Origin of the sequence: Sphingomicrobium clamense (genome assembly GCF_019264355.1) — a bacterium.
Classification (GTDB): Bacteria; Pseudomonadota; Alphaproteobacteria; order Sphingomonadales; family Sphingomonadaceae; genus Sphingomicrobium; species Sphingomicrobium clamense.
The window spans coordinates 57,672-167,500 of the sequence record NZ_JAHVAH010000001.1; the positions used below are offsets into that span (position 1 = coordinate 57,672).

The following is a 109,829-nucleotide window of genomic DNA, read 5'->3' on the forward strand; positions in this document are numbered from 1 at the left end:
CGTTGACCGATCCCGATGCGATCGATCCCGAAATCCGCGCGCCCTTCGACGCCTTCATGCCGACCTATCGCCGCTATTTCTGGGCCCGCCATCGCGCGTTCGCGGAGTTGGCGAAGGCCGACCTCGAGGCCAAGTTGGCGGCTCATGGCCCTGCCTTGCTCGCCGCCACCGCAGCGGAACTCGATGCGACATGGGGTGATTCCGGCTATGTCGCCTACCTCTCGCCCTACGTGAACTGGGCAGGTGCCTTTTCGAACGACAACATGCTGTTCTTCAGCGCCACCGACGAGAATTACAGCCGCCACCGGCTCGAGATGTTCGTCCACGAGACCGCCCATGGCAGCCCGATCGGCGACACGATCGACCCCGCGGCAGAGGCGGCGCTGGCCGCGGCTGGTCTCGAGAACGACCGCTTCTGGCACTATCTGTTATTCTACGCGACGGGACGCGCCGCCAAGCGCGTGCTCGGCGACGACTATGCCACCTATATCGAGACGACCGGCCTACGCACCCACCGGGGCTCCAAGCCGTGGTACGACGCGCTCGAGGCCGTCTGGGACGAGCATGACACGCTCGAAGAGCGCGCGATTGCGGCAGCCGCGATGGTCGCGGCGCAGCAGGATCAGTGAACGAAGCGCGCCACCACGTCGCGATAGGAGCGGCTGACTTTCACCTCGGCGCCTGAATCGAGCACCAGGAAACATTCGCCATTGGTGTGCGGCTTGACCTGTTTGACCTGGTCGAGATTGACGATGGTCGAGCGATGGACGCGCTGGAAGCGGCGCGGGTCGAGACGCTTTTCGAGGTCCTTCATCGTCTCGCGCAGGATCAGCGTATTGTCGCCGGTCTGGATGCACATATAGTCGCCTGCGGCATCGATCCGCTCGATGTCCTCGACATCGACGCGGAAGATCTGGCCCTGGTCGCGGATATTGATGACCTGCTCGTAGCGGCTGGCGGCGGGACGGTCGTTGCCGTCGGCCACGCTCTCGGCGACTTCGGGGGCATGTTCCTCGAGCGCGCTTTGCAGCTTCTCCGCCTTGCGGCTGGCGCCCTTTTCGGCAAGCCGTTCGCGTACGCGGTCGAGGGTGGCTGCTAGCCGGTCCTCGTCGACCGGTTTCATCAGGTAATCGACCGCCTTGGCCTCGAACGCCTTGAGCGCATGCTCGCTATAGGCGGTGACGAAGACGAACAAAGGCGGCTCGACCTCCATCAGCCCGGAAATCACCGAAAATCCGTCAAACCCCGGCATCTGGATGTCGAGGAAGACGAGGTCGGGCTTGTGCGTCTTGACCGCGCGGATCGCCTCGCGGCCATTATTGGCGGTGGCGACGACCTCGACGTCGTCATGGGCGTCGAGACGCAGCTGCAGGCCCTGCGTGGCGAGCGGTTCGTCGTCGACGAGAATGGTGCGGATGGTCATGTGTTCGTGTCTTCCGTTTCGTAGGGTATTTCGAGGATAACGCTGAAACCCCCTTTATCGTTCTGTTTGGTGCGAAAACCGTGTGCCGGCCCATAGGCCTGCGCCAGTCGATCCTTGATGTTGACCAGCCCGACGCCGGTCGAATGGGTGGTGCCGTGGCCGCCCCCGCTGCCCGGCCCGCTGTCGGCGACCTCGATCCGCACGGCCTGCCCCTCCCGGCGCGCGGTGACCCAGATGTCGGCGCCTTCCTCCGACGGGGTCACGGCATATTTGATCGCATTTTCCATCAACGGCTGGAGCAGGAGCGAGGGAAGGCGCGCATTGACCGTGTCGGCGTCGATCCGGAAATGCGGGCGCAGCCGCTCCTCGAACCGCATCTTCTCGATGTCGAGATAGAGCTTCAACGTCTCGACTTCCTTGGCCAGCGGGACCTTTGCGGTCGGCTCGTTGACCAGCGTGTAGCGCAGGAAGCTGCTGAGCCGCGCGAGCATCGCATTGGCGCGCTCGACCTGCTTCAGGAGCACCAGCGTCGAGATGCTGTTCAGCGTGTTGAACAGGAAGTGCGGATTGAGCTGGTATCGCAGCATCGCCAGCTGTGCCGCCGAGGCCTGGCTTTCCAGCTTGGACCGCTGGTCGATCTGTTCCTCCAGCAGCAGATAATAGTTGATACCGTAATAGAGCGCCGACCAGGCCGCCAGCAGCGTGAAGTCGAGGCTGATCGCGGCGAGGTAGAGCACCGGATTGGGCTCGACATTGGGATTGACGAAGGTCGCGAGGCTCCACGTCTCGATGAAGGAAAAGGTCAGCGCCGCGACCAGCACGGTGACGAGCGTGGCGACCGCGGTCACCCCGACCTTCATCACGATCAGCCGGCGATAGAGCGAGGCCATCAAAAGGGTGATCGAATAGCCGGTGGCGGTCAGCAGCAGGCAATGGACGACGAACATCGCGCCCATCGAGTTGGCGATGCCCGACAAAGAGCGCAGCAGGAAAAAGCCCGACCAGCCCAATGACTGGAGCAGCCAGAAGGCGCGATTCTTGTCGGCGAAGAAGGGCTCGTCGAGCCCGACGCCCTCGAGGATCGGCGCGGGCTTGCCGCCCTTCTGTTCGTCGACCTGGCGCACGAGCTTGGCGGGCGCTTCGCTGGGCACGGCCTCCCCGGGCTTCAGGCTGGAGACAGGTTCGCTGGCGATGATGGCCTTCCTTTCACGATCCAACATAGTGTCGCGCACGCGCCGCGCATAGTGGTGGCGCACGGCGCACCGGGACGCTAGGGATCGGCGACGAAACGAATTGCCGTGGCGACGGGTTGTCATCCTGTCGCTCCCGGCCGTGAATGGAGAAGTACACTTGTCCCTGTCCCGCACGCTGTTCGCCGCTTTCGCCCTGCTTTCGGTCGCCGGCTGTCGCTCCGGCGAAGACGCCAAGCCCGAGCCGGCGCCGACCGGAGAGATTGCGCCGATCCTCGATCGCGAGGATGCGCAGGACATTCACAGCTTTGCCCAGCCGCTCGAGGCGCGCGTCTATCACATCGCGCTCGACCTCGACGTCGACCTCGATGCCAAGCAGGTCGCGGGCAAGGCGACGCTATCGATCGACGCCAAGGACGAAGCGGAAGAAATCGTGCTCGATACGCGCGGGCTGCGGCTGGAAAAGATTACCGACGGCACGGGCAAGGCATTGGACTACGAAGTGGGCGAGGAAGGACCCGACAATGTCGGCGCGCCGCTCACGGTGCAGATCGGCGACGCGCGGACCGTGGTCGTGCACTACGCCTCGGCGGAAAATGCCAGCGCGCTCCAGTTCCTGACCCCCGAACAGACGTCGGGCAAGGAGCATCCGTTCCTGTTCAGCCAGGGCCAGGCGATCGAGAATCGCAGCTGGATCCCGACGCAGGACAGCCCGGGCATCCGCCAGACCTGGGAAGCCAATATCCGCGTGCCCAACCCGCTTGTCGCGGTGATGAGTGCGCCGAGTTCGGGCGATCCCATTCCCGATGGCGAAACGCATACCGTCTATCGCTTCGAAATGGACAAGTCGGTGCCGCCCTACCTGATCGCGCTGGCGGTCGGTGATCTCGAATTCAAGCCGCTCGGCATCAAGACCGGCGTGTGGGCCGAGCCCGAGATGATCGAGGAAGCCGCCGCCGAGCTGGCCGATACCGAGAAGATGGTGACCGCGTCGGAAGAACTGTTCGGACCCTATCGTTGGGGCCGCTACGACATGCTCGTCCTGCCGCCCGCCTTCCCGTTCGGCGGCATGGAAAACCCGGTCATGACCTTCCTGACGCCCAGCTTCATCGCCGGCGACAAGTCGCTGGTCAGCCTGATCGCGCACGAACTGGCGCATAGCTGGTCGGGCAACCTCACGACCAACGCGACCTGGGCCGACTTCTGGCTCAACGAGGGCATGACCGTGTGGGCCGAACAGCGCATCATCGAGGCGGTCTACGGCACCGAACGCTACGAGCAGGACGTCCAGCTGTCGCTCGACGCGATGAACGAGGAGGTCGAAGGGCTCGAGCGCAAAGATGACAGTGCGCTAGCGATCGACCTCACCGGTCGTCACCCGGATGACGGGCTGACCGGCATTCCCTACGACAAGGGCAGCGCCTTCCTGCGCACGATCGAGAACGAGGTCGGGCGCGAGCGGTTCGACGAGTTCATGAAGGGCTGGTTCGACCGCCATGCGTTCAAGCCGGTGACCTCGGGCATGTTCTACGAGGAGCTGGTCGAATATCTGTTCGATGGCGACGAGGAAAAGGCCGCCGAGCTCAAGGTCCGCGAATGGATCTACGAGCCCGGCATCCCCGACAATATCGCGCTCGGCAATGCCGAGGCGTTCGCCGAAGTCGATGCCGCGGTCGAGGCCTTCGACGAGGGCGGCGCGCCCGATGCCGACGCCTGGAACGACTTCAACACCAACGAAAAGCTGCGCTTCCTCGCCGCGATCGACAGCGATGATCTGTCCGACGCGCGGCTCAAGGCGATGGACGAGGCGTTCGGGCTGACCGACACCGGCAATAACGAGGTGCTGTTCCTGTGGCTCAAGGCCGCGGTCGCCAACCGGTATGACCCGGCGGTTCCGCGTCTCGAGCAGTTCCTGACCGACATCGGCCGCCGCAAGTTCGTGCGCCCGCTGTTCGTCGCGCTAGCGGAGGATGAAGAGTGGGGCCTGCCGATCGCGCGCGAGCTCTATCCCAAGGTCCGGCCGCTCTATCACCCGATTACCAGCCGCGACCTCGATGAAATGGGGCTTTTGCCGGAAGCGGATTAGTCCGAATTTCGCATCAGTCTTAACCTGGTCGTAACGCTCTTTCGCTAGGTCTTTCTGCGATAAATGGCATGCAGAGGGCCAAAAAGGCGAAATGTATCAGGCACCTGACCGTTACAAGCGCATGATTTCGGCACGCACCCCCGACGGTGCGGATGTCGGCGTTGCCAGCGCGAAAGAGGATAAAGGCAGCTCGCCCCTCAAGGACGGGCAGCTGATCTCGCGCGCCCAGCTCGCCCCCTTCTTCGCCATCGCCAACATCGTCGCCGCCCTGCTCGTGCCGGTCGTGCTGCACAGCAAGATCGACAGCTTCCTCCTGCTCGGCTGGATCGGCACCGTCGCCGCCGTAAATATCGGCGCGATGATGCTGGCCCGCAAGCAGGCGATCACCAATATCGGTCGCTCGGGCAAGCCCGTGCCCCCCTGGGCGCTGATGGGCGAAGTCGTCATCCGCGCGGCCGTCTGGCTTTCGCTCCCGATTTATGTCTTCGAGGGGCTGTCGGGCGGCGAGCAGATCGTGCTCGCCTCGGTCGTTGCCGGGCTCGGCATTGGCGGGCTCGGCCTCGTCATCATCCCGCGCGCAGCGACCGTCTGGCTGACCGCCTTCACCGTCTCGCTCAGCTATTGCCTGCTGATGCTCGGCAAGCAGGTGCCGTTCGAATTCCTGCTCACAACCGCATTCACGCTCGCGGTCGTCATCTTCGGGGTCACCACCCTGTCGAAATGGTCGTTCGGCCAGCTCAAGACCAACGCCGACGTCGGCTCGGCCAGCGAGAGCGCCGGCCTGCTGCTCCAGGAATATGAAAAGCGCGGCGTGGGTTGGCTGTGGCAGACCGACGACGAGCATCGCGTCACCTATCTCTCCAGCCGTATGGCCGCCCTGCTCGGTCGCCCGACCAGTGGCATCCTCGGCCATACCCTTCCCTCGCTCCTGTCGGCGTCGAAGGAATTGAACGCGACGCTGGAGGCCGCGCAGCAGTTCAACAATCTCGAACTCGAAGTCGATTGCGGCGAGCGCGGCAAGCGCTGGGTATCGATGGCGGGCGACCCGATCATCGATCCCGCCGGACGCTTCGTCGGTTTCCGCGGCGTGGGCTCGGATATCACCGACGTGCGCAACACGCAGGAGCGCCTGACCCACCTCGCCAACATGGACGTGCTTTCGGGCCTGCCCAATCGTGGCCGCGTCCGCCAGTTGCTCGGCGAGGCGCTGCGCGAGGCGACGACTTCGAACGTGCCCTGCGCGATCATGTTTCTCGACCTCGACGGCTTCAAGCCGGTCAACGATACGTTCGGCCACCCCAAGGGCGATGCCGTGCTCCAAGCGGTGGCCAAGCGCCTCGTCCAGGAAGTCGGCGATGGCGGCCATGTCGGTCGCATGGGCGGCGACGAATTCGCAATCATCGTCAATGACGGCCAGTCGCGCCGCAATGTCGAGGCGCTCGCCGACCGCATCATCCGCTCGATCGCCGAGCCTTACATGATCGACCAGATCGAGATCCGCATCGGCGTCTCGATCGGCTGCGCCTTCGGGCCCATCGACGGCGCGACCGTCGACGACCTCATCCTCAAGGCCGACCTTGCGCTCTACGAAGCCAAGGGTGCGGGCCGCGGGGTCGCCAAATATTTCTCGAGCGAGCTGCAGAGCGAGCAGGAGGACAAGGTCCGCCTCGAAAACGACCTGCGCGCCGCGATCGCCAGCAAGCAGTTCCACCTGATGTACCAGCCGCTCGTCGCGGCAAAGGATCAGCGCCTCGTCGGTTTCGAAGCGCTGATCCGTTGGGAGCATCCCGAGCGCGGCTTCGTACCCCCGCCCGTCTTCATCGCCATGGCCGAGGAAATGGGCCTGATGATGGAACTGGGCCAGTGGGTCATCGAGGAAGCCTGCCGCACGCTCGCGCACTGGCCCGAACCGATCACGGTTGCGGTTAATGTCAGCCCCAAGCAGATTGTCATGCCTGCCCTGCCCAACCTCGTCAGCCAGGCGCTGGCGCGTCACAAGGTGCCGGGCAACCGCCTCGAACTCGAAGTGACCGAAGGCGTGTTCCTGGGCGACAACAGTGCCACGCTCGACACGATGAAGCGCCTGCGCCAGCTCGGCATCGGCATCGCGCTCGACGATTTCGGCACCGGCTACAGCTCGATCGGCTATCTCAACAAGGCGGTTTTCCACAAGCTGAAGATCGACGGCAGCTTCGTTCGCGAGGCCAGCACGCGCGAAGAGAATGTCGCGATCATCAAGTCGATCGTGCAGCTGGCGAAGTCGTTCCGCATGAACGTGACTGCCGAAGGCGTCGAGACTGCCGAGGATTTCGAGCGCATGCGCGATCTGGGCGTCGACACCATCCAGGGCTATCTCTTCGGCCGGCCGCTCAGCTACGAACGCGCGACCAACATGGTCGCCAGCTTTGCCGCCCGCAAGCGCGCCTGACCCGCGGGCTTAGTCCGCTTCCACCAGATTCCTGAGCGCATCGACGAGCGCGTCGCCCCGGAACGGCTTGGCCAACAACTTGGCATCGGGTGCGGACGCGCGAATGGCATCGGTTTCGCTATAGCCGGACACGAACAGAATGGGCTGACCGGGCGTCTCCTCGAGCATCTGGCGAGCGACCTCGGCACCGGTCAGCCCCGGCATGATGTAATCGAGCACTACGAGATCGGGATGCTCCTCCGCGAACCACTCGAGCGCATCGCGCCCGTCGGCAGCTTCATGCACCACGAACCCCTCGTCCCTGAGGGTCTCGACCATGAAGGTGCGAACAGCGTCGTCGTCGTCCACGACGAGGACGGAACGATCGTCGCGGCGACCCTTGGCGATCGCGTCATTAGGCCGGCTGTCATCGGCTAGGACATCTTCTTCGGCGCACCGTAGCAGCAAGGTCACGGTGGTGCCCTTGCCGGGCGTACTTTCGATCCGCGCGGTTCCGCCCGACTGGCGCGCCATGCCATAGACCATCGACAGCCCGAGCCCGGTCCCTTTCCCGACATCCTTGGTCGTGAAGAAGGGCTCGAAGACGCGGGCGCGCACGTCCTCGTCCATACCCGACCCGGTATCCTGCACCGAGAGTTCGAGATAGTCGCCGGGCTCGACCTCCGGATCTTCTTCGATTTCTATCTTGTGCAACCCGAAGCAGAGGCAGCCCCCGTCGGGCATCGCATCGCGCGCGTTTACCGCGAGGTTGAGCAATGCCACTTCTAGCTGGGTCGGATCGGCCATGGCCGGGCAGACGTCTTCGTCGATGAAGAAGCGCTTCTCGATCCCCGGGCCGAGAACATTTCGCAACAAGGGGCGGGCCTGCTCGATCAACTGTGCGATGTTGCTCGGGCGCACCTCAAGCTTTTGCGCGCGGCTGAAGGCGAGCAGCTGGCCGGTGAGCCGCGCCCCGCGTTCTGCGGCAGCGAGAGCATTGGTCGCATAGGCAGCGGTTTTTGCGTCCTCGACGCGCCGGTTGATCATATCGAGGCCGCCGACCACGACCGTCAGCAAATTGTTGAAGTCGTGCGCGATGCCGCCGGTCAGTTGGCCGAGCGCCTCCATCTTCTGCGCCTGGCGGAGCTGCTCCTGCGCGATCTTCAATTCGCTGAGGTCGCGAGCATCGATGATCAGGAATTCGGGTTCACCATTCTTGCCCAGGACCGGTCGCACCGAGACAAGGTGCACGCCATGCTCGCCGCCCTGGACGACGTCGATTTCGACCGCGCCTTCCTTACCGGCCTGTGCGCCTTCGACGATGACTCGAAGCGCCTGCTGGCTTTCCGGGATCGACGAGATGAAGGGCACCTCAAGCACCGGGCGCCCCGCCACGTCCTCCATGGTGACGCCCAACTTCTTGAGAATCTTTTGGTTCATCTCGATGATGCGCGCATCGAGGTCGAGCAGTGCGGCCATCTCCATGCTTTCGAACACGGCCCTGAAGCGCGCGTCCTGATGCTCCATGGCCGTGCGATGATCGGTGATGTCCTCGACGATCATGACGAGCCCGATGACGTCGCCATCACTATCGAGGTGCGGGCGATAGGTTGCCTTCGTGTAGCAGCGGCCGCGGGTGGGATGCTGGAACTCGGCGGGGAGGACCACTTCCTCTCCCGAGAGGGCGCGCTCGATCGACGAGCGCCGCAGGGCATAGGCTTCGGCGCTCATGACTTCATCGATGCGCTTGCCGAGGATTTCGGACCGCGGACGTTCGAACCAGTTGGCGAGCGTCTTGTTGAGGAAGAGATATTTCTGATCGCAACCGCAATAGGCGACCATCACCGGAAGCGTGTCGGCAATCGCCAGCAATGCCGAGAATTCGAAATCGGGTGCAGCCTCGCGGGGCGCGCCGGGCACGCCTTGAAAGAGCTCACCGCCTAGAGACGGCGACTCGCGATCCCCCCAGTTCGCCATGACCTCATTAATGCAAAGAATCGCGCCCGAGTCACGCACCTGTGGATAAGTCGGCTTTCCGACAAAGCCCAGTTTGCCGCCACTACTGGTGTCGAACTGACAGAGATCTCGAATTTTCCGTGGCGGACGCTGGGCGGGAAGCGACCCCCACATCCCTCGATTCGGCTAAGCCTAACGCGAGTAGCGCACCAGCAAACGGTGGCCGTCGACCAGCCGCAACTCGTCGACGATTCGGCCCCGCTTTTCGATCGCCGCGCGGAAATCCTCTTCGGTATAATCGTCGAAAATATCCTCGCGCATCGCCAGCAGTGTCTTGACCATATTGTCCTGCTTGTCGGGGAACTCGATGATCCCGTCAGGCGCCATGTCCATCAGCCAGCCCACCACCTCGTCGAGCGGCACGTTGCGGCCGATGGCGATGTGGTGAACGACCGCCAACGCGACCATCGCGTCGCCCCGCACGCGACGGGCAAACCCCTCACGCTCGCGCTCCGCCCAGCCCTGATCGGGCGACGGGTTGGCGGCGTCGAGCCAGATCGGCGTGAAGGCGAGCTTTTCCTGTTCGGCTCGGCTCACCGCGAGGTTCAGCGCATTATGGTCGAAGTCGAAGCCGATGACGCGGCTCGCGCCTGCCTCGAGCGCGGCCACCGAATAGTCGCCGCTATTGCAGCCGATATCGAAGGTCAGGCCCTTGGTATCGGCGGCGAGCTTGCCGATGAAGTCAGCCTTCTGCTGCTGTTCGTCCGAGGAATAGCTGGTATTGTCGGCATATTCGCCCCAGACGCTTTCGCCCCCGGGCGGCTGCAAGCCTTCGATATAGGCTTTCAGTCCTTCGAGGATCGCGACGAAACGTGCCTTGGGCAGCTTCGCCTTCTCCTTGGCGGCGCGCGCTTCGGCGGGCGTCGTCGCAAGCCGCTTTTTCTGGAGCGCGGCGAGGCCGACGACATGAGCGAGCACGACCGGCGACCATTTGGCTTTCCACGGCAGCATCTTGGCGAGGTCTTCGGGCGCAATGCCTTCGAGGGCGCCGCGCATCCAATGGTTGGGCGCGATGCCGACCTTGTCCCATAGGAGGAGCGGGCCGAGGAACTGGCTGACGAACTGGTAGTGGCCGACCCATGCCTCGCCTTCTTCATAGGGCTGGATCGACAGATGGTCGATGAAGCGCGGGGTCACGCCATCGAACTGGATGTTGTAGGCGGTCGCATCGGACAGGGTGAAGCCGTCCTTCAAAGCCTCGAGATGCACGCGAAGCTGCGTGATCGCTGCCTTCTTCCAGAGTGCGAATGGCCATTCGTAGGGATGCGAGATAAAGGGCAGCGTGGGATGTTCGAGCCAATAGGCGACATCGTCACAGGCGAGCGCTGCGGGGGCCTCGACTTCCTTGAGCCCGACCAGCAGGCCCTTCTTGACCAGCCGGCCGTAGAGCCCGGCATCGCGCGCGGCCTCATAGGCCGCGGCGGCGGCGCCTTTGGTTACTGAACGAAGGATGCGCCCTTCGTGGCGATACACCTGCCCTGCCCGGTCACGGAATGAACCGGCCACGCGCCCCCCGTCAGTCATGCTTGGAATTCCTTACTTGGTCTCGGCTTCAGGTTCGGCCTCGAGCGTTTCGTCGATCTCTAGCTCGGGCTGCTTGATGCCGAACAGGCCCTTCACCCAGCCGATCGCGCGACGCGAATAGAGGCCCCAGGCCGCGAAGAAGCCGATGATCGCCTGCAGTGCGATGCTTGCAGTGGCGCCATCGAGATAGGCATGCGCCGGGGCGGTCATCGAAATCAGGATCGCCACCGCAGCGGCCTTACGCAAAATGGTCATGGTCGAATTGTCCCCATTGGTTGACTGTCGCTCTTCCTGCTAGCGGCCAATTCTTAGCAATTTGATAACCACGAACTCACTGCCAGTCCAATGCGATCGGCGCGAATGTCCGTCCGTCCGGGTCGGGTGGTTCCAGCAAGGTCGGCGGAACGCCTTCGGGTTCGTGCGGCACTTGCGCCTGTCCGGCGTCGGTTCCTTCCAAGAGCTCGGCAAGGCTTGCCGGCCCTTTCATTCGCCCAGGAGCGGGCGTCTGGAGCTTCACCGCGAACAAGGTGGAGCCCGCGTGGAGCCATTGCGCCTCGCTGCCCTGGTCCATGCCCCAACGCGCCATTTCCCTACCCAGGCGCGAGCCATGGTCGCCATTGACGATCATCACATAATTGCCGCCCGAAGCCGCGTCGGCCGCATCCGCCACCCGACCGATCAGGCCGGTGACACAGCGCACCTGTGCGACATAGGCGGCGGCGCGCGTTTCCTCGGACGAAGATTGCCACGCCGTCTGCCATCCCGTCACCGGTGTCGTCTTGCAGTCCTCATCGTGGCTGTAGGGGAAGTGCGGGGCCAGCACATGTGCGACAATCGCATCACCCGGCCCCTTATCCTTCACGACGTCGGCAACGCGTTCCAGCTCGTGCACCGAATTGATCGTGTTGGCCTCCCCGCGATGCTTGAGCGGCGCATGCACCGAAATTTCGCCGGTCAGGAAGTTCCCGTCGATGATATTCTCGATCACGCCCGAATAGACCAGCGCCAGCACCAGCTGCCGACCGATATGGATAAAGATCAGGCGCGCGCGGTCACCGGTCGAAACCTCCGCTTCGCGTATCCCTTGCAAATTCTCGCGCCAGTAGGTGCGGCACGACTGCACCTCGTTCCCCTCGCATAGATCGACGAATGACGACTGCACCACATCGATGTCATAGCCGGCCGCGCGCAGGTCGGAGAACCAGCGGGTCGCGCCGGTCACCCCGCCGACATCGCTATTGCCGAAGGACTCGCCGAGCTCCCCATAGTTGAGGAACATCGGGATCGACGTCACCGAGTGATAATATTGCGTATGCGCATCGTCGTAGACGGTGAAGCCATGCTCCATCAGCGATGCGGCCATCGCCTCGCCCTCGCCTTCATGCCCCGGCATCGCGTCAAGCCCGCGCACGCCCTCGAACTCGTCGAGGATCAGGTGGACGAGCAGCGGTGGCTCCTCAGCCACCTCCACGGGCGCCAGCTCCCGCTCCACCGTCTCGATCCGCTCCGCATCCTGCCCGAGCCCGAGCAGGCTGGTCATCCCGATCACCGCGAACGCGACCGTCACCAGCCGGAAAAAATCGACCCCCATGCGATAGGTGAACAGCAGCCCCGCGACCCCGGCCACGAACGGCCAGTCGATCGACGCCATGTTCCAGTCCGCCAGCAGCAGCGCCAGGAACCCGCCCAACGCCACCTTGATCGAGAAGCGCACGTCGGCCAGCACGATTGCAAACAGCAGCGCGCAGGCCATCAGGATGACCCACACGATCCCGACTTCGGGCACCAGGATCGGATAGGAATGGAACAGCAGGATGTTGAGCAGGCTGGCCGTCAGCCCAACCCCCATCGCGCCCAGGCCCCAGATGAACCATTCGCGCTTGCTACCCCGATCACGACCAGGCGCACGCCGCGCCGTCTCCCCCGACTTACTCATGCAAACGAGCATGGCGCGAGCGTGCGAGGGTAGCAAGCGCGAATGAGCACCGAGGCGAAGGAATAACGAGCGAAGCGAGGTTTCCTTCGTCCGAGAGAGGCGTTCCCGCGTCGGCCAGCGGGTCGCGAAGACTCGCGCTGCTTCGGCGACGCTATCGCGTCGGCGGCGCTACACTCGGGCGCTTAGCCTTCATCACCCATTTTCAGGGCAGCGATAAAGGCTTCCTGCGGGATCGAGACGTTGCCGTACTCCCGCATCTTGGCCTTCCCCTTCTTCTGCTTCTCGAGCAGCTTGCGCTTACGCGTCGCGTCGCCGCCGTAGCACTTGGCGGTCACGTCCTTGCGCATCGCGCTGATCGTTTCGCGCGCGATGATCTTGCCGCCGATGGCGGCCTGGATCGGGATTTTGAAGATTTACCCTGCGCCAGCAGTCCGGGGGACTGATGCGCGGGTGAACCTGGGGATCAGCTCTCGTCGCCCATCTTTAGGGCGGCGATGAATGCTTCTTGCGGGATACTGACGTTCCCATACTCACGCATCTTAGCTTTGCCTTTTTTCTGCTTCTCTAGAAGCTTGCGCTTCCGGGTAGCGTCGCCACCGTAGCACTTGGCAGTAACGTCTTTCCGCATCGCCGAGATAGTTTCTCTCGCAATAATTTTCCCACCGATCGCCGCCTGAATGGGAATCTTGAACAAGTGGCGTGGAATCAGCTCTTTTAGCCGCTCGCACATGCCGCGGCCGCGTTCTTCGGCGGTGCCGCGGTGGACGATCATGGAGAGCGCGTCGACCGCTTCCTCGTTGACCAGGATGCTCATCTTGACGAGGTCGCCCTCGCGATAGCCGATCTGTTCATAGTCGAAGCTGGCATAGCCCTTCGAAATCGACTTCAGCCGGTCGTAGAAATCGAACACCACTTCGTTGAGCGGCAATTCGTAGACCACCTGCGCACGCCCGCCGACGTAGGTCAGCTCCTTCTGGATCCCGCGCCGGTCCTGGCACAGTTTCAGGATACCGCCGAGATATTCGTCGGGGGTGTAGATCGTCGCCTTGATCCACGGCTCCTCGATGAAGTTGATCCGGTTGACGTCGGGCATGTCGGCCGGATTGTGCAGCTCCAGCACCATCGCATCCTCATTCTTGGTATGCGACAGGTCCATGCGGTACACCACGCTCGGCGCGGTGGTGATCAGGTCGAGGTCATATTCGCGCGTCAGACGCTCCTGGATGATCTCGAGGTGCAAGAGGCCGAGGAAGCCGCAGCGGAAGCCGAAGCCCAGCGCCGCGCTCGTCTCCATCTCGAAGCTGAACGAGGCATCGTTGAGGCGTAGCTTGTAGAGGCTTTCGCGGAGCTTCTCGAAGTCCGCCGCGTCGACCGGGAACAGGCCGCAGAAGACCACCGGCTGCACTTCCTTGAAGCCCGGGAGCGCCTTTTCGGTCGGGTTCTTGACCGTCGTGATCGTGTCGCCGACCGCGGTCTGCGCGACTTCCTTGATCTGCGCGGTGATGAAGCCGATCTCGCCCGGGCCCAGTTCGGGCAGCTCGACCCGCTTAGGGGTAAAGCAGCCGACGCGGTCGATGAGGTGCTCGCTGCCCGCGTTCATGAACTTGATCTGCTGGCCCTTCTTGATCACCCCGTCCTGCACGCGGACGAGGATTACGACGCCCAGATACGGGTCGTACCAGCTGTCGACGAGCATCGCCTTCAAGGGCTTGTCGCGGTCGCCCGTGGGGGCGGGGATCTTGTCGACGATCGCTTGCAGGATGTCTTCGATGCCGATGCCCGTCTTCGCGCTCGCTTCAACCGCGTCCGCGCTGTCCAGCCCGATGACTTCCTCGATCTCCAACTTCACGCGATCGGGTTCGGCCGCGGGCAGGTCGATCTTGTTGATCACCGGCACGATCTCATGGTCATGCTCGATCGACTGGTAGACATTGGCCAGCGTCTGCGCCTCGACCCCCTGCGCCGCATCGACCACCAACAGCGCGCCCTCGCACGCCGCGAGGCTCCGGCTGACTTCGTAGGCGAAATCGACGTGGCCGGGCGTGTCCATCAGGTTGAGCTCATACGTCACCCCGTCCGCCGCCTGCCAATTCAGCCGCACCGTCTGCGACTTGATCGTGATCCCGCGTTCCTTCTCGATATCCATGTTATCAAGGACTTGCTCACGCATCTCGCGCTGCGTCAGCCCGCCGGTTTGCTGGATCAACCGGTCGGCAAGCGTCGACTTCCCGTGGTCGATGTGCGCGATGATACTGAAATTACGGATCTTTTTAAGGTCGGTCATAGGATTTCGTGTCGCTGAGTTTGGGGGCGCAGCTAGCAGGGATTGCGGGCGCTGTCAGCAACTCTCGGAACCCGATGCGCGCGCCCTTCGTCTTTTGACGAAACAGGGAAAGGTTTTGCCTCATGTCGAAGGCCACACAACTCGAAACATGGACCCGCGTCGGCTTTTTCGCGCGCGGTCTGATTTACATCCTGCTGGGCTATGTCGCGATCAGTGCCGCGGCGCCCGACAGCACATCCGACCTGTTCAAGTCGGTCGAAGACCTGCCGGGCGGTACCATCATGCTCGCCATCATCACGTTGGGCGCGATCGGATATGGATTGTGGAAGATCCTCGATGCGGTCCAAAATCTCGAAGGCTTCGACGACGATGCCAAGGGCAAGGCCAAGCGCTTCTTCTACGTCGTCGGCGGTGTCGGCTATTTCGTGCTCGCCTACCTCGCGGGCAAGACGCTGCTGGGTTCGGGCGGATCGGGCCAGGGCACCGAACAGGCCGCCGCGGCCTCGCCCGACATCCTGCTCTATCTCGTGGGTGCCGGGATCGGAATTGCCGGACTCTACCAAATCAAGAAGGGCGTCACTCGTGAATTTCTAAACGGGCTCAAGGATGCACCGCCGCTGGTCGAATATTGGGGCATGCTGGGTCATGTCGCACGCGGGATCGTGTTCATTGTATCGGGCTGGGCGGTGATCCAAGCGACGGGCAATAGCGGCGCCGCCAAGGGCCTCGCGGGCGCGCTCGCAAGCCTGAAAGGCATGGGCACGATCTTTACCATCCTGTGCATCGGCCTGATCCTGTTCGGGCTGTTCAGCCTGGTCGAAGCGAAATATCGCACCGTGCCCAACGAAGATCTGCGCCCGGGCCACTAGGCTTCCACGAACGTCACGCTTCATTCGACAAGCGGCGCCGGCGGCCTTGCCATCGGCGCCGCTTCCTTTCACTGTCACGCGCGACAGCATGCAAAGGAGTATTTCACGTGACCCGTCTCTCCACATTCACCCTTCTCGCCGCCACCACGGCGCTGGTCGCCACGCCGACCTTCGCGCAGGACAATGGCTCGGCAATCGACAGCCTGGTAGAACAGGTCGCGATCCCGCACGAAACCTTCAAGCTCGACAATGGTCTGACCGTCATCGTCCATGAAGACCGCAAAGCCCCGATCGTCGCGGTGTCGATGTGGTATAATGTCGGGTCGAAGGACGAGCCCAAGGGTAAGACCGGCTTCGCCCACCTGTTCGAACACTTGATGTTCAACGGTTCGGAAAACCTGCCGGGCGACTATTTCGAATATACCGAGCAGATCGGCGCGACGAGCGTCAACGGCACGACCTGGTTCGACCGCACCAACTATTTCCAGAACGTTCCGACCGGCGCGCTCGAACGCGCTTTGTTCATGGAAAGCGACCGCATGGGCTACCTGCTTGGTGCGGTGACGCAGGAAAAGCTCACCAACCAGATCGGCGTCGTGCAGAATGAAAAGCGCTCGGGCGACAACCAGCCGGGCGGCCTCGTCAGCTATGAAAAGCTCGAAGCACTCTTCCCCGAAGGTCACCCCTATCGTCACTCGACGATCGGCTCGATGGCCGACCTCAGCTCGGCGACGATGGGCGATGTCCAGCAGTGGTTCATCGACAAATACGGTCCCAACAATGCGATCCTGGTGCTCGCCGGTGACATGAACGCCGCCGAGGCCCGTCCGCTGGTCGAGAAATATTTCGGTGCGATCCCCGCCGGTCCGGTCAACACGCCGGCAGCAGCCGACGTCCCGACGCTCGAAGAACCCAAGCGGATCGTGATGAAGGACCGCGTCGCCACGACGCAGGTCCGCAAGTATTGGGCCGTCGGCGGCCTTCGCGACGAGGACAAGGAAGCGCTGCAGGTTGCCAGCCAGATCCTTGGCGGGCTCGCCAGCTCGCGCTTCGACGAGAAGATGGTTCGCGGCGACGAGGTCGCGGTGCGCGCATGGACCAGTTACCAGCCGTTCCACCGCGTCGGCGAGTTCAGCATGACGGCCGAGGTGAAGCCTGGCGAAGACCCCAACAAGGTCGAGACCATGATGGGCTCGATTCTTGCCGACTTCGTCATCAACGGCCCGACCGAAGACGAGATCGAGCGCGCGGTGACGAGCATCGTCGCTGGCCAGGTCCGCGGGCTCGAGCGGGTGGGTGGTTTCTCCGGCAAGGCGAATACGCTCGCCGAAGGCCTGCTCTACGAAGACAATAGCGATGCCTATGCCGAAGCGCTGGCCGACTATGCCGCGCTGACGCCCGAGGACGTGCGCGCCGCGGCCGCCAAGTGGCTGGTGCGTCCGCCACTGACCATCTCGCTGGTCCCGGGCGAGCGCCCGCCTTACGTGGAGCCGCCTGCGGACGGTCCGGCCGAAGGTCTCGCAGCCAAGGAATATGAACCGACGCCTCGTGAAATCCCGCCGATCGGCGAGACCGAAGCGCTCGACTTCCCCGATGTTACGCACACCACGCTGTCGAACGGGATCGAACTCCATTACGCACAGCGCGACGCGGTGCCCCTGACGGTGATCTCGATGCAGTTCGATGCGGGTCGCGCATCGGATGCGCTCGACAAGCGCGGGCTTGCCTCGATGGCGACGACGCTACTGTCTGAAGGCGCTGGCGGCATGGACGCGCAGGCGATTGCCGAAGAGAAAGAGCGTCTTGGTGCGCAAATTTCGATCGGCAGCTCGCTCGACGACACGTCGATGACGATCAATGCACTGTCGGCGAACCTCGCCGGCACGCTCGACCTCGCAGCCAAGTTCCTCAAGGAGCCGACCTTTGCCGAGGCCGATATCAACCGCGTGCGCGCCCAGCGTCTCGCGGCGATCGCGCAGGCCAAGAACAACCCCAACTTCCTGATGGCGAAGACGCGCCAGATGGTGATGTTCCCCGCGGACCATCCCTATTCGGCCGATCCGTTGGGTGACGAAACGGCGATCAGCGGCTTTACCCGTGACGACATGATGGCGTTCACCAACGCCTACCTGCGTCCCGAGAATGCCGAAATCTTCGTCGTGTCGGATCTTCCGCTCGAAGAAGTGAAGGCTGCGCTCGAGGCCGAGTTTAGCGACTGGACCGGGTCGGGCCCCGTGGGCACCAAGGTCTTCCCCGACACGCCACTGACCAACCCGCAGCGCGACGTCATCGTCGTCAGCCGCCCGGACAGCCCGCAGTCGGTGATCGGCATGCTGCAGTTCGTGCCGGTCGACCCGATGGACGACCTGGCGGTCATCAACGCGGCCAACGAAGCGCTCGGCGGCAACTTCCTCGCGCGTCTCAACATGGACCTGCGTGAGACGAAGGGCTGGTCCTATGGCGTCCGTGGCGCGATCCAGCGGACTGATGAAACAGTCGGCTACATCGTTAACGCACCGGTGCAGACAGACAAGACCGCCGAATCGATCAAGGCGCTGGACTACCAAATTCGTAACTTCCTCGAGGATGAGGGCGTGAAGCCCGAAGAGCTGAGCCGTATCCAGGCGGCCAACATCTCGGCGCTGCCGGGCCAGTTCGAGACCTCGGCAGCAGTGCTCGGCGCGATGGTGCAGAATGACGAGCTGGGCCGTCCGGACGACTATTACGAGAAGCTCTCGGAAGTCTATGCGGCGCAAACGCAGGAAAGCCTCGACAAGGCGCTGCGGGACATTCTCGATCCCGACGCCTTCACTTACATCGTCGTGGGTGATGTCGACGAGGTCATCCCGCAGCTGGAAGAAGCGGGCCTGACCTACGAGGTGCTGGAGCAATAGCTCCAGCCCTTTTGGCTGAAGCGAAATCGGGGCGCGTTATCCCAGCCTGGTAACGTGCCCCATTTTGCGTCCGGGGCGCGCTTCGCGCTTGCCGTAGACATGGAGATGCGCGCCCGGCTCTGCGAGCAGTTCGGGCCAGCTTTCGATCTCGTTGCCGATGAGATTGTTCATCGTCACGCGCGGCGCGGCGAGCGAGCTGTCGCCCAGCGGCAGGCCGGCGAGGCAGCGGATATGCTGTTCGAACTGCGAGGTGATCGCGCCCTCGATGGTCCAGTGGCCGCTATTGTGGACGCGCGGCGCGATTTCATTGACCAGCGGGCCTTCTTCGGTGGCGAAGAACTCGACCGCCATGACGCCGACATGGCCCATCGCCTCGGCAAGACGGCAGGAGAGCGTCACCGCTTCCTCGGTCTGCGCATCGACGGGGCTGCCCGCGGGCACTTCCGAACGACGCAAGATGCCGCCGTCGTGAATGTTACGGGGACAGTTCCAGACCTTCATATCGCCATCCCGGCCGCGCGCGACGAGCACCGAGAATTCGGCATCGAAAGCGACTGCGGCTTCGGCGATGGCGGGCTCGCGCCCGATCGCATCCCAGGCTTCGACCAGCTGGTCGGGCTCGCGCACCCATGCCTGGCCCTTGCCGTCATAGCCGAGCCGGCGGCTCTTGAGGACCAAGGGCAAGCCGATGGCCTCGGCCGCGGATTCGAGATCGTCGACAGTGTCGATCGTCTGCCAGCGGGCGCAGCGCCCGCCCTGGTCCTCGACGAATTGTTTTTCGTTCGCGCGGTCCTGCGCGATGGCGAGCGAACGCGTGCTGGGGTGGAGTTTCTCACCCATCGCCTCGAGCGGCCCGGCGGGTACATTCTCGAATTCGAAAGTCACGACGTCGCATTGCGCCGCGAATGCGGCAAGCGCGTCGGAATTCTCGTAGGCAGCGCAGACGTAGAGGTTGGACGGGCCGGCCGCGGGCGGGTCGGCGTCGGGCGCATAGACGTGGACGCGATAGCCGAGCTGGCTGGCGGACTGGGCGAGCATGCGGCCGAGCTGGCCGCCGCCGACGATGCCGATGGTCCCGCCGGGGGCGAGGGTCATTGGGGAGTCTCCGCGATTGCGTCGGTTTGCTTGGCCCTGAAAGCGTCGAGGCGGTGGCCGAGTTCCGTATCGTAGGGCGCGAGCATGGCGGCGGCGAGCAAGGCGGCATTCTTCGCCCCAGCCTGTCCGATGGCGAGCGTGCCAACAGGGATGCCCGCGGGCATCTGGACGATGGAAAGCAGGCTGTCGAGGCCCGACAGCGCCTTGGACTGGACGGGAACGCCAAGCACCGGAAGCGGGGTCATCGAGGCAGCCATGCCGGGCAAGTGCGCGGCGCCGCCTGCGCCCGCGATGATGACCTTGAGGCCGCGATCCTTCGCGCCCGTGGCATAATCGTAAAGGCGTTGCGGCGTGCGATGCGCGCTGACGATCTTCGCTTCATGGGCAATGCCGAGCTCGTCGAGCAGCTCGGCGGCGTGGCGCATGGTGTCCCAGTCGGACTGGCTTCCCATGATGATGCCGACGGTGGCGGTCATTGGCTCCCCTTCTTGGCCGCTAAGCGAGCCGTTTAGGCGAAGTGGGGCATGCTTGGCAACGAAGGCTTAGGCGAGATAGTCGCGGCTGATTTCGGTGAGGTCGTCGGTGAGCTCGTAGAGGATCGGCTTGCCGGTCGGGATTTCGAGCCCGACAATGTCTTCATCCGAGATGCCCGAAAGATGCTTGATCAAGGCGCGCAGCGAGTTGCCGTGGGCCGAGATCATGACCGTCTCGCCCGAGCGCAGGGCCGGCGCGATGGCGCGCTCCCAATAAGGCAGCACGCGCTCGATCGTGTCCTTGAGGCTCTCGGTCATCGGCACGTGGACGTTGGCGTAGCGCGGATCGCCGGCGAGCTGGAATTCGCTGTCGGCCTCGAGCGGGGGCGGCGGGATGTCGAAGCTGCGGCGCCAGATCTTGACCTGCTGCTCGCCGACCTTGTCCATCATCTCCTGCTTGTTGAGCCCGGTGAGCCCGCCATAGTGACGCTCGTTCAGGTGCCAGTCCTTTTCGACCGGCAGCCAGAGCATGTCCATTTCATGCAGCGCGAGGTGGAGCGTGCGGATGGCGCGGGTGAGGACACTGGTGAAGCAGCGCGTGGGATAAAGGCCCGCCGATCGGATCGCACGGCCGCCCGCGCGCGCTTCCTCGACGCCTTTGTCGCTAAGGTCGACGTCCCACCAGCCGGTGAAGCGGTTTTCGAGGTTCCACTGCGATTGGCCGTGGCGGACGAGGATCAGCTTGGGCATGGGCGTTACGCTTTCTTGGCCTTGCGGGCTTCGAGATCGGGCAGCATGGCGTGGAGCGCGTCCATGCAGCTGTAGGCGAGATATTTGCAGCGCTCGGTCGACCAGCCGTAGATCGGGTCGGGCAGGTCGAAATTGTCCTTGAAGGGCATTTCGAGCGTCATCGACACGGCGCCGTAGCGCTCGGCGAGCTGGGTGGTCGACATGGAGAGGTTGGCCTCGCCGGGCTTGGCGACTTCATAGCCCTTTTCGCGCTGGAAATCGGGCGAGAGGCCCTCGAGGATCACGCCGAACTTGTCGAACAGGCCGCCTTGCTCCTCATTCCACGAGGGGATGCCCTCGAAGCCGGCGAGGAAGTTGGCGGGGATGGCTTCGTCGCCATGGACGTCCATCGCGAAATCGACGCCGGTATCGTCCATCGTATTGCGCACGTGGAAGACTTCGGGCTCGGTCGCTTCGGCGGGATCGTGCCAGACACGGTTGAGGTTCACGCCTGTCGCATTGGTGCGCAGGTGACCGCGGCGCGACCCGTCGGGGTTCATGTTGGGGATGACGTGGAAGGTGCAGCGCTGGCGCAGGCTGCGCGAGACCGGGTCGTCGGGGTCGGTGAGCTTTTCCAGCGCGCCTTCCATCCACCACTCGGCCATGCTCTCGCCCGGATGCTGGCGCGCATAGAGCCAGCAGGTGAGATCGCCCTCGCCGATAGTCAGGCAGTCAATGTCCTGTCCGTCCAGTGACTTACCGAGGCTCTGATATTCGACGCCCGGAAGCGCGGAGACGGTCGCGACGAGGTCGTGGTGACGCTCCATCGAATAGGGCACGTAATAAGCGAGCCAGATATTGTCGGTTTCGGGCACGAGGTTGATGGTGAGGACGCCGTCCTCGTAGCTGGTCGCATCGACGCGGACCCATTCGTCGCGATCGACGCTCATGCAGGCGCGATAGTCGGGCCAGCCGTCGACATAGGCCGCGCCGCCCGCATTGGTGATCTTGAGCGTGACCTCTCGCCCCTGCGCGCCGGCGAGACGGAAATAGAACCACTGGTAGAAGTCGGACTTATGGTCCTTTTCGATTTCCAGCTCGATCGTGTCGCCGGACATGCTGATGAGCCGGATGTTGCCGGCGTCGAAGGCGCTCGAAATGATCATGACGATATGGGTCCCTGTTGGCTGATCTCTGATTTCGGGGCGAGTGATAGTCGCGGGAAGGTTAAGAAGAAACCCCCCGCCGCTCGTCCATTGGTCGCAAGCGACTGGCAGGGCGCGAAGGGCACGGCTAAGGCAGTCCGCGACAACCAGTTCGGGAATCGAAATCCATGACCAAGACCCTGTTCGCGGCTCTCGCCGCCACGACGTTCCTCGCCACCCCTGCATTCGCCGCCGACCCGGGCAACACGTTCGGCGCCAGCGCCGCGCAGGTCGAAGCCGACGTCCGCTTTCTTGCCGACGACCTGCTCGAAGGGCGCGAGGCGGGCACGCGCGGCTATGACATTGCCGCGGCCTATGTCGCCTCGCGCTTCGCCGGGCTCGGCCTGACGCCTGCCGGCACCGATGGCGGCTGGTACCAGCAAATGACGCTGCGCACCGCGACGCTCGACGGCGAGCAGAGCCACGTCGCGCTGGTCCGTGACGGCGAACGCATCGAGCTTGGCGGCGACCTCGCCACGCCGCGCGCGAGCCTGGCGGCGACCGACGTGTCGATCGACGCGCCGATGGTATTCGTCGGCCATGGCCTCCACGCCCCCCAGATCGGGATCGATGCCTATGAAGGCGTCGATCTCGACGGCAAGATCGCCGTCTATGTCGACTTGATCCCGCAGGCCGTGACCCAGCCCGACCGCCGCGCGCATCTGTCGCAGGCGCGGGCCAAGATGGCGGCCGAGCGCGGTGCGGTTGGCGTGATTGCGATCAGTGCAAGCTCCGAAAATCGTGCGCTGCGCGCCTATAATTTCTTTAAGGACCGCCCCACCACCAGCTGGGTCGCATCGAACGGCCTTAATGGCGCGCTCGCCGCCGGACTCGACATGTCGATCCGCGTGTCGCCCGAGGGTGCCGCAGCGCTGTTCCACGGCGCCGACCTGTCGCTCGACGACGTGCTGACCTTGGCGCGCGGCAATGAGGAGCTACCGAGCTTTACCCTGCCTGGTCGCCTCGAAGCGCGCGCGGTGTCGACCCACGAGGACGTCCAGACGCCAAACGTGATGGGCATGATCCCCGGCGCCGATCCGGCGCAAGCGGACGAGTATGTCGTGATGGTCGCGCATCTCGACCATGTCGGCATCAACGAGAACGCGAAGCCCGGCGAAGATGCCATCTATAACGGTGCGCTCGACAATGCTGCGGGCGTCGCAACGATGCTCGAGGCGGCGCGGATGTTCGCCGAAACCGAAGGCGAGGCACGTCCCGATCGCTCGATGCTATTCATTGCGGTGACGGCTGAAGAAAAGGGGCTGCTTGGTGCCGAATATTTCGCTGCCGAGCCGACCGTGCCGATCGACAGCATCGTCGCCGATCTTAGCCTCGACATGCCAGTGCCGCTTTACGACTTCACCGACGTCGTGGCGTTCGGGTCGGAGCATAACACGATGGGCGACTATATTCGCCGCGCGGCGGAAACGATGGACATTACTCTGTCGCCCGACCCCATGCCCGAGCAGGCGATCTTCGTCCGTTCGGACCATTATGTCTTCGCGCAGTATGGCATACCCGCGGTGCTGCTGTTCACCGGCTATGCCAATGGCGGCGAGGAGATGTTCACCGACTTCTTCGCCAACCGGTATCACAAGCCCGGCGACGACCTGAACCAACCCTTCAACTGGGACGCACTTGCACGCTACGCTGCGCTCAACTTCCGCATCGCTTCGGAAATCGCGGAAGATGACGGTCGACCGCTGTGGTATGCTGGCAACTTCTACGGCGAGGCGTTCGATCCGGACGGGGAAAAGGCGCCGCAGCCCGAATAATCGGGTGCAATTTCTTGACTCTGGGCCCCACCGACCCTAGGTGGGCGCCCGGACTCGTAGAGATTCCCAACAGTTTTAACGATTTGCAGGCAAGGGTGACCGGCCATGAAAGTACGTAACTCGCTGAAATCGCTGAAGTCGCGCCATCGCGATTGCCGGGTCATCCGTCGTCGCGGTCGCACTTACGTGATCAACAAGACCAACCGTCGCTTCAAGGCGCGCCAGGGCTAACGCCTGAACGCTGCCAAGGCTTCGGCTTGAGAAAAGGGTCGCCTTCGCGGGCGGCCCTTTTTCTATTGGGCGAGGTGCTGCTCGAGCAGGACGAGCGCATCCTCGGCGCGGCCGAAATCGAAGAGACGGGAAAAGCGATAGACCTCGCACGTCCGGGCAAGGTCGAGGCAGCGCTCGAACCCCCAATCATCGCCGCCATGCCAGAGCGATGCGGCGGCCCAGCGATAGGCGTTGTCGACCACCAGCGCCCCCGCCTCGGCGCCTCGCACGCGATCGATCGCCGGCCCCGTTGCCGACTGTTCGAGCAAATAGATGCGTCGTAGCGGAAGGCGCTCTGGCGCGGCGGGATTGACTGAAAGCGGCATCTGATACTTGTCCGCGCGGGCGATGACCGGGTCGAGATCGGCCGCCGAGATACCCAAGTGATCGAGCGTTTCGCGCCATAGCTTGATTCTTGGCACGCCGCGATCGACCATCGGGGTGCCGCTTGCCCCATCGATTGCAAGCAGGTCGTCGCAAAACATGTCATAACCTCGCCGCTCGAGCATGGCGGCGAGCGTCGACTTGCCCGCGCCGCTGGGTCCGGCAAAGGCGGCGAGGCCCTTGCCATTGGGCAGGACCACGGCATTTGCGTGGAGCGCGAGGCGCCCGCGTTGAACCAGCAGCGTCCCCAGTACCTGCCCCGTCAGCCAGCCGGTGACGAGCCCCATATCGATGCCGCGAGGCGCGGTAATGTCGATGCGATTCCCTTCGGCCACCAGATAGCGAATCCCGTCGAGCTGCATGTCGAAGACGCGGTCGTCGCGAAGCGCATTCTCCCAATTGCCGAAGGCGACTTCGTCGGGGGCGTATTCGAAGGTGACCTGCGCGTCAGCCTTGCCCGGCGCCTCGGCAAGGCTGGGAATGGCGATCTGGCTGTCGATCGTGAGCCCGAAGACGCGGTAGGTCGGCATGGCTCACTTCTTGCGCGAACCGCCCTGCCCGCGCTAGCCCCTTGCGTCATGGCCGATCCGCTTCCCGACACACTCCTCCTCGTCCAGACCCGGCGCATGCCGACGGGCGAGATCGATGGCGAGCTGATGGCGCTCGACGCCGCCGCGGGCGACGTACTGGGGCTCGACGTTATCGGCACGCAGCTATGGGGACTTGCGAAAGAGCCGGTCACGCTCGGGGCGATGATCGACTGGGCCTTGCAGCACTACGACGTGGCGCGCGAAGCGGCCGAGACGGATATCCGCCGCTTCGTCGGCGACTTGCTCGACGCCGGCTTGCTCGAGCGGGCGCAATGATCCTCACGCCTCCGGCGGCACGCGTCTTTGCGGACCTTGCGAAGTGGGGAGGCGCGCGCCTGTGGGTGCTGTTCGGCCTCATGATCGTCGCGGGCCTGAGCGAAGTGGTGGGGATCCTCCTGCTCGTGCCGCTGGTGTCGGTCGCCGATGACAGCGTCGACTGGTGCGGCACGCTGGGCATCGCCGATCCGCTTGCCGGACTTTCGCCGACCGGTCGCTTGCTGGTCGTGGTCGCCGCCTTTGTCGGCGTGATGGCCTTGCGTGCGCTACTTTCAATGGCGCGCGAAAAGCGTCAGGCAGAGCTCGACCTTGGATATGAGCAGTCGCTCCGCTCGCGCTTGCTCCAAGGCGTGGTCGCACGCGGGTGGAGCCGTGGAGCGACGATGGGCGAATCTTCGCTCCAGACCCTGCTGATCGCGGAGACGACGCGCGCAAGCGCGGCCGCGCAGCCGGGGCTGGTGATCATCACGTCGGCGGCGCTGCTCGCGATCCAGGGTCTCGCCGCCCTTCTGATTTCGCCGAGATTGACGCTGGTCGCGGTGGGCGCCGTGGGCCTGTTGATGCTGGTGGGAATACCGCTGGCGCGATCGAGCCATCGCAAGGGGGCGGCGATCGGCGTTGCGCACGAGCAGAGCGGCGATCAGAGCGGGAAACTGATCCAGGGCCTGAAAACGGCGAGCGCGGAAGGGCGCACCGGTTCCTATCTTGCGAGGTGGCGGAAGAGCGATCACGCCCTGTTCGACGATCAACGCGCCGTCGCGATGCAGGCCGCGCGCATGCGCACGAGCCTCACCTTCCTCCTCGCCCTGTTTGCCGCGCTCCTGCTGCTCGTGGGACGGATTGCTTTCGACGTTCCGCTGGTGATCTTGTTGCCGCTGCTCGTGCTGCTGGCGAGGCTGGCGATTCCAGCGCGGCAGATCGTCAATGCCACGCAATCGATGGCTGCGTACGCGCCCGCCTTCGATCGGCTTGCTCCCCATATGTCCGCCTCTGCGGCGGAGGCGCCCGAGAACGGGTCGCCGGCGCCGCTACGCTGGACTCGGCTCAGCGCAGAGCGGCTGTCGTACCGGTCGAGCGAAGCGTTCGGGCTGGGGCCGGTCGATTTCGAGATTATGGCGGGCGAGCGGGTCGGGCTGACGGGCGCGACAGGGAGCGGCAAGACCAGCCTGATCGACTGTCTCGCGGGATTGCATCGCCCCGATGGCGGCAAGATCCTGATCGACGGGTCGCCGGTTGATCTGATCGCCAACCCGGGCTGGGCAGCGCAGCTTTCCTATGTCGGGCAAGGTGAGGCGCTCTACGGTGGCAGCCTGAGCGAATTGATGAATCTCGAAGCGTCGCCGACCGATGAAGGCGAGCGACGTCTCATCCTCGAAATTACCGGCGTCGAGCGGATCGCCGCCGGGTTATCGGACGGGCTTGACACCGCGCTCGGCCATCGCGCGAGCCTCTTGTCAGGCGGCGAGGCGGCGCGTGTGGCCATCGCGCGAGGCCTGCTTCGCCGACCTTCGCTTCTGATCCTGGACGAGGCGACCGCTGCGCTCGATGTCGAGAGCGAAGCGGACTTGTTCGCCGGAATGGGGCGCTTGTCCTGGCGGCCGGCCATTTTGATGGTGGCGCACCGACCGCAGTCGCTCGGCCACATGGACCGTGTCGCGACGATGGAAGCGGGTCGGCTTCGGTAGGGCGACCATCCGCTGGCGGCAGCAACGCGGGTAGACTTTGAGCTAACCGGAAGTTAAGCAAAACCACCTAGAAGCTTGTGTTTTCAGGAAGTTCAGCGTGACCAAGTTGCCGAATCAAGACCGACAGAATTGGACTGCGCCCAAGCTGCGCCGTCTTTCCGCCAAGAATGCCTTGATGCCGGGCGGCACGTCCGGCGAAGAAGGCGTCAGCGGGAAAAGGAGAACGTTCAGCTAGTTCGAGCCATGATGTGAGAACGCTGACCACGGATCTAAAAACCAATTGGCCTGTTGGCCAAGCATCCCCGTCCTGGGTTGACGGCGGACCGGCGAGTGTCGCGATCGACGGGAATATCGTCAATTATCGGGACGTGGCCCGAGCGATTGGCTTGAGGGGTGATGAGCCTCTCACGCTTATTCTATCTGAACTGATCTCCCGGCGCGGACTGTCAGGCCTCGGTCAACTTCGTGGCAGCTTTGCCGCGATGATTTGGGAAAACGAGAGGCTGACCCTAGTACGGGACCCAGCTGGCAGAAGACCTTTGTTTTACCGGATCGATGATGGCGGACTTCGTGTCGCCACCGAGCCCCTGCATTTGCATGTTGCTGGCCGTGGGATCCAGCATCGCTGGCTGGTGCGCAGACTGCTGCTGCTGCCAGAGCGCGATGACATCACCGCGTTCGGCGAGGTCAGAAGGGTGATGCCTGGAGAAGCGCTTTGCTTCGAGGCTCCGTCATGGCCTGCTTCGCGGACGCGGTGGGCGCCGCAATTTGAGAGCATCATTCACATGTCGACTGACGAAGCGGCGGATCGGGCGACCGCACTGCTCGACGTGGCCATCGCGCGCATCGGCGACGGAAGGGAACGGTTGGCCAGTCAGCTTTCATCGGGGCTCGACAGCGCAATCCTGCTTTCGCGGCTGACTGCGCACGACAATCTTAAAGTGGATTGGTACACCGCCTCACCGGGTGGACACTTGCCACCGGACCTGCCTGTCGACGACGAGTGGGAAGCTGCTCGGCAGCATGCGGCCGCATTGGATGCCGTCCCACGCCGGGTTAGCGGCCCTCCCAGCGGACTTAGCGATGGGGCGGCCTATTTCTCTCGATCGCACGCACCCATTCTTAACTATTGGAATTTGGGTTGGATGGAGAGCCTGGTTGAATCCGCAGCGGATGACGGCCATGACGTGATGATTGAAGGCCTTGTCGGGAACGAAACCTTGACCTTTGCCGGACACGGGCCGCTGGCAGCGCGCGCTGCAGGACGGCATTGGGTGCAGTTCGTATGGGAGGCCTTGAAATCGCGCGGAAAGGGTACCCGTACCGCGCTTCGGCGAGACCTGCCTGCACCTTGGCGTCAAATCCGATCACGGGCAGCACAAGACGAGTTCGTCGGATCGCTCTACCTAAACAGGAGTTCGGAAGCTCTCCAATCCTCGATGGCTGACGAGCGTCGCCTGGGGAAGGCACCGGAATCGGTCGATTCGATCGACGATCCGCGCGCTCGATATTTCGAACATTTGTTTCATCAGGACGATGCTCTTTACCGCCGCTATCTGCGCGGGAAGTACGGCGTCGAACTCCACGATCCATTCGCCGACCCCGATGTGATGGACTTCGCGTTTCGCCTGGCTCCGGAAGCCTTCGGAGCGAGCGGCAGTCGCGCTCTTGGTTTTGCGATGATCGACGATCGGATCGATCCGGTGTCGGTGCATGAAGGCGCGCGCGCCTCGCAAGGCGACCATTGGATCGTAGCAGCGCGGAGTGGTGTCGCTCTTGCGAGAGACATTCTGGAATGGGCCGCAAGCACCGACGGGATTGCGGATCTGGTCGACACCCAAAGACTAAAAAGAGAGGTCGACAGTCTCGCGAGCGGGCACTCAGGCGCCGAATTCTGCCCCGACCGATTCCGGAACGGTGCGCTGAGAACGTTGGGCACGCTCGCATTTGCTCGCTGGGTCGAAGAGGCCGCATGACCCGCCCGGGCCCGAAGATCCTGACCGAGACCCTGCTGGCGCTGACATGGGCGACCGCGCGGCTACGGCTGCAATCTTTCGAAAGTGTGATGGCGGCGCTGCCGGTCCGGAGCACGCCTGGCGGCGCGATCGCCAGCGATGACGCCGCACAACTTAGCCGTGCCTTCAAGGCGTGGGATCGCCGCCTGCCGTTTCGAACCAAATGTTTCGAGCAGGGCTTGGCGGCGATGGCGATCCTGCGCCGACGCGGACATGAAGCCACGCTCCACTATGGAGCGCGCGGGGCAGGAGACGCACTGGAGGCACATGTCTGGGTGACGTCGGGCGATGTGCCGGTCGTGGGCTGCGAGAATACTTCGGAATTTCGCGAATTGGCGCGATATCCGGCGGAATAGTGCACTTTCTCGCTTCATCGGCGGTTCAGTGACCGACGTGCATATTCTTGCGACTATGAAGACGAAGACTCTTTTCCTGCTCGGCGGCATGGCCGCGCTGGTCGCGCTGAGCGCGGGCCAGGCGAATGCGCAGGATCGGTCGAAGACGCCCAAGAATTGGGACTATGAGATCGTCGATGGCAAGCGCGTGCCCAAGGCCAAGCGTCAGGTGAACGACGACGGCAGCTGGCGCGAAGAGCGCCGCACCGGCGATTGCGTCGAAGTGAAAGAGCGTAGCGCGTCGGGCGAGATCAAGATCACCCGCACCTGCGACAACAAGCCCGACTAGCCGTCGGCACTATCCTCGAGAACGGTTTCTTCGCGCGTGTCGAGACGCGTGATTTCGCATGGCGGTAGGCCGGTCTCCACGACATCTTCGCAATAGCGCACCTGCGCCGTGTCGTCGGCGCCCATGAAGATCGCCCATTGGCGGCCGTCGTCACACATGGCCGTCCACTGGTCGAGGCTCTCATATTGCCCGACATAGCCTGAATATTCGACCCGCTGGCACGGCATGCCGACGCCGGTAATGGCGCGCTTGAGCGCGATGTTGCGATAGAGCGGCGACAGCTCGAACATCTTGTCCTGCTGCTCCGAACGCACCGTGATTTCGGCGTCGCCTTCGCTTTCGACCTTGCCGCAGGCGGCCAGCGCAGCGGCGGTGCAGCCCAGGATCAGTGCTTGGCGGACCATGGATTTTCCTCCTTGTCGTGCGGCGCGCGCTCTTCGCTTTCGATGAAACTGGCGAGCGTCGCCAGCGCCTCCCGGATCACAGGATCTTCGCTGGCCTCGGCCATGCGGCGCAATTCGCCGGGCGATCGCGGTTGAAACGGTTCCACATGAGGCCAATGCGTATTGGACATTTTGGTTGCGATTCCGGTCCTATTCGGAGCGAACGCTGACGTGGGCAGCGGCCTTTTCGGCCAATGCGCGCGCCTCCTCGGCGCTCCCTGCTCGTGCCAGAACCACGCCCATGCGGCGGCCCGGTCTTGTCGTGGGCTTGCCGAACAGGCGAACGTCCACCGGCGTGCCGGGACCGCCGCAAGCGAGCGCGTCTTCGATGCCTTCGAAGCTGAAGCTGTCGCTCTCCTCGCCGGCCAGGATCACCGAGGTCGCGGCCCCGCCGTCGACGGGCTGGATGGCAGGGATCGGCAGGCCCAGGATGGCGCGAAGGTGGAGCTCGAACTGGTTGGGCGACTGGCCGATCAGGGTCGCCATGCCCGTGTCGTGCGGGCGCGGCGAGAGTTCGGAGAAAATGGCACGCTTGCCCGCGATGAAGAACTCGACGCCGAAAATGCCATGGCCGCCCAAGGCGGTGACGACCTTGGCGGCCTGATCCTGCGCGGATTTGAGCGTTTCATCGGACAGAGCAGCGGGTTGCCAACTGGAGCGATAGTCGCCGCCTTCCTGCACGTGGCCGATGGGTTGGCAGAACAAGATTCCGCTTTGTGAAGAGACGGTTAGCAGGGTGATCTCGCTGTCGAAGCGGATGAACTCCTCGACGATCACGCGCGGGCGGTCGCCGCGCATATTGTCGACGGCATAAGTCCATGCGGCGCGCAGTTCGGCCTCGTCCTTCGCCATCGACTGGCCCTTGCCCGAACTGCTCATGACCGGCTTGACGATGCAGGGGTAGCCGGTGTGTGTGGCGGCAGCGACGGCTTCGTCCTCGCTTTCGGCGAAGCGATATCTGGACGTCTCGAGCCCGAGCTCTTCGGCGGCGAGGCTGCGGATATTGTCGCGGTTCATTGTCTGCTTTGCCGCGTTGGCGGACGGCGCGACGCGCCAGCCCTCGCCCTCCAGCGTCATCAGCATGTCGGTATCGATCGCCTCGATCTCCGGCACGATCACGTCGGGCTTGTGCTTCTCGACCACGGCGCGGAGCGCGGCGCCGTCGAGCATCGAGAAAGTCTCGGAGACGTCGGCGACCTGCATCGCGGGCGCGCCCTCGTAGCGGTCGCAGGTGACAACGCGGCATCCGATCCGCTTGGCGGCGATGGCGAATTCGCGGCCCAGTTCGCCCGAACCGAGCAGCATCAATGTGGCGATATGCATGGCCTGCTGCCTAGCGCCCCTTGCGCTTCATCGGCAAGTCGTCATGGTGGCCCCGAACCGAAACAGGGGGTCCAGCCATGTCCATCTCGCTTCTCGCCTTTGCCGCCGCGCTCGCGCAGGACGCGCCGCCGCCGCGCACGCCCAACGATCCGATCGACGAGGCGCCCGAGAGCGCATGGACCGAGATTGCGGCCGACGACCTGATGGTGATGGACGTGGGCGGCAAACGGGTGGTGATCCAGCTCAACGAGGCCTTCGCGCCGACCCACGTCGCCAACGTCAAGAATTTCGCGCGCAACGGCTATTGGGACGGTGGCAGCGTCTATCGCGTGGTCGACAATTGGGTGACCCAGTGGGGCAATGGCGGCAACCCGCTCTACGCAGACGAGAACAAGCCGCTGCCCGAGGGCGCGGTCGAGAACCCGCCCGCTGACTACGCGCGGCCCGCCGGCAGCGTGAATGTCACCCCGCTTGGCTCGTCGGACAGTTTCTCGTCGATGGCCGGGTTCGACAATGGCTGGCCTGTCGCGGTGCATGACGACGGCACCGTCTCGCCGACTTATTGCTACGGCTATGTCGGGGTGGCGCGCAGTGCCGATCCGGACACCGGCACGGGATCGGAGTTGTTCGCGATCATCGGGACGCCGGCGCGCAGGCTCGACCGCAACTACGCAGTCATCGGGCGCGTGGTCGACGGTATGGAGAACCTCTCGGCAATACCGCGTGGCACCGACACGATGGGCGTCTATGCCGAAGGCCAAGCGCAAATCCCGATCGAAGTGACGATGATGGACGCGCTGCCCGAAGACGAACAAATGCGCTTCAAGATGATGAAGGAAGGTTCGGCCAGCTTTGCCGAATATGTCTACCTGACGAGCCATAACCTTCATTATGGACGCGGCACGTCGGGCTCGGACATCTGTTCGGTCCGGGTTCCCGTTCGAAAGATCGAAGAGGAGGGCTGAGCCCTCTAGGCGGCGAAGAAGACCGGGCGGTCGGGCCGGTGCGCGTTCTTGTGCACGATTTCCGGCGGCGCGCTGGCCGACAGGATGCTGGCCTCTGCAAGCGGAAGCGCGGTCGAGCAATAGGCACATTCGGCCGAAAAGCGACCCACGATCCACTGCACGCGGCCGCAGCCCGGGCAGTGATTGACCTCATTTTCGCGATAGACGGCATGATAGCCACGGCCCGCGGGGTCGTGGCGCATCTTCAGTTCGCTCAAGGTCGGCACGTGAGTCATAATCGCTCCCTTTCGACCATTTTGAACGTTTAACGAAGAGTTAGGTTTCGTCCGTCCCGCTCCAGGACGTTGCTCAGACGGTGCGGAGCGCGCGCGCAGGACGTGCCGAAATGGCCGGCCAGGCAGCCAGCAACGCGGCGATAACCGCGACTGCCACGGCCCCCGGCCCGAGCGCGATCAGCATCGGCCAATCAGGCGAAAAGGCGAATTCAAAAAGCCGTGTGACGACGATCCACGAAGCCAGCACGCCCGCCCCCAGGGCGATCGCGGCGGCGCCGGTCGACAAAGCGAGGAACTCGATCAGCTGCGTGCGGGTCAGCTGCGCGCGACTGGCCCCGACGAGGCGGAGCAGCACAAGATCGCGGGCGCGTTCGCGGCGGGTGGCGACGACTGCGCCTGCGAGCACGACGACGCCCATGGCGATGGCGAGGATGACGGCGACGCGGATCGCGGCATCGAGGCTGACGAGGATCGAGCGCACTTCGGCGACGATATCGCCAACGCGGATCGCGCTGACCTGCGGCAGTTGATTGACCAGCGCGCGTTCGAACGGACGCGTGTCGGTGTCGGGCGGGGTGGTCACCGTCGCCATCTGCGTGTGCGGGACCTCTTCGAGCGTGCCGGGCGCGAAGATCATCGCGAAGTTGAAGCCGAAGCTGCGCCAGTCAATGGTCCGGAGCGAGGAGATGGTCGCCTCGATCGGGCGGCCGAGGATGGAGATTGTCAGCGTATCGCCGACTTCGAGGCCGAGCGCCTGCGCGGCTTCGACGTCGAGGCTGATTTGCGGCGGGCCGTCATAATCGGACGGCCACCATTCGCCCGAGACGACGTTGTTGCCCTCGGGCAGGTCGGCGAGGAAAGTGAGCCCGCGATCGCCGCGCAGGATCCACGCGCCGTCGGGAATATTTTGCATCTCGGCGACGGGCGTGCCGTTCACCTCGACCACCGGGCCACGCAGCGAGGGGACCAGTTCGAAGCTGGCATTGGGCAGCGTCGTGTCGAGCGCCTCGCGGAATTGCGGACTGCCGTCCGACGGAATGTCGAGCAGGAAGACCGAAGGCGCGCGGTTGGGAATGGACTGGTCGATTTCCTTGAGGATCGACTGGCCGGTCGCAGCCAGCGCGACGAGCAGGCTGAGCCCGAGACCGAGCGCGACGGTCAGCCGCACGGTAGCGTTGCCGGGCCGGTCGAGCGCGGCGATGCCGAGCCGGGTCACGGGGCCGCCGCGATGGCGCAGCGTGCGCGCGGCGACGCGGATCAGCCAGCCGAAGAAGGCAAAGAAGATGCCGAGCGCGACGAGCGCGCCGATCGAGCGGAGCGCAAGCTGCTCGTTCGAAGCGCTGACGACCGCAAGCAGCACGGCGAGAAGAAAGGCCGCGAGCGGGACAAGCCAACGCCTGCGTGCACTGTGGGTGCTGGCGCCATCGCGAAGCAGGGCGGTGGGACGCGCGGCGAGCGCCTCGGCAAGCGGGCGCCAGGCTGCGGCAATCATGGCGAGAACCACGACAGCCGCCGCCAGCCCGAGCGCCTGCCAATGCGGGCCCGGGTCGGGAAGGATGGGAAGCTGGTCACCAAAGGTTGCGGTGACGATGCCGGGGGCGAGCATGCCAAGGAGAAGGCCGGGGATCAGCGCTGCCAGCGCGACGGCGGCCAGTTCGAGGCCGAGCATGCCGGCAAGGGTCTTTCTTTGCGCCCCGACAAGCTTGAGGCGAGCGACGGTGGCGCGGCGACTGGCGGCGAATGCGCGTGCCGCGCTGGCGATGCCGAGCGTGCCGATACCGAGCGCAGCGAGCGCGATGAGGAGCAGCATGTCGCCGGTGCGCGCGACGAAGCGCTGGACGCCGCCTGCGGCTTCCCCGCGCGCGACTTCGCGCCAGCCGGCGTCCTCGAACCGTTCCTGGAAGGCGCGGCCGACCTCTTCGGGGACCCGGCCGTCCTCGATCAGCATGCGATATTCGTGGCTGACAATACTGCCCGGCACGATGAGGCCGGTGGCGTCCATCGCTTCCTCGGTCAGGAGGATGGGCGGGGCGAGATTGAAGGCGCCGCCCTGCGGCATCTCGTCGATGATCGCGCCGATGGTCACGGTCGCGAAGCCGAGCCGTGCCGTATCGCCGACCTCAAGCAGAAGGCGGTCGGACAATAGCGGGTCGATGGCGATCGACAGGCCCTCGGGCCGTTCGCCGTCAAACGTGACCTCTCCCGCGAGCGGCCAATTCTCGTCGATACTGCGCAGTTCGGCCAGCGCGGTGCCGTCGGGGGCGTTGAGCATGCCGCGCGTCTCGACCATGTGGCTGACCGGGCCGATGTCGCGCATGGCCGCGAGCTCTTCCTCGGTCGCCTCGCGATTGGCGATGGAGAGAAGGAGGTCACCACCAAGGATCGCTCGCTGGTTGTCGCCGATCGCCTTGTCCATTGCGGCGGTGAGGCTGAGCACCGCAGCAAGACCCGCGACCGAAAGCAGCAGGCAGGCCCACAGCAGGCCGAGCCCGCCGAGCCCGCCGCGCAGGTCGCGCCGTGCGAGGGTCAGTGCCTTCACGCGGCGACCTTTTCGGCGATCAGGCCGTCGGCGATGGTGAGCGTGCGATCGGCACGCGCGGCAAGCGCGGGATCGTGCGTGATGACGACAAGGCCCGATCCGGTGTCGGCAGCGCGTTCGAACATGAGGTCGATGATCGCCTCGCCCGTCTTGCCGTCGAGATTACCGGTGGGTTCGTCGGCCAGCAGCAGTCGCGGGTGGGGCGCGGTGGCGCGGGCAATGGCGACGCGCTGCTGCTCGCCGCCCGACAGCTGGGTCGGATAGTGGGTGAGCCGGTGCGACAGGCCGACCCGGTCGAGCTCGGCCGCAGCGCGGTCGCGAGCGTCGTTGAGGCCGGCAAGCTCCATCGGCACGGCGACATTCTCGATCGCGGTCATGGTCGGGAGAAGCTGGAAGCTTTGCAGAATGATGCCGATCTCGCGGCCGCGCAGGCGTGCGAGCGCATCCTCGTTCATCCCGGCAATGTCGTTGCCGAGCAGTTCGACCTGGCCTTTCGATGCACGTTCGAGGCCGGCGATCACTGCCATCAGCGAAGATTTGCCTGAGCCCGACGGGCCCAGGATGGCGAGATGTTCGCCCTCGCCAACCTCGAGGTCGATGCCCTTGAGGATGTCGGTGCGCGCCGGACCCTGGCCGAGCGTCAGGTGGATGTCGGAGAGGCGGATGAGAGGGCTGGTCATAGGGTCCTGAGCTAGGGATGTTGATGCGGACACGCAATGACGGCACAAGGTCCGTCATGTCCATTCGCTTCCTGTCGCATCTCGTCGCGCTCCTCACGCTATTTTCGGCCAGCGCCCACGCCCAGCCGGTCGAACGACCGACGATCATGGCGTTCGGCGACAGCCTGACGGCGGGCTACAACCTTCCCGAGGGGCTCGGCTTTGCGCCGCAACTCGAGGATGCGCTACGCCGCGAGGGCGTGGCGGCGACGGTGATCGACGCGGGCGTGTCGGGGGAGACGACCAGCGGCGGGCGCGAGCGCATCGAATGGGTGCTCGACGGGCTGGAAAAGAAGCCCGACCTGTTCATCCTCGAACTGGGCGGCAACGACATGCTGCGCGTGATCGACCCGGCGCTAACCGAGGCGAATTTGCGCGCGATGCTCGACGTGCTGGCGGAGCGCGACATCGACGTGCTGCTGGCAGGGATGCAGGCGGCGCCCAATTACGATCCGGCCTTCGTCGAAGCGTTCAACGCCATCTATCCCCGGCTTGCCGCCTATTACGACGTGCCGCTCTACCCACTGTTCGTCGATGGCGTCGCGGGCGAGCCTGACAAGCTGCTGCCCGACGGAATCCATCCGAATTTCGAAGGGATCAAAGTGATGGTGACGCGGATCCTGCCGAGCGTGCGGCAGTCGCTTGAGAACTAGCTGGCGAGCTGCTGCGTATCGACCGGCTCGGCGAATTCCGCGCCCATACGGGTGCCGGCGGTCCATTTGACCACCGCGCTGGCGCGGTCGCGACCGGGGATGATCAGCCAGACGCGGGTGCCGACTTCGAAATGGGCATCGGGCGCTTCGACCATGAAGCCATGCTCTGACAGGTTGATGACCCTCGCCTCGCAGCCTTCGGCGCCCATCTCGCGCACGTGCGCGTCGACCTCCACGTCGCGGCGTTCGCTGCGGCGTCGGTCCTCGAAATTGTCAGCCTCGGTAATCCGGGCTTTGATCATGCGAAAGTCCATGTTCATGCCGAGTTAGCGACCAAGCTCCTCGGCAAAATTGATTCCAATGCGGCCGTCCCGCACCCAACGCACATAGGCGGTTTGTTCTCCATGGTCGAGCAGCTGCAGGCTGACCTGTTCGCCGATATGGGGCACGCCTTTGAAAATTACCATGGCCCCCGCGCTGGAAATATTCGCCAAGCGCACGACATGGGCGTGGCCGCGAATGGTCATGACGGCGGTCTCCGATTCCATGTCGTGGCGTTCCTCGGCACGCTGGTCGAAGACGCGCTTGACGGTGCGCGGAATCAGGTTCGCATCGAGCAACGATTTTTCGCTCACGTGAGCTCTCCCCAAATGGTCCGGGTCACGAGGGTAAGCGGCGATGCTTAACAAGCGGTTTTCAATGCAAAAAATGCCGTTCAGCCTCTGTTTTGCCACGCACTTGCATGGTAAGCGGGTCGAGACCGGGCCTGCGGGGGTTTGGGATACGGGAATACGGTTCAAGGGTGAGATCAATGAAATTGGACAAATTTTCGAAACTGTCGCTGCTCGCGGCAGGTGTTGCGATGCCCATGACGCCGCTTGTCGCGCAGGACGCGACGCAGCAGGCCGAGGCGGTCGAGCAGGAAGCGCCGGCCAAGCCGGTCGTGGTGCCGGTGGATCGCCAGCCGGTGATGGAGGTCGTGGCCGACCCGCTCGCCGCGCAGGACGAACCCGAGATCGCCGAACCCGAAGCGCCGCTGATGTGGAGCGAGGCACAGGCGCAGGCGCTCTACGACTTCATGGTAGGGATCGGCGCGGAAGGTCTCGATCCGGCCGACTATCCCATCGAGCGGCTCAAATACGGCCTGGAAAGCGGCAATGCGCTGGTGCTGTCGAGCGCGGCGAATTTTGCCTTCGACCATGTCATCCATGACGTGCTTCTCGGCCACACGCCGAAAGAGAACCGCGTCGACTGGCACATCGTCGACACCGATCTCGACAGCGTATCGCTGAATGTTGTCCGTGCCGCCGCGCTGGCCGCGCCCGACATGGGGCAGTGGCTGCTCGGCCAGCTGCCGACACACCCGCAATATGCCGCGCTCAAGAATGCGCTGCGCGTGGCGGATCCCGAAGACGCTGAACTGGTCGCCAAGATCCGCACCAATCTCGACCGCTGGCGCTGGATGCCGCGCGACCTAGGCGACCGCTACATCATCGTCAATGTGCCGGCCTACACCGCCGCGTTGGTCAAGGATGGCAAGACCATCTCGCGCCACAAGGCCGTGGCGGGGGCCAAGGCGACGCCAACGCCGCAGCTGATGGCCGAAGCGACGGGGGTGATCTTCAATCCCTACTGGAACGTGCCCAAGTCGATCGAACCCGAAGTGCGCGGCAAGCCCGGCTACGAAGCGATCAAGGCCGACGACGGCTCGATCATCCGCTATCGCCAGCCGCCGGGACCGTCCAACGCGCTCGGTCAGGTGAAGTTCGTGATGTACAACCCGCACCTCATCTACCTGCACGACACGAACGCGCGCGGCCTGTTCGACACGCAGAACCGCGCTTACAGCCACGGCTGCATCCGCACCGAGAACATTCTCAAGCTGGCAACGATGCTGCTCGAGGAAGACGGTGGAGACTGGTCGCCGGAAAAGACCGTCGACGTCGTCAACTCGGGCGAGAATACCGGTGCCAAATTCGTCAAGCCGTTGCCGGTCTACATCGTCTACATGAGCGCGGCGGCAAAGCCCGATGGCGGTATCGTCGAATATGAGGATATTTATAGCCGCGACGGCAAGGTGCTCGCCGCACTGGGCGATGCGCAGAGCGAAGAGCGCATGGCCGACCTCGAAGCGGCCATTGCAGAGGGCGGCAGCGAGTAACACGCTCCTCCGATATCAACAGAAAAGGCCGGCTCCCTCGCGGGGGCCGGCCTTTTCCATGGGAAACTCGTTGTCGGCCTAGGCCAGTTTGTCGGCGTAGATCAGTCGACCGTCGCCGAGCCGGTTCAACAGCAGCCAGTGGTCGCGCTGGCCGAAGGCGAAGCAGCCCTCGCTGCGCCCCAGCTTACCGTGTTTGCGCACCATGTCGGCCTCGGCATACCAGGCCGGGTGCATGACGATTGCGCGGTCCCAGGCATTGCTGTTCGAAAAGTCGAGCCCGTGCAGCTTCATCGAGAGGCCGTACTTGCCGCGATACTGGTTTGCGGTGACGTAAGCACCCGACGAGGTCGCCAGGCTGTTCACCGTGTTCGAGAATTTCTGGAGATAGCCGGTATGGCCGCGATCCGATCCGCGCCCGTGCGTCGTATAGAAGCTTTCGACCGTGCCCGAGGCCATGTGGACAAGGTGGAAGCGCTTTTCGGACGAATGCTTGTCGAAGTCGACGATCCCGACCGAATCGCGATGGCGCACCTGGCCCGCGTGGCGATCGAGCGCCGCGCGAGCGCGTTCGATCAGCGCGGGATTGACGCCCTGCGGCGTCGGGGTCGCGGGACCGCGATGCACGCGCACCGGCGGCGATCCGACTTCACGGAACTGCATCGCGTCCTGGCGACGCGCCAGCAGCGGCGAGGACAAGACAAGCCCTCCGGCGCCCGCCAAACCGGCACGCAACATACGACGACGATCGAATTCCATTTGGTTAACCCCTCCCCGGTAACTGAAGATTTTCTATAGCAACCAAAGACTTAATGTCGCCTTAGGATGTTATCATTTCGTCGCGCCAAGCCGTCGACTTGTCCTATTCATCGCGCGTTCCGACACGCCCGTTTAAGGTTGCCTTCCATCGACCCCGCTGCTAATGGGCCGCCTTCACCAGCGCGCCACTGGCTGCGCAGGCCAATTTTCCTCGGGTTTCAGCCATTTGCGATTCGGCCGATGCCCAAACCGATTTGGAGTTGAAGGCTTTTATGCAGATCATCGTTCGCGACAATAATGTCGACCAGGCGCTGCGCGCGCTGAAAAAGAAGCTGCAGCGTGAGGGCGTCTATCGCGAAATGAAGCTGCGTCGTCACTACGAGAAGCCGTCGGAAAAGCGTGCGCGCGAACGTGCCGCCGCGATCCGTCGTGCGCGTAAGCTCGAGCGTAAGCGCATCGAGCGTGAAGGCGGCCGCTAAGCCCCTCTCCCTCCTTCCCTGAAGGATCTCAATATGTCGGTGAGCCAGGTCCCGCTTCGGCCGATTGCCAAGGGTTCGGTCCTCAAATTGTGGCTGGCCATCGCCGCGCTCGTCGCGGCGGCCTTTGCGCTCGCCTATTGCGCGACCGCGCCGCTCAAGGGTGAGGTCACCGACAGCGGACTGCAGTTCCGCGTGCTCGAAGAGGGCGACGGCGAGCTGATCACCGTCGATGACGGCGCATTCGTCATTTACGAAGGTCGCCTGCTCGATGGCACCGTGTTCGATTCGAGCGACGGCCGACCGGTCCCGATGCTGCCTAACGGCGTGGTTCCGGGTTTTCGCGAGGCGCTGTTGAAGATGCGCGAAGGCGGCAGCTACCGCGTCGTCATCCCGTCCGAGCTGGCCTATGGCGACCAGGATAACGGGCCGATCCCCGCCAACAGCGACCTGGAATTCGATGTCGAGATCGAATCGGTCGTGCGCGGCGCCGCGCTGATGGTGCAGCAGCAACAGCAGCAGGGCCTGCCGCCGCAATAGGCGAACCCAAGGATCGCAAGCGAGAAAGCGCCGCCCTAACCGGGCGGCGTTTTCGTTTCGGTCGCCGGCTCGTTTTTCTCTTCGGCATAGGCTTCGAGCGCGGCCTTGATCGCAGCGACGATCGGGTCGGCAAGCAGCAGGCCGAGGAAGCCGAACAGCGTGCCCATGATCAGCTGCATCGCCAGCACCAATGCGGGCGCGAGGTCGACCGTCTTTTTCGCGATCATCGGAATGACGATGTAGCCGTCGACATTCTGGACGAAGAAATAGACGAAGATTGCCCACAGGCCCTGTTCGGTCCCGGCGGAGAAGCCGACCGCGACCATCAACAGGCCCGAGATGATCGCCCCGATGTTCGGGATGAAGGCGAGCAGACCGGTCAGCAGGCCGAGCAACGCAGCGAGCGGCACGCCCCCGATCAGCAGCATGACGTAGGTGAACACACCCTCGAACGCCATGCCGACCAGGCGGCCCGCAAGCAGGCGGCGCAAATTGTAGCCGACGCGGTCGGAGATTTCGTAAAAGGTCGAGCGGCTCTCGGTCGGCAGCATCCAGGCGATGCCACGGTCGTAGAGGCGCGGTTCGGCGGCGATGAAGATGCCGATGACCAGGATCATCAACCCTGCCGCCAGCCCGCCGACGGCAGACCCGAGGATGGAGGTGACGCGCCCGACCGAGCCGACCACCTGTCCGGACACCATCGAGAAGTCGGCGTCGGGGAAGAAGCCGCTGCTCGCGGCCCAGTCGAGCAGGCGATTGGCCTGCACCGTCACGGCATCGCGCAGTTCGCCGAACTGACCGGCAAGAGAAGTGCCTGCCCACCAGAAGACCCAACCGAGGAAGGCGAAGGTCGCGAGGATGACCATCGCCAGACGCCAGCCGCGCGCGATCGGGAGCACGCGCCCGAGGAGGCGAGTGCCGCCATCGAGCATAACCGCGAACACCATGCCGCCCGCGATCAGCATCAGCGGTCCGGCAAGAACCACCACGCCCGCCGCCAGCAAGACCATGCCGATCCAGATCGCCGCGCGCTTGAATTCGAACCGCAGGCGCGGATCGTGAATTTCGGTGGGGCCGGGTCCTTGCTGGTTGGCTTCACTCATGCACTTGCCCCCTTGTTCGATATTATTCGGTGTCGGTGTCGCTGCCCAAGCTGACCCAGCTTCGTCCTTCGCGCAAGCTTTGCCACCATGTCAGCGGATTGAGCGTTGCGGTCCCGTCGAGCGAGAAGGTGATGAATTCGGCGCGGCCGCCGATATTCTCGACCGGCACCGGACCGCCCAACCCGTTCGCCTCGAGCGGGAAGCGGCTGTCCGAGCTGCGGTCGCGATTGTCGCCCATCAGCCAGACATGGCCCTCGGGGATCGTGATCGGGTCGAAGTCGTCGGCGGCCGAATTGAACAGGTCGATCGTGTCGTAGCTTACCCCGTTGGGCAGCGTTTCGCGCACGATCGGAAGGCGACAATAAAGGTTGCCGTCCTCTGCGCGGACGCGATGTCCGGGAAATTCGCGGATGCCGCACGGCGCATTGGGATCGACCGGGATCATCGCCTGCGGACGACGCTCGATCGCCACCGCGACCCCGTTGATGACCAGCCGGCCCGACGTCATGGCGATCGTGTCGCCGGGCAGGCCGATGACGCGCTTGATATAGTCCTCGTCGCGGCCGGGCGGGGTCACGATCACCGTATCTCCGCGTTCGGGGTACGAGCCAAACAGTCGGCCCTTCATGGGCGGGAGGGTGATGTTCCAGGGCTCGGCCGGGCCGTCGCCGAAGATGTTGCGCGCGACTGCCGCCGGGTTGGGAATGGTCGGCGAGACATAGCTGTAGCCGTAGGGATATTTGGTCACCACCAGCCGGTCACCCTCGATCAGCGCGGGCATCATCGATTCCGAGGGGATGTAGAAGGGCTTGGCAACGAAGCTATGGAAGACGAGCACAGCCAACAGCACCCACAGCATGGCGCGAATCTCGTCCATGCTCGCGCGCAGGAAATCGCGGCCCTTCTGGAGCGGCGTCTTTTTCTTGTCGGGGCTGGGGGTCGGAGTGGGCGTCGTCACGGCGGTGGTCATTCGGGCAGGGCTTCCAGGATCACGAAGGCCTGCGCCCATGGATGATCGTCGGTGAGGGTCAGATGAACCAGCATTCGGTGGCCATCGGGGGTGAGTTCGTCAAGCCGCGCCTTCGCGCCGTTGGTGAGTTCGAGCGTCGGCGCGCCCGAGGGGGCATTCACCACGCCGATATCCTTCATATAGACGCCGCGCTTGAAGCCCGTGCCCACCGCCTTGGAGAATGCTTCCTTGGCCGCGAAGCGCTTGGCGAGCGTGCCAGCGGCGGTGAAAGGTCGGCGCTTGGCCTTGGCGCGCTCGGTCTCGGTAAAGCTGCGCTGGAGGAAGCGATCGCCGAAGCGGTCGAGCGAGGACTGGATCCGCTCGATATTGCACAGGTCGCTGCCAAGCCCGACGATCATGAACGCCTCGCAATCTTCGAATAAATATGCAGCAAGGCTGTCAAAACGATCGTGCCCACGATAAGCCAAACAGTGGACATGAACGCGCCGCCCGTTGGCTTATCGAATAGCATGGCGGCGATTATTAGCCCGATTAGTATGAGCATCGCTCCCATTCTAATGAGCATCAGGACGATCAGGGCTTTGGAGATCATCCGCGCGCCTCGTCCATCAGGTCGCGCATCTTGCGGACGCTTTCTTCCAGCCCGACGAAGATCGCTTCGCCGACCAGATAGTGGCCGATATTGAGCTCCGCGATCTGGGGGATGGCGGCGATGGGCTGGACGTTTTCGTAAGTGAGGCCATGGCCCGCGTGTGGCTCGATCCCGTTCTTGGCGGCGAGCGCGGCCATGTCGGTGATGCGCTTTAGCTCCGACGCCAGCTTCTCGCTATCGCCGTCGAGGAAAGCGTGCGCATATTCGCCCGTGTGGAATTCGACCACGGGCGCGCCGAGCCGGTGCGCGGCGTCGAGCTGGCGCTCGCTCGCCTCGATGAACAGGCTGGTACGGATGCCGGCATCGTTGAGCCGTGCGACGAACGGCGCAAGGTGGTTATGCTGACCCGCCGCATCGAGCCCGCCCTCGGTCGTCCGCTCCTCACGCTTTTCCGGGACGATGCAGGCGGCATGGGGTGAATGGCGCAGCGCGATCTCGAGCATTTCCTCGGTTGCCGCCATTTCAAGATTCAGTGGCAGGTCGGTCGCGTCCTGGATCCGGCGCAGGTCGGCATCGCGGATATGGCGGCGATCCTCACGCAGGTGCGCGGTGATGCCGTCGCCGCCGACGCTTGCCACGATTTCCGCCGCGCGCACCGGATCGGGATGATCGCCCCCGCGCGCATTCCGCACGGTCGCGACATGGTCGATATTGACGCCCAATCGGAGGCGATGGGGACGAAGCCGGTCGGTCACCCCTTGCGGCTGCCCGGCTTGATCGCCTCGATCGCCTCCAGCTCGGGCGGAAGGGAGTCGGGCTCGTAGGTCGGAATGTCGAGCGCGATGAGCGGGGTGAAGGGGACGCCGAGGTCGGTGCCGCCCGAGCGGTCGACGAGGCTGGCCGCCGCGACGACCTCGCCGCCCTCTTCGCGAATCGCCTTGATCGCCTCGCGGCTCGACAGGCCGGTGGTGACGACGTCCTCGACCATCAACACCTTCGTCCCGGGCTCCAGCGCGAAGCCGCGGCGCAGGTGGAAGACCCCGTCGGGACGCTCGAGAAACATGGCATCGACGCCCAGCGCGCGGCCCATTTCATGGCCGATGATGACCCCGCCCATGGCCGGCGAAACGACCGCCTCGATCGAGCCACGAATCTCGTCGGGAAGCTTGGCCGCCAGCGCCTCTGCCAGGCGGGCTGCACGGTGGGGATTCATGAGGACTCGGGCGCATTGCAGATAGTTGGGACTGCGCAGCCCGGAGGAGAGGATGAAATGGCCTTCGAGCAGCGCGTCGGCGCTCTTGAATTCGGCCAGAATTTCTTCCCTCGTCATCGCGCTCCCTCCACTGGTATGACGGCCTTCCGATAGGCGGTGGAGGCCGCCTCGTAAAGGATGCGAAAATAAGGTCTATAGACCCGCTTGAGCCTTTGGGGTCACCTCCCTATAAGGCGCGCCAATCCTTAGGGGTGTCTCGCCCCGTACCACGACCAAGCCTACTGGGGTGATGATGAAACTTATGGGATGGGTAATCGCGGCGGCCGCAGCCTTCATGGCGCCGAACGCGATGGCTGCGGCCACCGAAACGGTCGAGCCGACCGCCGACACCGCTGCCGAAACGGCCGTTGCGGTCGACACCGGAACCGAGATCGAAGGCGCCTACATGCCGCTGACCCCCGAACCGGCGGTCGGCATTCCCGACGGACGCATGGGCCTTCAGGACCAGTATACCGACATCGGCCAGCAGGCGGCGGACTTCCACAATAACTGGCTGCTCGTCCTGTGCGTGGTGATCTCGATCTTCGTGCTTGCGCTGCTCGGCTATGCGATGATCCGCTTCCGCCGTAGCGCCAACCCGGAGCCCAGCCGCACCAGCCACAACACGATGATCGAAGTGATCTGGACGGTCGTGCCGGTGCTGATCCTGGTCGCCATCGCGGTGCCCTCGATCAAGCTGATCAACGCCCAGTATAACGCTCCGCCGGCCGACGTGACGGTCAAGGTAATCGGCAACCAGTGGTACTGGACCTACGAATATCCCGACCATGGCGTCGATCTCGTCTCGAACATGCTCAAGGAGCAAGACGACCCGACGCTGGCCGAGGGCGCGCGCTATCGCACCGACGCGGACGGTCCCGCGCTCCTCGCGGTCGACGAGCGCATCGTCATTCCTGCGGGCAAGACGGTGAAGTTCCTCGTCACCTCCGCCGACGTGATCCACGCCTTCGCCGTCCCGGCCTTCTGGACCAAGATGGACGCGGTCCCGGGTCGCATCAACGAGACCTGGGTCAAGGTCGACCGTCCGGGCGTCTATTTCGGCATGTGCTCCGAACTGTGCGGCGCGCGTCACGGCTACATGCCGGTCGCGGTCGAAGTGGTTCCCGAAGAGCAGTTCAACGCCTGGGTCGCCTCGAAGGGCGGTTCGCTCCCGGGTGTCGAACTGGCCGCCGAAGACGCCGAATCGGAAGCAGACGCAATTGAAGCTGGCGATGAAGCCGGCGCTGAAGAAGCGGCCGAAGCCGCTGTCGAAGCCTAAACGAGAGAGACGAATCAATGGCAACCACCGCAGACGCGCTCCCGCTTCAGGCACATGACGACGCGCACGCGCATCACGACGCGGACCACAAGCCGGGCTTCTTCGCCCGCTGGTTCATGTCGACCAACCACAAGGATATCGGGACGCTTTACCTGATCTTCGCGATCGTCGCGGGGATCATCGGCGGTGCCTTCTCCGGCATCATGCGCCTCGAACTGGCCGAGCCGGGCATCCAGTATCTGAACACGATGGGCTGGCCCTTCGGCGCCGGTTCGGACGCGACCTTCGACCAGGCTCTACATCACTGGAACGTGCTGATCACCGCGCACGGCCTGATCATGGTCTTCTTCATGGTCATGCCCGCGCTGATCGGCGGCTTCGGTAACTGGTTCGTACCGCTTATGATCGGCGCGCCCGACATGGCCTTCCCGCGCATGAACAACATCTCGTTCTGGCTCACCGTCGCGGCGTTCGTCCTGCTCCTGGGATCGGCGCTGGTGCCGGGCGGCACGGGCATGGGCGCAGGCACCGGCTGGACCGTCTACGCACCGCTGTCGACCAGCGGTTCGGTCGGCCCGTCGGTCGACATGGCGATCTTCTCGCTCCACCTTGCGGGTGCCGCCTCGATCCTGGGCGCGGTCAACTTCATCACCACCATCTTCAACATGCGCGCGCCGGGCATGACCCTGCACAAAATGCCGCTGTTCGTTTGGTCGGTGCTGGTCACCGCCTTCCTGCTGCTGCTGGCGCTGCCGGTGCTCGCAGGCGCGATCACGATGCTGCTGACCGACCGTAACTTCGGCACGACCTTCTTCGATGCCGCTGGCGGTGGGGACCCGATCCTTTACCAGCACCTGTTCTGGTTCTTCGGCCACCCCGAAGTGTACATCATGATCCTGCCGGCCTTCGGCATCGTCAGCCAGATCATCGCCACGTTCAGCCGCAAGCCCGTCTTCGGCTATCTCGGCATGGCCTACGCCATGGTCGCGATCGGCGTCGTCGGCTTCGTCGTGTGGGCGCACCACATGTTCACGATCGGCATGGACGTGAATACCAAGATGTACTTCACCGCCGCGACGATGATCATCGCGGTCCCGACCGGCGTGAAGATCTTCAGCTGGATCGCCACCATGTGGGGCGGCTCGATCACCTTCGAGACGCCGATGCTGTGGGCGATCGGCTTCATCTTCCTGTTCACCGTGGGCGGCGTCACCGGCGTCGTGCTCGCGAACGGTGGTGTCGATAACTACATGCACGACACCTACTACGTGGTCGCGCACTTCCACTACGTGCTCTCGCTGGGCGCGGTGTTCGGCCTGTTTGCCGGTTTCTACTACTGGTTCGGGAAGATGAGCGGGAAGCGCTACAACGAGTTTCTCGGCAAGCTGCACTTCTTCGTGATGTTCGCAGGCGTGAACATCATCTTCTTCCCGCAGCACTTCCTCGGCCTCGACGGCATGCCGCGCCGTATCCCGGACTATCCGGAAGCCTACGCGGCGTGGAACGAGATCTCGAGCTACGGCTATGTCATCATGGCCGCGAGCATGGTGATCTTCTTCGTCAACGTCTTCTGGTCGTTGGCCAAGGGCAAGCCTGCGCCGGACAATGAATGGGGCGAAGGCGCGACGACGCTCGAATGGACGCTTTCGAGCCCGCCGCCCTACCACCAGTTCGAAACGCTGCCGAAGATCGACTAGTCTTCGACACGGCAAGAACAAGGAAGAGGCCGTCCCGAAAGGGGCGGCCTTTTTCGTCTCGGCCACCGAGGCGCGGTTTGGTGCGCAATGCCTGCTTCCCAACTCCGGCCAAAGTTCGTAACGCAGGTTAGTCACCAAGTCTGGCGGCCCGTTTGCTTTGACCATCGAACCAGGGGATTCTCCATGACCATTCGTGACACCGCCCGTAATTTCTTCGATGCCTGCGAGACCGGGAAAGGGTGGGACGGCTGCCGCCAATATTGCCACGACAATGCGACCTTCGCCGCCCAGGCGGACATCGTCGACGGGATCGATACGCTGGCCGACTATACCGATTGGCTTGCGAGCATGTTCGTGCCCTGCCCAGACGGACATTACGAGCTGACCGGCTTTGCGGTCGACGAGGATCGTCAGAAGGTCATCGGCACGGGAATCTTCAAGGCCACGCACACGGTCGATGCCGGGAACGGGCCGCCGACGGGCAAGAGCGTCGCGGCAGACTATGCCTACATCATGGAATTCGACGGCGACAAAATCTGCCACATGACCAAGATCTGGAATGACGGTCATTCGCTGCGCCAGCTCGGCTGGGCAGAATAGCCGGCAATTCCACGCTTTTCAGCGCTTCCTCATCTTTTGCTCATGGCTTTCACGGGGTGATCGGCCACGACAGGAGCATCTCAACGATGCAGAGGAATGACCAATGACAAAATCGATCAATCAATGGCGGATCTACCTGTGGACCGCGCTCGCCGCCCTGCTTGCGCTGCCCGCCATTGCCATGATGGCCGGCGCAGAAGGCGTTGCCTGGGGCCCGGGCGACTTCCTGATCATGACCGTTCTGCTCGGCCTGCTGGGCCTCGGCATCGAGTTCGTCAGCCGGGTGTCCAAATCGGCGCGCGGCAAGGCGGTCGGCATTGGCGTCGCCGTGCTCGCCTTTCTGTGGTTGTGGGCGGAACTGGCCGTCGGCGTGTTCACCAACTTGGGCAGCTGAGCCTATTCCTCGATGCGGGTCGCCGACACGATTTCGATCGGGTCGGCGATCATCTGGCCCTTCATCGCGCCCTCGCCCGCTTCCGGATCGACGGGCGCGTTGAAGATGGCCTCGACCACGTCCATGCCCTCGATGACCTGACCGAAGGGCGCGAAGCTCGCGTCGAAGCTTTCGACCGGCGAGAGCATGATGAAGAAGTCGTTGCGCGCGGTGCCCGGGCCGGCATTGGCCATCGAGATGGTCCCGCGCTCATGCTTGAGCCCGGTATCGGCGCTCGCTTCATGCTCGATCGGCGGGAGAAGTTTGCTGCCGTCGCGCACGCCGCCCTGGATCAACCCGCCTTCGCCAAACGGCATGGCGCGGTAGAATGGCTGGCCGTCGAGCCATCCTTTGTCGAGATAAGCGAGGAAGTTGGCGACGGTGATCGGCGCGCGCCCCTCGTCGAGCGCCAGCACGATGTCGCCTTTTTCGGTCGACAGGCGCACGCGGACGAGCTGCTCTACCGATGCCGCTTCAGGCGCGGCTTCCTCCATGAATGCGCTTGGTGGCGGAGACCCGGCCGGCCTTGCCTCCTGCGCTGAAGCGGGGGCGGCAAAGAGGCTGGCGGCGGCAATGGCCGCAAGGGCGAGACGATTCGTCATGGCTTCATCCTATAGTGCGAAACGGCTTGACCGAAGCTGAAGCTTTTTTTCGTGCGCACAAGGCCTTATAGGCCCGCGCAGTGACTCAAAGCTCCACCCCCATCGTGATGGACCCGGCATTGATGCCCGCGTCCCCGCGCGACCTGTTCGCCCTCACCAAGCCGAGGGTGATGAGCCTAGTCGTCTTCACCGGCCTGTGCGGACTGATCGCCGCGCCGATAGCCATGCCATGGGTGCTCGCTTTTACTGCGGTGCTGTGCATCGCGGTCGGCGCTGGGGCCGCCGGGGCGCTCAACCAGTGGTACGAGGCCGACCTCGACGCGAAGATGAAGCGCACCGCGGGCCGCCCGCTTCCTGCCGGTCGCATGACCCGCGAGACAGCGTTGCATTTTGGCGTAGGGCTCAGCTTCTTCTCGGTCATCCTCATGGGGTTCGCGACCAACTGGCACGCCGCGCTGTGGCTCGCCATTTCGATCCTGTTCTACGTGATCATCTACACGATGTGGCTCAAGCGTCGGACGGCGCAGAACATCGTCATCGGTGGCGCGGCTGGCGCCTTCCCGCCGCTGATTGGCTGGGTCGCGGCGACGGGCGAGCTTGCGCTGCTGCCGGTGCTGCTGTTTGCGATCATCTTCCTGTGGACGCCCCCGCATTTCTGGGCGCTGAGCCTGTTCATCAAGAGCGATTACGGCAATGCCGGCGTGCCCATGCTCCCGGTCGTCTCGGGGTTGAAAGCCACGCGCATCCAGCAATTCGTCTATACGCTGCCGATGGTCGCCGCCGCCATCGCCCCGTGGCCGCTGGGGCTGGTGGGTGCGATCTACGGATGGGCGAGCGTCGCGCTCAACGCCGTCTTCCTGCTGCTGTCGCTCCGCGTGCTCTTGAACACGGCCCAAGAGCCATCGGGCATGAAACCCGAAAAACAGCTATTCGGCTTTTCGATTCTATATCTCTTCGTGCTGTTCGCAGCGCTCGTTGTCGACAGGATGCTCCTTTCATGACCCAGCCCACCGACGAACAGATCCGCGCCGTCCAGAAGGCGCGCTCGCGATGGACCGCCTTGCTGTTGATCGGCTTCGTGATCCTCGTCTTCGGGATCACCATCGCCAAGATGGCAGTCGCCGGCTGATGAGCGAACTCGCGATCCAGGATGCCAACAAGAAGGTCGCGCTGCGCATGGCGCTGTTCGCGGCGGGCATGCTCGCGCTCGCCTTCGCCAGCGTCCCGCTCTACCGCATCTTCTGCCAGGTGACCGGCTTTGGCGGTACGACGCAGGTCGCCGACACCGCGCCGGGTGCGATCGAGGGCGAGATCGGGGTGCGCTTCGATTCGAACGTCAACGGCGTGCCGTGGCGGTTCGAAGCGCCCGAGAAGGTCCGCATCGCCCCGGGGGCACGCACCGTCGTCAACTATACCGCCGCCAACACGCTCGCACGGCCCACCACCGGCACCGCGACCTTCAACGTGTCGCCCGTCCAGGCCGGCCAGTATTTCTCCAAAATCGAGTGTTTCTGCTTCACCGAGCAGACGCTGCGCCCGGGCGAGAAGGTGGAGATGCCCGTGATCTTCTTCGTCGATCCCAAGATCGCCGAGGACCCGCTCACCGCGCATATCGACGAGATCACCTTGAGCTACACATTTTTCCCGGTGGAAAATCCTTCCACCAGCGGCTAGAGCCGCCCCAACGAGTCAACAGGACGAGATTTCATGGCCGGTAAGACCAACCACGACTATCACATCCTCCCGCCCAGCCCCTGGCCCCTGATCGGGTCGCTCAGCGCCGTCGCGCTGACCGGTGGCGGCGTCATGTGGATGAACGACTATGCGGGCGGAAGCTTCGTGTTCCTGCTCGGCCTGATGGGCGTGCTGGCGACCATGTTCCTGTGGTGGCGCGATGTCATCGCCGAGGCGCATGCGGGCGATCACACCCCGGTGGTTCAGCTGCACCTGCGCTACGGCATGATCCTCTTCATCGCGTCGGAGGTCATGTTCTTCGTCGCCTGGTTCTGGGCCTTTTTCGACGCCGCGCTCTTCCCGAGTTCGGTCGAGGCGATCGGCGGCACCTATCCTCCCGCGGGCCAGGAAGTCATCGACCCGTTCGGCTATCCGCTGCTCAACACGCTGATCCTGCTCTGCTCGGGCACGACCATCACCTGGGCGCATCACAGCCTCATTCACGGCAACCGCGACGGGCTCAAGAAGGGCCTGCTCGCTACGATTGTGCTGGGCCTGATCTTCACCGCGATCCAGGCGTACGAATATGCCCACGCGCCGTTCGCCTTCTCGAACATCAACGGCGGCAACATCTACACCGCAACCTTCTATATGGCGACCGGCTTCCATGGCTTTCACGTCATCGTCGGCACCATCTTCCTCGTCATTTGCTACCTGCGCGCGCAGAAGGGCCACTTCACGCCCAAGCAGCATTTCGGCTTCGAAGCGGCGGCCTGGTACTGGCACTTCGTCGACGTCGTGTGGCTGTTCCTGTTCGTGGCGGTTTACGTCTGGGGCAGCTGGGGCGCCCCGATCCACTAAGGTGGGCGACCACGAGATCACCAATGGCGGCGGTGGGCCTACGCTCGCCGCCGCTTCCTTTTCGGGACTGTGTCCGCGCTGCGGCGAGCGCACGCTGTTCGACGGCGTCGCGAAACTGTCCGACCGATGCCGCGCCTGCGATCTCGACTTCGAGAAGTTCAACGTAGGCGACGGCCCCGCGGCCTTCCTCATCTTGATTCTGGGCGCGATGATCGCGGTCGGCGCGATCTGGGTGGAGCTGGCCTTCGCGCCACCGTTCGCGGCGCATATCGTGTGGCTACCGATCCTGGTCGGCCTGACACTTCTGGGCCTGCGTTGGGGGAAGGCGGCCCTGCTGGTGCAAGAATATCGCACCGACGCGCGTGAAGGGCGGTTGCGCAAATGAAGTGGCTGACCCACCTGATCGTCGCTGCCGCCGTCGCGACCATGATCGGCCTTGGCCTTTGGCAGCTCGAGCGCAAGGCGTGGAAGGAAGAGTTGCTGGCATCCTACGACGCGGCGGCGGGACTGGACGCCGTTCGCTACCCGATCGAGCCCACCGAATCACCCTACCCGCTCTACCGCCGATCCTCGCTGACCTGCGACCGCGTCGAGGATTGGCGGCATGAGACGGGCGCAAACGAGGAGGGCGAGATTGCCTATGTCCACGTGGCGGAATGCCTCGTGGGCGAACGTCGCGCTGCAGTCGAAATCGGCTGGAGCCGCGAACCGGTCGCGGGCACCGACTGGCAGGGCGGCGAGGTCAGCGGCCTGATCGGGACCGACGCCAAATTCGGCGTGCGCCTCGTGTCCGATACCGGATTGGCGGGGCTCCAGACGAGCAAGGAGCCCGATGCCTCCTCCATCCCCAACAACCACCTCGCTTATGCTGTCCAGTGGTTCGCCTTCGCGCTTATTGCGGGGGTGATTTACGGGCTTGCGCTTACCAAGCGGCGGCGTGATGAGGCGTCGTCATGAGCGAACTTTTCACCCTCGTCACCGAACCGTGGGACGCGTGCACGCTGCTCGACAGCGGTAACGGGCGCAAGCTCGAGCGCTATGGCGACGTCACCGTGATCCGGCCCGAGCCGCAGGCCATGTGGGCGCCGGCGAATTCGGACTGGCAGGCCGATGCCGAATTCGTGCCGGGTAGCGATGCCGAAGGCGGCGGGCGCTGGAACGCCACGCCCAAGGTGCCGGGGGTGTGGGAATCAGCCCGTGGAAACGTCAAATTCCACGCCAGTTTGACGCCTTTTCGACACCTCGGCTTTTTCCCCGACATGGCGCCGCATTGGGATTTTGCGCGCGAACAACTTTCGGGGTTGTCCGACCCGCAATTTCTCAACCTGTTCGGCTATACCGGGGTCGGCACGCTGCAGGCCGCCGATGTCGGCGCGCATTGCGTGCATGTCGATGCATCGAAGAAGTCTGTCGAGGGCGCGCGGCGCAACGCCGAGCTATCAGGCATGGCCGACAAGCCCATTCGCTGGCTGGTCGAAGATGCAGGCAAGTTCGCGGCGCGCGAGGTGCGGCGCGAACGGCGCTATGACGGCATCATGCTCGACCCGCCCAAATTCGGACGTGGACCCAAGGGCGAGCGTTGGCAGCTGGAAGAAGGACTGGCACCGCTCGTCAATAACTGCGCCAAGCTGCTGGATGCCGACAGCCGCTTCATGATCCTGACCGTCTATGCGGTGCGGATGAGTGCGCTAGCGATCGGAGAGCTGGTCGCCCAGGCGACCGCGCACCTGCCCGGCCGGGTCGAGATGGGCGAGATGGCGGTGCGCGAGGAAGCGCGCGGCCTCACGCTGCCGACCGCGATTTTCGCCCGCTACGTCCGCGACTAGGTCCGCGACGCGCGGATCGCGGCGCCCGCCACGAACGGGCTCCCTGCCAACAGGATCAGCGACATGGCCGCGACGAGCTGGAGCGCGCCCATCGGATCCGTGCCGCTTGCGCCGACGCCGAAGATCAGCAGCGGCACGGCCAACGGCAGGGTCAGCATGCCCGCAAGCGCCGAGGCCCGCGGAAGCCCCGCGGTCAACGCGGCCACGGCCACGGTGAGCCCCGCCAGGCCGGGCGTCCCGATCGCCAGCGCCAGCAACAAGTGGCGCAGCTGCTCGCCGTCGAGCGCGAGCAGGGCCGCCGCGGGAAAGCAGGCGATTAGCAGAAGCGGCGCGAAGGCGAGCCAATGGGCAATGATCTTGGCGCTCGCTACCATCTCCTCGCTCGCCCCCTTGATCGCCAGCTGGTCGAGCGTGCCGTCCTCGAGGTCCGGCGCGACCAGCCGGTCGACGGGGAGCAAGGCGGACAGGAAGGCCGCGACCCACACCATACCGGGACCGACCCGCGCCAGCGTGCGCGCGTCGGGACCGATGGCGAAGGGCACCAGCGTGACGACCAGCAGGAAGAAGACGATCGGCAGCCACGCGCTGGAGACCAATGCGGCGCGAAGGTCGCGGACGATGAGCCGGCCCATCACAGCGCAAGGCTCCGCCAGTCGCCCGCCATCGGGACATGGCTTGCCGCCAGCACTGCCCCGCCATTGTCGAGATGATTTCGGACTGCCGTGTCCAGCAAGCCTACTGCGTCCTGGTCGAGCCCGTTCAATGGTTCGTCGAGCAGCCAGAGCGGCGCGTCCGATGCGACCACGCGCGCCAGCCGGGCGCGCTGGCGCTGTCCGGTCGACAAGAGCCGCACTGGCACCTGCCCGATCTCGAGCCCCATCGCGGCCAGCGCCGAGGAACGGCGCGCGGGATCGTCGATCCAGAATGCGAGCGCCCGGTCGAGCGAGAGCTCGCGGTCGAGCGCGAGCTTTTCATCGGCCAGCGCACAGTCGGCGCGATCGATACTTCCCGCGGCCGGCGCAAGCAGCCCCGCCACCAGCCGGATCAGGCTCGATTTACCGCTGCCGTTAGCGCCGGTGACGTGCACGGCCTCGCCAGGATGCAACGTCAGGTCGAGTCCCTCGAAGAGCATCCTCCCGCCGCGCAGGCAGGCCACGTCCATCATGGTGAGCAGCGCGCTCAAACCTGCTCCTCGAGCGCGTGCATGTCCTCGTCCGAGAAGCCGAAATGATGGCCGATCTCGTGGATCAGCACGTGGCGGACGAGATGGTCGAGACGCTCGTTACCGCGCTCGGCCCACTCGTCGAGGATCGGGCGGCGAAAGAGGCGCACGCGGTCGGGCATGGTGCCCGAATGCTCGACGCTTCGTTCGTTGATCGGAAGCCCTTCGTAGATGCCGGTGAGCTCGAACGGATTTTCGATCTCCATTGCCTTGAGCGTCTCCGCATCGGCGAATTCCTCGACCTGCAACACGACCGCGCCCAAGTGCTGCGCGAAAGGCTCGGGCAACCCCTCCATCGCGGCGCGCGCGATTGCCTCCATCTCCTCTGCCGAGGGGGCTGTGCCGAAACGCTCGTCCATCGATTGGGGCTTATCGGCAGGGCGCTTGAAACGCAAAGCCTTCCCCCCTAAAGCCGCACGCGGCGCGGAGCGGTGGCCGAGTGGTCGAAGGCGCACGCCTGGAAAGTGTGTATACGGTAACCCCGTATCGTGGGTTCGAATCCCACCCGCTCCGCCATTTGTCCTTTTCCAGCCGTTCGCTGTCGTTCCCAGACTTGATTAAAAATCAAGGAATTCAAAGAAAAACTGTTTGCTGTTGTTTCTTGCCGTTTCTCGCCAGCCGCCTTACGGTGTGGGAAACAGTGTGGGAAGAACATGGCACGACTCACGGCAACGGCAGTCAAGGCAGCAAGCAATCCGGGGCGCTATGGCGATGGCGACGGGCTTTACCTCGTGGTCGGAAAAGGCGGGTCGAAAAGCTGGGTCGTGCGAGTCCAAAAGGATGGCCGCCGCCGCGACATTGGCTTGGGCAGTGCGAAAAAGGTGCCATTGAAATTGGCGCGGGAACGTGCGGCTGAAGTCCGCACCCAGGTCGAGATCGGCGTCGATCCCATTGCCGAGCGCAAGAAAGCGGCTGGCATTCCGACATTTCGCGAGGCGGCCATCAAGGTGCATGCCGAACAGAAGAAGGGGTGGAAGAACGCCAAGCACCGCGCGCAATGGCTTTCCACGCTGAAAACCTATGCCTTTCCCGCTTTTGGCGACCGTCCGGTCTCGCAGGTTACCGAAGCCGACGTGAGAGACGCGCTCATTCCAATCTGGCTGACCAAGGGCGAAACGGGCCGGAGGCTCCGGCAGCGTATCAACACGGTGATCGATTGGGCGGTGGCGAAGGGGTATCGCGAGACGTCACTTGCCTTGCCTGTCATCGATAAGTCGCTGCCCAAGCAACGGGCAAAAGTGAAGCACCATCGCGCCTTGCCCTATGCGGAGCTTCCCGAGTTTTCCGTAGCCTTAAAAAACAAAGAGACAATCGGGCGGCTGGCCTTGGAGTTCGCAATCCTCACGGCGGCGCGATCGGGCGAGGTGCGGCTGGCGACGTGGGATGAGATCGACAAGAAGGCCAAGCTATGGACGGTGCCAGCCGAAAGAATGAAGGCGGGGCGCGAACATGTCGTGCCGCTGTCTGACGAGGCGCTGGACGTGCTTGAGCGCGCCAGGCCCTACCGACGTGGCGACAGCAACTTCATCTTTCCAGGGATGAAGCGTGGCCAGCCGCTGAGCGACATGACGCTGACCAAGGTGCTGCGCGACTTGGACGTAGACGCCACGGTCCACGGATTCCGGTCAACGTTCAGAGACTGGGTGGCGGAATGTACCGACTTTCAAGGCGATCTTGCAGAAGCGGCGTTGGCGCATGTCATCGCAGACAAAACTGAGGCCGCTTACCGGCGCGGGTCGATGTTGGAAAAGCGGCGCAAGATGATGATTCGATTTGGAGAATGGATGCAGTCCTGTTCGACGTGATCTTGAGCTTGTCATGTAGATGCGCGTCGAAGAACAAAAATATTTCTTGCTAGAATTCTTGGGGTTTTCTGCCGATTTTCTGAAACGCAAGGGTTGACGGAGCGTCGGGCACGGAAATGACTCTTGCGTACGAATCCTACTTTTCTCATCCTTTGTGTTGCCAGGATGTTCCCTGGTGAACATGCGCGGCCAAGGCCCGCGAAGGAGGAAAGATGGAAGTGCCTGAACTTTTGAATGAACGACTTTCTGGCGCGCTACAGCGTCGGAAGGACGACCGCCTACCGCGAGATCGCAGCGGGACGGTTGCGGATCCGGAAGCTGGGATCGGCAACGCGCGTTGCGCGCAAGGATGCCGAAGCCTGGGCGGCCAACTTGCCTGCACGTGGCGGGGAGGCTGCATGACCGACAGGCCACCAAAGGAAAGCCCCCCGGTCGCGGCAACGACCGAAGGGCATGAAAGTCCCCACTTGAAACCTTCGACCTCCCCTTACGCCAAAGAGGGCAATTTCTGCAAGCGGCTAAAGCGCGACATGCCCGTTTGTTATCGGCGTTTAATGGACCGTTGGAGCGTCAGGAAGCGCGATGCCCGCCCCTGGCACATGCAGAGGCCGTCAAAGCCGCCCAAGCGCGCTGAGCGAGTCCGCAAACGGCGTGGCGGCTGGACTCGTTCGTCGCAGTGCTCTTCGGTGATAATACAGCGAAAGAACAGCGAGAGCTGATCGGCTGGGGGCGGCGGGAAAATGCCTGTCGTCCCCACCTGATTTTCGACCAACTTGAAACTTGGACGCATGCGCCAATCCGCGCCTGTTAAAACAGGCGGGAAACAGGCCGTGCGTGAAGGATGGCACGCGCCTTGCAATCTTATAAGAGTAGGGGCTTATCCCCGCGCCGTCGCTCCAATTGGGGTGGTGCTCGTAACAACAAGAACCGTCGCAGCTGGTACCTTTCGCCAAAGCAGGCAAACATGCTGCAACTTGCGTTTGCGAGATCGATCGAACTGGGCGTGCCCTTTAATCGGCATTGGACGGTCCACCACGAGCGGGCAGGGATTACCAACGAAGATGGGGCCGCATTTGTTGGGCGCTTGCTCGCTCCTGCCGGACGCTACTGCCGGAGGCGGGATCGCTTTGCCGCCGCCTGGGTGCGCGAGAATGGTGACGGAAAAGGCTGTCACGTCCACATTGCCATGCATGTGCCTGAGACCGCGAAACTACGCGGCAATACGCGGCGCTGGATCGAACAGGCAGGCGGTACATGCCGCAAGGGAGTGAGCGTGGTGAAAGTTATTGGCGGGACGCTGGCCGCCAGCCGCGTGGGCGGTCCATTTTATGAAGCGAATGCCGATGTGCTCTTACGCTACTTCCTGAAAGGGGTGGATGCGGATTTGGGCAAAGAGCGCAGCTTAGAACTTTACGGCGAAGGCGGTCTCATCATTGGGAAGCGAGCCGGGCGAACGCAGAACTTGGGCTAACGTCCGCAATGGGGTGGAAAGCGGCCATTGAATAGCGATAAGACTGGATCCGACAATCAGCTAACCGAACAGTTCGCGGACGTTCATTAAAGTACGCACGTGGGCCGTCTGTTGATTGCCTTGTAGCGGCGCCTACCTGAAGCGGCCTAGCCGCAAGAATGAGGCATTTACCGGGGGCGCTTAGCTATAGTTTTGCGTACGGCAAGAGAGCTTGGCATCGTAGAGATTTCGCCGACAGAAGGAAGCCAAGTCTAGATATATTTCCTGCTCGATCATGGTCGATGCATTTTCGGCTGCCTTCGTAGCAGCTTCAAATTCTTTCTCGAAGACTCTCTTCCGAGACACACCCGTCCTTTCCTACAAGTCGAGTAGAAATACGGCCATAAAGTGGTCCGGGAACAGCTTCACCGGAGCAAGCGCCGTCGTAGTGCCTCTCGGCCGATGGACATCGCAGCTGTGACATGATCATCGGCTTCGGTGACAGTAGCAAGATGACCTAATATCTGCATCATGACATCGATGTCTTGGAGCTGACGCTGATACCTAAACATCAAGATAGGGTCGTTCGCCAATGAGTCGCCAAGACTTTCTAATCGCCGCTGGAGGCTTCTCATTTCCTCTGCGATCCGCGGCGAAAGCTTCGAACCGATCGAACACTGCTCTACTTCGAGTAAATTCGGAGCCACTCCTGCCCTGACCTGCGCGATCTTTGTGTCAACTTCTGCCTGTCCCCTTCCTCGCCGGCTAAGCCTTTCATAATCCGTAAATGGCTCGTCGAATGCGATTCCGGCTCTCGCCGCAGAAGACCAGGCGAGGCGGCAAGGAAGCGAAAAGTTCTTAATCTGCAATACAAAGGCAGACCCTAATGGTGCAGCGATATTCCCTACCAACAGAGCACCGCCGCGCGACACATCACGTATCTGCACCGGCTCTACTCGTGTTGCTGAGGCCAGCTTTCCAGCCATAAGGACGTTTGACCGAGCATCTCTGCGGCGGTTTTCGTCTTTCCTGCTCGTGTTGGCAAGCAGTGGTGCAATCGCGCTCATTCAACGAAAATATGTGACAAGGGGAAACGTCAGATTAGCAATCTGTTCAATTTGGTTAGATTGTTTGTTGTGAGGTCTTGGTCTGGGTCATTCTCCGCTAGATCGATTCTGGGACGTCAAGCTGACGACTTACTCGATGTCGGTAATCGGGCCGTTCGCTGTCCGGTCGATTGGGTTGGAAGCTGTCGCTGTAGAATTCATTCGAGCGAGGAGACATATGTCGCGAAAGGACAGTCAGTGTCGCTAACCGCGTAGATGCGACCTTCCTGTCAAAGCACCTGCTTTACGCCCCAATGTCTCGCCAGAACGAACAGATCATCGATCTTTGCTTAACCCGTCCGGATTTAATGATGGTTGGTCACGAAGGGCATCATCTCTCCACTGGATGCTCGACTTGCTTTTCACTGGTCCTGGAAAGCCTAGAGGCTCTCGCTGCTTAGCAACGAGAGCCTCTTTCATTTCGTCACCGATCGAGGGTCGCAAATTCATTAGGGCATCGTTTCCGATCTTGCCGCGATGGCCTGAAAAGGCACCGCTCAGGTCAACTCAATGCCTCCTTTTCGAGCGGCGCACCGCCCGCTTCCTCAAGGGCGTCGCGAAGACCTAACACCTGCTCTTTCGACCTCGAGCTGTAAGCTCGGACCCGCGCTGACCCTGTTTCAAGGATAAGATGATACTTCGGCGCGGAGCTCTCCAGCCAAGCCCGATATGCCACGATGCCTATGGCGCCAACGAAAACTGCTTCCAGCCATGACGGTGAAGTCAGGAAGAACAGCCCACCGACCAGAGCAAGCAGTCCAGCGATCAGCAAAGCGTTCCCTTTGCGGACAGTCTCCGTCTCGATAGCGAAATTGACGATAGCGTCGAGATTGAAGTCCTGGGGGCCAATCTCCACAACATCGCAGCCTATGGATAGCGCCCCCAATTGATCCTGTTTCATTCGCAGCCGTCGCCGTCATAGTCGACGACTTTATTGAGGGTGCCAGGATGTGCGGAGTGGGCAAGTAGCAAGGCCTCCCCCAAGACGATCGGCAAACAGAGCGCGAGCCAAATCGATCGAATCACGGAACTCTCCCACATTCGATTCGGCAGAGCTCTGAAACACCCATCTGTAACTTTGGTCAAGTTTTCACATGAGTGCGGCGTGACCGGTTGCCCCACCCCCAGATTGTCGAGGCCAAACGACGTGATATTCAATGAAGCGGTGACTTGAGTTGGGAGCTCATCCAATTTGCCGCTTGTCTCGCGCTGGCACGACGTTAGACTTATGATTGCTCGGTACCACCCAATCTGGTTTGGGGGCCGTCCGTTCTTAACTCGCTCACAAGAAACAGAACCTCTGGCGTGCCGCACGGTGAGCGGGTTGCACGGCGAAAAGCGTTCGTGGGGAAATTGCTCGACGAGCTTTATCGCTACGAACGCAAGGACGGCATTGAGATTGCGCCGATCGTTGCCTTGATAAGCATCTATCAGGCCCAGATATTTGGCTACCAAACGAAAATTCAGGACCTGATCTGCCACTTCGGCTCCTCGCCTCGACAGACCGCAGCTTTTACGGCGAGCCTACGCCGTCATGGCGTGATCGAGTATCGGGCCACGCACGATGGACGGCACGCCGTTGTTGTGACCGCCAAAGCGAAGGCGGAGCTAGATCGATATTTCGACAATCGGTTAGTCACTATGGATCAATAAGTCGGCTCATGGGTCGTTGCCAGCCTGGTCGGATTCGGGGTGGGAAGGAGACGCCGCGCAAATAGAACGAACGGAACAAGTTCCACCGCTAGGGCTAGTCGAACTGGACAGCCAAGGCGCAGCCGCGCTAGCCCCTGATGGGTTGTTACGTCTCCGATTCAAGATAGGTACTTATGTCTGCGTCCAGACTTCCGCTTCTTACCAATCCGGCGATACGCCTCATCATCACCATCGCGCTCATGGTCGGCGCTATGTTCGCCCCCATCGCCTTCCCATGGAAAGTGCCGTTATTCGCGGCGCTTGCTATGGTTGTTGTGTGGCTTGAGACGGGAAACTTAGAATGCATGGGGATTGGAAGGCGTCCGCTGCGTCCGACCGTGGGGTGGGCGATCGTCGGCTTCCTCCTGGTAGTTCTTCTCATTGCGCGAGGCATCATGCCGGTGATCGAAGGCGCAATGGGGATCGAGACCGACTATTCGGCCTATGGTGCTCTTAAGGGTAATCTCGAGTTAGTTCTCAAGCTTTTCGCTGGAGCTGCGATCAGCGCTATGATCGCCGAAGAGATCGTTTATCGGGGTTTCTTCTTCCACCAACTCACCGCACTATTCGGCAATGGCAAGGTAACACGCGCCGTGCTGATAATCCTCGGCGGCTTCGTTTTCGCGCTCCCGCACAGCGAGCAGGGAATGGTCGGCATGACGGCCGTCGCGCTCACAGGCATAGTTTTCGGCTGGCTGTTCTTCCGAGGCAACAAACGAAACCTGCTCACTTGCATGCTCGCTCACGCCATGATCGATGTTTGGGGCCTCTCAAGCCTCTATTTCGGCTGGTATTGAGAAGCGGAAATGGGAACTCTTCGAATGGGGGCCGGCCGACTGACAGATTAGGTGCGCGAGGTTGAGGCTTGGACCAATGTCCGCATCTGGGTCGTTAGCGGACAGTCCGCTCCAATCACCTGAATGGGTTTAGATACCAATACGCTCGCGGGCGCACGCGCGCGAGGGGAGGGGGTGGTCAAATCCTTGGGAGTTGCAAACCGTAAACCGGTCCCGCTCCGTCACGCTATCGCTAACACAGCTTTTTTCGACCGTCCGGAAACGACCCAATTGCGGACCTAAGCAATTCAGATTTTCTCAACGCTTCGCGCAAGAGTTTTGAAGCGAGTGCCATCGTCCTGACGAACGGTAATCGTCAGATTACCCCCCTTGCTGCGATTAAGGTCCTCCACCAGTCCTGTCTTGCCTTTGTGGACTCCGGCACTGACCTTGCATTTGTCGCCATTCACGACCTGCGTCTGCTCCTCGGGCATGAAATCCTCCTCACGCAATGAATTGATTTGGTCTTTGCTGATGCAAAATAGCTAGCACGGAGAACATTAGATTGCATTGAAGGTCCGCAAACTACCCCGAAAGCGACCAGGCAGCGAACGACCCCATTGCGGACGACAGTCGTCTCGGCGCTGTTGATCCTTTGCTGCACTTGAAAATCAGACACTCAGTCACCATGTAGTTATTAGCTACCAGTCGCAATCGACGGTCACTGCTTCCTCCGTTGGGAGCCCTCTCCTTCAGTTACGCCTTCTAGTTGCAACGGGCCTGCATCTGGCTCGCTGCCGTACGTGCAAAGGGGACTTCCTATGACAAGACTGCAGGCATTAGCCGTTGCGGCAGTTTACACCTTCGCTCTTGGCGGATGTGTTGGCTCCAACACGCCGCAGGATACAGGCGAGCGCATTTCTGAGCGAGGCAGCCAAATCAGTGAATATGGCGACGCATGGTCCGCAGGCCAAAGTGACGTCGAGCAGGGCGAGCGAACAATCGAGAAAAGCGACAAGACCATCAAGAGCGCACGAAAACAAAGGGAGGACGCCCTCGAGGCGCTTTCATCAGCGGACGACAAGTTGAGGATTGCTGAAGCGGAGAGGGCGACTGCCGAACAACGCATCGCGAATGGATACGAGAGCATGCGGCGTGCTGAGGAAAATTACGCTGCGGTAAGATCAGGGCCATCGGCACATGAAGATTCGGGTCCGGAGGATGAATAGAGTTCGACAGATAGTTAGACGTTAGTATGGATCCGTCCGACATCGTCGCGTTGTCGGACGGACCGCGTTCTTCAAGACCGCGCTGCAAGCAAGAGAGAACGTACCCTGCGTCTCTGTTGCATTTCGCACCCGACTCCCGAGGAGGGGTTTCGATGACCATCAATGAATTGCTCTACGACCATCAAAAGGCATTGCTGCGATATCAGCATTCCAGCCCTGCTGAAGAGCGCGAAGTGCACTGGGCCGACGCGGTGATTGCAGCGAGCCAACTAATGGAATGGCGTGAGGCAAACGGGGTCCAGCCGCACGGCTTGCCAGAAGGGACGACACCGCTCGGCAACACGACCATGATGCACAGCGGATCTATCGCTGCCCAACCTCGCGGCAGGCTAAACGAATGGGAGAACGAAGGCGGCGCATTGGCCCGGCGCGGTGTGCCGAGGCCATCATCGGATTTTATCGTTATGTCCGCCGGTCAGTTTTTTGTCGGTCAGAACCAGTTCGATAATCTTTCGGTTGCTGTGGCCTATACTCGGCGATACTGAGCCCGCCATTCGCGTCGATTGCTCGTCGTTTCTCTCTGAGAAAACTTCCAACAACCAAATAGATAGATTGGGGACGCGGCCATGCGAGACCTTAGCTACTTACTTTCTCTCGCAGGGATCGCTGTCATTGCGAGTGCGGCAGTTGCTTGGTCAGCCTGGTACTATCTTAACGACCGGCACCTGAACGACGGAAACACACGCTTTCGTTTCGGCCAACTCAGTGAAGGATTATACCTGATGGGTGCAGCGATTTGTGCAGTGGCAGCGATCGTCGCGATCATCGGATGGTTTCAGCGATGACTGCAGTCTGAAACTGGAGGGAGCGGCATTTCCTCTGACCAAATGCGGTGTCCGCTTCCCACCCCATTGCGGACATGGGGGGCAAATCGCTATGACGATGAAAGCGGACATCCCACCGCTCAAGTGAAGCGAGCTTGTTGTGGTAAGGAATGTGGGAAAGCTGACAAGTCAGTTTCTTTTTATCTCAATAAAACAATTAAATAGGCTGAAATAGGGGCAGACACCCGCTCCGCCATTTCCAATAGGGGGGACTGATGACCGAACCGACCTTGTCCGGCATTGCCACCGACCTCCTCACGCGGACCGCGTCGACGGCGCGGGTACAGGGTATCGTGCAGTTGAGCCTCGCCCCGGTCTTCCTGCTCGCTGCGATCGGCGCGATTCTGAACGTCATGAACGCGCGGCTGATCTGGATCGTCGACCGCGTCGAACGGCTCGAACGGCGCGAGGAAGGCGGGCATGTGAGCCGCGAAGTCGACGAACTGCCCGCGCTCCACCGCCGGCAGCATTATGCGCAGGTCGCGATCAACCTCGCGACAGCCGCGGCGCTGACGATCTGCGTCGTGGTCGCGCTCTTGTTTATCTCGGCATTCATTCGCCCGGCGATCGGGACAGTCGTTGCCATCCTCTGGATCTCATCCATGGCGCTGGTGTTCGGCTCGCTCTTCTACTTCCTGCGCGAGACGCAGCTGGCGACCAGCACCATTCGCGAACGCCGCAAGCTCGCCGAGAAAATCCGCGAGCAGGAAGCTAGCGCCGAAGACTGAGCAGCGCGTCGACGAAGACCTCCGGCACATCCTCCTGACAGAAATGGCCGCCGCCTTCGACGATGCGGTGCGGCTGGCCTTTCGCGCCGGGCACTGCCTTCTGGAAGAAGGAGTCGCCGCCTTTAGTGATCGGGTCCTGGTCGGTGAAGAGGGTGAGGAAGGGGCGATCGAAGCGGGCGAGGCCTTGCCATGCCTTCACATTGTCGATGGCGCCGGGGTCGTCTTCGCTGATCGGGACGAGCGCGGGGAAGGCGCGGGCGGCGGCCTTGTGCGCTTCGTCGGGGAAGGGCGCGTCGTAGGCGGCGGTCTCAGCGTCGGTTAGCTGATTGACGGTCGCGCGCTGTAGGAGAGGTCCTATGCGAAAGTCGGGGCTGGTGCGCGCAAATTCGCGCCAGGCGAGAAAAGCGTCGGCGGGTTTTCCCTTGCCGACGGGCAGGAAGGTGTTGGACGCGACGATGAATGCGAAGCGGTCGGGATCGAGCCCTGCGAGCCGCAACCCGAGCAGCCCGCCCCAGTCCTGGCAGAACAGGCCGATATCGCGAACATCGAGCGCGTCGAGAAACTGGCGCAGCCAGTCGGCGTGGCGCGCGTAGGTGTAGAAATCGATGTCGGCGGGCTTGTCCGACTTGCCGAACCCGATGAGGTCGGGCGCGAGGACGCGGCATCCCGCCTCGGCTAGCGGGCCGATCATGTGGCGGTAGAGGAAGGACCAGCTCGGTTCGCCATGGAGCAGCAGGATGACCGGGCCGTCGCGCGGTCCCTCGTCGACATAATGCTGGCGCGCGGTCAGCCCGTCGCCAATGTCGATGTCGAGATAATGGGGCGCGAAGGGATAGTCGGGCAGGTCGGCGAAACGGTCGTCGGGGGTGCGCAAGATATCCAAGGGCGCGAGCCTACGCCCATCACCGTCCAAAGCCCATTCGATTTTCACGCAAAGCTGGGCTAGAGCGCGAAGCGAATGAACCACGCCTTCCCCTCCCCGGCCACCTGGAGCCCCTCGCGCTGGCGCCAGCGCGACGCCCGGCAGATGCCGCATTATGACGATCCCGCATTGTTGCTGGCGGTCGAAGAGCAGCTCGCCGCCGCCGCGCCCGTCGTGACGCCTGCGGGATGCGCGAGGCTGCGCGAAGAGATGGCGAAGGTCGCGAAGGGCGAAGCATACCTGCTGCAGGGCGGCGACTGCGCGGAAAGCTTCAACGACGCGGTTGCCGATCGTGTGGCGCGGCTGTCGGGCCTGTTCGACGCGATGGACGGCGTGCTGTCGGACGGACTAGGCCTCCCCATTCTTCACGTCGCACGGATAGGCGGACAATTTGCCAAGCCACGCTCGGCCGCGACCGAGGCGCGCGGGCCGGTCGAACTGCCCGCCTATCGCGGCGATATCATCAATGGCATCGGCTTTTCGGGCGAGGAACGCCGCGCCGATCCGCAGCGCATGCTGCGCGCGCATTTGCAGTCGGTCGGGACGGTGGCGACGCTTAAGGCAGCGCGGGGCGGACGCGACCCGGTCTATACCAGTCACGAGGGCCTGTTGCTCCCTTACGAGGAAGCGCTGACGCGGCAGGACGAGGACGGGCGCTGGTGGGCGACCTCGGGCCATATGCTGTGGCTCGGCTATCGCACCAACGATCTCGATGGCGCGCATGTCGACTATCTGTCGGGCATCGAAAATGTCGTGGGCGTCAAGGTCGGGCCGGGCATGGACGCCGACCAGGTGCTGGCGCTCGCCGAGCGGCTCGACCCGCGAAACCGCGCGGGCAAGCTGCTGCTGATCGCGCGCTTCGGGGCGAAGAGAATCGAAGCCGAGCTGCCTGCGCTGATGCAAGCGACCCAAGCCGCAGGCCTCAACGCCGCGTGGAGTGTCGATCCGATGCACGGCAACACCGAGACGATCGAAGGACGCAAGGTCCGGCGCGTCGATGCGATCGAACGCGATATCGCCGCTTTCTTCGCGATCGCGCGGGCACAAGGCGTGCATGCCAGTGGCGTGCATCTGGAAATGAGCCCCGACGACGTGACCGAGTGCCTGGGCGGAAGCGGGCCGACCGACCCGAGCGATCTCGACCGCGCCTATCGCACCGCCTGCGACCCCCGTCTCAACCCGGGCCAGGCCACCGCGCTCGCCAGTTTCATCGCGGGGCTCGCATGAGCGCCATGAGGGGGGCGGCGTCGCCCGAATATGGCGGCACGGCCAGCGTGCCCGGCGACAAGTCGATCGCGCATCGGGCGCTGATCCTTGCTGCACTGGCGCAGGGCACCAGCCGGATTTCGCGGCTTCCGAGCGGCGAGGACGTGGCATCGACCCGCAAGGCCGTCGAAGCGCTCGGCGCGACCGTCGAGGCGGATGGCGACGACTGGCTGGTCACCGGCTGCGAATGGACGTCGCCGCCAGGCGACATCGATTGCGGCAATAGCGGGACGTCGGCCCGGCTGCTGATGGGCGCGGCGGCAGGATTTGAAGGGCTAAAGGCGACGTTCGTCGGTGACGAAAGCCTGTCGCGGCGGCCGATGCGGCGGGTGATCGATCCACTCTCGCGCATGGGCGCGTCGTTCGATGGCGGCGATACGCTACCGATCACCCTCACCGGCGCGACGCTGGGCGGGATCGATTTCTTGCAGCCGGTCGCCTCGGCGCAGGTGAAGACCGCGATCCTGCTGGCCGGACTGCGCAGCAGCGGGCCGGTGCGTGTGGTCGAGCCATTTGCCAGCCGCGATCATAGCGAAGTCATGCTGGCGCAGTTCGGGGTCGAAGGGTCGGTCGAGGAAATCGTCGACGGGCATGCGGTGTCGCTGGGCGACGCGCGCGCGCTGACCGCGACCGACGTCATCGTTTCGGGCGATCCATCCTCTGCGGCGTTCCTGTTCGCAGGTGCGGCGATCACGGGTGGGACCGTCACCGTCACCGACCTCAACGTCAACGCGACGCGGACCGGCTTTCTCGAGGCGCTCGACGCGATGGGCTGCACGGTCGAATTCGCCAATCCGCGCGATTGGGCGGGCGAGCCGGTTGCCGATGTGACGGTCAGCCGAACGCGCACGCTCCAGCCGATCGAATGGCATCGCGACAAGGTGCCGGCGACCATCGACGAGCTCCCTCTGCTGGCAATCGTCGCGGCGTTCGCGGACGGCGAGAGCCTGCTCGAAGGTCTCGGCGAGCTACGGGTCAAGGAAAGCGACCGGCTGGGCGCGGTGATCGCGGGGCTGGCGGCCAACGGGGTGAGCGTTTTTCCCGACGGCGACGACCTGCGCGTGCTCGGACGGGGCGCGGTGCGCGGGGGCGGTCGGATCATGGTCGGGCACGATCACCGCATCGCGATGGCTTTCCTGACCATGGGGCTAGGCACCAAGCAAGCGATCACGGTCGACGATATCACCCCGATTGCCACTTCCTTCCCCGACTTCGTAGAAGTCATGCGGAGCCTTGGCGCCAATCTGGAGGACGCCCTATGAGCGTGAACAGTTTCGGGACCCTGTTCCGGCTATCGACCTGGGGCGAGAGCCATGGGCCCGCGATCGGCTGCATGGTCGACGGCTGCCCGCCTGGGCTCGAACTGGACGAAGCCTTCGTGCAGCGCTTCCTCGACCAGCGTCGCCCCGGCACGGGCAGGAATGTCTCCCCGCGGCAGGAGCCCGACCAAGTGCGCATCCTGTCGGGCGTCTATGAGGGCAAGACGACCGGCACGCCGATCGGGATGATGATCGAGAATGTCGATGCGCGCTCGAAGGATTATTCCAAGGACGCGCCCTATCGGCCGGGCCATGCCGATTACAGCTATGACGCCAAATACGGCATTCGCGATCCGCGTGGCGGCGGCCGCGCGAGCGCACGCGAGACGGCGATGCGGGTGGCGGGCGGCGCGGTGGCGCGTCTGGTGCTGGAAGGTATCGAGATTTCCTCGCGCGTCGACGCGATCGGCGGCGAGACCGATGCGTCCAAGTGGGAAGCGATGCTCGATGCGGCGCGCAGCGAGGGTGACAGTCTGGGCGCGCTGGTCGAATGTTCGGCTAGCGGAGTCCCGGCAGGCTGGGGCGCGCCGGTCTATGCCAAGCTCGACGCGGTGCTGGCGGGGGCGATGATGTCGATCCCGGCAGTCAAGGGCGTAGAGATTGGCGAAGGGCTGGGCGCCGCCGATCTCAAGGGTAGCGAGAATGCCGACGCGATGCGCGCGGGTGAAGACGGCCCGACCTTCGACGCCAATCATTCGGGCGGCATCGCGGGGGGCATTTCGACCGGGCAGCCAATCGTAGTGCGCGCCAGCTTCAAGCCGACGAGCTCGATCCGCAAACCCATCGCGTCGGTGAATGCCGCGGGCGAAGAGGTCGAGGCTTCGACTCGTGGGCGGCACGACCCCTGCGTGGGGATTCGTGGTGCGCCGGTGATGGAAGCGATGATGGCGCTGGTGCTGGCCGACGCCAAGCAGTTGCACCGGGGGCAGTGCGGCTAGGCCGCGTCCTTCCTCAAAATCCGCCGCGCCATCGGCATCGTCAGCAGTGTCGAGAAGACTGCCATCAGGACCAATGCGGTGAAGCTGGTCGCGCTGATCACGCCTTCGTCCAAGAGGATGTTGGCGAAGATGATCATGATCAGCGCCTTGGTCTGGAGCAGCCAGCCGACGAGCCGAGCCTGACCCTTGGGCCAGCCGAGCAAGTGACCGGCGAGTTTGGTGCCGATCAGCTTGCCCGCAACCGCCGCCAGCAGGAGGAGGAGCGCCGCGCCGAGCACGTCGAGCCCACCCATGTCCCAACGCGTCCTGAGGCCGGTCGACAGGAAGAAAACGGGCATCAGGAGCAGGAGCACCCGGTCGCGAAACTGGTCGAGCCGCTCGAGCCCGAACCAGTGAGCGTCGAGCACGGCGCCGGCGAGGAAGGCGCCGACCATGAAATGGAGCCCTGCCCAGTCGGCGGCGAAGGCCACCAGCAATAGCCAGCCGAGCGACAGCGCCCAAAGATCGCCGCCCTTGAGGCGTGCGAAGAGTTTGCGGGTGAGGATTGCGAGGATGGCGAAGGCAACGACGAACACGGCCTGCTTTCCGAGGCGGGCCGTATCGAGCAGGATCAGCGCGAGCACCCCCCAGACGGCGATATCGTCGAGGCTGGCGTAGCGCAGGATGCGCTGGCCGAGCGCGGTGCGCAGGATCTCGAGGCGCTCGAGAAAGAGGACGAGGATGGGGAGCGCGGTGACCGCGCAAGCCATGCCGATGCCCGCGACGAACTGCCAGGGCGCGCCCTCGGGTCCGATCCAGCGATTGTCGGTCAGGAGGATGAGGCCGGCGACCGCCCCGAGGGCGAGCGGGGCGAGGAGCGCGAGGCCCGAGGTCGTCAGCGCGTCCTTGCGTTCGCGCCAGGCGTGGCCGATGTCGACCTCGATCCCGGCGACGAACACGAACAGCATCACCGCCCAGGCGGCGAGCCCGAACAGCTGGTCAAGGGTGCGCGGGGTGAAGATCGCGTCATAGGCGGTGGGGACGAGCGCACCAACCAGCGCGGGGCCGAGCAGGATGCCGGCCATGATCTGGACCACGACCAATGGCGCGACGCGGTCGCCGCCAATCAGTCGCCACGCGAGCCAGGGCAGCGTGAAGATGATGAGCAAGGCGAGGAGGAAGGGCGCGTAAGCCGTCATCAATGGCACTTGAACCGGTCAAAGGGCTCGAGACAGGCGTTACACTGCCACTGCGACTTGCATGGCGTTGAACCGAAGCGGCTAATTTCTTTTGTGTCTAGCGAACCACATTGCGGGCATTCGACGTCCTTGCCCGGGTCGGGCGGGGCGATTCCGTAGGCCTTGAGCTTGGCCTTGCCCGCCTCCGTGATCATGTCGGTCGACCAAGGCGGGAAGAGGCGGGTCTCGATCGGAACATTGCGAAAGCCGTTGGCGTCGAGCGCTTCGCGGATCGACTGCTCGATCGCGACGGTGGCGGGGCAGCCCGAATAGGTCGGCGTGATGACCACGACGTCGGCGCTGACCTCGCGCACGATGCCGAGGTCCATGACCGACACGGCCGGAATCTCGGGATCGGGGACCCCGGCAAGCACCTCGCGGATGGCCTGCTCAGTCGACACGCTCGATCGCCAGCGCGATGCCCTGCCCCACGCCGATGCACATGGTCGCGAGCGCGCGCTTGCCGCCGGTGCGGGTGAGCTCCTCGGTCGCGGTCAGCGCGAGGCGCGCGCCGCTCATGCCGAGCGGATGGCCGAGCGCGATCGCGCCGCCGTTGGGGTTGACGTGCTCGGCATCGTCGGGGAGCCCGAGCTCGCGCAGCACGGCAAGGCCCTGCGCGGCGAACGCCTCGTTGAGCTCGACGATGTCGAAGTCGGTGATGTGGAGGCCGAGCCGCTCCATCAGCTTGGCCGAGGCGGGCGCGGGGCCGATGCCCATGATGCGCGGCGGGACGCCCGCGGTCGCGCCGCCCAGCACCTTGGCGCGGGGGGTGAGGCCGAATTTCTCGACCGCTTCGGCCGAAGCGACGATGAGCGCAGCGGCGCCGTCATTGACGCCGCTGGCATTGCCTGCAGTGACGGTGCCGTCGGGTTTGACGATGGGGCGCAGGCCCGCGAGCACCTCGAGCGAGGACAGGCGGGGATGCTCGTCGGCGTCGACGATGACGGGGTCGCCCTTGCGCTGCGGCACGGCGACCGAGACGAGTTCGGCGGCGAGGCGTCCGCTTTCCTGCGCGCGGGCGGCGCGGACCTGGCTCTCGTGTGCCATCCTGTCCTGGTCCTCGCGGCTGATGCCATATTCCTCGGCGACGTTCTCCGCAGTCTCGGGCATCGAGTCGATGCCATATTCGGCCTGGAGCCGCTTATTGACGAAGCGCCAGCCGATGGTGGTGTCGTAGACCGCATTGTCGCGCGAGAAGGCGGCATCGGCCTTGGGCATGACGAAGGGCGCGCGAGTCATACTCTCGACTCCGCCCGCGATCATGAAGTCGGCCTCGCCCGCCTTGATCGCGCGCGCGGCCATCGCGACGCAATCGAGCCCTGAGCCGCACAGGCGGTTGACCGTCGTCCCGGGCACCGCGTCGCCCAGCCCCGCCAGCAATGCCGCCATGCGCGCGACGTTGCGGTTGTCCTCACCTGCCTGGTTCGCACAGCCCATCATGATATCGTCGCATTGGTTCCAGTCGATTCCCGGATTGCGCTCTTTCAGCGCGGCCAGCGGGATCGCGGCGAGATCGTCGGCGCGGACCTTGGACAGCGCGCCGCCGAAACGGCCGATCGGGGTGCGGATCGCATCGCAGATATAGGCGTCGCGAAGCTCGGGCATGGAAGTCTCCTCTATTCGCGCCGGTCCTGCGACGAACTCAGGCGCTTTGCAAGGGCGGGCCTTGGCCCTAGGCTGGGCGGCATGGATATTCCCTCAGGCTGGAGCCACAGCGACGACGGCAAGGCGCTCCTGCGCACTTACGAATTTGCCGACTTCTCGGAAGCCTTCGCCTTCCTCACCCGCGTGGCGATGGAGGCGGAGAAAGCCGACCACCATCCCGAATTCACGAGCGTGTGGAATAAGGTCAAATTCCGCCTGACCAGCCACGATGCGGGCGGCGTGACCGAGCGCGACGTAAAGCTGGCCAAGATCATCGATAGTCTTCGTTGATGCATTCATCGGTGCGCCTTTTCTTCCGGACTGGGCTTCAAGCGCTGGTTGGCGCAGTCCTCGGCGGTGCACTTTTCGCGCTGTCGATCAGCGAGATTGCCCAACTTGGCGGCATCTTGTGGTTTGCCGCCCTTGGCGTCGCTTACTGCGACCAACTGTGGAACAAGTTTGTCGAGGATCGCGACCGCCGATAGGTCGCCTGTGCGACATTCACGCTTGCTTCAGGTCGATTTTCGCCTATTGTGCAGTGCAATGACTCGCTCGACCGCCCTTGTACGTCTCGCGATTTCGGCTGCTTTCGGCATGCCGATGTATCGTCGCACGTGCAAAATCGGGGCGGTGGAGACGCGTTAGACTAGTTAGCTAGAACCAACACGAAACCATCGCCCGCCCGGCCACCGCCCGGCGGGTTTTTTATTGTTTGCAAGAAGGAAGTCACGATGTTCCAGCCCCGTATCGCCGCCGCGACCGAGAAGGCCGACTGGCAGCGCTATCTCGTCGCTGAAAACTGGTCACGCTTCACCCCGCGCGATCATGACACGTGGAACCGCCTCTATGCGCGGCAGGTCGCGCATCTCGAGGGCAAGGTTGTCTCCCCCTTCTTCACCGGGCTGCGCCGGCTCGACATGCAGGCGCCGATGATCCCCAAGCTCAAGATGCTCTCGGGCAAGCTGGAGGCGATCACCGGTTGGCGGCTGGTGTCGGTCGAGGGGATCGTCCCCGACGACGCCTTCTTCGCGATGCTCGCCGACCGCGTCTTCCCGATCGGAAACTTCATCCGCGACGGGCAGCATCTCGATTACCTGGAAGAGCCCGACTGCTTCCACGACATCTTCGGACACGTGCCGCTGCTCGCCTACCAGCCGGTCGCGCGGCTGATGGAGGCGCTCGGCCATCTCGGCGTCGCGGCCTGCGCGGCCGGCCATGGCGAGACGATCAGCCGGCTCTACTGGCATACGATCGAGTTCGGGCTAGCGCAGGAAAACGGGCAGACGCGGATCCTCGGTGCGGGGCTGGCCTCGAGCTTCGGCGAAGCGACCCATGCGCTGGAAGGCGACGTGCCGCGTCCGCGCTTCACGGTCGATCATGCCGCCGACACTGCCTACCGCAACGACACGTTCCAGCCGCTCTACTTCGTCTCGGACTCGCTCGAGGCCGCTACCGAGCAGCTCGAATCACTGTCGATCGAGGGGCTGGTGAAACTGGCCGCCTAGAGCTTCCCCCGCGGCCCGCCCCCGCTGGGCCGCACGCGCCCCGTCGCCCCATTTCCTCTCCGGGGTGGCGGGGCGTTCCCTATCTGGAGAGCAGGTAGCCGCCCGCGCAGGCGGCGAGCGACAGCAGCACCGACGCGACGACGTAGAGGGCCGCGGTCGCCGTTTCGCCGCGCTGCCAGAGCGCGAGCGCATCGAGGCTGAAGGCGCTGAAGGTGGTAAAGCCGCCGAGCAGCCCGGTGATGAAGAAAAGCTTGGCCGGCTGGCCGACGCCTTCGAGCGCGCCGATGGCAAGACCGATGACAAGGCCGCCGACGATATTCACCGCCAGCGTGCCGATGGGAAAGCCACTCCCGAACCAGGCCAGCGTCCACTTGCCGACGCCCCAGCGAAGCAGCGCGCCGAGCCCGCCGCCGAGGAACACCATCAGCGCGTGGATCAATGCGCGTCCTTGACCGGTTCGCCGCCGCCATGGAGCGGGTGGTGGCCGAAGGTGCGGGTGACGACCTGCACGATAATGAAGCCCCAGATGAAGCCGACGATGGCCGCGCCTAGCGTGTTGACGATCCACTGACCGACCGCATTCTCGCCCGCGATGGCGTCGGCGGCGGCATGGACCCAATCATAGACGAATTCGAGGAAGTGAAGCTCGTGGAAGCCGTGGAGGATGATCGAGCCGCCGACCCAGAGCATGGCGGCGGTGCCGACGACGCTGAGGAACTTGAGCAGCTTCGGGACGAAGGCGACGAGCCTGCGTCCGAAGGCGGCCGAGCCGCCCTCGCCCTTGGCCATGTGCAGCCCGATATCGTCGAGCTTCACGATCAGCCCGACCGAGCCGTAGACGATCAGCGTGACGGCGACCGCGACGATGGCGAGCGCGCCCGCCTGCATCCAGATGCCCTCGACAAGCCCCTGGCTGGTTAGTTCGTTGAGCGTGATCGCCATGATTTCGGCCGACAGGATGAAGTCAGTGCGGACCGCGCCCGACACCTGCCTCGCCTCGAGTTCGGCGGGCGTGTCGGCCTGTATCAGCGTCTTTTCGCCGTGATGATCGCCGGTGATTTTCTCGAGAATCTTCTCCACCGCCTCGAAGGCGAGGTAGGAACCGCCAAGCATCAGGATGGGATAGATCAGCCATGGCGCGAACTGGCTGAGCAGTAGCGCGGCGGGCAGCAGGAAGATCAGCTTGTTCTTCAGGCTGCCCTTGGTGATCTTCCAGATGATCGGCAGCTCGCGGCTCGGATCGAGCCCGGTGACGTAGCTGGGCGTGACCGCGGCATCGTCGATGATGACGCCCGCCGTCTTCGACCCGGCGCGCCCCGCGGCGGCGGCGACGTCGTCGATCGACGCGCTGGCAGTCTTTGCGATGAGCGCAACGTCGTCGAGCAGCGCGATCAGTCCTGAAGGCAAGTCGTTTCCCCTGTCCGTGTGGTCCTTGTCTCAAGCATAAGACGCTTCGCGGTTCAAATCGTGCCGCTTGGATTTATCCGCACCAGCGGCTAGTCGGGCTTCCATGCTGTCCATGGATTTCATCAAGGCCCACACCGACACGGTGAAAAAGGCCATTGCCGACAAAAATGTCGAGCTCGATCTCGACGCGCTGCTTGCCCTCGAAGAGGAAGTGAAGGGCGCGAAGCAGGAGATCGAGGCGTTGCGCGCCGAGCGCAACCGAATTTCGGGCATGTTCAAGGACGCCGCGCCCGAGGAGAAGGCCGAGCTTGGCAGACGAGCCAAGGAGGCAGGCAAGCGTGCGGGCGAGCTGGAAAGCGGGATCGCCGACAAGCAGCAGCAGCTGAAGGACATGATGCTGCTCGTCCCCAATATCCCTTATGAGGGCGCGCCGGTAGGGCCGGGCGAGGACGACAATATCGTCATTCGCACGGAAGGGGAGAAGCCGAGCTTCGACTTCACGCCGCGCGATCATGTCGAGCTGATGGAGATGAACGGCTGGGCCGACCTCCAACGCGTGACGCAGGTGTCGGGGAGCCGCACCTACTGCCTCAAGGGTCGCCTCGCGCTGCTCGAACAGAAATTGATGGCGTGGGCGCTCGAGACGATCATGGGCAACGGGTTCGATCCGATCACCGTGCCCGCCATCGCGCGCGAAGACGCGTTCGTGCGGCAGGGCCAGTTTCCGGGGCATCGCGAAGAGACGTACGAGCTGGAGAAGGACGACCTGTTCCTGGCGGGCACTGCCGAGGTGGTGCTGACCGGGCTGCATTCGGGCGAGATCCTCGAGGCGGACCAGCTACCGGTACTCTATGCGGGCTATTCGCCCTGCTTCCGCCGCGAGGCGGGGAGCGCGGGGCGCGACGTGCGCGGGCTGCTGCGCGTCCACCAGTTCGTAAAGGTCGAGCAATATGTCATCTGCGAGGCGGATGAGGCGGTGAGCGCCGAGTGGCACGCCAAGCTGCTCGCGGCGGCCGAAAGCCTGCTGCAGGCGATGGAAATTCCCTACCAGGTGATCGAGACGTCGACCGGCGACATGGGGCTGGGCAAGTATCGCATGAACGATATCGAGAGCTGGGTGCCCAGCCTCGACAAGTATCGCGAGACGCATAGCTGCTCGACGCTGCACGACTGGCAGGCGCGGCGCGCGAACCTTCGCTATCGCAACAGCGACGGCAAGGTGGTGCATGCGCACACACTCAACAACACGGCGCTGGCGAGCCCGCGCATTCTCGTGCCCTTTCTCGAGAACCACCAGCAGGCCGACGGGCGCGTGAAGCTGCCGCCTGCCATCGCCGCGCTGATGGGCGGGGAATATCTCTAGGCGAGGACCGCCTTAGAGCCGTCTTGTTGTTGCCATACACTCCCCCCATATTGGGAGTGTGAAGTGGTCGAAACAGCCTTTGCCGACGCCTGATCGCGAGGTCGATCCGGGCGATGTCGCGCCCTCCATGTGGTGGCGCGCACGGCTGGTCGCGTGGCAGATGCCGCGGCTTTTGGCCCGGCTTGGCCATCTCGATCCGCGCGGGCCCGAGGAAGGGCCGCCCGCGCTCGTCATCCCCGGCTTTCTCGCCAGCGACCGCTCGACCATGGAATTGCGCCGCGCCTTCGCCCGCTCGGGCTGGCGCGCGCATCCGTGGGGCATGGGCGTCAATCGCGGGGCGCGACCCGAAACGCTCGACCTGTTGTCCGAGCGGCTGGATGCGATCGAGGACGACCGCAAGGTGCTGATCGTCGGCTGGAGCCTCGGCGGGCTGTTCGCGCGCGCACTGGCGCATCACCGGCCCGACCGCGTGCGCGCGGTGGTGACGCTGGCGTCGCCTTTCTCGGGCGATCTCAAGACCAACACCAACGTGCGCCACCTCTACGAACGGATTGCGGGCCACGACGTCAACCAGCCGCCCTTTCCGCCGGGCGAGGGTAAGCCGCCCGTACCCAGCCTCGCCTTCTGGTCGCGCGAGGACGGGATCGTCGCGCCCAACGCCGCGCGCGGGTCGAAGGACGAGGTCGACCGCGCGATCGAGATCGACACGCACCATATCGGCGTCGTGCTCTACCGCCCCGCGCTGAGCCAGGTCTGCCATCAGGTGCGCGGCTTCGTCGAGGAATGCGAGGGCTGCTGCCCGATCCACGGATCGAAGCCCAACTAGCCCCGGACTTCCGGCAATTTTCGATAAATGCGAGTCGCCCGCTTGACTCGAATCGCGTGAACGCGGGATAAGAACAAAACTAGAACAGAGTATCGCGAGTCGTGTGGCGACAGGGTCTATCCTTGCGGCCGGCGACCGCACCGTGGGCGGCGCGAAGAGCGTCGGCGCGGGCGGTCGGTCATGGTCTTCTTCCCTCCTTCCGGGCCGGAACGGAGCGCGTGTCCCCGCGCCCGATGCCACAGCGCATGCCGCGCCCGGAGGGCGTCCGGCCGGGGCGGCCTCCCGACTTCCCGCCCCGGCCGGACCAACCTTGTCCGAACTTTTCGCCGTCCATCCGCGCGATGCGGGCTGGGCCGGGTTGCTGCTCGCGACGCTGCCGCGGGACGGAACGGTGCTGTGGGTGCAGGAACGCATGGCGATCCTGGAAGCCGGACGCGTACATCCGCCGGGCCTGCCGCCGATCGACCTCGTCCATGTCGAGGCGCGCGATGCGAAATCGGCGCTGTGGGCGATGGAGGAGGGGCTTCGATGCAGCGCGCTAGCCGCCGTCATCGGCGAGTTGTGGGGCGAGCCGCAGGCGCTCGACTTCACCGCCACGCGCCGCCTCGCCTTCGCGGCCGAGGCACATGGCGTGCCGTGTCATCTGGTACGGATCGGGGCGGCGGGCGCGAACCTGTCGGGTGCGCGCTTTCGCTGGCGCGCGGCCAGCGCGCCGAGTCTTGCCCATCCCTACAATGCGAAGGCACCGGGGCCGCCCGCGTGGGAGGCCGAACTGTTTCGCGCGCGCGGCGTTCCGCCGGGCCAGTGGGTGGTGGCGCATGAAGAGGGTGATCGCGATCTGGTTGCCGCGCCTGTCGATCGAACGCTGGGCGAAGATAGAGGCCGCCGCCGAGCAGGATAAGGATGCGCCGCCGCCGATGGAGCGCCGCGTCGCGCTGACCCGCGAGGGGCCGCACGGGCTGATCGTCCACGCGGTGAGCGATGCGGCGAGCGAGGGCGGGGCGCGCTCCGGGCAACGCCTGACCGATGCGCGCGCGCTCGACCCGTCGCTCGAGGCCGTGCCGTGCGACCTTCAGGGCGACACGGCGCTGATCGAACGGCTGGCGCGCTGGGCCGGGCGGTGGAGCCCCGAGGTCGAGGTCGACGGCGAGGATGCGCTGCGGCTCGACGCGACCGGGGTCGCGCATCTGTTCGGGGGCGAGAGGAAAATGCTCGACGAGATCGAGCGGCGCTTTGCAGGCCTTGGCCTCACCGCGCGCGTGGCGATGGCACCGACGCCTGCAGCCGCGTTCGCGTTGGCGAAATACGGATCCCCCGCTGGGGATGCGGGGCGGGGAATTTTGGACTTGGCATCCCCGCCCCGTAACAAGCTTGAACGCCGCTCGCAGCAGGGGCGGCTGGCGGCACTGCTCGCCCCGCTGCCGGTGGCCGCGCTGCGCCTGCCCGACACGGTCACGCGCACCCTGGAGCGGTTGGGGCTCAAGACGCTGGGCGCGCTTGCCGGCGTCCCGCGCCGCGGGCTGGCACGGCGGTTCAGGGAGCGCGACAACCCCTTGGATGCGCTCGACCGCATGCTCGGCCGCCGTGCCGAACCGCTCACCCCCACGCGGCTGGAGCCGCCACCGCGCGCGATGATGCGCTTTGCCGAGCCGGTGACCGACCCCGCGATCGGGCCGCAGGCGCTGGCGAAACTGGTCCCCGACCTCGCGCGCACGCTCGAAGCGAAGCGGCTGGGCGGGCGGCGGCTGGTGCTGAGCGGCTATCGCGTCGACGGCAGCGTGACGCAGGTCGAGGCCGCGACCGCCTACGCCACGCGCGACCTGACGCATCTCATACGGTTGTTGGCAGAAAAGGCGCAGGCGCTCGACCCGGGCTACGGGATCGACGCGGTGACGCTGACCGCGCTGTGGACCGAGCCGCTCGACGCGGCGCAGGATACGCTCGAGGGCGGGCAGCCGGCCGCCGTCGCGGTGGGGCAGCTGACCGACCGGCTCGCCGCCAAGCTGGGTGCCGAGCGGGTCTGCCGTCCCCAACCCTTTGCGAGCCACAAGCCCGAACATGCCAGCGGCTGGCGACAGGCGCTCGCCGACCCGCAGGAGGTCGAAGAGCCACCGCTCAAGGCCCCGCGCCCCGAACGGCTGCTCGACACGCCCGAGGCGATCGCGGTGATCTATGCCACGCCCGAAGGGCTGCCCCGCCGCTTCATGTGGCGCCGCGCAGTGCACGATATCGCGCGCGTCGAGGGACCCGAGCGGATCGCGCCCGAATGGTGGCGCGAGCGTGGCACTGCGCGGCTACGCGACTATTATCGCGTCGAGGACAAAAGCGGGCGGCGCTACTGGATCTATCGCGAGGGGCTGTTCGGGGACGGACGCGGGGGCGATCCGACCTGGTACATCCACGGACTGTTTGGATAGGCCATGCCCGACAAACCCGGACCACCATCGAAGCGCAAGCTGATGCTTGCCGACGGGATGCCGACCCCGGTCATTCCGCGCGCCGACTATGTCGAGCTGGCGGTCGCCACCCCCTTTTCCTTCCTCGAGGGCGCATCGGACGCGATCGAGCTGGTGCTGGCCGGCATGGACAAGGGCATGGACGCGATCGGGGTCGCCGACCGCAACAGCCTGGCGGGCGTGGTGCGCGTGCACAGCGCGGCGAAGGCGGCGGGGATGAAGCCTCTGATCGGTTGTCGGCTCGATCCCGTCGATGCGCCCGAGCTGCTCGCCTACCCGCTCACCCGCACTGGCTACGGCAACCTCTCGCGCATGCTGAGCCAGGCCAAGATGCGCTGCGACAAGGGCGAGTGCGACATCCGCCTGCCCGAGATTGCCGCGCTCGCCGAAGACATCGCTTTCATCGCGATGCCCGATGAGGACCTCGACGAATTCGCGAAGATGCTGCCCGCACTGGTGCGCGCGCTGCCGAACATGCGCCATGTCGCGGCAAGCTATCTCTATCGCGGGGACGATGTCGCGCGGATCGAGCGGATCGACCGGCTGGCGCGTGGACAGGGCCTTTCGATCCTCGCCACCAACGACGTCCATTATCACGCGCCCGAGCGGCGACCGCTCCAGGACGTGATGACCTGCATCCGCCACAAGACCACGATTGCCGAGGCCGGGTGGCGATTGCACGCCAATGCCGAGCGGCATCTGAAGTCGCCGGACGAGATGATCGCCTTGTTCGAGAAATGGCCGCACGCGATCCGCGCGACGCGCGACTTTGCCGACGCGATCGACTTCTCGCTCGACGAGCTGAAATATGAATATCCGCAGGAGACCTGTCCCGGCGGGCGCACCCCGCAGCAGCATCTCGAGCATCTGACCTGGGCGGGGTCGAGCCGGCGCTGGCCCAAGGGCGTGCCCAAGACGATCATCGCGCAGCTGCGCCACGAATTGCGGTTGATCGAGAAACTCGACTTCGCTCGCTACTTCCTCACCGTCCACGACATCGTCGCCTTCGCGCGCTCGCTCGACCCGCCCATCCTGTGCCAGGGGCGCGGGTCGGCGGCAAACAGCGCGGTCTGCTACTGCCTCGGCATCACCAGCGTCGACCCGTCGACCACCGACCTGCTGTTCGAGCGCTTCATCTCCGAAGAGCGCAAGGAGCCGCCCGACATCGACGTCGATTTCGAGCATGAGCGGCGCGAGGAGGTGATCCAGCACATCTACCAGAAATATGGCCGCGAACGGGCCGGCATCGCCGCGACCGTCGTCCACTACCGCCCGCGCATGGCGATCCGCGAGGTTGGCAAAGTCATGGGGCTGTCCGAAGACGTCACCGCCGCGATCGCGGGGACGGTGTGGGGCAGCTGGGGCGAGGAAGTGGGCGAGAACCGCGTCGAGGAGGCAGGCCTCGACCTTGCCGACCCGCATTTGCGCCGCACGCTCAAGATTGCCGAGCAATTGATCGGCATGCCGCGCCACCTCTCGCAGCATGTCGGCGGCTTCATCCTTACCGAGAAACCGCTGGTCGAGACCGTACCCGTGGGCAATGGCGCGATGACCGACCGCAGCTTCATCGAGTGGGACAAGGACGATATCGAGGAACTGGGCATTCTCAAGATCGACGTGCTTGCGCTGGGCATGCTGACCTGCTGCCGCAAGGCGTTCGATCTGATCGAAAACCACCATGGCGAGCGCTGGACGCTGGCGACCGTCCCGCGCGAGGAACCGGGGGTCTACGACATGCTGTGCGAAGGGGATTCGCTGGGCGTGTTCCAGGTCGAGAGCCGCGCGCAGATGAACATGCTCCCGCGCCTTCGGCCGCGCCAGTTCTACGACCTTGTCATCGAGGTCGCGATCGTGCGCCCCGGCCCAATCCAGGGCGACATGGTGCACCCCTATCTGAAGCGCCGCAGCGGCAAGGAGCCGGTGGAGTATCCGCGCCCGGGCGCCGAGCATGGGCCGCCCGACGAGCTGGAAAAGATCCTCAAACGCACGCTGGGCGTCCCGGTCTTCCAGGAACAGGCGATGAAGATCGCGCTCGATGCGGCGAAGTTTTCGAGCGCGGAGGCGAACCAGTTGAGGAAGGCGATGGCGACCTTCCGCAGCCGCGGGACAATCGACCTGTTGCAGGACAAGATGGTCGGGCGGATGGTGACGCGCGGCTACGACCAGGAATTTGCCGAGCGCTGCTTCCACCAGATTCGCGGCTTTGGCGAATATGGTTTTCCCGAAAGCCATGCGGCGAGCTTCGCGCACCTCGTCTACATTTCGAGCTGGCTCAAATGGCGCTACCCGGCGGCGTTCGCGGCGGCGCTGCTCAACAGCCAGCCGATGGGCTTCTACGCCCCCGCGCAGATCGTGCGCGACGCGCGCGAGCACGGGGTCGAGATCCGCCCCGTCGACGTCAATCACAGCGAATGGGACTGCACGCTGGAGCCGACCGACGCGAAGCCGGTGGCGCAGCGGCGTAGCTGGGGCTCGACCGCCTTGCCCGCGCAGGATTGGACGCCCGACAGCCTGCCGCCGCCCAGCCCCCGCATGGCGCTGCGGCTGGGGCTGCGCTGTATCGAGGGGATGCGGCTCGATGCGGCGACACGGATCGTCGCGGCGCGGGGCGACACACCCTACAGGGATGTCGAGGAGGTACGGCGGCGATCGGGCGCGGGCGTGGCGGCGATCGAGCGACTGGCCGAGGCGGATGCGTTCCGTTCGCTGAAGCTCGACCGGCGCGCTGCGCTGTGGGATGCGAAGGCACTGAAAGGCGCGCCCGACCTGCCGCTCTTCGCCGCCGCAGACGCGCGCGACGAAGGCTGGGAGGTCGAGCAGGTGCGCCTCCCGACCATGCGCCTGTCCGAGCAGGTGGTGAACGACTACCAGACCACGCGGCTATCGCTGAAGGCGCATCCGATGCAGTTCCTGCGCCCCCATTACGAGGCGATGGGCTGCGTACGTGCTGGCGACCTTCGCGACATGCGCTACGGGCGGCGGGTGACGCTTTCGGGGCTCGTGCTCATTCGCCAGCGGCCGGGCAGCGCCAAGGGCGTGTGCTTCATCACGCTGGAGGATGAAAGCGGGGTCGCCAACCTCGTCGTGTGGCCCGACGTGTTCGACGCGCAGCGCAAGATCGTGATGGGTTCGCGGCTGATGCGCGTGACCGGCATCGTCCAGCATGACGAGGCGGTGGTCCACGTCATCGCCGCGCGGCTGGAGGACGATACGCACCTGCTCCAGCATCTCTCGCAGGACCTGATGCCGACCACCCAGGGGCGCGGCGACGGGGGCGGCTCATGGAAGCCGCAGACCAGCGGCATCCACCCGCGCAACGTCCACTGCATCCCCAATTCGCGCGACTTCCACTGAAAATAATGTCCGATTCCCGCCACATTGCGTTCATGCGAGCGCCATCGTGGCGGTGATAATGCATACTCATGAAGTTGCGTCCGATCCCCAGCGCCCTGGCCCTTGCGGCTATGACGGCGATCGTTCCTGCCCAGGCCGCCAACCCTGCCCCGATCGAGGGCAAGTGGCGCAAGGGCAATATGGAGGTCGAGATCCGGCCGTGCGCCGATGCCTGGTGCGCGACCGTGACCGACGCCAGCGAAAGCCAGCGCGCCAAGGCCCGCAAGGGGTCGGGCGTCGAACTGCTCGGCCTGACGATGATCCGCGACCTGCGCCCCGACAAGAAGCCGGGCCGTTACAAGGGCCGCGTGTTCATCGCCGACCGCGACATGACGGTCAAAGGCACCGTCACGGTCATCAACGACCAACGGATCAAGGTGCGCGGCTGCGCGGTGATCGGCCTCATCTGCCGCGAACGCGAATGGGTGCGTACGGGGCGCTAGGCGCTCAGCCCAATTCCCCCGCCAGCACTGCTTCCTGCAGCGCGGCCATCTCGTCGGCCCAGTAGCGGTCACTGATCAGATAGGCGCTGTGGGCGCGGATCTTTTCGTGGAGCGCCTGCAGTTTCGGGCTGGTCTTCAAGGGCGCGTGATAGTCGACGCCTTGCGCGCCCGCGATCAGCTCGACCGCGACCACCCCCGCCGCGTTGCGTGCGATCTGGCCGGCCTTGCGCGCGGCAATCGGCGCCATCGAAACATGGTCTTCCTGCCCCGCACTGGTCGGGATCGAATCCACGCTGGCGGGATGGGCCAGCGTCTTGTTCTCGCTGACCAGCGCCGCAGCGGTCACCTGCGGAATCATCAGGCCGCTATTCACCCCGCCATCGTCGATCAGGAAGGCGGGCAGCCCGCTCATCTTGGGATCGACCAGCACGCTGGTGCGGCGTTCGGACAGCGACCCGACCTCGCATAGCGCCATGGCGATGATGTCGGCGGCGAAGGCGACCGGCTGGGCGTGGAAATTGCCGCCCGAAATGGCTTCGTCGGGCTCGTCCTCGGCAGTGCCGAACAGGACCGGGTTGTCGGTGACCGCGCGTGCCTCGACCTCGAGTATCTCGGCGGCCTTGGCGAGCAGGTCGGACGAGGCGCCCATGACCTGCGGCTGGCAGCGGAAGCTGTACGGGTCCTGCACGCGGCCGCAGCGGTGATGGCTGTCGACGATCTCGGAGCCTTCGAGCCAGTCGCGCAGCGCGGCTGCGACGCGGATCTGTCCCGGCTGGCCGCGCAGTTCGGAGATACGCGGATCGAACGGTTTGACGCTGCCCTTCAGCGCATCGACCGACAAGGCGCCCGCCGCGAGCGCGGCGTCGAACACACGTTCGGCAAGGAACAAGGCATCGAGCGCGATGGCGGTCGACGCCTGCGTCCCGTTGATCATCGCCAGCCCCTCCTTGGGGCCGAGCACGACCGGGTCGAGGCCGATGGCCTTGAGCGCGTCGGCGGCGGGCATGCGCTCGCCCTTGAGGTCGATCCATCCCTCGCCGAGCAGGGTCGCGGTCATGTGCGCGAGCGGGGCGAGGTCGCCCGATGCGCCGACGCTCCCCTGGCTTGGAACCTCGGGGATGGCATCGGCATCGACCAGCGCCTGCAATGCCTCGACCAGTTCCAGCCGCACGCCCGAGGCGCCGCGACCAAGCCCGATCAGCTTGAGGATCATCATCAAGCGCGTGACGTGGCGCGGGAGCGGTTCGCCCAGCCCGCAGCTGTGCGAGAGGATGAGGTTACGCTGGAGCTCGGCCAGCCGTTCGGCGGGGATACGCTCGCTCGCGAGCAATCCGAAGCCGGTATTCACGCCATAGACCGTCTCGCCAGACGCGACGATCCGTTCGACCGCCTTGTGGCTCTGGCGGATGGCGTCCTTCGCGCTGTCGGCGAGCTTACAGTCGGCGCCGCGCCACAGCTGACGAAGCTGGTCGAGCGAAACCTTTGGTGGGTCGAGTATCATGCGCCGCCTCTGCCAGAAAAGCGCTTGCCAGTCACAGTTTTTTCAAGCGTGAACAGAGGATGCGCAAACCGGATCGACTATCGTTAATCCTGTGTTGACCATCGCAGGTTAAACACCTGCCGAAATCATCAGGGGGTTACCATGCGTATCTTCAAATTGCTGATTGTCGACGAAAATGCTGCGAGCGCGATTGAATATGCCGTCGTCGCGTCGCTAATCGCGGTGGCCGCGCTGGCGGGCTACCAGAACCTCGGCAACGGGGTCACCAACCAGTATAACGGCATCGAAACCGAGATGGACTGACGCGTCAGTCGAGCATGGGCAGATCGAGCCCCTGCTCGCGCGCGCATTCCTTGGCGATTTCATACCCTGCATCGGCATGGCGCATGACGCCGGTGCCGGGATCACTCCACAGCACCCGCTTCAATCGCTCGGCAGCATCGTCGCTGCCGTCGGCGACGATCACGACGCCGCTATGTTGCGAATAGCCCATGCCAACGCCGCCGCCATGGTGGAGCGAGACCCAGGTCGCGCCGCCCGCCGTGTTGAGCAGCGCGTTGAGGAGCGGCCAGTCGCTGACCGCGTCCGATCCGTCCAACATGCTTTCGGTCTCGCGGTTGGGCGAAGCGACCGAGCCTGAATCGAGATGATCGCGGCCGATCACGACCGGCGCGTTCAGCTCTCCGTTCCTCACCATTTCGTTGAAGGCGAGCCCGAGACGGTGGCGCTGGCCTAGCCCAACCCAGCAGATGCGCGCGGGCAGCCCCTGGAAGGCGATGCGCTCCTTGGCCATGTCGAGCCAACGATGGAGGTGCGGGTCGTCGGGGATCAGCTCCTTCACTCTCGCGTCGGTCTTGGCGATATCCTCGGGATCGCCCGAGAGCGCGGCCCAGCGGAACGGGCCGATACCGCGACAGAAGAGCGGACGGACGTAAGCCGGAACGAAGCCGGGGAAGTCGAATGCGTTCTCGACGCCTTCGTCGAAAGCTTCCTGACGGATATTATTTCCGTAATCGAAGGTCGGGATGCCCATTTCGTGAAACGCAAGCATGGCGCGAACATGTGCAGCCATCGACTTTCGTGCCTCTGCCGCGACCAGCGCCGGATCCTTCTCGCGCATCTCGACCCATTTCGCGGCGCTCCAGCCGGCAGGGCAGTAGCCGTTGGCCGGATCGTGCGCCGACGTCTGGTCGGTCACCGCGTCGGGACGGATACCTTTTTCGACCATTTCGGGGAGGATTTCGGCAGCGTTGCCGAGGACGCCGACGCTGACCGGACAGTCTGCCTTCCCGATAATCTCGAGCGCCTCCTCGATGCTGGCGGCGCGATGGTCGAGATATCGGGTTTCGAGCCGCTTCTCGATCCGGCTTTCCTGGCATTCGATGGCGATGCAGTGCGCGCCCGCCATGACGGCCGCGAGCGGCTGCGCGCCCCCCATCCCGCCAAGGCCCGCGGTCAGGATCCACTTGCCCGACAGGTCGCCGCCAAAATGCTGGCGGCCCATTTCGGCAAAGGTCTCGTAGGTGCCCTGTACGATCCCCTGGCTGCCGATGTAAATCCAGCTGCCCGCGGTCATCTGGCCGTACATCATCAGGCCCTTGGCATCGAGCGCGTTGAAATGCTCCCAATTGGCCCATTTGGGGACGAGGTTGGAGTTGGCGATCAGGACGCGCGGGGCATCCTTGTGGGTCGGAAAGACCCCGACCGGCTTGCCCGACTGGACCAGCAGCGTCTCGGTCTCTTCCAGCCGCTCGAGCGTCTCGACGATCTTGTCGTAGGCAGCCCAATTGCGCGCCGCGCGACCGATCCCGCCATAGACGACCAGCGCCTGCGGGTCCTCCGCCACATCAGGGTCGAGATTATTCTGCAGCATGCGGACCGCCGCTTCAGTGGTCCAGTGTTTGGCGATCTTCTCGGCCCCGGTGCGGGCGCGGATGATACGGCTATTGTCGCGTCGAGCATTGGTCATGGCACGCCTCTAGCGCCTGTCGCCGCGAAGCCCAAGGCCCGTTGCATCGCGCAAGCGGACCTGCAACGGGTCGCAGAACGAAGGAGTTTGCATGGCCGACCTGGTTGCGAATGCGCGTGCGATCATGGCACATATCGCCCACAAGCTCGAAGCCGACATCAGCGTCGAGCTGTGGAATGGCGAGGTGGTGCCGCTCGGACCGGGCGCGCGCGACGACATCCGGCTGGCCATTCGCTCCCCGCAGGCGATCGGGCGACTGGTGCGCTCGCCCAAGCTCATGACGGTGTTCGAACTGTTCATCGCCGGACAGCTCGATTTCGTCGGCGGCAGCCCGCTCGAGGCGCTCGACCGATGGGACCATATGCGCGCGCTGGGCCTGAAGCGGACGCTCGACAAGTGGTTGCTGCTGAAGAATGCCTGGCCGTTCCTGTTCGTACGCGGCGACGCGAAAGGCGGGCTCGACTTCGACAAGCGTGTCGCCGACAGGCCTGAGGAGGGTCGCGACGACCAGGAACTGATCGCCTTCCACTACGACGTGTCGAACGAATTTTACGAGCTCTTCCTCGACCCCGAGATGCAATATTCGCCGGGCTATTTCGCCGCGCTCGACACCGAACTGGCGGCGGCACAGATCGCCAAGATGGACCATATCTGCCGCAAGCTCGCGCTGGAGCCGGGCGACCGCGTGCTCGACATCGGCTGCGGGTGGGGCGGCATGGCCTGCCATACGGCCAAGCATTTCGGCGCGAGCGTGCACGGCGTGACCCTGTCGCAGGAACAGCATGACGAGGCGATCGCGCGCGCGGAGCGGATGGGGGTGAGCGACCTCGTCACGATCGAACTGTGCGACTTCCGCTCGATCGTGCCCGAGGGACAGTATGACAAGATCATCCAGGTCGGCATGTTCGAACATGTCGGACTGGACAATCACGACGCCTATTTCCGCCATGTCCACGACCTGCTGCGCCCGCGCGGGCTCTACCTGCACGACGCGATCACGCGCCGCGCGCCGCTCGACCCAAAGTTGCTGCGCAAGCCGACCTCCTACATGAAGGTGCTTAACCGCTATATTTTCCCGGGCGGGGAGCTCGACCATATCGGCATGACGATCACCAATATGGAGCGCAACAAGTTCGAAATTCGCGACGTCGAGAGCATGCGCGAACATTATTTCCTCGCGCTCAAGGCGTGGAGCGAGAATCTCTACGCGCGTCGCGAAGAGGCCGAGCGCATGGTGGGGGGCGGACGCGTGCGGCTGTGGCTGATGTATTTCGCGCTGTCGGCGATGGGCTTCAGGCGCGGCGCCATCTACGACTTCCAGACGCTGGCGATGCGGCGGCGAACGGGACTGACCGGCCTCCCCTTGTCGCGCGCGGACAGCTAGGCGTCCGCGCCCGCGACGATGCGGCGGTCGGGGCCGGGCAGGCCGATCCAGTAGCCAAGCTCCGCCAGATTCTCGACATTCCAGGCGCATAGGTCGGCGCGTTTGCCGGGCGCGAGCGCGCCACGGTCATGCGCTAGCCCGAGCGCGCGGGCGGCATGCACGGTGGTCCCCGCGACGACTTCCTCGGGGGTCAGCCCGAACAAGGTGCACCCCATGTTCATGACCAGCGGGAGCGACAGGGTCGGCGAAGTACCCGGATTGCAATCGGTCGCCACGGCGATCGGAACCTTGTGCTTCCGCAGGAGGTCGACCGGCGGCGGTGTTGTGTCGCGCAGGCAGTAATAGGCGGCGGGCAGCAGCACAGCGACCGTGCCCGAAGCCGCCATCGCCTTCACCCCGGCCTCGTCGAGATGTTCGAGATGGTCTGCCGACAGCGCCTTGTGCTTGGCGGCGAGCGCGGCGCCCTGCTGGTTGGAGAGCTGCTCGGCATGGAGCCGCACGGGGAGCCCGACCGCCTGCGCGGCGGTAAAAATCTTCTCCACCTCGTCGCGGGTGAAGGCGATGCCTTCGAGATAGGCATCGACGCTGTTGGCGAGCCTTTCGCGCGCGACGGCGGGGATCGTTTCTTTCGCGACGCGGTCGACATAGTCGCGGCGGTCGACGCCCGGCGGCAGCGCATGGAGCGCGAGCAGCGTCGGGACCACGGTCACGCCCTTGTGGCCGTCGAGTGACTTCGCGACGCGCAGCATCTTCAATTCGGTCTCGACATCTAGCCCGTAGCCCGATTTGACCTCGATGGTGGTGACGCCGCTTTTGGCCAACGCTTCAAGGCGGCGGCGGGCGGAGGCCAGCAGCGCTTCCTCGCTCGCGGCGCGGGTCTTGGCGACGCTCGAGACGATGCCGCCGCCCGCCTCGGCGATCTCTTCATAAGTCGCGCCCGCGCGGCGCATGGCGTGCTCCTCGGAACGATTGCCGCCGAACACGAGATGGGTGTGGCAGTCGATCAGCCCGGGCGTGACCCACGCCCCGCCCAGCGCAGTGACCTGGGCGGCGCGGAAACCCGCCAGTTCGGTCCGCTTGGCGACACGCACGATCTTGCCGTCGTCGATGCCGATCGCGGCATTTTCGATGATGCCCAGCGGGTTGCCCGGCTGGGGGACCATGGTGGCGACGTGGCAGTCGGTGAGGAGGCGTTCCCACATGAAGGCTGGCGATGCGCCCATGCCGTGCTATCCGTCAAGCCATGAGCTGGCCCAACCTTGCCGATTTGCTGGTCGAACGAGACGCCGATGCGCCGATCGGACTGGTCGGCGCGCCGCTGGCGACCGGATCGGTGACGCCAGGAAGCTGCGACCTCGCGCCCGAATTGCTGCGCAAGGTCATGGCGCGGATCGGCCGCTACGACATCGATACGGGCGAGGAGCTTGCCAGTCGGATTGCCGATCATGGCGATGTCGCGATTGCGGGGCTGAGCATCGAAGACGCCACCGGCCCCATTCGCGACGCCTGCGCGATCAGCGTCGAGCGCCACGACCTCACGCTGCTCATCGGTGGGAACAATGGGGTGACGAGACCGGGCGTACACGCGCTGGGGCTGCCGTTCGAACGAGTCGGCCTCATTACGCTCGACGCGCATTTCGACATGCGCGAGACCGAGCAGGGCCTGCGCAACGGCAATCCGGTCCGCGCGCTGATCGAGGACGGGCTGCCGGGCGCCAATATCGCGCAGATCGGGCTTGCGCCGTTCGCCAATAGCGCCGCGATGCACCGCGACGCGCTCGCAGCGGGCAATCGCGTCATCACGCAGGCGCAGGTCGACGAACATGGCATCCATGCCGCGGTCGAAGCGGCGCTGGCGCATGTCGCGCACTGCGACGCCATCATGGTCGACTGCGACATCGACGTGATCGACCGGGCGCAATTCCCGGGTGCGCCGGGCGCCCGGCCCGCCGGTATGCAGGCACGAGACTTCTTCGCTGCCGTGCGCGCGCTCGCGGCGCAGCCGAAGGTCAAGATGATTGACCTTTGCGAATGGGATCCGCCGCTCGACCCGACCGACCTGTCGAGCCTCGTCGCGGGCCGCTGGCTCGCCGAACTGCTCGCCGGCTTCGAAAGCCGCTAAAGAAAAAGGCCGGAGCGAACCCCGGCCTTTCCCTGTTTCGACCTAGTGGCCTGCACCCGGAGGCGGTTCCGCCCCCGCGAGATTGCGCACTTCCTTGACGTCGTGCGTCTTGCCCGCCGTCTTGTCGCCCTTCGCCAGCGCGAAGACGACGCCCGACAGCGCCGCGAGCGCGACGAGGTTGGGCAGCGCCATGGCGGCGTTGGAGATATCGCCGAGACGCCAGACCAGGGTCAGGTCGAGCGAGGCGCCGACGTAGATGATTACGCACCACAGGAGGCGCCACAGGAGGTGAAGCGTCTTCTCGCCCTTGAGGCTCGCACCCGGCGTGCGGTCGTAAAGGAAGGTGATCGCGCGTTCGCCATAATAGCTCCACGTGAGGAGCGTGGTGAACACGAACAGGATCAGCGCGACCGACACGATTAGCGATCCGATCGGGACCCCCAGCACCGGCAGCGGGAAGGCTGCCGCGAACGCACCCGAGGTCATCTCGAAGCCCTGCAGGTCCGACTGCCAGGCATGCGCCACCGTGCTCACCGCGCCCGTTTCAGGATCGGTCAGCTGGAAGTCGCCAGCCACGGTCAGCATCACCAACGCGGTCATCGTGCAGATGACGATGGTGTCGATGAAGGTGCCGAGCATGGCCATGTTGCCCTGCGAGCGCGGGTCGTCGGTCTGCGCGACCGCGTGCGCGATCGGGGTCGAACCCTGACCCGCCTCGTTCGAAAACAGGCCGCGCGCCACGCCGGCACGGATGGCCATCATGATCATCGCGCCGGTAAAGCCGCCGGCCGCCGCGTCGAAGCCGAACGCGCCCTTGAAAATGAGCGCGAAGGTTTCGGGCAGGTCGCCCGCGTTGAGGACCAGCGCGAGCAAAGCCATGATCAGGTAGGCGACCGCCATGAACGGCACGATCTTTTCCGCGACCGAGCCGATCGACTTGATTCCGCCGATGATGACGATGAACACCGCCACCGCGACGATCACGCCGGCAAGCCATTCTTCCATGCCGAACAGTTCGCCGAAGCTATCGGCGACCGAGTTGGCCTGGATCGAATTGCCCGTCACCATCGCCGATGCGAGCGTGCCGATGCAGAAGAGCACCGCGAGCCAGGTCCATTTCTTGCCCAGCCCCATGAGGATGTAGGTCATCGGGCCGCCGCGATAGACGCCCTCGGCATTTTGCGAACGATAACGGATGGCAAGGCTGCCCTCGGCGAAGGCTAACGCCATGCCGATCAGGGCGGTCACCCACATCCAGAAGATGGCGCCGGGGCCACCCAGCGCGATGGCGGTGGCGACACCGGCAAGGTTGCCGGTCCCGACCTGCCCCGACAGCGCCGTGGAAAGCGCGGCGAAGGGCGAGATTTCACCCGCGCCCGAGCCCTTGCGGCCCTTGAACAGGTTCTTGAACGCGGTGCCGAGCCCGAGGATCGGGTAGAAGCGAAGTCCCACCATCATCCACAGGCCGATGCCGAGCAGGATCAGGACCATCGGCGGGAACGGGATGACTTCGTTGCCATTCCACGTGCCACCCCAGATGAAGTCGCTGACGTTGACGATTTGATCGATCATTAGAGTGCGCCTCCCCCAGCGCTCTTACAAAAAGGATGCGCCACGATAGCGGTGCCGGGCGCACAAGCAAGCAAGGATGGTCAGGGACGAACGAATTGCTTGGTGACGATCTTCCAGTCGCCATCGAGGCGGTAGAGCCCGAGTACGTCGATGAAGGTCGGCGTCCCGTTGACCGACAATTCGCCGCGTACCATCGCCATGTCGCCCGAACAGTCGAGCAGTTCGAGGTCGGCTTCGACCGTGTCTTCGTTGGGCGTGCCGTCCATGCGGCCGCCGACCCAGTCGTCGATCGAGATCGAGGCGACCGCCCCGTCGCGCACCGCCTGCATCACGAAATTTTCGTGAAAGCCGTTGGCGACGGCCTCGGCATCGCGGTTGCGCCAGATGCCGTCGACATAGGCGGCCTGGACCGCCTCGACGGCGCCCGCGCACCGGTCCTGTGTGTCGAGCGCATTGGCGCCGATCAGCGCCATCGCCATCGTGATCATCATGGTCGGATCTCCCCTGTTGCGTTGAAGCCGAGCCTAGGCGGCAGGGCCGTGCCGACAAGCCGCTTTCGATGAATGGTGCCTAGAAGAGCCCCAGCGCGCCGATCTTCGCATCGAGATCGATCTTGCGATGGGAGAGGACGTCATGGCCCTTCTCGAACCGCTCCGGATCGTCGCCCAGCGCGTCGAGCGCAGCGTCGCGCTCCTCGATGAGCTCGGCCAGTTCGTCGCGATACAGCGCCACCATCGCGGTGAGGAAGCGGTTGACGGTCGCATCCTCTCTCGTCTCGTCGACGTCGTACGCGGAAAGGTGCGCAATTAGCGTTTCGGCCGGGTACATGAACTCGTTGGTGACGTGGCGGTTGGTCATGAACCAGGCGCGCGGAATGCCGACCTGGTCGATCGACAGTCCGGCGAGGTGCACGACCTTGGCCCTGGCATCTTCGCCCTGCGGCGGGATGGCGATCGGCTTGGCGCCGGGGTCGATCTGGGTGCGGTGCAGGAAGAGATGGAAGTGACCATGTTCGTCGGCATCGCGATCGCCATCGGCATGGACATGGTAATACCAGCGCGCCTTAGTCCGCGCGTCGCGCGCGTCCTTCTCGGGAAAATGCTTCCAGTAGCGCGGTGGCCCCTCGGGAAGCACGCGCATCATGAGAGGGCGCTGCTCACGCGCCATCTGCGTGACCGTCTCGACGACGATCCGTCCGGCTTCACGCTCGTCCAACATGGTTCCGAACCCGGCAGGGCGACAATGGCCGCCCTGCCGTATCGGGCCTTGTTATTCGGCAGCGGCGCAGCAGCCGTCCTTGTCGTCGGCGGCAGCGCAGCATCCATCCTTGTCGTCATGGGCGGCGCAACAGCCTTCGGCTGCACAGCACCCTTCCTTGTCGTCCATCGCGGCGCAGCAGCCGGTGGCGGCAACGGCGTCTTCGACGGCTTCTTCGGCGGCGGCTTCTTCGGCTTCGGTCGCACCTTCGCCGCAGGCGCTGGTGGCCATGGCTAGGCCGCCGGCCACGGCGAGCATCGAAGTGAGTTTGACGGTTTTCATGGGGCATCTCCCAGGTCGGGCGCTCTTTGGTGAGTTGCCTGTCGCCAGCCGCGCCCGGGCCAGCCCCAGGATGCGCCCCCCCGCAAGACGCAGTCCGAAGCGGCGACCATGACGGAGCCGACATGAAAAGAAAAGGGGCCGCCGGTCTCCCGACAGCCCCTCTCGCTGTGAGCCTTGATTGAACTCAGTAACGCAGGTCGAAGCGATCCGCGTCCATCACCTTGGTCCAGGCCGCGACGAAGTCCTTCACGAACTTCTCTTCGTGGCCGTCCTCGGCATAGACTTCGGCGACCGCACGCAGCTGCGAGTTGGAGCCGAAGACGAGGTCGGTACGTGTGGCGCGATACTTCTCCTCGCCCGACTTGCGGCATTTGCCGAGGAATTCTTCGTCGCCGCTCTCGTCGACCACTTCCCACACCGTGCCCATTTCGAGCAGGTTGACGAAGAAGTCGTTCGACAGCGTGCCGACACGGTCGGTGAAGACGCCATGCTTGGCATTGCCGGTATTGGCGCCGAGCACGCGCATGCCGCCAAGCAGCGCGGTCATCTCGGGCACCGACAGGCCGAGCAGGTGCGCCCGGTCGATCAGCATGTCCTCGGTTTTCACGCTTGCCTTGGTCTTCAGGTAGTTGCGGAAACCGTCGGCGAAGGGCTCGAGCGGTTCGAAGCTCTCGGCGTCGGTCTGCTCCTGGCTGGCATCCCCGCGTCCGGTCGTGACAGGCACGCTGATGTCATAGCCGCCATCCTTGGCTGCCTTCTCGATGGCCGCAGCACCGGCGAGGACGATCGCGTCGGCCATCGAGAGGTCACCACGCAGCTCGTCGAGCTTCGAGAGAACCTTGGACAGCTCGTCGGGATCGTTGACCGCCCAGCCCTTCTGCGGCTCGAGCCGGACGCGTGCGCCATTGGCACCGCCACGATGGTCCGAGTTGCGATAGGTCGAAGCCGACGCCCAGGCCGCCTTGACCAGTTCGCTGACCGAGAGGCCGCTATCGAGCACCTTGGACTTGAATTCGGATACCGCGCCGTCGGACGGCTTGGTTCCCGCCGGCGTCGGATCCTGCCAGATGAGGTCCTCTTCGGGCACTTCCGGTCCGAGGTAACGGACCTTGGGTCCCATGTCGCGGTGGGTCAGCTTGAACCAGGCGCGGGCGAAGGCGTCGTCGAGCGCCGCCTGGTCGTCGCGGAAACGCTCTGAAATCTTGCGGTATTCGGGGTCGCGCTTCAATGCCATGTCCGCCGTGGTCATCATCGTCGGGACCTTCTTGGACGGATCGCGCGCATCGGGCGCCATGTCTTCGGGGTCCGGATCGATCGGCTGCCACTGGTTGGCGCCCGCGGGCGACTGGACCAGCTCGTAGTCATACTTGAACAGCAGTCGGAAATAGTCGTTGCCCCACTCGGTCGGGTTGGGCGTCCATGCCCCCTCGATGCCCGAGGTGGTGATGTGACCCTTGCCGATCTCTTCCGGATCGGTGAGCCAGCCGAAGCCCATGTGGTGAAGATGTTCGCCCTCGGGCGCGCCACCAAACGTGTCGGCGGGCTTGGCGCCGTGGGCCTTGCCGAAAGCGTGACCACCCGCGGTCAGCGCGACGGTTTCCTCGTCGTTCATCGCCATGCGGCTGAACGTCTCGCGCATGTCGCGCGCCATGCCCTCGGCATCGTGCGGATTGCCGCCCGGACCCTCGGGATTGACGTAGATGAGGCCCATCTGGATCGCGGCGAGGGGATTTTCGAGCGCCTTGCCCTCATCGGGATGGATGCGCGTGGGCGCGCCGGTGTCGACCCACTGTTCTTCGGTGCCCCAATAGACGGTTTCGGGTTCGAACACATCGGCGCGGCCGCCGCCGAAGCCGAACACCGGGCCACCCATGCTTTCGATAGCGACGTTGCCGGTCAGCACGAACAGGTCAGCCCAGCTGATCTTGTTGCCGTACTTCTTCTTGATCGGCCACAGCAGGCGGCGGGCCTTGTCGAGGTTGCCATTGTCGGGCCAGCTGTTGAGTGGGGCGAAACGCTGCTGCCCGCTCGAGGCGCCACCGCGCCCGTCGCCGGTGCGATAGGTGCCCGCGGCGTGCCACGCCATGCGGATGAAGAAGGGGCCATAATGGCCATAGTCGGCCGGCCACCATTCCTGGCTGTCGGTCATCAGCGCGGTGAGATCGGCCTTGAGCGCGTCATAATCGAGGCTCTTGAAGGCTTCGACATAGTCGAAATCCTCGCCCATCGGGTCGACGGTCTTGCCGTGCTGCGTCAGGATTTCGAGATCGAGCTGGTCGGGCCACCAATCGCGGTTGGTGCGGCCGAGCAGCGATCGTAGTTCGGGCGAGCTACCGCTCATCGGGCAGCCGCTAAAGCCTTCGCCGGTTTTCTTATCCATCTGAAAAGTCCCCTCTGGGTTTGAGTCGGTTCGTCGACCGTCTGATGAACCCGCAGCCTTGCGGGTGTCCAATCGATTAGTTGCGTCTGATCAATCGCTCCAGTCGATTGCCAAGTTCCATCATGCGATGCACAGTCGGGCGGACAGGACGGAGAACGAGATGAACGACCGCTACGCCCGCTCGCTGGACGACGCCGACGCCTTTTGGCTGGAGGAAGCGAAGCGGCTCGACTGGGACCGCTTTCCGAGCAAGGCCGGCAACGCGTCGTTCGATCCGGTGGATATCAAGTGGTTCGAGGACGGTCGGCTCAACCTTTGTCACAACGCGATCGACCGGCACCTTGCCGACAAGGGCGACAAGGTTGCGCTGCATTTCGAACCGGACGATCCGAAGGGTGAAGCGCGGTCGCTTACCTTTTCGGACCTGCACGCGCTGGTGGTGCGCATGGCGAATGCGTTGAAGGCGATCGGCGTCGCCAAGGGCGATCGCGTCACCATCTACATGCCGATGGTGCCCGAAGGTGTCGCCGCCATGCTCGCCTGCGCGCGGATCGGGGCGGTCCATTCGGTGGTGTTCGGCGGCTTTTCGCCCAGCGCGCTGGCAGGCCGCATCGTCGATTGCGAAAGCCGCTTCGTGGTGACGGCGGATGCCGGACGCCGCGGCGGCAAGCCGGTCGCGCTCAAGGCCAATGTCGACGCCGCGCTCGCGCAGGACGGGGTCGAGGTCGAGGCGGTGCTGGTCGTGCGCCACACGGGGGACGAGATCGACTGGGTCGAAGGCCGCGACCGCTGGTTCGACGAGGTCGCCTCGGACGACCCCGTGCCGTGCGAGGAGATGGACGCCGAGGATCCGCTGTTCGCGCTCTACACGTCGGGCTCGACCGGCAAGCCCAAGGGGGTGCTGCACACCACCGGCGGCTATGGCGTTTGGACCGCGCTGACCTTTGCCGAGGTCTTCGATCACCGGCCCGACGACGTCTATTGGTGCACCGCCGATATCGGCTGGATCACCGGCCATAGCTACGTCGCCTACGGCCCGCTGCTCAACGGCGCGACGCAGGTGGTGTTCGAGGGCGTGCCGACGTGGCCCGATGCGGGCCGCTTCTGGGACGTGTGCGACAAATATGGGGTGACGCTGTTCTACACCGCGCCGACCGCGATCCGTGCGCTGATGCGCGAGGGCGACGATCCGGTCACCAGCCGCTCGCTCGACAGTTTGCGCATTCTCGGTACGGTGGGCGAGCCGATCAATCCCGAAGCGTGGCGCTGGTATTCGGAAGTCGTCGGCAATGGGCGCTGCCCGGTCGTCGACACGTGGTGGCAGACCGAAACGGGCGGCGTGATGATCACTTCGCTGCCCGGCACGCCGACCAAGCCCGGCGCTGCGGGCCGTCCGATGGTTGGTGTCGAGCCGCTGATCGTCGATGGCGAGGGCGCAGTGCTGAAATGTGCCGCGGAAGGTAATCTCTGCATCGCGCGCAGCTGGCCCGGACAGGCACGGACGGTCTATGGCGATCACCAGCGCTTCATCGACACTTATTTCTCGACCTTCCCGGGCCGCTATTTCACCGGCGACGGATGCCGCCGCGACGAGGACGGGTTCTACTGGATCACCGGGCGGGTGGACGACGTGCTCAACGTGTCGGGACACCGCATGGGGACCGCGGAGATCGAAAGCGCCTTGGTCGCGCATCCCAAGGTCGCCGAGGCCGCGGTCGTCGGCTACCCGCACGACATCAAAGGGCAGGGCATCTATGCCTATGTCACGCCGATGGAGGGCATCGAAGGCGACGACGCGCTCGACGCCGAACTGCGCCAGCAGGTGCGCGGCGACATCGGCCCCATCGCGACGCCCGACCATCTCCACTTCACCGCCGCGCTGCCCAAGACTCGCTCGGGCAAGATCATGCGGCGCATCCTGCGCAAGATTGCCGAGAACGACTATGGCGCGCTGGGAGACACGTCGACGCTCGCCGACCCGTCGGTGGTCGATGCGCTGATCGAGGGGCGCAAATCGTAGCCGGCCTTCACTTTCTGCAACAACATAAGTAAACTCGATATGCCGAATCGTTAGCGTCCGTTCGAGAAGAGCGGCCAAGGGGGAAGCGATGCGATTCTCGACGAAGGCGATTCTTATCTGTGCCGTTGCAACGACGTCGGCGTGCAGCACGGCCAACTATACGATGCCCAAGATGTCGGCCTCGATTTCCAATCAAGATCCGGTCGCAGTTTATCTTGATCAGCATCTCACGACGTACGAAGATGCCATGTCAAAGGTGGCCGATACTCAGGACGACCTCGCTATTGTGACGACCTTGGCGGCGCTGGGTGGGACGACGGCCATGGCGCTTGGTGCCGGCACGGATGTCGGAATAATCGCCGGAGCTGCAGGTTCCGGCGCCGGTGCGGCGAAGAACTATATGATGGCTAGCGAAAGAATGGCGCTGCTGATTCAGGCATCGCGAGCAACCCTGTGCCTGAGAGAGGAATATGTAGGAATCAAGGCCGTCGAGAAGGCGCTAATCGACCGTTTCGTCGTTGCGGACATTGCCGAGAAAAAGGCACTCGATGCGAGCTACGACGCATCGCTTTCGCGCGCCAAGACGCTGCAATCGTTCTTAGGCGACCAAAACATGAATTATGTTAGCCACATGCTAGACGAACGCGAGCAGATCACCGTTGATGCCGCAAGAGCCGTCGCGCTATCGTTGCAACTTAAGCTCAACAACTTGCAATCGGTTCCTGACTATAGCGCTACGGTTCGCTCGATCCGCGAGGCCCAGCAATTGGCCGACGCAGCAACGACTAATCGCGGCGACGATCCCGAGGTCAAACTTTTGACCGACGACATCGCCTCTTACAAGGTGCGCGTCGAGGCCTGCAAAGCCATGCTGCCTGCTTAACCCTTCGCAGTAGCTATCGCGCAAAGATACGTGACGGGTCGGCGAAGGCCTTGAACTCGAGCCCGTTGCCTGCGGGATCGCGCACGAACATCGTGTGCTGTTCGCCCGGCTGACCTTTGAATCGCACGCGCGGCTCCACGATGAAGTCCGCGTCGGCGGCCTTCAGCCTGTCGGCCATCGTTTCGAAGTCGGGGACCGTCAGGATCAGTCCGAAATGAAAGATCGGGACCTCGTCGCCGTCGACCGCATTAGTCCGCGCCTTGCCCTCGTGCGCGGGGTCGAGGTGAGCCACGATCTGGTGTCCCGCGAGATCGAAATCGACCCACGTCTCGCTCGACCGGCCCTCGCGGCAGCCGAGCACGTCGCGATAGAAGCCGCGCGCGGCGTCGAGGTCGTCGACGGGAAAGGCGAGATGGAAAGGCGGGCGCTCAGCCATAGCGTTGCGCGAACGCCGCCGCCGCGCCGTAGAGCCCGGCCTGCGGGTGGGTGATGAGCTTGACGGGGATCGCCTCCATGCGCCGCTCGAACCGCCCCTTGGCGATGAAGCGGTCGGCAAAGCCCGAGCGCGCGAAATGGTCGCGTAGGCGATAACCGAGCCCGCCGGCGATCGCGACCTGGTTGGCGCCCTGCGCCAGCGCCAGGTCACCCGCGACTGCACCCAAAGTCAGGAAGAAGCGGTCGAGCGCCGCGGACGCGAGCGCATCCTTGCCCGACATCGCCAGCTGCCACAGCGCCTTGTCCTCGAGCTCCTTGACCGGCTTGCCCTCGATCTTGCCCAGCGCCTCGTAAATGTTGACCAGTCCCGACCCGCAGGCGACGCGCTCGACCGACACGCGCAGATAGCGCCGCCGCAGCCGTTCGAGGATCTGGTCTTCGAGACTGTCGAGCGGGGCGAAGTCAATATGCCCGCCCTCGGTCGCGATCACATGGGTGTGCCCGTCGCGTTTGAGCACCTGGCTTACGCCCAGCCCGGTGCCCGGACCGACCACGGTCATCACACCCTCGGCGGGAAACGGCCCTGCGGGACCGGTCAAATGGAGGAAGCAATCCTCGTCCAGCTGCGCTGCGGCATAACCCACGGCGGCAAAGTCGTTGACGATCAGGAAGTCCTTCACGCCCAGCTTTTCCTGCGCCAGCGCCGGGCGGATCACCCACGGGTTGTTGGTGAGCTTGAGCACCTCGCCCGTGACCGGACCCGCAAAGGCGATCGACAGCGCATCGGGCGCCCCGCCGTCCAGCCCGGCGACATAGTCCTGCCACGCAGACTGGAAGCTCGCATGATCGGAAGTGCCCAGCGTGACGGGATCGCCGAGCCCGATGACCTGCCCGCCCGCAATTTGCGCCTGCGCGAAGCGGGCGTGGGTGCCGCCGACATCTGCGACCGCGATCGTGCGAGAGCCTGTCATCGGCTCGCTCCCTAGCGCGTTACCATAGCCAGATATAGAGGCCCGCGAGGATCGCGATCACGACCAGCGACAGCATGTTGAACAGCGCCGAAGTCGCAAAGCTCATGTCGCGCACCTTCACGATCTGGTCGTCGCGCGGGCCGGCCGTCATGCGGCTGACGACCATTGCGGCGACCAGCGCGACCAGGAAGACGATCCAGATGCGCAGGATGAAGGGCACGTCGGGCGCGCCGAACTTCATCGCGACATTCATCAGCACCGAACCGATCAGCGCGGTGAACGCGCCCGCGGTGTTCGATTTCTTGTCGAAGAAGCCGAGCAGGAAGACGATCACCACGCCGGGCGCGATGAAGCCGGTATATTCCTGCACCGTCTGGAAGCCGCTTTCGAACCCGCCGATGAAGGGGCGGGCAAGAACCAGCGCGATGGCCATGGCGGCAAAGGCGGTGACCCGGCCGACCTTCACGTAGTGCTGTTCGCTCTCGTTCGGCCGCGCGTCCTTGTAGAGATCCATCGTGAAGATGGTCGAGATCGAGTTCATCATCGAGGCGAGCGAGGAGACGATCGCTGCGACCAGCGCCGCGAAGACGAGGCCGCGCAGTCCTGCGGGCGCCATGCCCATCAGCTCGCCATAGGTGCTGTCGCTACGCGCCTCGAGCGCGCCGCCGTCAACCATCCCCTGCTGCGCGAGCATCACCGCGGCGATGCCCGGGATGACGACGATGAAGGGAACGAGCAGCTTGAGGAAGGCCGCGAAGGCGAGACCTTTCTGCGCTTCGGCGAGGTTCTCGGCGCCCAGCGCACGCTGGATGATATACTGGTTGAAACCCCAATAGCTGAAGTGCAGGACCCACAGGCCGCCGAGCAATGTCCAGATACCCGGCAGGTCCGAATAGGCCGGATGGGCTTCGTCGAGGATCATTTCGAAATGCCCCGGCATCTCGCTCATGAGCAGCGCCAGGCCGCCCAGGGCTCCATCGGCGCCTTCGAGCGCATCGAGCGCGATCCAGGTGATCGCGAGCCCGCCCAGCAGCAGGATGACGACCTGGATGATGTCGGTCAGCGCGACCGCCTTCAGCCCGCCATAGAGCGAGTAGAGCGCCGCGAACGCCGCGAGCGCCGCCATCGATCCCATGACGCTCCAGCCGGTCAGCGAGGATACGGCCAGCCCGCCGAGCCACAACACCGTGGTCAGGTTGACGGCGGTGTAGAGCGCGACCCAGAAGACGCTCATCAGCTTCTTCACGCCTTCGCCGTACCGCTGCTTGAGGAATTGCGGCATCGTGTAGATGCGCTTGTCGAGGAAGATAGGCAGGAAATATTTGGCGACGATGATCAGGACCAGTGCGGCCTGCCATTCGTAGGCGGCGATGGCGATGCCGACCGCATAGCCCTGACCCGACTGGCCGATGATCTGCTCGGCAGAGATGTTCGACGCGATGAGCGAGGCGCCGATCGCCCACCAGGGCAAGGCGCGGCCGGCGAGGAAATAGTCCTCGGTATTCTTCTGGTGGCCGGCCGGCTCGCGACTGACGCTCAGCGCGATGCCCAGCAGCGCGAGCGCGTACAGCGCGATGATGACGATATCGATCGTTTCGAGTGCCATCTATTCTCTCCCCCGTCGGCGGCAGGCCCGCCTTCCTGTTGCCATGCGATGGTAACGAGCGTTGGCGCCGCGTCCATCATGCATTCGAATGCACCGCTAGAATGAGCAGTCGGTGCCTTGTGCAAACTCCTCGCGCACCACCGTGCCGATGCGCATCGTGAAGGCGCCTTGCGACGCGAACCCGATGCTCGGGCCAAGGTCGGCGGCGCACGCTTCTGTGACGATCATTTCGCGCCAGCCCTTGCCGGCTGCGACCGACAATTGGTGCGTGATATCGACGGTCTCGCCGCCGACGCGCATGACCACGGGTGCGGTCGGACGCTCGAGCACTTCGTAGGCGATGCGATAGCCGATCCCGCTGCTGCCGCCCTGCTGCTGCAGGTCGAACGACGCACCCGGCGCGAAGCGGATTTGCCGCGCATCTTCCTGCGCATTGCGGTCGAGGCCGGTGGCGGTGATCCCGCCGGCCGTGCCGCGCAGGTTGTCGAGCTTGCCGGTTGCGGTATTCGCGAGCACGCCGTCGGCAAGACGCCCGTTGACGTACCAGTCGGCTGCCGCCCCCTCGGTCAGCGCGGCGCAATTCTCGTCGAGCATCGGTGTCGGGCTCGCGTCGTCGAGCGAGCGGCCATAGCCGAATGCGAACAAGGCGCCCTCGGGGCCGTTGAGCGGATTGCCCTCGCACGTCGCGGGCCAACTGAAGGACAGCTTGCCGGTCGCTTCGCGCTTTCCGAACAGGATGTCGGCAACGCCCGCGCCCTCGCTGCCCGGAAGCCAGCTGGCGACGAATGCGTTGGAAGCATTCATCTCGCGGTTCATCCAGAGTGGACGCCCCGAGAGGAAGACGGCAACCGTCGGGATGCCGGCTGCGTCGAATTTTCTCAGGAGGTTCAGCCCCTCCTCGTCCGGAAAAGCGAGGTTCTTCCGGTCGCCGGCGAACTCGGCATAGGGCTCTTCGCCGAACACCACGATCGCGACGTCGGGCTCGTCGGCGTAATTACCATCGGGAGCGTAGGTCGCGCTGCCACCGGCTGCCGACGCCGCTTCCTCGATGCCCGCCCAGATGGAGGTCGCGCCCGGGAAGTTGGCATTGGTCAGCTCGCCCCCGCCCTGCCAGGTCAGCGTCCAGCCTCCCGAGGCCTGCGCGATGCTGTCGGCGGCCTTGCCCGCGACGAGGATGTCGGCGCCGTCCTTGATCGGGAGCACGCCGTCATTCTTGAGGATCACCTGGCTCTTGGCCACCGCCTCGCGCGCGACCGCGCGGTGGGGGGCGAAGCCGAGCTTTTCCCACTCGCCCGCATTGGGACGGGCCGACGGCTTGAGCGCATTTTCGTCGAGCAGGCCGGCGCGATACTTGACGCGCAGGACGCGGCTAACGGCCTCGTCGATGCGCGCCATCGACACGGTACCGTCGCCGACCTGGGCGGTCAGCGTGTCCATCAGGCCCTTCCAGTCGTCGGGCACCATATAGATGTCGAGCCCGGCATTGATCGCCTGCGCACAGTCGGTGACGGTGCAGCCGGCGACCTGGCCGTGGCCGTTCCAGTCGCCGACGACCAGCCCGTCAAAGCCAAGCTCCCCGCGCAGATAGTCGTCGAGCAACTCCTTGTGGCCGTGCATCTTCTTCCCGTTGATCGAGTTGAAGCTGGCCATGATCGACTGCACGCCTGCATCGATCGCCGCCGGATAGGGCACGGCGTGGATCGCCTTGAGCGCCGCGATGTCGCCCTTCACCTCGCCCTGGTCGACGCCCTGGGCAGTGCCGCCATCGCCGAAGAAATGCTTGGCCGTCGCGACCACGCGCCCGCGGCGAAGCCAGTCTTCGTCTCCCGGCTTGCCCTGCAGCCCTTCGACCAACGCAGCGCCCATCCTGGCGACAAGCCGAGGGTCCTCGGAATAGCTCTCGTACGTCCGCCCCCAGCGATCGTCACGCGCAACAGCCACGGTGGGCGAAAAATTCCAGTCGATGCCGGTAACCTCGATCTCGGTCGCGGTCGCCGCGCCGATCAGTCGGACGAGATTGGGATCGTGCGTCGCGCCAAGCGCAATATTGTGCGGGAAGATCGTGGCGCGAACGACATTGGTGTGACCGTGCACCGCGTCGGTGCCCCACATGGTCGGGATGACCGGCTCGTCCCCTTCGAGCGGCCTGGTCGAGGCATCCCACATCTCGTCGGCCAGGCGCAGCCATTCCGGCCCTTCGGCGAATTCATCACCATAAGGCCCGCCATTGCCGCCATTAAGATAGGAGCCGAAGCGATAGCGCTCCATATCCTCGGCGGTGAAGCTGTTGATCTGCGGCTGGATGAGCTGCGCGACTTTCCGCTCGAGGCTCATACGCGAGACGATATCGGCGATGACGGCGTCTTCGGCCGCGCGCTGGTCGACGACCACGGGCGCGGTCGGCTCCATTGCCGCGGGGCCATTCGCACTGGTGCAACCGATGAGCGCGAGTGCCAATATGCTGGCGCCAGAAAACCTCACTGAACATCCTCCCAACTGTTCGGGTGCGCCGCCATATCCCCCGGCTCACGCATCGTCGCGACCAGTGATAGTCAAAAAAGTGAGCGTTCACAATTGCGAAAAATCTGGAATGATGCAACGACCTGTCGCAAGGGGGTTTCATGACCATGGGCAAGCGCGGTTCGATCACCATCGAAGACGTCGCGAAAGCGGCCGGCGTTTCGCGCCAAACGGTCAGCCGGGTCATGAACAACAAGCCGGGCGTCAAGCCAGCGGTCCGCGAGCGGATCGAGGAAGCGATCGCGGATCTCGGTTACGTTCCCAACCTCGCCGCGCGGCGGATGGGCGGCGCGCGGAGCTTCCTGATCATGGCCATCAACGACCGCCAACGCACGATCGAAAACTGGTCTGCCGGGCGCGGCAACGACTGGGTCGACCAAATGCTCTATGGCGGCATGCTGGCCTGCGAGAAGCGCGGCTATCATATGCTGTTCGAGCTCGTGGATACCGAACCCGACGAGGCAGTGCGCCAGGTCCGGCGTGTCCTCTCGAGCCTGCAACCCGACGGGTTCATCCTGACGCAACCGCATAGCGAGAACTTGGCGCTTGCCGACCTGCTGACCGATCTCAAGCGCCCGTTCGTCCGCATCGGGCTCCCCAACGAAGACATCGACGCTGCCGCGATCCACATGGACGAAGCGGCCGCGGCCGAAACGGCGGTGCGCCACCTCACCGATCTTGGGCACGAACGCATCGCGCTGATGGCCGGCAGCGCCGAATATCGGGGAAGCTATTACCGCAAGAAAGGCTATCGCGCGGCCATGGAGGAGGCGGAACTGACCCCGCTGATCGAGGCCGCCGAGTTCCATTTCGAAAATGCGGCGCAACTTGCCAAGGAATGGCTCTCGCGCGATGACCGCCCGACTGCGATCATCGCGGAGAATGACGAGATGGCCTTCGCGATCCTGCATGTCGCCGACGCGATGGGGATCGAGGTACCCAAGTCGCTTTCGGTCATCAGTTTCGAAGACACGCCGGGCGTGCGCTTTTCAGTGCCGCCGTTGACCGCCATCCGCCAACCCACCGCGGCGATGATCGCGCGCGGGTGCGAATTGCTGATGGATGCAGCAGAAGGCGGCGCCCCCGAAGGCGACCAGGTCGTCCCCTTCGAGCTGATCGAACGCGAGACGACTGGCCCCGCGCCTGAATGATCGGGCGCTTCACTCCGCTCTACATTCTCGCCAATCTCGGCGCCCATCTCGGCTTTCTTCCACTCCTCGTCCTGCTGCTTCCGCGCCGGGTCGAGGCCATAGCGGACGGCGAACCGCTCGTCCTACTCAGCCAATTACTGTTGCTCGGCGGGGTGACGGCCAGCCTGGCGCACATCGCATCGGGCGCCTTCAGCGACCGCTGGATCGCGCGGCATGGCAACCGCCGCGGCCCGATTGCGATCGGGCTCGCGCTGCTCGTGGTCAGCTATGTCCTGTTCTCGCAGGCCTTCACCGTACCGAGCCTCGCGCTCTCGATGGTCTGCTTCCAAGTCAGCCTGAATGTCATGTTCGCCCCACTCGGCGCGCTTCTGACCGACCATGTCCCGCACGAGCGAAAGGGCTGGATCGCCGGCTGGCTCAACATGGCGCTGCCACTCGCGGGGCTCGCGATCGGGTTGCTGGGCTTCATCAGTACACAGGATGCGCGATGGCCTTTCCTGCTGCTGGCGGGGGCGATCGCGCTGGCCGTGCTGCCGCTCGTCAGCCTGTGGCCCAGGGCGCTGCCCCTGGTCGAAGCGAAGGCGGAGCGCGCACAACTCGCTGCCAGCCTGTTGCCGCGCGATTTTGCTTTTGCATGGATCGCCCGGCTCGCCATCCAGACCGGTGCCGCGATGATCCTTTCCTATCTCTACCTCTATGTCGACCTCGTTGCCGGTCGTAGCGCCGTTTTCCCATCCCAGGGTGCTTCCGAAGGCGTCGCGACGCTGAGCGTCATCGCCACGATCGTGTCGCTTGCCGCAGGGATCATCGCCGGGCGGCTGAGCGATCGGTCGGGGAGGCGCAAGTTGCCGCTGATCGCAACCTCGCTCGCAGCGGGAGGCGCACTATTGCTGCTCGCCTGGGCGCCAGACTGGCGCGTGATCCTTGCCGGCTATGCGATCTTCACCGCGGCGCTTACCGCCTTCCTGTCGGTCGACAGCGCGCTCGTAGCTCAGCTGCTCGCAGGCCACCATCGGCGTGGCGCGATGCTTGGCGTGATGAATCTCACCAACACGCTTCCCGCCATCATCGCGCCCTCGGTCGCATTGTTGCTCGCAGCCGTCAGTTTCGAGGCGGCGACGCTGCGCATGATGCTGGGTGCAGCAGCAGCAGGCGCCACGATCGCAGCGATCGCCATCGCAGGGATCCGTTCGGTCCGATAGCAGACACAAAAAAACCCGCCACGAGGGCGGGTGTTTTTGATGGTTGCGGGGGTTGGATTTGAACCAACGACCTTCAGGTTATGAGCCTGACGAGCTACCGGACTGCTCCACCCCGCGGCACCATCAGCTGAGCCGTAATGACGGCACGCTTCGCGCGTGCTGGCATGGCCGGCTCGGCCTATAAACACGAAAACCGCCGCCAGTGTACCAGCAGCGGTTTCATGTAACATTGAGAATGGGTCCAACACACTCGTCGCAATGCCTGGCGACGACCTACTCTTCCAACGCTTAAGCGGTAGTACCATCGGCGCTGTCCGGTTTCACGGCCGAGTTCGGGATGGGATCGGGTGGGTCACGGACGCTATGGTCACCAAGCAATGGGACGAGTGTATTGAAATTCTAGAAATCGTGATTGTCTGCTGAGCGTATGATGCACGCTGACAGTCAAGGACTGTCGATGATGGTGGGATCCATCAAGCGCGATATGAGCAATTAGGACCGGTTAGCTCCACGCATTACTGCGCTTCCACACCCGGCCTATCAAGGTCGTGGTCTTCGACCGCTCTAAGATACCTTATCTCAAGGGAGGCTTCCCGCTTAGATGCTTTCAGCGGTTATCCCGTCCATGCATAGCTACCCTGCTGCACCGTTGGCACGATGACAGGTCCACCAGAGGCATGTTCACCCCGGTCCTCTCGTACTAGGGGCAACTCCTTTCAAGTATCGACGCCCACGGCAGATAGGGACCAAACTGTCTCGCGACGTTCTGAACCCAGCTCACGTACCACTTTAATTGGCGAACAGCCAAACCCTTGGGACCTGCTCCAGCCCCAGGATGTGATGAGCCGACATCGAGGTGCCAAACAACCCCGTCGATATGAGCTCTTGGGGGTTATCAGCCTGTTATCCCCGGCGTACCTTTTATCCGTTGAGCGATGGCCCTTCCACGAGGGACCACCGGATCACTATGACCGACTTTCGTCTCTGCTCGACTTGTCAGTCTCGCAGTCAGGCAGGCTTATGCCATTGCACTCTTGCAGACGGTTTCCAACCGTCCTGAGCCTACCATCGCGCGCCTCCGTTACTCTTTAGGAGGCGACCGCCCCAGTCAAACTACCCGCCACAGAGGGTCCCTGAACCGGATAACGGTTCGAGGTTAGACTATAGAAAACAACAGGGTGGTATTTCACCAATGGCTCCCTCTCAGCTGGCGCCGAGAGTTCAAAGCCTCCCACCTATCCTACACAATTGTTTCCCACAGCCACTCTGAAGCTGCAGTAAAGGTGCACGGGGTCTTTCCGTCTAACCGCGGGTACTCCGCATCTTCACGGAGAATTCAATTTCGCTGAGCAGGTGTTGGAGACAGTGGGGAAGTCGTTACGCCATTCGTGCAGGTCGGAACTTACCCGACAAGGAATTTCGCTACCTTAGGACCGTTATAGTTACGGCCGCCGTTTACTTGGGCTTCAATTCGGAGCTTGCACTCCTCCTTTTAACCTTCAAGCACCGGGCAGGCGTCAGACCCTATACGTCGTCTTGAAGCCGACTTAGCAGAGCCCTGTGTTTTTGCTAAACAGTCGCTACCCCCTGGCCTGTGCCCCCCGCTAAAAGTTGCCTTCTAACGGGGCCTCCTTCTTCCGAAGGTACGGAGGCAATTTGCCGAGTTCCTTCAACACCCTTCTCTCAAGCGCCTTAGTATACTCTACCTGACCACCTGTGTCGGTTTCGGGTACGGTCTATACGGAGGGGCTATTTCCTGGGACCGCTTCGCCGCCCTTATCAATCCGATAAGAAAGAACGACTTACGCGATCCGTCACACACCTCCAGGTACAGGAATATTAACCTGTTTCCCATCGACTACCCCCTTCGGGCTCGTCTTAGGGGCCGACTCACCCTGCGCGGATTAGCCTTGCGCAGGAACCCTTGGTCTTTCGGCGAGAGGGCATCTCACCCTCTTTATCGCTACTCATGTCAGCATTCGCACTTCTGATATCTCCACCGTCGGTTACCCTTCGGCTTCACAGACTTACAGAACGCTCCGCTACCGCTCGTAGTAAACTACGAACCCAAAGCTTCGGTGCATACCTTTAGCCCCGTTACATCTTCGTCGCAGGAACCCTTATTTAGACCAGTGAGCTGTTACGCTTTCTTTAAAGGATGGCTGCTTCTAAGCCAACCTCCTGGTTGTTTTGGGATTCCCACATACTTTCCCACTTAGGTATGACTTGGGGACCTTAGCTGTTGGTTAGGGCTGTTTCCCTTTTGACGACGGACCTTAGCACCCGCCGTCTGTCTCCCGGACTATACTCTCAGGTATTCGGAGTTTGGTTAGAATTGGTACGGCTCGCGCCGCCCGCATCCATCCAGTGCTCTACCCCCTGAGGAAACCATCCGAGGCACTACCTCAATAGTTTTCGCGGAGAACCAGCTATTTCCCGGCTTGATTGGCCTTTCACCCCTAGACACAGCTCATCCGAGCATTTTTCAACATACAACGGTTCGGCCCTCCAGTGCGTGTTACCGCACCTTCAGCCTGGCCATGCCTAGATCGCCGGGGTTCGGGTCTAATGCATCAAACTCAGTCGCCCTATTCAGACTCGCTTTCGCTGCGCCTACACCTATCGGCTTAAGCTTGCTTGATACATTAAGTCACTGACCCATTATGCAAGAGGTACGCGGTCAGAGCTCAAGGCTCCTCCCACTGCTTGTAGGCAACCGGTTTCAGGTACTGTTTCACTCCCCTCATCGGGGTGCTTTTCACCTTTCCCTCACGGTACTTGTTCGCTATCGGTCATGTACGAGTATTTAGGCTTCGAGGGTGGTCCCCCGATATTCAGACAGGATTTCACGTGTCCCGCCCTACTCAAGTCCATTAAGATCGTTTTCGCATACGGGGCTGTCACCCACTCTGGCGGATCTTTCCAAATCCTTCTGCTAACTCACTTAATGGCACTGGCCTGGTCCGCGTTCGCTCGCCACTACTAACGGAATCTCGGTTGATGTCTTTTCCTCCGGGTACTTAGATGTTTCAGTTCTCCGGGTTTGCTTCACCAAAGCTATATATTCACTAAGGTGATAACTTTCCCATTTATCCGTACCCGTCCGAAGACGGATAAGAATAAATGGTGAAGTTGGGTTTCCCCATTCGGAAATCTGCGGGTCAAAGATTGCTCACATCTCACCGCAGCTTATCGCAGCGTGCCACGTCCTTCATCGCCTGTACATGCCAAGGCATCCACCAATTGCCCTTACCTCACGCTTGAGAATCCACACCACCATCGACAGGCCTCGTGACAGAAGCCTCTCGGTTGAAGAGATGGTGTGCATCATAATATCCGACATCCTCGTTACTCGGCGGAGGATGCCGGCTCAGCTAGATAATCAATTAATGTTTAGTGCACGTCACCTGGCCAAAGCCAGATGCCGTCCACGG

General features: G+C 64.0%; 105 protein-coding genes, 2 tRNA genes, 2 rRNA genes and 1 pseudogene (1 of these 110 only partly in view). 55 read left to right on the top strand and 55 right to left on the bottom strand.

All coding sequences use genetic code 11. From position 1 onward, the window contains the following. Positions 1-629, top strand: partial view of a hypothetical protein gene (locus tag KTQ36_RS00235; RefSeq protein WP_218631795.1) — the 3' portion only. 334 nt of this gene lie to the left of the window's left edge; the window shows 629 of its 963 coding nt (coding positions 335-963); its start codon lies beyond the left edge, outside the window; its stop codon occupies positions 627-629. Here KTQ36_RS00235 and KTQ36_RS00240 read toward each other — a convergent pair. Next, complete coding sequence (locus KTQ36_RS00240) at positions 623-1,423, bottom strand: LytR/AlgR family response regulator transcription factor (protein ID WP_218631796.1); 801 nt, start codon at positions 1,421-1,423, stop codon at positions 623-625. The two genes, KTQ36_RS00235 and KTQ36_RS00240, sit on opposite strands and share 7 nt — an antisense overlap. After that, the gene (locus KTQ36_RS00245) at positions 1,420-2,643 is read right to left on the bottom strand and encodes a sensor histidine kinase (RefSeq protein WP_218631797.1); all 1,224 of its coding nucleotides are present in this window, start codon (positions 2,641-2,643) and stop codon (positions 1,420-1,422) included. The genes KTQ36_RS00240 and KTQ36_RS00245 overlap by 4 nt, the downstream gene beginning before the upstream one ends. A 130-nt stretch (positions 2,644-2,773) precedes the next feature. Here KTQ36_RS00245 and KTQ36_RS00250 point away from each other — a divergent pair, with 130 nt between their 5' ends. Both KTQ36_RS00250 and KTQ36_RS00255 read left to right on the top strand, forming a co-directional pair. Beyond that, positions 2,774-4,699: a M1 family metallopeptidase gene (locus KTQ36_RS00250; protein WP_255553897.1), complete on the top strand. Its 1,926-nt coding sequence runs from the start codon at positions 2,774-2,776 to the stop codon at positions 4,697-4,699. Between the two features lie 91 nt (positions 4,700-4,790). Further along, entirely contained in the window at positions 4,791-7,127 is a 2,337-nt protein-coding gene (locus tag KTQ36_RS00255; RefSeq protein ID WP_218631798.1) for a putative bifunctional diguanylate cyclase/phosphodiesterase, read from the top strand. A gap of 9 nt (positions 7,128-7,136) precedes the next feature. On the opposite strand, the gene KTQ36_RS00260 is transcribed toward KTQ36_RS00255, so the two are convergent. From KTQ36_RS00260 to lepA, 6 genes and pseudogenes are all read right to left on the bottom strand, one after another. After that, a complete protein-coding gene (locus KTQ36_RS00260) occupies positions 7,137-9,083 on the bottom strand; it encodes a hybrid sensor histidine kinase/response regulator (protein WP_218631799.1) in 1,947 nt (648 codons plus the stop codon). 171 nt (positions 9,084-9,254) lie between these two features. Then, complete coding sequence (locus KTQ36_RS00265; protein ID WP_218631800.1) at positions 9,255-10,646, bottom strand: class I SAM-dependent methyltransferase; 1,392 nt, start codon at positions 10,644-10,646, stop codon at positions 9,255-9,257. Positions 10,647-10,658: 12 nt separating this feature from the next. Next, positions 10,659-10,901 (bottom strand): hypothetical protein, encoded by a 243-nt coding sequence (locus KTQ36_RS00270; protein WP_218631801.1) that lies wholly within the window; start codon positions 10,899-10,901, stop codon positions 10,659-10,661. Positions 10,902-10,977: 76 nt separating this feature from the next. Then, positions 10,978-12,582, bottom strand: a complete 1,605-nt coding sequence (locus KTQ36_RS00275; protein WP_218631802.1) for a hypothetical protein — start codon at positions 12,580-12,582, stop codon at positions 10,978-10,980. 182 nt (positions 12,583-12,764) lie between these two features. After that, a pseudogene (locus KTQ36_RS00280) lies at positions 12,765-12,995 on the bottom strand (elongation factor 4); the annotation flags it as partial. 50 nt (positions 12,996-13,045) lie between these two features. After that, complete coding sequence (lepA, locus tag KTQ36_RS00285; protein WP_218631803.1) at positions 13,046-14,866, bottom strand: translation elongation factor 4; 1,821 nt, start codon at positions 14,864-14,866, stop codon at positions 13,046-13,048. Between the two features lie 122 nt (positions 14,867-14,988). Between lepA and KTQ36_RS00290 the strand changes: the two genes are divergently transcribed. After that, the gene (locus tag KTQ36_RS00290; RefSeq protein ID WP_218631804.1) at positions 14,989-15,735 is read left to right on the top strand and encodes a DUF1206 domain-containing protein; all 747 of its coding nucleotides are present in this window, start codon (positions 14,989-14,991) and stop codon (positions 15,733-15,735) included. A 107-nt stretch (positions 15,736-15,842) separates the two neighbouring features. After that, positions 15,843-18,629: a M16 family metallopeptidase gene (locus KTQ36_RS00295; RefSeq protein WP_218631805.1), complete on the top strand. Its 2,787-nt coding sequence runs from the start codon at positions 15,843-15,845 to the stop codon at positions 18,627-18,629. Between the two features lie 36 nt (positions 18,630-18,665). On the opposite strand, the gene KTQ36_RS00300 is transcribed toward KTQ36_RS00295, so the two are convergent. The 4 genes from KTQ36_RS00300 to KTQ36_RS00315 form a co-directional block, all read right to left on the bottom strand. Next, positions 18,666-19,724 (bottom strand): 5-(carboxyamino)imidazole ribonucleotide synthase, encoded by a 1,059-nt coding sequence (locus KTQ36_RS00300; RefSeq protein ID WP_218631806.1) that lies wholly within the window; start codon positions 19,722-19,724, stop codon positions 18,666-18,668. Beyond that, the gene (gene purE, locus KTQ36_RS00305) at positions 19,721-20,200 is read right to left on the bottom strand and encodes a 5-(carboxyamino)imidazole ribonucleotide mutase (protein ID WP_218631807.1); all 480 of its coding nucleotides are present in this window, start codon (positions 20,198-20,200) and stop codon (positions 19,721-19,723) included. Before purE ends, KTQ36_RS00300 begins: the two co-directional genes overlap by 4 nt. A 66-nt stretch (positions 20,201-20,266) precedes the next feature. Further along, complete coding sequence (gene gpmA / locus KTQ36_RS00310; protein ID WP_218631808.1) at positions 20,267-20,947, bottom strand: 2,3-diphosphoglycerate-dependent phosphoglycerate mutase; 681 nt, start codon at positions 20,945-20,947, stop codon at positions 20,267-20,269. Between the two features lie 5 nt (positions 20,948-20,952). Beyond that, positions 20,953-22,098 carry a M14 family metallopeptidase gene (locus KTQ36_RS00315; RefSeq protein WP_218633744.1) on the bottom strand — a complete coding sequence of 382 codons (1,146 nt, stop codon included), beginning with the start codon at positions 22,096-22,098 and terminating at the stop codon, positions 20,953-20,955. A 161-nt stretch (positions 22,099-22,259) separates the two neighbouring features. On the opposite strand from KTQ36_RS00315, the gene KTQ36_RS00320 reads away from it, so the two are divergent. Next, positions 22,260-23,906, top strand: coding sequence for a M28 family peptidase (locus KTQ36_RS00320; RefSeq protein ID WP_218631809.1), 1,647 nt, complete (start codon positions 22,260-22,262; stop codon positions 23,904-23,906). A 105-nt stretch (positions 23,907-24,011) separates the two neighbouring features. After that, on the top strand, positions 24,012-24,137 hold the full coding sequence (ykgO, locus tag KTQ36_RS00325; protein WP_183934348.1) for a type B 50S ribosomal protein L36: 126 nt from the start codon (positions 24,012-24,014) through the stop codon (positions 24,135-24,137). Between the two features lie 62 nt (positions 24,138-24,199). On the opposite strand, the gene KTQ36_RS00330 is transcribed toward ykgO, so the two are convergent. Beyond that, positions 24,200-25,090 (bottom strand): phosphoenolpyruvate carboxykinase (ATP), encoded by an 891-nt coding sequence (locus KTQ36_RS00330; RefSeq protein WP_218631810.1) that lies wholly within the window; start codon positions 25,088-25,090, stop codon positions 24,200-24,202. A 48-nt stretch (positions 25,091-25,138) separates the two neighbouring features. On the opposite strand from KTQ36_RS00330, the gene KTQ36_RS00335 reads away from it, so the two are divergent. The 5 genes from KTQ36_RS00335 to KTQ36_RS00355 all read left to right on the top strand — a co-directional run bounded on the left by KTQ36_RS00335 (position 25,139) and on the right by KTQ36_RS00355 (position 29,810). After that, entirely contained in the window at positions 25,139-25,426 is a 288-nt protein-coding gene (locus KTQ36_RS00335) for a PqqD family protein (protein ID WP_218631811.1), read from the top strand. Continuing rightward, positions 25,423-27,111, top strand: a complete 1,689-nt coding sequence (locus KTQ36_RS00340) for an ATP-binding cassette domain-containing protein (RefSeq protein ID WP_218631812.1) — start codon at positions 25,423-25,425, stop codon at positions 27,109-27,111. Before KTQ36_RS00335 ends, KTQ36_RS00340 begins: the two co-directional genes overlap by 4 nt. A gap of 248 nt (positions 27,112-27,359) precedes the next feature. Then, complete coding sequence (locus tag KTQ36_RS00345) at positions 27,360-29,087, top strand: asparagine synthase-related protein (RefSeq protein WP_218631813.1); 1,728 nt, start codon at positions 27,360-27,362, stop codon at positions 29,085-29,087. Continuing rightward, a complete protein-coding gene (locus KTQ36_RS00350) occupies positions 29,084-29,482 on the top strand; it encodes a lasso peptide biosynthesis B2 protein (protein WP_218631814.1) in 399 nt (132 codons plus the stop codon). Before KTQ36_RS00345 ends, KTQ36_RS00350 begins: the two co-directional genes overlap by 4 nt. Positions 29,483-29,537: 55 nt before the next feature. Then, positions 29,538-29,810 carry a hypothetical protein gene (locus KTQ36_RS00355; RefSeq protein ID WP_218631815.1) on the top strand — a complete coding sequence of 91 codons (273 nt, stop codon included), beginning with the start codon at positions 29,538-29,540 and terminating at the stop codon, positions 29,808-29,810. Here the strand turns inward: KTQ36_RS00355 and KTQ36_RS00360 are convergent. The 3 genes from KTQ36_RS00360 to purT form a co-directional block, all read right to left on the bottom strand. After that, positions 29,807-30,214 (bottom strand): hypothetical protein, encoded by a 408-nt coding sequence (locus KTQ36_RS00360; RefSeq protein ID WP_218631816.1) that lies wholly within the window; start codon positions 30,212-30,214, stop codon positions 29,807-29,809. The two genes, KTQ36_RS00355 and KTQ36_RS00360, sit on opposite strands and share 4 nt — an antisense overlap. Beyond that, complete coding sequence (locus KTQ36_RS11250) at positions 30,196-30,318, bottom strand: hypothetical protein (protein WP_255553900.1); 123 nt, start codon at positions 30,316-30,318, stop codon at positions 30,196-30,198. Before KTQ36_RS11250 ends, KTQ36_RS00360 begins: the two co-directional genes overlap by 19 nt. An 85-nt stretch (positions 30,319-30,403) precedes the next feature. Continuing rightward, positions 30,404-31,576: a formate-dependent phosphoribosylglycinamide formyltransferase gene (gene purT, locus KTQ36_RS00365; RefSeq protein ID WP_218631817.1), complete on the bottom strand. Its 1,173-nt coding sequence runs from the start codon at positions 31,574-31,576 to the stop codon at positions 30,404-30,406. Between the two features lie 77 nt (positions 31,577-31,653). Between purT and KTQ36_RS00370 the strand changes: the two genes are divergently transcribed. Beyond that, entirely contained in the window at positions 31,654-32,541 is an 888-nt protein-coding gene (locus tag KTQ36_RS00370; protein ID WP_218631818.1) for a peptidylprolyl isomerase, read from the top strand. A gap of 5 nt (positions 32,542-32,546) precedes the next feature. On the opposite strand, the gene KTQ36_RS00375 is transcribed toward KTQ36_RS00370, so the two are convergent. The 3 genes from KTQ36_RS00375 to KTQ36_RS00385 form a co-directional block, all read right to left on the bottom strand. Beyond that, the gene (locus KTQ36_RS00375) at positions 32,547-32,816 is read right to left on the bottom strand and encodes a hypothetical protein (RefSeq protein ID WP_218631819.1); all 270 of its coding nucleotides are present in this window, start codon (positions 32,814-32,816) and stop codon (positions 32,547-32,549) included. 73 nt (positions 32,817-32,889) lie between these two features. After that, positions 32,890-35,355, bottom strand: coding sequence for an ABC transporter permease (locus KTQ36_RS00380; protein ID WP_218631820.1), 2,466 nt, complete (start codon positions 35,353-35,355; stop codon positions 32,890-32,892). Beyond that, on the bottom strand, positions 35,352-36,035 hold the full coding sequence (locus KTQ36_RS00385; RefSeq protein WP_218631821.1) for an ABC transporter ATP-binding protein: 684 nt from the start codon (positions 36,033-36,035) through the stop codon (positions 35,352-35,354). Before KTQ36_RS00385 ends, KTQ36_RS00380 begins: the two co-directional genes overlap by 4 nt. 56 nt (positions 36,036-36,091) lie before the next feature. Here KTQ36_RS00385 and KTQ36_RS00390 point away from each other — a divergent pair, with 56 nt between their 5' ends. Continuing rightward, positions 36,092-36,727, top strand: coding sequence for an arylesterase (locus tag KTQ36_RS00390; RefSeq protein ID WP_218631822.1), 636 nt, complete (start codon positions 36,092-36,094; stop codon positions 36,725-36,727). Here KTQ36_RS00390 and KTQ36_RS00395 read toward each other — a convergent pair. Together KTQ36_RS00395 and KTQ36_RS00400 are read right to left on the bottom strand one after the other, a co-directional pair. Beyond that, on the bottom strand, positions 36,724-37,029 hold the full coding sequence (locus KTQ36_RS00395) for a PilZ domain-containing protein (protein ID WP_218631823.1): 306 nt from the start codon (positions 37,027-37,029) through the stop codon (positions 36,724-36,726). The genes KTQ36_RS00390 and KTQ36_RS00395 overlap by 4 nt on opposite strands. Positions 37,030-37,053: 24 nt before the next feature. Next, complete coding sequence (locus tag KTQ36_RS00400) at positions 37,054-37,362, bottom strand: PilZ domain-containing protein (RefSeq protein ID WP_218631824.1); 309 nt, start codon at positions 37,360-37,362, stop codon at positions 37,054-37,056. A gap of 176 nt (positions 37,363-37,538) precedes the next feature. On the opposite strand from KTQ36_RS00400, the gene KTQ36_RS00405 reads away from it, so the two are divergent. Then, positions 37,539-38,888, top strand: a complete 1,350-nt coding sequence (locus KTQ36_RS00405; RefSeq protein ID WP_218631825.1) for a L,D-transpeptidase family protein — start codon at positions 37,539-37,541, stop codon at positions 38,886-38,888. A gap of 78 nt (positions 38,889-38,966) precedes the next feature. Here the strand turns inward: KTQ36_RS00405 and KTQ36_RS00410 are convergent, their stop codons facing one another. Beyond that, complete coding sequence (locus KTQ36_RS00410; protein ID WP_218631826.1) at positions 38,967-39,644, bottom strand: murein L,D-transpeptidase catalytic domain family protein; 678 nt, start codon at positions 39,642-39,644, stop codon at positions 38,967-38,969. 272 nt (positions 39,645-39,916) lie between these two features. Here KTQ36_RS00410 and rpsU point away from each other — a divergent pair, with 272 nt between their 5' ends. Both rpsU and KTQ36_RS00420 read left to right on the top strand, forming a co-directional pair. Then, positions 39,917-40,123 carry a 30S ribosomal protein S21 gene (gene rpsU, locus KTQ36_RS00415; RefSeq protein WP_183934334.1) on the top strand — a complete coding sequence of 69 codons (207 nt, stop codon included), beginning with the start codon at positions 39,917-39,919 and terminating at the stop codon, positions 40,121-40,123. Between the two features lie 33 nt (positions 40,124-40,156). Beyond that, entirely contained in the window at positions 40,157-40,660 is a 504-nt protein-coding gene (locus KTQ36_RS00420; RefSeq protein WP_218631827.1) for an FKBP-type peptidyl-prolyl cis-trans isomerase, read from the top strand. Between the two features lie 35 nt (positions 40,661-40,695). Here the strand turns inward: KTQ36_RS00420 and KTQ36_RS00425 are convergent, their stop codons facing one another. The 5 genes from KTQ36_RS00425 to pyrE all read right to left on the bottom strand — a co-directional run bounded on the left by KTQ36_RS00425 (position 40,696) and on the right by pyrE (position 44,655). Then, positions 40,696-41,763 carry an AI-2E family transporter gene (locus tag KTQ36_RS00425; protein WP_218631828.1) on the bottom strand — a complete coding sequence of 356 codons (1,068 nt, stop codon included), beginning with the start codon at positions 41,761-41,763 and terminating at the stop codon, positions 40,696-40,698. Positions 41,764-41,785: 22 nt separating this feature from the next. Next, complete coding sequence (lepB, locus tag KTQ36_RS00430) at positions 41,786-42,733, bottom strand: signal peptidase I (RefSeq protein WP_218631829.1); 948 nt, start codon at positions 42,731-42,733, stop codon at positions 41,786-41,788. Then, positions 42,730-43,131 carry a holo-ACP synthase gene (acpS, locus tag KTQ36_RS00435; protein WP_218631830.1) on the bottom strand — a complete coding sequence of 134 codons (402 nt, stop codon included), beginning with the start codon at positions 43,129-43,131 and terminating at the stop codon, positions 42,730-42,732. The genes lepB and acpS overlap by 4 nt, the downstream gene beginning before the upstream one ends. A 190-nt stretch (positions 43,132-43,321) precedes the next feature. Further along, positions 43,322-44,080 carry a pyridoxine 5'-phosphate synthase gene (locus KTQ36_RS00440; protein WP_218631831.1) on the bottom strand — a complete coding sequence of 253 codons (759 nt, stop codon included), beginning with the start codon at positions 44,078-44,080 and terminating at the stop codon, positions 43,322-43,324. Further along, positions 44,077-44,655 (bottom strand): orotate phosphoribosyltransferase, encoded by a 579-nt coding sequence (pyrE, locus tag KTQ36_RS00445; RefSeq protein ID WP_218631832.1) that lies wholly within the window; start codon positions 44,653-44,655, stop codon positions 44,077-44,079. Before pyrE ends, KTQ36_RS00440 begins: the two co-directional genes overlap by 4 nt. A 172-nt stretch (positions 44,656-44,827) precedes the next feature. Here pyrE and coxB point away from each other — a divergent pair, with 172 nt between their 5' ends. From coxB to KTQ36_RS00465, 4 genes are all read left to right on the top strand, one after another. Then, positions 44,828-45,856: a cytochrome c oxidase subunit II gene (gene coxB, locus KTQ36_RS00450; protein ID WP_255553902.1), complete on the top strand. Its 1,029-nt coding sequence runs from the start codon at positions 44,828-44,830 to the stop codon at positions 45,854-45,856. 17 nt (positions 45,857-45,873) lie between these two features. After that, positions 45,874-47,553 carry a cytochrome c oxidase subunit I gene (gene ctaD / locus KTQ36_RS00455; protein ID WP_218631833.1) on the top strand — a complete coding sequence of 560 codons (1,680 nt, stop codon included), beginning with the start codon at positions 45,874-45,876 and terminating at the stop codon, positions 47,551-47,553. Positions 47,554-47,736: 183 nt separating this feature from the next. Next, positions 47,737-48,153 carry an ester cyclase gene (locus tag KTQ36_RS00460; protein WP_218631834.1) on the top strand — a complete coding sequence of 139 codons (417 nt, stop codon included), beginning with the start codon at positions 47,737-47,739 and terminating at the stop codon, positions 48,151-48,153. A 103-nt stretch (positions 48,154-48,256) separates the two neighbouring features. After that, positions 48,257-48,547, top strand: coding sequence for a hypothetical protein (locus KTQ36_RS00465; RefSeq protein ID WP_218631835.1), 291 nt, complete (start codon positions 48,257-48,259; stop codon positions 48,545-48,547). Between the two features lie 2 nt (positions 48,548-48,549). Here KTQ36_RS00465 and KTQ36_RS00470 read toward each other — a convergent pair whose 3' ends face one another. Further along, entirely contained in the window at positions 48,550-49,188 is a 639-nt protein-coding gene (locus KTQ36_RS00470) for a peptidylprolyl isomerase (protein WP_218631836.1), read from the bottom strand. Positions 49,189-49,310: 122 nt separating this feature from the next. Between KTQ36_RS00470 and KTQ36_RS00475 the strand changes: the two genes are divergently transcribed. The 7 genes from KTQ36_RS00475 to KTQ36_RS00500 are packed head-to-tail and all read left to right on the top strand — an operon-like array spanning position 49,311 to position 53,549. After that, a complete protein-coding gene (locus tag KTQ36_RS00475; RefSeq protein ID WP_255553904.1) occupies positions 49,311-50,189 on the top strand; it encodes a heme o synthase in 879 nt (292 codons plus the stop codon). Continuing rightward, the gene (locus KTQ36_RS11255) at positions 50,186-50,317 is read left to right on the top strand and encodes a hypothetical protein (RefSeq protein ID WP_255553905.1); all 132 of its coding nucleotides are present in this window, start codon (positions 50,186-50,188) and stop codon (positions 50,315-50,317) included. The genes KTQ36_RS00475 and KTQ36_RS11255 overlap by 4 nt, the downstream gene beginning before the upstream one ends. Continuing rightward, on the top strand, positions 50,317-50,862 hold the full coding sequence (locus KTQ36_RS00480; RefSeq protein ID WP_218631837.1) for a cytochrome c oxidase assembly protein: 546 nt from the start codon (positions 50,317-50,319) through the stop codon (positions 50,860-50,862). The genes KTQ36_RS11255 and KTQ36_RS00480 overlap by 1 nt, the downstream gene beginning before the upstream one ends. A gap of 33 nt (positions 50,863-50,895) precedes the next feature. Next, positions 50,896-51,723: a cytochrome c oxidase subunit 3 gene (locus KTQ36_RS00485; protein WP_218631838.1), complete on the top strand. Its 828-nt coding sequence runs from the start codon at positions 50,896-50,898 to the stop codon at positions 51,721-51,723. Between the two features lies 1 nt (position 51,724). Beyond that, the gene (locus tag KTQ36_RS00490) at positions 51,725-52,108 is read left to right on the top strand and encodes a DUF983 domain-containing protein (protein WP_345777643.1); all 384 of its coding nucleotides are present in this window, start codon (positions 51,725-51,727) and stop codon (positions 52,106-52,108) included. After that, a complete protein-coding gene (locus KTQ36_RS00495) occupies positions 52,105-52,680 on the top strand; it encodes an SURF1 family cytochrome oxidase biogenesis protein (protein ID WP_218631839.1) in 576 nt (191 codons plus the stop codon). The genes KTQ36_RS00490 and KTQ36_RS00495 overlap by 4 nt, the downstream gene beginning before the upstream one ends. Further along, positions 52,677-53,549, top strand: a complete 873-nt coding sequence (locus KTQ36_RS00500; RefSeq protein ID WP_218631840.1) for a class I SAM-dependent rRNA methyltransferase — start codon at positions 52,677-52,679, stop codon at positions 53,547-53,549. The genes KTQ36_RS00495 and KTQ36_RS00500 overlap by 4 nt, the downstream gene beginning before the upstream one ends. Here KTQ36_RS00500 and KTQ36_RS00505 read toward each other — a convergent pair. Genes KTQ36_RS00505 through KTQ36_RS00515 form a run of 3 tightly spaced genes read right to left on the bottom strand, consistent with a single transcriptional unit; the run spans position 53,546 to position 55,130 of the window. After that, positions 53,546-54,181, bottom strand: a complete 636-nt coding sequence (locus tag KTQ36_RS00505; RefSeq protein WP_218631841.1) for a heme exporter protein CcmB — start codon at positions 54,179-54,181, stop codon at positions 53,546-53,548. The two genes, KTQ36_RS00500 and KTQ36_RS00505, sit on opposite strands and share 4 nt — an antisense overlap. Further along, positions 54,181-54,732 (bottom strand): heme ABC exporter ATP-binding protein CcmA, encoded by a 552-nt coding sequence (gene ccmA / locus KTQ36_RS00510; protein WP_255553906.1) that lies wholly within the window; start codon positions 54,730-54,732, stop codon positions 54,181-54,183. The genes KTQ36_RS00505 and ccmA overlap by 1 nt, the downstream gene beginning before the upstream one ends. Further along, positions 54,729-55,130 carry a metallopeptidase family protein gene (locus KTQ36_RS00515; protein ID WP_218633749.1) on the bottom strand — a complete coding sequence of 134 codons (402 nt, stop codon included), beginning with the start codon at positions 55,128-55,130 and terminating at the stop codon, positions 54,729-54,731. The genes ccmA and KTQ36_RS00515 overlap by 4 nt, the downstream gene beginning before the upstream one ends. 66 nt (positions 55,131-55,196) lie before the next feature. Between KTQ36_RS00515 and KTQ36_RS00520 the strand changes: the two genes are divergently transcribed. The 4 genes from KTQ36_RS00520 to KTQ36_RS00535 all read left to right on the top strand — a co-directional run bounded on the left by KTQ36_RS00520 (position 55,197) and on the right by KTQ36_RS00535 (position 58,047). After that, positions 55,197-55,287, top strand: a tRNA-Ser gene (locus KTQ36_RS00520). Between the two features lie 137 nt (positions 55,288-55,424). Next, the gene (locus tag KTQ36_RS00525; protein ID WP_218631842.1) at positions 55,425-56,576 is read left to right on the top strand and encodes a tyrosine-type recombinase/integrase; all 1,152 of its coding nucleotides are present in this window, start codon (positions 55,425-55,427) and stop codon (positions 56,574-56,576) included. 234 nt (positions 56,577-56,810) lie between these two features. Then, complete coding sequence (locus KTQ36_RS00530) at positions 56,811-56,978, top strand: helix-turn-helix domain-containing protein (protein ID WP_218631843.1); 168 nt, start codon at positions 56,811-56,813, stop codon at positions 56,976-56,978. A gap of 562 nt (positions 56,979-57,540) precedes the next feature. Beyond that, positions 57,541-58,047, top strand: a complete 507-nt coding sequence (locus KTQ36_RS00535; protein ID WP_218631844.1) for a hypothetical protein — start codon at positions 57,541-57,543, stop codon at positions 58,045-58,047. A gap of 404 nt (positions 58,048-58,451) precedes the next feature. Here the strand turns inward: KTQ36_RS00535 and KTQ36_RS11525 are convergent, their stop codons facing one another. Both KTQ36_RS11525 and KTQ36_RS00540 read right to left on the bottom strand, forming a co-directional pair. Then, positions 58,452-59,093 (bottom strand): PilZ domain-containing protein, encoded by a 642-nt coding sequence (locus tag KTQ36_RS11525; RefSeq protein ID WP_425600722.1) that lies wholly within the window; start codon positions 59,091-59,093, stop codon positions 58,452-58,454. 541 nt (positions 59,094-59,634) lie between these two features. Next, a complete protein-coding gene (locus KTQ36_RS00540; protein WP_218631845.1) occupies positions 59,635-60,033 on the bottom strand; it encodes a DUF6232 family protein in 399 nt (132 codons plus the stop codon). 443 nt (positions 60,034-60,476) lie between these two features. Between KTQ36_RS00540 and KTQ36_RS00545 the strand changes: the two genes are divergently transcribed. Beyond that, positions 60,477-60,785 (top strand): hypothetical protein, encoded by a 309-nt coding sequence (locus KTQ36_RS00545; protein WP_218631846.1) that lies wholly within the window; start codon positions 60,477-60,479, stop codon positions 60,783-60,785. A gap of 173 nt (positions 60,786-60,958) precedes the next feature. Then, on the top strand, positions 60,959-61,621 hold the full coding sequence (locus KTQ36_RS00550) for a CPBP family intramembrane glutamic endopeptidase (protein WP_218631847.1): 663 nt from the start codon (positions 60,959-60,961) through the stop codon (positions 61,619-61,621). Between the two features lie 287 nt (positions 61,622-61,908). Here the strand turns inward: KTQ36_RS00550 and KTQ36_RS00555 are convergent, their stop codons facing one another. After that, on the bottom strand, positions 61,909-62,094 hold the full coding sequence (locus KTQ36_RS00555) for a KOW motif-containing protein (RefSeq protein ID WP_218631848.1): 186 nt from the start codon (positions 62,092-62,094) through the stop codon (positions 61,909-61,911). A gap of 327 nt (positions 62,095-62,421) precedes the next feature. Between KTQ36_RS00555 and KTQ36_RS00560 the strand changes: the two genes are divergently transcribed. The 3 genes from KTQ36_RS00560 (at position 62,422) to KTQ36_RS00570 (ending at position 64,441) form a co-directional block, all read left to right on the top strand. Next, complete coding sequence (locus KTQ36_RS00560) at positions 62,422-62,829, top strand: hypothetical protein (RefSeq protein ID WP_218631849.1); 408 nt, start codon at positions 62,422-62,424, stop codon at positions 62,827-62,829. A gap of 152 nt (positions 62,830-62,981) precedes the next feature. Continuing rightward, positions 62,982-63,374: a hypothetical protein gene (locus KTQ36_RS00565; protein WP_218631850.1), complete on the top strand. Its 393-nt coding sequence runs from the start codon at positions 62,982-62,984 to the stop codon at positions 63,372-63,374. 554 nt (positions 63,375-63,928) lie between these two features. Further along, positions 63,929-64,441, top strand: coding sequence for a DUF2721 domain-containing protein (locus KTQ36_RS00570; protein ID WP_218631851.1), 513 nt, complete (start codon positions 63,929-63,931; stop codon positions 64,439-64,441). On the opposite strand, the gene KTQ36_RS00575 is transcribed toward KTQ36_RS00570, so the two are convergent. Next, positions 64,425-65,324 (bottom strand): haloalkane dehalogenase, encoded by a 900-nt coding sequence (locus KTQ36_RS00575; RefSeq protein ID WP_255553907.1) that lies wholly within the window; start codon positions 65,322-65,324, stop codon positions 64,425-64,427. The two genes, KTQ36_RS00570 and KTQ36_RS00575, sit on opposite strands and share 17 nt — an antisense overlap. A 75-nt stretch (positions 65,325-65,399) precedes the next feature. Here KTQ36_RS00575 and KTQ36_RS00580 point away from each other — a divergent pair, with 75 nt between their 5' ends. From KTQ36_RS00580 to KTQ36_RS00590, 3 genes are read left to right on the top strand one after another with little or no spacing between them, the layout of a single operon-like run. Then, positions 65,400-66,590: a 3-deoxy-7-phosphoheptulonate synthase gene (locus tag KTQ36_RS00580; RefSeq protein ID WP_255553908.1), complete on the top strand. Its 1,191-nt coding sequence runs from the start codon at positions 65,400-65,402 to the stop codon at positions 66,588-66,590. Then, complete coding sequence (aroA, locus tag KTQ36_RS00585; RefSeq protein WP_218631854.1) at positions 66,587-67,891, top strand: 3-phosphoshikimate 1-carboxyvinyltransferase; 1,305 nt, start codon at positions 66,587-66,589, stop codon at positions 67,889-67,891. Before KTQ36_RS00580 ends, aroA begins: the two co-directional genes overlap by 4 nt. Further along, positions 67,888-68,886: a chorismate synthase gene (locus KTQ36_RS00590; RefSeq protein WP_218631855.1), complete on the top strand. Its 999-nt coding sequence runs from the start codon at positions 67,888-67,890 to the stop codon at positions 68,884-68,886. Before aroA ends, KTQ36_RS00590 begins: the two co-directional genes overlap by 4 nt. On the opposite strand, the gene KTQ36_RS00595 is transcribed toward KTQ36_RS00590, so the two are convergent. From KTQ36_RS00595 to pcaF, 3 genes are read right to left on the bottom strand one after another with little or no spacing between them, the layout of a single operon-like run. Next, complete coding sequence (locus tag KTQ36_RS00595) at positions 68,883-70,064, bottom strand: cation:proton antiporter (protein WP_218631856.1); 1,182 nt, start codon at positions 70,062-70,064, stop codon at positions 68,883-68,885. The two genes, KTQ36_RS00590 and KTQ36_RS00595, sit on opposite strands and share 4 nt — an antisense overlap. After that, entirely contained in the window at positions 70,064-70,504 is a 441-nt protein-coding gene (gene paaD / locus KTQ36_RS00600) for a 1,2-phenylacetyl-CoA epoxidase subunit PaaD (RefSeq protein WP_218631857.1), read from the bottom strand. The genes KTQ36_RS00595 and paaD overlap by 1 nt, the downstream gene beginning before the upstream one ends. Continuing rightward, positions 70,494-71,708: a 3-oxoadipyl-CoA thiolase gene (pcaF, locus tag KTQ36_RS00605; protein ID WP_218631858.1), complete on the bottom strand. Its 1,215-nt coding sequence runs from the start codon at positions 71,706-71,708 to the stop codon at positions 70,494-70,496. Before pcaF ends, paaD begins: the two co-directional genes overlap by 11 nt. A gap of 81 nt (positions 71,709-71,789) precedes the next feature. Here pcaF and KTQ36_RS00610 point away from each other — a divergent pair, with 81 nt between their 5' ends. Both KTQ36_RS00610 and KTQ36_RS00615 read left to right on the top strand, forming a co-directional pair. Continuing rightward, positions 71,790-72,038, top strand: a complete 249-nt coding sequence (locus KTQ36_RS00610) for a 4a-hydroxytetrahydrobiopterin dehydratase (RefSeq protein ID WP_218631859.1) — start codon at positions 71,790-71,792, stop codon at positions 72,036-72,038. 440 nt (positions 72,039-72,478) lie between these two features. Then, complete coding sequence (locus KTQ36_RS00615) at positions 72,479-73,252, top strand: phenylalanine 4-monooxygenase (protein WP_218631860.1); 774 nt, start codon at positions 72,479-72,481, stop codon at positions 73,250-73,252. Between the two features lie 79 nt (positions 73,253-73,331). On the opposite strand, the gene crcB is transcribed toward KTQ36_RS00615, so the two are convergent. Both crcB and KTQ36_RS00625 read right to left on the bottom strand, forming a co-directional pair. Beyond that, a complete protein-coding gene (gene crcB, locus KTQ36_RS00620; RefSeq protein ID WP_255553909.1) occupies positions 73,332-73,691 on the bottom strand; it encodes a fluoride efflux transporter CrcB in 360 nt (119 codons plus the stop codon). Next, positions 73,688-74,659, bottom strand: coding sequence for a DUF808 domain-containing protein (locus tag KTQ36_RS00625; RefSeq protein ID WP_218631861.1), 972 nt, complete (start codon positions 74,657-74,659; stop codon positions 73,688-73,690). The genes crcB and KTQ36_RS00625 overlap by 4 nt, the downstream gene beginning before the upstream one ends. 112 nt (positions 74,660-74,771) lie before the next feature. On the opposite strand from KTQ36_RS00625, the gene serS reads away from it, so the two are divergent. From serS to KTQ36_RS00655, 6 genes are all read left to right on the top strand, one after another. Continuing rightward, positions 74,772-76,022: a serine--tRNA ligase gene (serS, locus tag KTQ36_RS00630; protein ID WP_218631862.1), complete on the top strand. Its 1,251-nt coding sequence runs from the start codon at positions 74,772-74,774 to the stop codon at positions 76,020-76,022. A gap of 79 nt (positions 76,023-76,101) precedes the next feature. Continuing rightward, positions 76,102-76,848, top strand: a complete 747-nt coding sequence (locus tag KTQ36_RS00635; RefSeq protein ID WP_218631863.1) for an esterase/lipase family protein — start codon at positions 76,102-76,104, stop codon at positions 76,846-76,848. 310 nt (positions 76,849-77,158) lie between these two features. Continuing rightward, positions 77,159-77,749, top strand: a complete 591-nt coding sequence (locus KTQ36_RS00640; RefSeq protein ID WP_218631864.1) for an ImuA family protein — start codon at positions 77,159-77,161, stop codon at positions 77,747-77,749. Continuing rightward, positions 77,667-79,265, top strand: coding sequence for a DUF6504 family protein (locus KTQ36_RS00645; protein ID WP_255553910.1), 1,599 nt, complete (start codon positions 77,667-77,669; stop codon positions 79,263-79,265). Before KTQ36_RS00640 ends, KTQ36_RS00645 begins: the two co-directional genes overlap by 83 nt. A 3-nt stretch (positions 79,266-79,268) precedes the next feature. Beyond that, positions 79,269-82,658: an error-prone DNA polymerase gene (locus KTQ36_RS00650; RefSeq protein WP_218631865.1), complete on the top strand. Its 3,390-nt coding sequence runs from the start codon at positions 79,269-79,271 to the stop codon at positions 82,656-82,658. Positions 82,659-82,768: 110 nt separating this feature from the next. Then, entirely contained in the window at positions 82,769-83,140 is a 372-nt protein-coding gene (locus tag KTQ36_RS00655; RefSeq protein ID WP_218631866.1) for a DUF2147 domain-containing protein, read from the top strand. 4 nt (positions 83,141-83,144) lie between these two features. Here KTQ36_RS00655 and hutH read toward each other — a convergent pair whose 3' ends face one another. After that, a complete protein-coding gene (hutH, locus tag KTQ36_RS00660; RefSeq protein WP_218631867.1) occupies positions 83,145-84,641 on the bottom strand; it encodes a histidine ammonia-lyase in 1,497 nt (498 codons plus the stop codon). A gap of 141 nt (positions 84,642-84,782) precedes the next feature. On the opposite strand from hutH, the gene KTQ36_RS00665 reads away from it, so the two are divergent. Next, entirely contained in the window at positions 84,783-84,944 is a 162-nt protein-coding gene (locus KTQ36_RS00665; RefSeq protein WP_218631868.1) for a Flp family type IVb pilin, read from the top strand. Between the two features lie 4 nt (positions 84,945-84,948). Here the strand turns inward: KTQ36_RS00665 and hutU are convergent, their stop codons facing one another. Then, entirely contained in the window at positions 84,949-86,610 is a 1,662-nt protein-coding gene (hutU, locus tag KTQ36_RS00670) for a urocanate hydratase (protein ID WP_218631869.1), read from the bottom strand. Between the two features lie 91 nt (positions 86,611-86,701). On the opposite strand from hutU, the gene KTQ36_RS00675 reads away from it, so the two are divergent. Continuing rightward, entirely contained in the window at positions 86,702-87,994 is a 1,293-nt protein-coding gene (locus KTQ36_RS00675) for an SAM-dependent methyltransferase (protein ID WP_218631870.1), read from the top strand. On the opposite strand, the gene hutI is transcribed toward KTQ36_RS00675, so the two are convergent. Further along, positions 87,991-89,217 (bottom strand): imidazolonepropionase, encoded by a 1,227-nt coding sequence (hutI, locus tag KTQ36_RS00680; protein WP_255553911.1) that lies wholly within the window; start codon positions 89,215-89,217, stop codon positions 87,991-87,993. The two genes, KTQ36_RS00675 and hutI, sit on opposite strands and share 4 nt — an antisense overlap. Before the next feature lie 20 nt (positions 89,218-89,237). Between hutI and KTQ36_RS00685 the strand changes: the two genes are divergently transcribed. Continuing rightward, positions 89,238-90,116 (top strand): arginase family protein, encoded by an 879-nt coding sequence (locus KTQ36_RS00685; RefSeq protein WP_218631871.1) that lies wholly within the window; start codon positions 89,238-89,240, stop codon positions 90,114-90,116. A 42-nt stretch (positions 90,117-90,158) separates the two neighbouring features. Here KTQ36_RS00685 and KTQ36_RS00690 read toward each other — a convergent pair whose 3' ends face one another. From KTQ36_RS00690 to katG, 5 genes are all read right to left on the bottom strand, one after another. Beyond that, on the bottom strand, positions 90,159-91,688 hold the full coding sequence (locus KTQ36_RS00690) for an alanine/glycine:cation symporter family protein (RefSeq protein WP_218631872.1): 1,530 nt from the start codon (positions 91,686-91,688) through the stop codon (positions 90,159-90,161). Between the two features lie 80 nt (positions 91,689-91,768). Next, entirely contained in the window at positions 91,769-92,179 is a 411-nt protein-coding gene (locus KTQ36_RS00695) for a nuclear transport factor 2 family protein (protein WP_218631873.1), read from the bottom strand. A gap of 79 nt (positions 92,180-92,258) precedes the next feature. Then, a complete protein-coding gene (locus tag KTQ36_RS00700) occupies positions 92,259-92,906 on the bottom strand; it encodes a DUF6969 family protein (protein WP_218631874.1) in 648 nt (215 codons plus the stop codon). A gap of 51 nt (positions 92,907-92,957) precedes the next feature. After that, entirely contained in the window at positions 92,958-93,227 is a 270-nt protein-coding gene (locus KTQ36_RS00705) for a hypothetical protein (RefSeq protein ID WP_218631875.1), read from the bottom strand. A gap of 184 nt (positions 93,228-93,411) precedes the next feature. Continuing rightward, entirely contained in the window at positions 93,412-95,607 is a 2,196-nt protein-coding gene (katG, locus tag KTQ36_RS00710) for a catalase/peroxidase HPI (RefSeq protein ID WP_218631876.1), read from the bottom strand. A 106-nt stretch (positions 95,608-95,713) separates the two neighbouring features. On the opposite strand from katG, the gene acs reads away from it, so the two are divergent. After that, a complete protein-coding gene (gene acs / locus KTQ36_RS00715; RefSeq protein WP_345777710.1) occupies positions 95,714-97,627 on the top strand; it encodes an acetate--CoA ligase in 1,914 nt (637 codons plus the stop codon). Between the two features lie 88 nt (positions 97,628-97,715). Continuing rightward, positions 97,716-98,510 carry a hypothetical protein gene (locus KTQ36_RS00720; protein ID WP_218631878.1) on the top strand — a complete coding sequence of 265 codons (795 nt, stop codon included), beginning with the start codon at positions 97,716-97,718 and terminating at the stop codon, positions 98,508-98,510. A 13-nt stretch (positions 98,511-98,523) separates the two neighbouring features. Here the strand turns inward: KTQ36_RS00720 and KTQ36_RS00725 are convergent, their stop codons facing one another. The 4 genes from KTQ36_RS00725 to KTQ36_RS00740 form a co-directional block, all read right to left on the bottom strand. Beyond that, a complete protein-coding gene (locus tag KTQ36_RS00725) occupies positions 98,524-98,946 on the bottom strand; it encodes a VOC family protein (protein WP_218631879.1) in 423 nt (140 codons plus the stop codon). After that, a complete protein-coding gene (gene glk, locus KTQ36_RS00730; protein ID WP_218631880.1) occupies positions 98,939-99,916 on the bottom strand; it encodes a glucokinase in 978 nt (325 codons plus the stop codon). The genes KTQ36_RS00725 and glk overlap by 8 nt, the downstream gene beginning before the upstream one ends. Before the next feature lie 19 nt (positions 99,917-99,935). Further along, positions 99,936-101,522 (bottom strand): sodium/sugar symporter, encoded by a 1,587-nt coding sequence (locus KTQ36_RS00735; protein ID WP_218631881.1) that lies wholly within the window; start codon positions 101,520-101,522, stop codon positions 99,936-99,938. A gap of 96 nt (positions 101,523-101,618) precedes the next feature. After that, complete coding sequence (locus KTQ36_RS00740) at positions 101,619-103,979, bottom strand: glycoside hydrolase family 3 protein (RefSeq protein ID WP_255553913.1); 2,361 nt, start codon at positions 103,977-103,979, stop codon at positions 101,619-101,621. Positions 103,980-104,143: 164 nt separating this feature from the next. Between KTQ36_RS00740 and KTQ36_RS00745 the strand changes: the two genes are divergently transcribed. Together KTQ36_RS00745 and KTQ36_RS00750 are read left to right on the top strand one after the other, a co-directional pair. Beyond that, positions 104,144-105,193 carry a LacI family DNA-binding transcriptional regulator gene (locus KTQ36_RS00745; RefSeq protein ID WP_255553914.1) on the top strand — a complete coding sequence of 350 codons (1,050 nt, stop codon included), beginning with the start codon at positions 104,144-104,146 and terminating at the stop codon, positions 105,191-105,193. After that, complete coding sequence (locus tag KTQ36_RS00750; RefSeq protein WP_218631882.1) at positions 105,190-106,395, top strand: MFS transporter; 1,206 nt, start codon at positions 105,190-105,192, stop codon at positions 106,393-106,395. The genes KTQ36_RS00745 and KTQ36_RS00750 overlap by 4 nt, the downstream gene beginning before the upstream one ends. A 40-nt stretch (positions 106,396-106,435) precedes the next feature. Here the strand turns inward: KTQ36_RS00750 and KTQ36_RS00755 are convergent. The 3 genes from KTQ36_RS00755 to KTQ36_RS00765 all read right to left on the bottom strand — a co-directional run bounded on the left by KTQ36_RS00755 (position 106,436) and on the right by KTQ36_RS00765 (position 109,658). After that, positions 106,436-106,512, bottom strand: a tRNA-Met gene (locus KTQ36_RS00755). A 143-nt stretch (positions 106,513-106,655) separates the two neighbouring features. Further along, a 5S ribosomal RNA gene (gene rrf / locus KTQ36_RS00760) occupies positions 106,656-106,770 on the bottom strand. A 97-nt stretch (positions 106,771-106,867) separates the two neighbouring features. Continuing rightward, positions 106,868-109,658 (bottom strand): 23S ribosomal RNA (locus KTQ36_RS00765). Positions 109,659-109,829 lie beyond the last annotated feature (171 nt).

What these genes read in the sequence shown, in the direction of transcription:
- KTQ36_RS00240 (WP_218631796.1), bottom strand. Translation starts at nt 1,423, where the DNA reads ATGACCATCCGCACCATTCTCGTCGACGACGAACCGCTCGCCACGCAG.
- KTQ36_RS00245 (WP_218631797.1), bottom strand. Translation starts at nt 2,643, where the DNA reads ATGTTGGATCGTGAAAGGAAGGCCATCATCGCCAGCGAACCTGTCTCC.
- KTQ36_RS00255 (WP_218631798.1), top strand. Translation starts at nt 4,791, where the DNA reads ATGTATCAGGCACCTGACCGTTACAAGCGCATGATTTCGGCACGCACC.
- KTQ36_RS00260 (WP_218631799.1), bottom strand. Translation starts at nt 9,083, where the DNA reads ATGGCGAACTGGGGGGATCGCGAGTCGCCGTCTCTAGGCGGTGAGCTC.
- KTQ36_RS00265 (WP_218631800.1), bottom strand. Translation starts at nt 10,646, where the DNA reads ATGACTGACGGGGGGCGCGTGGCCGGTTCATTCCGTGACCGGGCAGGG.
- KTQ36_RS00270 (WP_218631801.1), bottom strand. Translation starts at nt 10,901, where the DNA reads ATGACCATTTTGCGTAAGGCCGCTGCGGTGGCGATCCTGATTTCGATG.
- KTQ36_RS00275 (WP_218631802.1), bottom strand. Translation starts at nt 12,582, where the DNA reads ATGAGTAAGTCGGGGGAGACGGCGCGGCGTGCGCCTGGTCGTGATCGG.
- lepA (WP_218631803.1), bottom strand. Translation starts at nt 14,866, where the DNA reads ATGACCGACCTTAAAAAGATCCGTAATTTCAGTATCATCGCGCACATC.
- KTQ36_RS00290 (WP_218631804.1), top strand. Translation starts at nt 14,989, where the DNA reads ATGTCGAAGGCCACACAACTCGAAACATGGACCCGCGTCGGCTTTTTC.
- KTQ36_RS00300 (WP_218631806.1), bottom strand. Translation starts at nt 19,724, where the DNA reads ATGACCCTCGCCCCCGGCGGGACCATCGGCATCGTCGGCGGCGGCCAG.
- purE (WP_218631807.1), bottom strand. Translation starts at nt 20,200, where the DNA reads ATGACCGCCACCGTCGGCATCATCATGGGAAGCCAGTCCGACTGGGAC.
- gpmA (WP_218631808.1), bottom strand. Translation starts at nt 20,947, where the DNA reads ATGCCCAAGCTGATCCTCGTCCGCCACGGCCAATCGCAGTGGAACCTC.
- KTQ36_RS00320 (WP_218631809.1), top strand. Translation starts at nt 22,260, where the DNA reads ATGACCAAGACCCTGTTCGCGGCTCTCGCCGCCACGACGTTCCTCGCC.
- ykgO (WP_183934348.1), top strand. Translation starts at nt 24,012, where the DNA reads ATGAAAGTACGTAACTCGCTGAAATCGCTGAAGTCGCGCCATCGCGAT.
- KTQ36_RS00330 (WP_218631810.1), bottom strand. Translation starts at nt 25,090, where the DNA reads ATGCCGACCTACCGCGTCTTCGGGCTCACGATCGACAGCCAGATCGCC.
- KTQ36_RS00335 (WP_218631811.1), top strand. Translation starts at nt 25,139, where the DNA reads ATGGCCGATCCGCTTCCCGACACACTCCTCCTCGTCCAGACCCGGCGC.
- KTQ36_RS00340 (WP_218631812.1), top strand. Translation starts at nt 25,423, where the DNA reads ATGATCCTCACGCCTCCGGCGGCACGCGTCTTTGCGGACCTTGCGAAG.
- KTQ36_RS00350 (WP_218631814.1), top strand. Translation starts at nt 29,084, where the DNA reads ATGACCCGCCCGGGCCCGAAGATCCTGACCGAGACCCTGCTGGCGCTG.
- KTQ36_RS00355 (WP_218631815.1), top strand. Translation starts at nt 29,538, where the DNA reads ATGAAGACGAAGACTCTTTTCCTGCTCGGCGGCATGGCCGCGCTGGTC.
- KTQ36_RS00360 (WP_218631816.1), bottom strand. Translation starts at nt 30,214, where the DNA reads ATGGTCCGCCAAGCACTGATCCTGGGCTGCACCGCCGCTGCGCTGGCC.
- KTQ36_RS11250 (WP_255553900.1), bottom strand. Translation starts at nt 30,318, where the DNA reads ATGGCCGAGGCCAGCGAAGATCCTGTGATCCGGGAGGCGCTGGCGACG.
- purT (WP_218631817.1), bottom strand. Translation starts at nt 31,576, where the DNA reads ATGCATATCGCCACATTGATGCTGCTCGGTTCGGGCGAACTGGGCCGC.
- KTQ36_RS00370 (WP_218631818.1), top strand. Translation starts at nt 31,654, where the DNA reads ATGTCCATCTCGCTTCTCGCCTTTGCCGCCGCGCTCGCGCAGGACGCG.
- KTQ36_RS00375 (WP_218631819.1), bottom strand. Translation starts at nt 32,816, where the DNA reads ATGACTCACGTGCCGACCTTGAGCGAACTGAAGATGCGCCACGACCCC.
- KTQ36_RS00385 (WP_218631821.1), bottom strand. Translation starts at nt 36,035, where the DNA reads ATGACCAGCCCTCTCATCCGCCTCTCCGACATCCACCTGACGCTCGGC.
- KTQ36_RS00390 (WP_218631822.1), top strand. Translation starts at nt 36,092, where the DNA reads ATGTCCATTCGCTTCCTGTCGCATCTCGTCGCGCTCCTCACGCTATTT.
- KTQ36_RS00395 (WP_218631823.1), bottom strand. Translation starts at nt 37,029, where the DNA reads ATGATCAAAGCCCGGATTACCGAGGCTGACAATTTCGAGGACCGACGC.
- KTQ36_RS00405 (WP_218631825.1), top strand. Translation starts at nt 37,539, where the DNA reads ATGAAATTGGACAAATTTTCGAAACTGTCGCTGCTCGCGGCAGGTGTT.
- KTQ36_RS00410 (WP_218631826.1), bottom strand. Translation starts at nt 39,644, where the DNA reads ATGGAATTCGATCGTCGTCGTATGTTGCGTGCCGGTTTGGCGGGCGCC.
- rpsU (WP_183934334.1), top strand. Translation starts at nt 39,917, where the DNA reads ATGCAGATCATCGTTCGCGACAATAATGTCGACCAGGCGCTGCGCGCG.
- KTQ36_RS00420 (WP_218631827.1), top strand. Translation starts at nt 40,157, where the DNA reads ATGTCGGTGAGCCAGGTCCCGCTTCGGCCGATTGCCAAGGGTTCGGTC.
- KTQ36_RS00425 (WP_218631828.1), bottom strand. Translation starts at nt 41,763, where the DNA reads ATGAGTGAAGCCAACCAGCAAGGACCCGGCCCCACCGAAATTCACGAT.
- lepB (WP_218631829.1), bottom strand. Translation starts at nt 42,733, where the DNA reads ATGACCACCGCCGTGACGACGCCCACTCCGACCCCCAGCCCCGACAAG.
- acpS (WP_218631830.1), bottom strand. Translation starts at nt 43,131, where the DNA reads ATGATCGTCGGGCTTGGCAGCGACCTGTGCAATATCGAGCGGATCCAG.
- pyrE (WP_218631832.1), bottom strand. Translation starts at nt 44,655, where the DNA reads ATGACGAGGGAAGAAATTCTGGCCGAATTCAAGAGCGCCGACGCGCTG.
- coxB (WP_255553902.1), top strand. Translation starts at nt 44,828, where the DNA reads ATGATGAAACTTATGGGATGGGTAATCGCGGCGGCCGCAGCCTTCATG.
- ctaD (WP_218631833.1), top strand. Translation starts at nt 45,874, where the DNA reads ATGGCAACCACCGCAGACGCGCTCCCGCTTCAGGCACATGACGACGCG.
- KTQ36_RS00460 (WP_218631834.1), top strand. Translation starts at nt 47,737, where the DNA reads ATGACCATTCGTGACACCGCCCGTAATTTCTTCGATGCCTGCGAGACC.
- KTQ36_RS00465 (WP_218631835.1), top strand. Translation starts at nt 48,257, where the DNA reads ATGACAAAATCGATCAATCAATGGCGGATCTACCTGTGGACCGCGCTC.
- KTQ36_RS00470 (WP_218631836.1), bottom strand. Translation starts at nt 49,188, where the DNA reads ATGACGAATCGTCTCGCCCTTGCGGCCATTGCCGCCGCCAGCCTCTTT.
- KTQ36_RS00475 (WP_255553904.1), top strand. Translation starts at nt 49,311, where the DNA reads ATGCCCGCGTCCCCGCGCGACCTGTTCGCCCTCACCAAGCCGAGGGTG.
- KTQ36_RS11255 (WP_255553905.1), top strand. Translation starts at nt 50,186, where the DNA reads ATGACCCAGCCCACCGACGAACAGATCCGCGCCGTCCAGAAGGCGCGC.
- KTQ36_RS00480 (WP_218631837.1), top strand. Translation starts at nt 50,317, where the DNA reads ATGAGCGAACTCGCGATCCAGGATGCCAACAAGAAGGTCGCGCTGCGC.
- KTQ36_RS00485 (WP_218631838.1), top strand. Translation starts at nt 50,896, where the DNA reads ATGGCCGGTAAGACCAACCACGACTATCACATCCTCCCGCCCAGCCCC.
- KTQ36_RS00495 (WP_218631839.1), top strand. Translation starts at nt 52,105, where the DNA reads ATGAAGTGGCTGACCCACCTGATCGTCGCTGCCGCCGTCGCGACCATG.
- KTQ36_RS00500 (WP_218631840.1), top strand. Translation starts at nt 52,677, where the DNA reads ATGAGCGAACTTTTCACCCTCGTCACCGAACCGTGGGACGCGTGCACG.
- KTQ36_RS00505 (WP_218631841.1), bottom strand. Translation starts at nt 54,181, where the DNA reads ATGGGCCGGCTCATCGTCCGCGACCTTCGCGCCGCATTGGTCTCCAGC.
- KTQ36_RS00515 (WP_218633749.1), bottom strand. Translation starts at nt 55,130, where the DNA reads ATGGACGAGCGTTTCGGCACAGCCCCCTCGGCAGAGGAGATGGAGGCA.
- KTQ36_RS00525 (WP_218631842.1), top strand. Translation starts at nt 55,425, where the DNA reads ATGGCACGACTCACGGCAACGGCAGTCAAGGCAGCAAGCAATCCGGGG.
- KTQ36_RS00530 (WP_218631843.1), top strand. Translation starts at nt 56,811, where the DNA reads ATGAACGACTTTCTGGCGCGCTACAGCGTCGGAAGGACGACCGCCTAC.
- KTQ36_RS00535 (WP_218631844.1), top strand. Translation starts at nt 57,541, where the DNA reads ATGCTGCAACTTGCGTTTGCGAGATCGATCGAACTGGGCGTGCCCTTT.
- KTQ36_RS11525 (WP_425600722.1), bottom strand. Translation starts at nt 59,093, where the DNA reads ATGAGCGCGATTGCACCACTGCTTGCCAACACGAGCAGGAAAGACGAA.
- KTQ36_RS00540 (WP_218631845.1), bottom strand. Translation starts at nt 60,033, where the DNA reads ATGAAACAGGATCAATTGGGGGCGCTATCCATAGGCTGCGATGTTGTG.
- KTQ36_RS00550 (WP_218631847.1), top strand. Translation starts at nt 60,959, where the DNA reads ATGTCTGCGTCCAGACTTCCGCTTCTTACCAATCCGGCGATACGCCTC.
- KTQ36_RS00555 (WP_218631848.1), bottom strand. Translation starts at nt 62,094, where the DNA reads ATGCCCGAGGAGCAGACGCAGGTCGTGAATGGCGACAAATGCAAGGTC.
- KTQ36_RS00560 (WP_218631849.1), top strand. Translation starts at nt 62,422, where the DNA reads ATGACAAGACTGCAGGCATTAGCCGTTGCGGCAGTTTACACCTTCGCT.
- KTQ36_RS00565 (WP_218631850.1), top strand. Translation starts at nt 62,982, where the DNA reads ATGACCATCAATGAATTGCTCTACGACCATCAAAAGGCATTGCTGCGA.
- KTQ36_RS00570 (WP_218631851.1), top strand. Translation starts at nt 63,929, where the DNA reads ATGACCGAACCGACCTTGTCCGGCATTGCCACCGACCTCCTCACGCGG.
- KTQ36_RS00580 (WP_255553908.1), top strand. Translation starts at nt 65,400, where the DNA reads ATGAACCACGCCTTCCCCTCCCCGGCCACCTGGAGCCCCTCGCGCTGG.
- aroA (WP_218631854.1), top strand. Translation starts at nt 66,587, where the DNA reads ATGAGCGCCATGAGGGGGGCGGCGTCGCCCGAATATGGCGGCACGGCC.
- KTQ36_RS00590 (WP_218631855.1), top strand. Translation starts at nt 67,888, where the DNA reads ATGAGCGTGAACAGTTTCGGGACCCTGTTCCGGCTATCGACCTGGGGC.
- KTQ36_RS00595 (WP_218631856.1), bottom strand. Translation starts at nt 70,064, where the DNA reads ATGACGGCTTACGCGCCCTTCCTCCTCGCCTTGCTCATCATCTTCACG.
- pcaF (WP_218631858.1), bottom strand. Translation starts at nt 71,708, where the DNA reads ATGCCCGAGCTTCGCGACGCCTATATCTGCGATGCGATCCGCACCCCG.
- KTQ36_RS00610 (WP_218631859.1), top strand. Translation starts at nt 71,790, where the DNA reads ATGGATATTCCCTCAGGCTGGAGCCACAGCGACGACGGCAAGGCGCTC.
- KTQ36_RS00615 (WP_218631860.1), top strand. Translation starts at nt 72,479, where the DNA reads ATGTTCCAGCCCCGTATCGCCGCCGCGACCGAGAAGGCCGACTGGCAG.
- serS (WP_218631862.1), top strand. Translation starts at nt 74,772, where the DNA reads ATGGATTTCATCAAGGCCCACACCGACACGGTGAAAAAGGCCATTGCC.
- KTQ36_RS00645 (WP_255553910.1), top strand. Translation starts at nt 77,667, where the DNA reads ATGAAGAGGGTGATCGCGATCTGGTTGCCGCGCCTGTCGATCGAACGC.
- KTQ36_RS00650 (WP_218631865.1), top strand. Translation starts at nt 79,269, where the DNA reads ATGCCCGACAAACCCGGACCACCATCGAAGCGCAAGCTGATGCTTGCC.
- KTQ36_RS00655 (WP_218631866.1), top strand. Translation starts at nt 82,769, where the DNA reads ATGACGGCGATCGTTCCTGCCCAGGCCGCCAACCCTGCCCCGATCGAG.
- hutH (WP_218631867.1), bottom strand. Translation starts at nt 84,641, where the DNA reads ATGATACTCGACCCACCAAAGGTTTCGCTCGACCAGCTTCGTCAGCTG.
- KTQ36_RS00665 (WP_218631868.1), top strand. Translation starts at nt 84,783, where the DNA reads ATGCGTATCTTCAAATTGCTGATTGTCGACGAAAATGCTGCGAGCGCG.
- hutU (WP_218631869.1), bottom strand. Translation starts at nt 86,610, where the DNA reads ATGACCAATGCTCGACGCGACAATAGCCGTATCATCCGCGCCCGCACC.
- KTQ36_RS00675 (WP_218631870.1), top strand. Translation starts at nt 86,702, where the DNA reads ATGGCCGACCTGGTTGCGAATGCGCGTGCGATCATGGCACATATCGCC.
- hutI (WP_255553911.1), bottom strand. Translation starts at nt 89,217, where the DNA reads ATGGGCGCATCGCCAGCCTTCATGTGGGAACGCCTCCTCACCGACTGC.
- KTQ36_RS00685 (WP_218631871.1), top strand. Translation starts at nt 89,238, where the DNA reads ATGAGCTGGCCCAACCTTGCCGATTTGCTGGTCGAACGAGACGCCGAT.
- KTQ36_RS00690 (WP_218631872.1), bottom strand. Translation starts at nt 91,688, where the DNA reads ATGATCGATCAAATCGTCAACGTCAGCGACTTCATCTGGGGTGGCACG.
- KTQ36_RS00695 (WP_218631873.1), bottom strand. Translation starts at nt 92,179, where the DNA reads ATGATGATCACGATGGCGATGGCGCTGATCGGCGCCAATGCGCTCGAC.
- KTQ36_RS00700 (WP_218631874.1), bottom strand. Translation starts at nt 92,906, where the DNA reads ATGTTGGACGAGCGTGAAGCCGGACGGATCGTCGTCGAGACGGTCACG.
- KTQ36_RS00705 (WP_218631875.1), bottom strand. Translation starts at nt 93,227, where the DNA reads ATGAAAACCGTCAAACTCACTTCGATGCTCGCCGTGGCCGGCGGCCTA.
- katG (WP_218631876.1), bottom strand. Translation starts at nt 95,607, where the DNA reads ATGGATAAGAAAACCGGCGAAGGCTTTAGCGGCTGCCCGATGAGCGGT.
- KTQ36_RS00720 (WP_218631878.1), top strand. Translation starts at nt 97,716, where the DNA reads ATGCGATTCTCGACGAAGGCGATTCTTATCTGTGCCGTTGCAACGACG.
- KTQ36_RS00725 (WP_218631879.1), bottom strand. Translation starts at nt 98,946, where the DNA reads ATGGCTGAGCGCCCGCCTTTCCATCTCGCCTTTCCCGTCGACGACCTC.
- glk (WP_218631880.1), bottom strand. Translation starts at nt 99,916, where the DNA reads ATGACAGGCTCTCGCACGATCGCGGTCGCAGATGTCGGCGGCACCCAC.
- KTQ36_RS00735 (WP_218631881.1), bottom strand. Translation starts at nt 101,522, where the DNA reads ATGGCACTCGAAACGATCGATATCGTCATCATCGCGCTGTACGCGCTC.
- KTQ36_RS00745 (WP_255553914.1), top strand. Translation starts at nt 104,144, where the DNA reads ATGACCATGGGCAAGCGCGGTTCGATCACCATCGAAGACGTCGCGAAA.
- KTQ36_RS00750 (WP_218631882.1), top strand. Translation starts at nt 105,190, where the DNA reads ATGATCGGGCGCTTCACTCCGCTCTACATTCTCGCCAATCTCGGCGCC.